The sequence below is a fragment of the Streptomyces sp. CNH189 genome (assembly GCF_000527195.1).
In genome coordinates this window covers 168,880-280,313 of the sequence record NZ_AZUS01000002.1, presented here as the reverse complement: position 1 = coordinate 280,313, position 111,434 = coordinate 168,880, and the positions used below count along the sequence as shown (strand labels likewise).

Annotated in this window: 109 protein-coding genes, 5 tRNA genes, 1 pseudogene and 1 riboswitch; of the genes and pseudogenes, 46 read left to right on the top strand and 69 right to left on the bottom strand. The window is 70.4% G+C overall.

What is annotated here, in order from left to right; all coding sequences use genetic code 11:
• Nucleotides 1–73 precede the first annotated feature (73 nt).
• The 15 genes from rpsQ to B100_RS0104125 form a co-directional block, all read right to left on the bottom strand.
• Nucleotides 74–361: a 30S ribosomal protein S17 gene (gene rpsQ, locus B100_RS0104195; RefSeq protein WP_019526950.1), complete on the bottom strand. Its 288-nt coding sequence runs from the start codon at nucleotides 359–361 to the stop codon at nucleotides 74–76.
• Nucleotides 358–582, bottom strand: a complete 225-nt coding sequence (gene rpmC, locus B100_RS0104190) for a 50S ribosomal protein L29 (protein WP_003974259.1) — start codon at nucleotides 580–582, stop codon at nucleotides 358–360. Before rpmC ends, rpsQ begins: the two co-directional genes overlap by 4 nt.
• A complete protein-coding gene (rplP, locus tag B100_RS0104185; RefSeq protein ID WP_004984526.1) occupies nucleotides 582–1,001 on the bottom strand; it encodes a 50S ribosomal protein L16 in 420 nt (139 codons plus the stop codon). Before rplP ends, rpmC begins: the two co-directional genes overlap by 1 nt.
• A 5-nt stretch (nucleotides 1,002–1,006) precedes the next feature.
• Entirely contained in the window at nucleotides 1,007–1,834 is an 828-nt protein-coding gene (gene rpsC, locus B100_RS0104180) for a 30S ribosomal protein S3 (RefSeq protein WP_004927271.1), read from the bottom strand.
• Nucleotides 1,834–2,181 carry a 50S ribosomal protein L22 gene (rplV, locus tag B100_RS0104175; protein ID WP_006130776.1) on the bottom strand — a complete coding sequence of 116 codons (348 nt, stop codon included), beginning with the start codon at nucleotides 2,179–2,181 and terminating at the stop codon, nucleotides 1,834–1,836. The genes rpsC and rplV overlap by 1 nt, the downstream gene beginning before the upstream one ends.
• Nucleotides 2,182–2,225: 44 nt before the next feature.
• Nucleotides 2,226–2,507 (bottom strand): 30S ribosomal protein S19, encoded by a 282-nt coding sequence (gene rpsS, locus B100_RS0104170; protein WP_003948639.1) that lies wholly within the window; start codon nucleotides 2,505–2,507, stop codon nucleotides 2,226–2,228.
• A gap of 12 nt (nucleotides 2,508–2,519) precedes the next feature.
• Complete coding sequence (gene rplB / locus B100_RS0104165; protein ID WP_024883200.1) at nucleotides 2,520–3,356, bottom strand: 50S ribosomal protein L2; 837 nt, start codon at nucleotides 3,354–3,356, stop codon at nucleotides 2,520–2,522.
• Nucleotides 3,357–3,394: 38 nt separating this feature from the next.
• A complete protein-coding gene (gene rplW / locus B100_RS0104160) occupies nucleotides 3,395–3,814 on the bottom strand; it encodes a 50S ribosomal protein L23 (RefSeq protein ID WP_024883199.1) in 420 nt (139 codons plus the stop codon).
• Complete coding sequence (rplD, locus tag B100_RS0104155) at nucleotides 3,814–4,473, bottom strand: 50S ribosomal protein L4 (protein WP_024883198.1); 660 nt, start codon at nucleotides 4,471–4,473, stop codon at nucleotides 3,814–3,816. The genes rplW and rplD overlap by 1 nt, the downstream gene beginning before the upstream one ends.
• Nucleotides 4,474–4,481: 8 nt before the next feature.
• Nucleotides 4,482–5,126, bottom strand: coding sequence for a 50S ribosomal protein L3 (gene rplC, locus B100_RS0104150; protein ID WP_024883197.1), 645 nt, complete (start codon nucleotides 5,124–5,126; stop codon nucleotides 4,482–4,484).
• 16 nt (nucleotides 5,127–5,142) lie between these two features.
• Nucleotides 5,143–5,451, bottom strand: coding sequence for a 30S ribosomal protein S10 (gene rpsJ, locus B100_RS0104145; RefSeq protein WP_003948644.1), 309 nt, complete (start codon nucleotides 5,449–5,451; stop codon nucleotides 5,143–5,145).
• Between the two features lie 474 nt (nucleotides 5,452–5,925).
• Nucleotides 5,926–6,231 carry an SMI1/KNR4 family protein gene (locus B100_RS37480; protein ID WP_486585587.1) on the bottom strand — a complete coding sequence of 102 codons (306 nt, stop codon included), beginning with the start codon at nucleotides 6,229–6,231 and terminating at the stop codon, nucleotides 5,926–5,928.
• A 30-nt stretch (nucleotides 6,232–6,261) separates the two neighbouring features.
• Nucleotides 6,262–6,735: a hypothetical protein gene (locus tag B100_RS0104135; protein WP_024883195.1), complete on the bottom strand. Its 474-nt coding sequence runs from the start codon at nucleotides 6,733–6,735 to the stop codon at nucleotides 6,262–6,264.
• Nucleotides 6,736–6,750: 15 nt separating this feature from the next.
• Complete coding sequence (locus tag B100_RS0104130; RefSeq protein ID WP_024883194.1) at nucleotides 6,751–7,398, bottom strand: hypothetical protein; 648 nt, start codon at nucleotides 7,396–7,398, stop codon at nucleotides 6,751–6,753.
• A 100-nt stretch (nucleotides 7,399–7,498) separates the two neighbouring features.
• The gene (locus tag B100_RS0104125; protein WP_024883193.1) at nucleotides 7,499–7,831 is read right to left on the bottom strand and encodes a cupin domain-containing protein; all 333 of its coding nucleotides are present in this window, start codon (nucleotides 7,829–7,831) and stop codon (nucleotides 7,499–7,501) included.
• An 87-nt stretch (nucleotides 7,832–7,918) separates the two neighbouring features.
• Between B100_RS0104125 and B100_RS0104120 the strand changes: the two genes are divergently transcribed.
• Nucleotides 7,919–8,677 carry a YqjF family protein gene (locus B100_RS0104120; RefSeq protein WP_024883192.1) on the top strand — a complete coding sequence of 253 codons (759 nt, stop codon included), beginning with the start codon at nucleotides 7,919–7,921 and terminating at the stop codon, nucleotides 8,675–8,677.
• Nucleotides 8,678–8,734: 57 nt separating this feature from the next.
• Here B100_RS0104120 and gdhA read toward each other — a convergent pair whose 3' ends face one another.
• From gdhA to B100_RS0104100, 4 genes are all read right to left on the bottom strand, one after another.
• A complete protein-coding gene (gene gdhA / locus B100_RS0104115; protein ID WP_024883191.1) occupies nucleotides 8,735–10,093 on the bottom strand; it encodes an NADP-specific glutamate dehydrogenase in 1,359 nt (452 codons plus the stop codon).
• A gap of 610 nt (nucleotides 10,094–10,703) precedes the next feature.
• Entirely contained in the window at nucleotides 10,704–11,885 is a 1,182-nt protein-coding gene (locus B100_RS0104110; RefSeq protein ID WP_024883190.1) for a glycoside hydrolase family 10 protein, read from the bottom strand.
• 134 nt (nucleotides 11,886–12,019) lie between these two features.
• Nucleotides 12,020–12,865, bottom strand: a complete 846-nt coding sequence (locus B100_RS0104105) for an LLM class flavin-dependent oxidoreductase (protein ID WP_037722448.1) — start codon at nucleotides 12,863–12,865, stop codon at nucleotides 12,020–12,022.
• Nucleotides 12,866–13,008: 143 nt separating this feature from the next.
• Nucleotides 13,009–14,031, bottom strand: a complete 1,023-nt coding sequence (locus B100_RS0104100; protein WP_024883188.1) for an aldo/keto reductase — start codon at nucleotides 14,029–14,031, stop codon at nucleotides 13,009–13,011.
• Nucleotides 14,032–14,198: 167 nt separating this feature from the next.
• Here B100_RS0104100 and B100_RS0104095 point away from each other — a divergent pair, with 167 nt between their 5' ends.
• Nucleotides 14,199–14,786, top strand: coding sequence for a TetR/AcrR family transcriptional regulator (locus tag B100_RS0104095; RefSeq protein ID WP_024883187.1), 588 nt, complete (start codon nucleotides 14,199–14,201; stop codon nucleotides 14,784–14,786).
• 126 nt (nucleotides 14,787–14,912) lie between these two features.
• Here B100_RS0104095 and B100_RS0104090 read toward each other — a convergent pair whose 3' ends face one another.
• From B100_RS0104090 to rpsL, 5 genes are all read right to left on the bottom strand, one after another.
• A complete protein-coding gene (locus tag B100_RS0104090) occupies nucleotides 14,913–15,815 on the bottom strand; it encodes a hypothetical protein (RefSeq protein ID WP_024883186.1) in 903 nt (300 codons plus the stop codon).
• Between the two features lie 189 nt (nucleotides 15,816–16,004).
• On the bottom strand, nucleotides 16,005–17,198 hold the full coding sequence (gene tuf / locus B100_RS0104085; protein ID WP_024883185.1) for an elongation factor Tu: 1,194 nt from the start codon (nucleotides 17,196–17,198) through the stop codon (nucleotides 16,005–16,007).
• A gap of 169 nt (nucleotides 17,199–17,367) precedes the next feature.
• Entirely contained in the window at nucleotides 17,368–19,494 is a 2,127-nt protein-coding gene (fusA, locus tag B100_RS0104080) for an elongation factor G (RefSeq protein ID WP_024883184.1), read from the bottom strand.
• A gap of 39 nt (nucleotides 19,495–19,533) precedes the next feature.
• On the bottom strand, nucleotides 19,534–20,004 hold the full coding sequence (gene rpsG, locus B100_RS0104075) for a 30S ribosomal protein S7 (RefSeq protein ID WP_003992340.1): 471 nt from the start codon (nucleotides 20,002–20,004) through the stop codon (nucleotides 19,534–19,536).
• Nucleotides 20,005–20,006: 2 nt separating this feature from the next.
• The gene (gene rpsL / locus B100_RS0104070; protein ID WP_003948652.1) at nucleotides 20,007–20,378 is read right to left on the bottom strand and encodes a 30S ribosomal protein S12; all 372 of its coding nucleotides are present in this window, start codon (nucleotides 20,376–20,378) and stop codon (nucleotides 20,007–20,009) included.
• A 468-nt stretch (nucleotides 20,379–20,846) separates the two neighbouring features.
• Between rpsL and B100_RS0104065 the strand changes: the two genes are divergently transcribed.
• The 6 genes from B100_RS0104065 (at nucleotide 20,847) to B100_RS0104040 (ending at nucleotide 28,554) form a co-directional block, all read left to right on the top strand.
• Nucleotides 20,847–21,641 (top strand): Crp/Fnr family transcriptional regulator, encoded by a 795-nt coding sequence (locus B100_RS0104065; protein WP_024883183.1) that lies wholly within the window; start codon nucleotides 20,847–20,849, stop codon nucleotides 21,639–21,641.
• Nucleotides 21,642–21,916: 275 nt separating this feature from the next.
• The gene (locus tag B100_RS0104060) at nucleotides 21,917–22,777 is read left to right on the top strand and encodes a hypothetical protein (protein WP_024883182.1); all 861 of its coding nucleotides are present in this window, start codon (nucleotides 21,917–21,919) and stop codon (nucleotides 22,775–22,777) included.
• Nucleotides 22,774–25,011, top strand: coding sequence for a hypothetical protein (locus B100_RS0104055; RefSeq protein ID WP_024883181.1), 2,238 nt, complete (start codon nucleotides 22,774–22,776; stop codon nucleotides 25,009–25,011). The genes B100_RS0104060 and B100_RS0104055 overlap by 4 nt, the downstream gene beginning before the upstream one ends.
• A gap of 30 nt (nucleotides 25,012–25,041) precedes the next feature.
• Complete coding sequence (locus tag B100_RS36895; RefSeq protein ID WP_024883180.1) at nucleotides 25,042–26,592, top strand: hypothetical protein; 1,551 nt, start codon at nucleotides 25,042–25,044, stop codon at nucleotides 26,590–26,592.
• On the top strand, nucleotides 26,589–27,176 hold the full coding sequence (locus tag B100_RS0104045) for a Pycsar system effector family protein (protein ID WP_024883179.1): 588 nt from the start codon (nucleotides 26,589–26,591) through the stop codon (nucleotides 27,174–27,176). Before B100_RS36895 ends, B100_RS0104045 begins: the two co-directional genes overlap by 4 nt.
• 43 nt (nucleotides 27,177–27,219) lie before the next feature.
• Nucleotides 27,220–28,554 carry a M48 family metalloprotease gene (locus B100_RS0104040; RefSeq protein WP_024883178.1) on the top strand — a complete coding sequence of 445 codons (1,335 nt, stop codon included), beginning with the start codon at nucleotides 27,220–27,222 and terminating at the stop codon, nucleotides 28,552–28,554.
• A gap of 8 nt (nucleotides 28,555–28,562) precedes the next feature.
• On the opposite strand, the gene B100_RS0104035 is transcribed toward B100_RS0104040, so the two are convergent.
• The 11 genes from B100_RS0104035 to B100_RS0103985 form a co-directional block, all read right to left on the bottom strand.
• A complete protein-coding gene (locus B100_RS0104035) occupies nucleotides 28,563–29,096 on the bottom strand; it encodes a DUF1707 and DUF4190 domain-containing protein (RefSeq protein WP_024883177.1) in 534 nt (177 codons plus the stop codon).
• A gap of 170 nt (nucleotides 29,097–29,266) precedes the next feature.
• Nucleotides 29,267–33,175: a DNA-directed RNA polymerase subunit beta' gene (locus B100_RS0104030; RefSeq protein WP_024883176.1), complete on the bottom strand. Its 3,909-nt coding sequence runs from the start codon at nucleotides 33,173–33,175 to the stop codon at nucleotides 29,267–29,269.
• Between the two features lie 94 nt (nucleotides 33,176–33,269).
• Complete coding sequence (rpoB, locus tag B100_RS0104025) at nucleotides 33,270–36,755, bottom strand: DNA-directed RNA polymerase subunit beta (RefSeq protein WP_024883175.1); 3,486 nt, start codon at nucleotides 36,753–36,755, stop codon at nucleotides 33,270–33,272.
• A gap of 581 nt (nucleotides 36,756–37,336) precedes the next feature.
• Nucleotides 37,337–37,723, bottom strand: a complete 387-nt coding sequence (gene rplL, locus B100_RS0104020) for a 50S ribosomal protein L7/L12 (RefSeq protein WP_024883174.1) — start codon at nucleotides 37,721–37,723, stop codon at nucleotides 37,337–37,339.
• A gap of 114 nt (nucleotides 37,724–37,837) precedes the next feature.
• Entirely contained in the window at nucleotides 37,838–38,368 is a 531-nt protein-coding gene (rplJ, locus tag B100_RS0104015; RefSeq protein WP_024883173.1) for a 50S ribosomal protein L10, read from the bottom strand.
• A gap of 348 nt (nucleotides 38,369–38,716) precedes the next feature.
• On the bottom strand, nucleotides 38,717–39,658 hold the full coding sequence (locus B100_RS0104010; RefSeq protein WP_024883172.1) for an SCO4651 family lipoprotein: 942 nt from the start codon (nucleotides 39,656–39,658) through the stop codon (nucleotides 38,717–38,719).
• A 168-nt stretch (nucleotides 39,659–39,826) separates the two neighbouring features.
• Nucleotides 39,827–40,552, bottom strand: coding sequence for a 50S ribosomal protein L1 (rplA, locus tag B100_RS0104005; protein ID WP_024883171.1), 726 nt, complete (start codon nucleotides 40,550–40,552; stop codon nucleotides 39,827–39,829).
• 81 nt (nucleotides 40,553–40,633) lie between these two features.
• Nucleotides 40,634–41,068 (bottom strand): 50S ribosomal protein L11, encoded by a 435-nt coding sequence (gene rplK / locus B100_RS0104000; RefSeq protein ID WP_024883170.1) that lies wholly within the window; start codon nucleotides 41,066–41,068, stop codon nucleotides 40,634–40,636.
• Nucleotides 41,069–41,245: 177 nt separating this feature from the next.
• The gene (nusG, locus tag B100_RS0103995; RefSeq protein ID WP_024883169.1) at nucleotides 41,246–42,088 is read right to left on the bottom strand and encodes a transcription termination/antitermination protein NusG; all 843 of its coding nucleotides are present in this window, start codon (nucleotides 42,086–42,088) and stop codon (nucleotides 41,246–41,248) included.
• Nucleotides 42,089–42,168: 80 nt separating this feature from the next.
• Nucleotides 42,169–42,450, bottom strand: a complete 282-nt coding sequence (gene secE / locus B100_RS0103990; protein ID WP_024883168.1) for a preprotein translocase subunit SecE — start codon at nucleotides 42,448–42,450, stop codon at nucleotides 42,169–42,171.
• Between the two features lie 108 nt (nucleotides 42,451–42,558).
• Nucleotides 42,559–42,631 (bottom strand) — tRNA-Trp (locus B100_RS0103985).
• A gap of 283 nt (nucleotides 42,632–42,914) precedes the next feature.
• Between B100_RS0103985 and B100_RS0103980 the strand changes: the two genes are divergently transcribed.
• Together B100_RS0103980 and B100_RS0103975 are read left to right on the top strand one after the other, a co-directional pair.
• Nucleotides 42,915–44,141: a pyridoxal phosphate-dependent aminotransferase gene (locus tag B100_RS0103980; protein ID WP_024883167.1), complete on the top strand. Its 1,227-nt coding sequence runs from the start codon at nucleotides 42,915–42,917 to the stop codon at nucleotides 44,139–44,141.
• 126 nt (nucleotides 44,142–44,267) lie between these two features.
• A complete protein-coding gene (locus B100_RS0103975; protein ID WP_024883166.1) occupies nucleotides 44,268–45,308 on the top strand; it encodes an adenosine deaminase in 1,041 nt (346 codons plus the stop codon).
• On the opposite strand, the gene B100_RS0103970 is transcribed toward B100_RS0103975, so the two are convergent.
• The 7 genes and pseudogenes from B100_RS0103970 to B100_RS0103945 form a co-directional block, all read right to left on the bottom strand.
• A complete protein-coding gene (locus B100_RS0103970) occupies nucleotides 45,253–45,960 on the bottom strand; it encodes a hypothetical protein (protein ID WP_024883165.1) in 708 nt (235 codons plus the stop codon). The two genes, B100_RS0103975 and B100_RS0103970, sit on opposite strands and share 56 nt — an antisense overlap.
• Before the next feature lie 65 nt (nucleotides 45,961–46,025).
• Nucleotides 46,026–47,099 (bottom strand): annotated as a pseudogene (locus tag B100_RS0103965) (UDP-N-acetylmuramate dehydrogenase); the annotation flags it as partial.
• Between the two features lie 36 nt (nucleotides 47,100–47,135).
• Nucleotides 47,136–47,564: a MaoC family dehydratase gene (locus B100_RS0103960; RefSeq protein WP_024883163.1), complete on the bottom strand. Its 429-nt coding sequence runs from the start codon at nucleotides 47,562–47,564 to the stop codon at nucleotides 47,136–47,138.
• Nucleotides 47,565–47,572: 8 nt separating this feature from the next.
• Nucleotides 47,573–48,025: a MaoC family dehydratase N-terminal domain-containing protein gene (locus tag B100_RS0103955; RefSeq protein WP_024883162.1), complete on the bottom strand. Its 453-nt coding sequence runs from the start codon at nucleotides 48,023–48,025 to the stop codon at nucleotides 47,573–47,575.
• A 120-nt stretch (nucleotides 48,026–48,145) separates the two neighbouring features.
• Nucleotides 48,146–48,310 carry a 50S ribosomal protein L33 gene (rpmG, locus tag B100_RS35255; RefSeq protein ID WP_003948671.1) on the bottom strand — a complete coding sequence of 55 codons (165 nt, stop codon included), beginning with the start codon at nucleotides 48,308–48,310 and terminating at the stop codon, nucleotides 48,146–48,148.
• 88 nt (nucleotides 48,311–48,398) lie between these two features.
• Nucleotides 48,399–48,471, bottom strand: a tRNA-Met gene (locus tag B100_RS0103950).
• Nucleotides 48,472–48,517: 46 nt separating this feature from the next.
• Nucleotides 48,518–48,590 (bottom strand) — tRNA-Thr (locus B100_RS0103945).
• 206 nt (nucleotides 48,591–48,796) lie between these two features.
• Between B100_RS0103945 and B100_RS0103940 the strand changes: the two genes are divergently transcribed.
• Together B100_RS0103940 and B100_RS0103935 are read left to right on the top strand one after the other, a co-directional pair.
• The gene (locus B100_RS0103940) at nucleotides 48,797–50,065 is read left to right on the top strand and encodes an amidohydrolase family protein (protein WP_024883161.1); all 1,269 of its coding nucleotides are present in this window, start codon (nucleotides 48,797–48,799) and stop codon (nucleotides 50,063–50,065) included.
• Between the two features lie 195 nt (nucleotides 50,066–50,260).
• Complete coding sequence (locus B100_RS0103935) at nucleotides 50,261–50,917, top strand: NAD(P)H-binding protein (RefSeq protein WP_024883160.1); 657 nt, start codon at nucleotides 50,261–50,263, stop codon at nucleotides 50,915–50,917.
• Nucleotides 50,918–50,947: 30 nt separating this feature from the next.
• Here the strand turns inward: B100_RS0103935 and B100_RS35250 are convergent, their stop codons facing one another.
• On the bottom strand, nucleotides 50,948–51,160 hold the full coding sequence (locus B100_RS35250; protein ID WP_078540711.1) for a hypothetical protein: 213 nt from the start codon (nucleotides 51,158–51,160) through the stop codon (nucleotides 50,948–50,950).
• 119 nt (nucleotides 51,161–51,279) lie between these two features.
• On the opposite strand from B100_RS35250, the gene B100_RS0103930 reads away from it, so the two are divergent.
• Nucleotides 51,280–51,816, top strand: a complete 537-nt coding sequence (locus B100_RS0103930; RefSeq protein WP_024883159.1) for a hypothetical protein — start codon at nucleotides 51,280–51,282, stop codon at nucleotides 51,814–51,816.
• A gap of 118 nt (nucleotides 51,817–51,934) precedes the next feature.
• Here B100_RS0103930 and B100_RS36890 read toward each other — a convergent pair.
• Nucleotides 51,935–52,025 (bottom strand) — tRNA-Tyr (locus B100_RS36890).
• Nucleotides 52,026–52,361: 336 nt separating this feature from the next.
• Between B100_RS36890 and B100_RS0103925 the strand changes: the two genes are divergently transcribed.
• The 3 genes from B100_RS0103925 (at nucleotide 52,362) to B100_RS33635 (ending at nucleotide 56,281) form a co-directional block, all read left to right on the top strand.
• Nucleotides 52,362–53,222 (top strand): Hachiman antiphage defense system protein HamA, encoded by an 861-nt coding sequence (locus B100_RS0103925; protein WP_037722444.1) that lies wholly within the window; start codon nucleotides 52,362–52,364, stop codon nucleotides 53,220–53,222.
• Nucleotides 53,201–55,348, top strand: coding sequence for a DEAD/DEAH box helicase (locus B100_RS35245; RefSeq protein WP_158686700.1), 2,148 nt, complete (start codon nucleotides 53,201–53,203; stop codon nucleotides 55,346–55,348). The genes B100_RS0103925 and B100_RS35245 overlap by 22 nt, the downstream gene beginning before the upstream one ends.
• Nucleotides 55,349–55,492: 144 nt before the next feature.
• On the top strand, nucleotides 55,493–56,281 hold the full coding sequence (locus tag B100_RS33635; RefSeq protein WP_078540707.1) for an NUDIX domain-containing protein: 789 nt from the start codon (nucleotides 55,493–55,495) through the stop codon (nucleotides 56,279–56,281).
• On the opposite strand, the gene B100_RS0103900 is transcribed toward B100_RS33635, so the two are convergent.
• Entirely contained in the window at nucleotides 56,265–57,272 is a 1,008-nt protein-coding gene (locus B100_RS0103900) for an NsdA family TPR-like regulatory protein (protein WP_024883155.1), read from the bottom strand. The two genes, B100_RS33635 and B100_RS0103900, sit on opposite strands and share 17 nt — an antisense overlap.
• Nucleotides 57,273–57,958: 686 nt before the next feature.
• Here B100_RS0103900 and B100_RS37185 point away from each other — a divergent pair.
• The 14 genes from B100_RS37185 to B100_RS0103835 all read left to right on the top strand — a co-directional run bounded on the left by B100_RS37185 (nucleotide 57,959) and on the right by B100_RS0103835 (nucleotide 69,008).
• A complete protein-coding gene (locus B100_RS37185; protein WP_167334650.1) occupies nucleotides 57,959–58,132 on the top strand; it encodes a hypothetical protein in 174 nt (57 codons plus the stop codon).
• A 91-nt stretch (nucleotides 58,133–58,223) separates the two neighbouring features.
• Complete coding sequence (locus tag B100_RS0103890; RefSeq protein WP_024883154.1) at nucleotides 58,224–58,493, top strand: DUF6284 family protein; 270 nt, start codon at nucleotides 58,224–58,226, stop codon at nucleotides 58,491–58,493.
• Nucleotides 58,490–58,771, top strand: a complete 282-nt coding sequence (locus B100_RS0103885) for a DUF6303 family protein (protein WP_024883153.1) — start codon at nucleotides 58,490–58,492, stop codon at nucleotides 58,769–58,771. The genes B100_RS0103890 and B100_RS0103885 overlap by 4 nt, the downstream gene beginning before the upstream one ends.
• Nucleotides 58,768–59,631: a hypothetical protein gene (locus tag B100_RS0103880; protein ID WP_024883152.1), complete on the top strand. Its 864-nt coding sequence runs from the start codon at nucleotides 58,768–58,770 to the stop codon at nucleotides 59,629–59,631. Before B100_RS0103885 ends, B100_RS0103880 begins: the two co-directional genes overlap by 4 nt.
• Nucleotides 59,628–60,233, top strand: a complete 606-nt coding sequence (locus B100_RS0103875) for a GGDEF domain-containing protein (RefSeq protein WP_024883151.1) — start codon at nucleotides 59,628–59,630, stop codon at nucleotides 60,231–60,233. The genes B100_RS0103880 and B100_RS0103875 overlap by 4 nt, the downstream gene beginning before the upstream one ends.
• Nucleotides 60,230–60,583 carry an RRQRL motif-containing zinc-binding protein gene (locus B100_RS35240; RefSeq protein ID WP_078540706.1) on the top strand — a complete coding sequence of 118 codons (354 nt, stop codon included), beginning with the start codon at nucleotides 60,230–60,232 and terminating at the stop codon, nucleotides 60,581–60,583. The genes B100_RS0103875 and B100_RS35240 overlap by 4 nt, the downstream gene beginning before the upstream one ends.
• Nucleotides 60,580–60,897, top strand: coding sequence for a hypothetical protein (locus B100_RS0103870; RefSeq protein ID WP_024883150.1), 318 nt, complete (start codon nucleotides 60,580–60,582; stop codon nucleotides 60,895–60,897). The genes B100_RS35240 and B100_RS0103870 overlap by 4 nt, the downstream gene beginning before the upstream one ends.
• A 105-nt stretch (nucleotides 60,898–61,002) precedes the next feature.
• Nucleotides 61,003–63,129 carry an FtsK/SpoIIIE domain-containing protein gene (locus B100_RS0103865; RefSeq protein WP_024883149.1) on the top strand — a complete coding sequence of 709 codons (2,127 nt, stop codon included), beginning with the start codon at nucleotides 61,003–61,005 and terminating at the stop codon, nucleotides 63,127–63,129.
• Between the two features lie 205 nt (nucleotides 63,130–63,334).
• Nucleotides 63,335–63,799 (top strand): hypothetical protein, encoded by a 465-nt coding sequence (locus tag B100_RS0103860; RefSeq protein ID WP_024883148.1) that lies wholly within the window; start codon nucleotides 63,335–63,337, stop codon nucleotides 63,797–63,799.
• Between the two features lie 91 nt (nucleotides 63,800–63,890).
• Nucleotides 63,891–64,622, top strand: a complete 732-nt coding sequence (locus B100_RS0103855; protein ID WP_024883147.1) for a hypothetical protein — start codon at nucleotides 63,891–63,893, stop codon at nucleotides 64,620–64,622.
• A complete protein-coding gene (locus B100_RS0103850; RefSeq protein ID WP_024883146.1) occupies nucleotides 64,619–65,458 on the top strand; it encodes a bifunctional DNA primase/polymerase in 840 nt (279 codons plus the stop codon). Before B100_RS0103855 ends, B100_RS0103850 begins: the two co-directional genes overlap by 4 nt.
• A gap of 2 nt (nucleotides 65,459–65,460) precedes the next feature.
• Entirely contained in the window at nucleotides 65,461–66,933 is a 1,473-nt protein-coding gene (locus B100_RS0103845) for a hypothetical protein (protein WP_024883145.1), read from the top strand.
• Between the two features lie 449 nt (nucleotides 66,934–67,382).
• A complete protein-coding gene (locus B100_RS0103840; RefSeq protein WP_019525248.1) occupies nucleotides 67,383–67,571 on the top strand; it encodes a helix-turn-helix transcriptional regulator in 189 nt (62 codons plus the stop codon).
• 69 nt (nucleotides 67,572–67,640) lie between these two features.
• Complete coding sequence (locus B100_RS0103835; RefSeq protein WP_024883144.1) at nucleotides 67,641–69,008, top strand: tyrosine-type recombinase/integrase; 1,368 nt, start codon at nucleotides 67,641–67,643, stop codon at nucleotides 69,006–69,008.
• A gap of 172 nt (nucleotides 69,009–69,180) precedes the next feature.
• Here the strand turns inward: B100_RS0103835 and B100_RS0103830 are convergent.
• Nucleotides 69,181–69,262: transfer RNA gene (locus B100_RS0103830), tRNA-Tyr, on the bottom strand.
• 236 nt (nucleotides 69,263–69,498) lie between these two features.
• Between B100_RS0103830 and B100_RS0103825 the strand changes: the two genes are divergently transcribed.
• On the top strand, nucleotides 69,499–69,987 hold the full coding sequence (locus B100_RS0103825; RefSeq protein ID WP_024883143.1) for a YajQ family cyclic di-GMP-binding protein: 489 nt from the start codon (nucleotides 69,499–69,501) through the stop codon (nucleotides 69,985–69,987).
• A 77-nt stretch (nucleotides 69,988–70,064) separates the two neighbouring features.
• Here the strand turns inward: B100_RS0103825 and B100_RS0103820 are convergent, their stop codons facing one another.
• Entirely contained in the window at nucleotides 70,065–70,331 is a 267-nt protein-coding gene (locus tag B100_RS0103820; protein ID WP_024883142.1) for a GlsB/YeaQ/YmgE family stress response membrane protein, read from the bottom strand.
• Nucleotides 70,332–70,424: 93 nt separating this feature from the next.
• Here B100_RS0103820 and B100_RS0103815 point away from each other — a divergent pair, with 93 nt between their 5' ends.
• Complete coding sequence (locus tag B100_RS0103815; protein ID WP_024883141.1) at nucleotides 70,425–71,690, top strand: APC family permease; 1,266 nt, start codon at nucleotides 70,425–70,427, stop codon at nucleotides 71,688–71,690.
• 253 nt (nucleotides 71,691–71,943) lie between these two features.
• Here the strand turns inward: B100_RS0103815 and B100_RS0103810 are convergent, their stop codons facing one another.
• The 12 genes from B100_RS0103810 to B100_RS0103755 form a co-directional block, all read right to left on the bottom strand.
• Nucleotides 71,944–72,339, bottom strand: a complete 396-nt coding sequence (locus B100_RS0103810; protein ID WP_024883140.1) for a YccF domain-containing protein — start codon at nucleotides 72,337–72,339, stop codon at nucleotides 71,944–71,946.
• Entirely contained in the window at nucleotides 72,336–73,196 is an 861-nt protein-coding gene (htpX, locus tag B100_RS0103805) for a zinc metalloprotease HtpX (RefSeq protein ID WP_024883139.1), read from the bottom strand. The genes B100_RS0103810 and htpX overlap by 4 nt, the downstream gene beginning before the upstream one ends.
• A 252-nt stretch (nucleotides 73,197–73,448) precedes the next feature.
• The gene (locus tag B100_RS0103800; protein WP_024883138.1) at nucleotides 73,449–74,948 is read right to left on the bottom strand and encodes an NADH-quinone oxidoreductase subunit N; all 1,500 of its coding nucleotides are present in this window, start codon (nucleotides 74,946–74,948) and stop codon (nucleotides 73,449–73,451) included.
• Nucleotides 74,945–76,522: an NADH-quinone oxidoreductase subunit M gene (locus B100_RS0103795; protein ID WP_024883137.1), complete on the bottom strand. Its 1,578-nt coding sequence runs from the start codon at nucleotides 76,520–76,522 to the stop codon at nucleotides 74,945–74,947. Before B100_RS0103795 ends, B100_RS0103800 begins: the two co-directional genes overlap by 4 nt.
• Before the next feature lie 6 nt (nucleotides 76,523–76,528).
• Nucleotides 76,529–78,523, bottom strand: a complete 1,995-nt coding sequence (locus B100_RS0103790; protein ID WP_024883136.1) for an NADH-quinone oxidoreductase subunit L — start codon at nucleotides 78,521–78,523, stop codon at nucleotides 76,529–76,531.
• A complete protein-coding gene (gene nuoK / locus B100_RS0103785) occupies nucleotides 78,520–78,924 on the bottom strand; it encodes an NADH-quinone oxidoreductase subunit NuoK (RefSeq protein ID WP_024883135.1) in 405 nt (134 codons plus the stop codon). Before nuoK ends, B100_RS0103790 begins: the two co-directional genes overlap by 4 nt.
• On the bottom strand, nucleotides 78,924–79,586 hold the full coding sequence (locus tag B100_RS0103780; RefSeq protein ID WP_024883134.1) for an NADH-quinone oxidoreductase subunit J: 663 nt from the start codon (nucleotides 79,584–79,586) through the stop codon (nucleotides 78,924–78,926). Before B100_RS0103780 ends, nuoK begins: the two co-directional genes overlap by 1 nt.
• Complete coding sequence (locus B100_RS0103775) at nucleotides 79,583–80,134, bottom strand: NuoI/complex I 23 kDa subunit family protein (RefSeq protein WP_024883133.1); 552 nt, start codon at nucleotides 80,132–80,134, stop codon at nucleotides 79,583–79,585. The genes B100_RS0103780 and B100_RS0103775 overlap by 4 nt, the downstream gene beginning before the upstream one ends.
• Nucleotides 80,134–81,102 (bottom strand): complex I subunit 1 family protein, encoded by a 969-nt coding sequence (locus B100_RS0103770; RefSeq protein WP_024883132.1) that lies wholly within the window; start codon nucleotides 81,100–81,102, stop codon nucleotides 80,134–80,136. Before B100_RS0103770 ends, B100_RS0103775 begins: the two co-directional genes overlap by 1 nt.
• Nucleotides 81,099–82,598 carry an NADH-quinone oxidoreductase subunit C gene (locus B100_RS0103765; protein ID WP_024883131.1) on the bottom strand — a complete coding sequence of 500 codons (1,500 nt, stop codon included), beginning with the start codon at nucleotides 82,596–82,598 and terminating at the stop codon, nucleotides 81,099–81,101. Before B100_RS0103765 ends, B100_RS0103770 begins: the two co-directional genes overlap by 4 nt.
• A complete protein-coding gene (locus B100_RS0103760) occupies nucleotides 82,595–83,260 on the bottom strand; it encodes a NuoB/complex I 20 kDa subunit family protein (protein ID WP_024883130.1) in 666 nt (221 codons plus the stop codon). The genes B100_RS0103765 and B100_RS0103760 overlap by 4 nt, the downstream gene beginning before the upstream one ends.
• Nucleotides 83,251–83,643 (bottom strand): NADH-quinone oxidoreductase subunit A, encoded by a 393-nt coding sequence (locus B100_RS0103755; protein WP_024883129.1) that lies wholly within the window; start codon nucleotides 83,641–83,643, stop codon nucleotides 83,251–83,253. The genes B100_RS0103760 and B100_RS0103755 overlap by 10 nt, the downstream gene beginning before the upstream one ends.
• A 240-nt stretch (nucleotides 83,644–83,883) precedes the next feature.
• On the opposite strand from B100_RS0103755, the gene B100_RS0103750 reads away from it, so the two are divergent.
• From B100_RS0103750 to B100_RS0103730, 5 genes are all read left to right on the top strand, one after another.
• A complete protein-coding gene (locus B100_RS0103750; RefSeq protein WP_024883128.1) occupies nucleotides 83,884–85,155 on the top strand; it encodes a sensor histidine kinase in 1,272 nt (423 codons plus the stop codon).
• A 110-nt stretch (nucleotides 85,156–85,265) separates the two neighbouring features.
• The gene (locus B100_RS0103745; RefSeq protein WP_024883127.1) at nucleotides 85,266–86,630 is read left to right on the top strand and encodes a sensor histidine kinase; all 1,365 of its coding nucleotides are present in this window, start codon (nucleotides 85,266–85,268) and stop codon (nucleotides 86,628–86,630) included.
• A gap of 258 nt (nucleotides 86,631–86,888) precedes the next feature.
• Nucleotides 86,889–87,548, top strand: coding sequence for a response regulator transcription factor (locus B100_RS0103740; RefSeq protein ID WP_024883126.1), 660 nt, complete (start codon nucleotides 86,889–86,891; stop codon nucleotides 87,546–87,548).
• Between the two features lie 188 nt (nucleotides 87,549–87,736).
• Nucleotides 87,737–89,668 carry a 2-oxoacid:acceptor oxidoreductase subunit alpha gene (locus B100_RS0103735; protein ID WP_024883125.1) on the top strand — a complete coding sequence of 644 codons (1,932 nt, stop codon included), beginning with the start codon at nucleotides 87,737–87,739 and terminating at the stop codon, nucleotides 89,666–89,668.
• Nucleotides 89,661–90,719 carry a 2-oxoacid:ferredoxin oxidoreductase subunit beta gene (locus B100_RS0103730; protein WP_024883124.1) on the top strand — a complete coding sequence of 353 codons (1,059 nt, stop codon included), beginning with the start codon at nucleotides 89,661–89,663 and terminating at the stop codon, nucleotides 90,717–90,719. Before B100_RS0103735 ends, B100_RS0103730 begins: the two co-directional genes overlap by 8 nt.
• 64 nt (nucleotides 90,720–90,783) lie before the next feature.
• Here B100_RS0103730 and B100_RS0103725 read toward each other — a convergent pair whose 3' ends face one another.
• Nucleotides 90,784–92,004: an FG-GAP-like repeat-containing protein gene (locus B100_RS0103725; protein ID WP_024883123.1), complete on the bottom strand. Its 1,221-nt coding sequence runs from the start codon at nucleotides 92,002–92,004 to the stop codon at nucleotides 90,784–90,786.
• Nucleotides 92,005–92,216: 212 nt separating this feature from the next.
• Here B100_RS0103725 and B100_RS0103720 point away from each other — a divergent pair, with 212 nt between their 5' ends.
• The 3 genes from B100_RS0103720 (at nucleotide 92,217) to B100_RS0103710 (ending at nucleotide 94,808) form a co-directional block, all read left to right on the top strand.
• Nucleotides 92,217–93,071: an SDR family oxidoreductase gene (locus tag B100_RS0103720; protein WP_024883122.1), complete on the top strand. Its 855-nt coding sequence runs from the start codon at nucleotides 92,217–92,219 to the stop codon at nucleotides 93,069–93,071.
• Nucleotides 93,072–93,251: 180 nt separating this feature from the next.
• The gene (gene rarD, locus B100_RS0103715) at nucleotides 93,252–94,286 is read left to right on the top strand and encodes an EamA family transporter RarD (protein WP_024883121.1); all 1,035 of its coding nucleotides are present in this window, start codon (nucleotides 93,252–93,254) and stop codon (nucleotides 94,284–94,286) included.
• 48 nt (nucleotides 94,287–94,334) lie between these two features.
• Nucleotides 94,335–94,808 (top strand): VOC family protein, encoded by a 474-nt coding sequence (locus B100_RS0103710; protein ID WP_024883120.1) that lies wholly within the window; start codon nucleotides 94,335–94,337, stop codon nucleotides 94,806–94,808.
• A 22-nt stretch (nucleotides 94,809–94,830) separates the two neighbouring features.
• On the opposite strand, the gene B100_RS0103705 is transcribed toward B100_RS0103710, so the two are convergent.
• Entirely contained in the window at nucleotides 94,831–96,498 is a 1,668-nt protein-coding gene (locus B100_RS0103705; protein ID WP_024883119.1) for a hypothetical protein, read from the bottom strand.
• A 158-nt stretch (nucleotides 96,499–96,656) separates the two neighbouring features.
• Between B100_RS0103705 and B100_RS0103700 the strand changes: the two genes are divergently transcribed.
• The 3 genes from B100_RS0103700 (at nucleotide 96,657) to B100_RS0103690 (ending at nucleotide 99,043) form a co-directional block, all read left to right on the top strand.
• Nucleotides 96,657–97,166: a DUF6668 family protein gene (locus B100_RS0103700; protein WP_024883118.1), complete on the top strand. Its 510-nt coding sequence runs from the start codon at nucleotides 96,657–96,659 to the stop codon at nucleotides 97,164–97,166.
• Nucleotides 97,163–98,314 (top strand): amidase family protein, encoded by a 1,152-nt coding sequence (locus B100_RS0103695; RefSeq protein WP_024883117.1) that lies wholly within the window; start codon nucleotides 97,163–97,165, stop codon nucleotides 98,312–98,314. Before B100_RS0103700 ends, B100_RS0103695 begins: the two co-directional genes overlap by 4 nt.
• Before the next feature lie 144 nt (nucleotides 98,315–98,458).
• Nucleotides 98,459–99,043: an NAD(P)H-dependent oxidoreductase gene (locus B100_RS0103690; RefSeq protein WP_024883116.1), complete on the top strand. Its 585-nt coding sequence runs from the start codon at nucleotides 98,459–98,461 to the stop codon at nucleotides 99,041–99,043.
• Between the two features lie 13 nt (nucleotides 99,044–99,056).
• Here B100_RS0103690 and B100_RS0103685 read toward each other — a convergent pair whose 3' ends face one another.
• From B100_RS0103685 to B100_RS0103665, 5 genes are all read right to left on the bottom strand, one after another.
• Nucleotides 99,057–99,647, bottom strand: a complete 591-nt coding sequence (locus B100_RS0103685) for a hypothetical protein (protein ID WP_024883115.1) — start codon at nucleotides 99,645–99,647, stop codon at nucleotides 99,057–99,059.
• A 47-nt stretch (nucleotides 99,648–99,694) separates the two neighbouring features.
• The gene (locus tag B100_RS0103680) at nucleotides 99,695–100,564 is read right to left on the bottom strand and encodes an ABC transporter permease (RefSeq protein ID WP_024883114.1); all 870 of its coding nucleotides are present in this window, start codon (nucleotides 100,562–100,564) and stop codon (nucleotides 99,695–99,697) included.
• Nucleotides 100,551–101,681, bottom strand: coding sequence for an ATP-binding cassette domain-containing protein (locus B100_RS0103675; protein WP_024883113.1), 1,131 nt, complete (start codon nucleotides 101,679–101,681; stop codon nucleotides 100,551–100,553). Before B100_RS0103675 ends, B100_RS0103680 begins: the two co-directional genes overlap by 14 nt.
• A gap of 41 nt (nucleotides 101,682–101,722) precedes the next feature.
• Nucleotides 101,723–102,961 carry a membrane protein gene (locus B100_RS0103670; RefSeq protein WP_024883112.1) on the bottom strand — a complete coding sequence of 413 codons (1,239 nt, stop codon included), beginning with the start codon at nucleotides 102,959–102,961 and terminating at the stop codon, nucleotides 101,723–101,725.
• A 259-nt stretch (nucleotides 102,962–103,220) separates the two neighbouring features.
• Nucleotides 103,221–104,231, bottom strand: a complete 1,011-nt coding sequence (locus tag B100_RS0103665) for a polyprenyl synthetase family protein (protein WP_024883111.1) — start codon at nucleotides 104,229–104,231, stop codon at nucleotides 103,221–103,223.
• Between the two features lie 525 nt (nucleotides 104,232–104,756).
• A riboswitch (cyclic di-AMP (ydaO/yuaA leader) is annotated at nucleotides 104,757–104,928 on the top strand.
• Nucleotides 104,929–104,931: 3 nt separating this feature from the next.
• On the opposite strand from B100_RS0103665, the gene B100_RS0103660 reads away from it, so the two are divergent.
• Nucleotides 104,932–105,408 carry a transglycosylase SLT domain-containing protein gene (locus tag B100_RS0103660; protein ID WP_024883110.1) on the top strand — a complete coding sequence of 159 codons (477 nt, stop codon included), beginning with the start codon at nucleotides 104,932–104,934 and terminating at the stop codon, nucleotides 105,406–105,408.
• Here B100_RS0103660 and B100_RS0103655 read toward each other — a convergent pair.
• Nucleotides 105,372–106,244: a Cof-type HAD-IIB family hydrolase gene (locus B100_RS0103655; protein WP_024883109.1), complete on the bottom strand. Its 873-nt coding sequence runs from the start codon at nucleotides 106,242–106,244 to the stop codon at nucleotides 105,372–105,374. The genes B100_RS0103660 and B100_RS0103655 overlap by 37 nt on opposite strands.
• Before the next feature lie 314 nt (nucleotides 106,245–106,558).
• Between B100_RS0103655 and fahA the strand changes: the two genes are divergently transcribed.
• Both fahA and B100_RS0103645 read left to right on the top strand, forming a co-directional pair.
• Nucleotides 106,559–107,773 (top strand): fumarylacetoacetase, encoded by a 1,215-nt coding sequence (gene fahA, locus B100_RS0103650; protein ID WP_024883108.1) that lies wholly within the window; start codon nucleotides 106,559–106,561, stop codon nucleotides 107,771–107,773.
• A 155-nt stretch (nucleotides 107,774–107,928) separates the two neighbouring features.
• On the top strand, nucleotides 107,929–108,870 hold the full coding sequence (locus tag B100_RS0103645; protein ID WP_024883107.1) for a M56 family metallopeptidase: 942 nt from the start codon (nucleotides 107,929–107,931) through the stop codon (nucleotides 108,868–108,870).
• Nucleotides 108,871–108,906: 36 nt separating this feature from the next.
• Here B100_RS0103645 and B100_RS36885 read toward each other — a convergent pair whose 3' ends face one another.
• Both B100_RS36885 and recQ read right to left on the bottom strand, forming a co-directional pair.
• The gene (locus B100_RS36885) at nucleotides 108,907–109,209 is read right to left on the bottom strand and encodes a hypothetical protein (RefSeq protein ID WP_158686699.1); all 303 of its coding nucleotides are present in this window, start codon (nucleotides 109,207–109,209) and stop codon (nucleotides 108,907–108,909) included.
• 264 nt (nucleotides 109,210–109,473) lie between these two features.
• Nucleotides 109,474–111,432, bottom strand: a complete 1,959-nt coding sequence (recQ, locus tag B100_RS0103635) for a DNA helicase RecQ (protein WP_024883105.1) — start codon at nucleotides 111,430–111,432, stop codon at nucleotides 109,474–109,476.
• Nucleotides 111,433–111,434 lie beyond the last annotated feature (2 nt).

Genomic DNA, 111,434 nt, shown 5'->3' with positions numbered 1-111,434 from the left:
TCCCCGGGGGCCGTTCAGGAACGGCCCCCGGAGCCTGGCGGAACTGTCCTGCGAGGAATGCCCCGCAGGAGATTTACTTGGCCTTCTCGAGGATCTCGACGACGCGCCAGCGCTTGGTGGCGGACAGCGGCCGGGTCTCCATGAGGAGGACGCGGTCGCCGACACCGGCGGCGTTCTGCTCGTCGTGCGCCTTGAGCTTGTTGGTACGGCGGATGACCTTGCCGTACAGCGCGTGCTTGACGCGGTCCTCGACGGCGACGACGACGGTCTTGTCCATCTTGTCGCTGACGACCAGACCCTCACGGGTCTTGCGGAAACCGCGGGCGGCCTTCGTCTCTTCAGTCACGTTGTTCTCGCTCATGCGCTCTCCACCGTCTCGATGCCCAGCTCGCGCTCACGCATCAGGGTGTAGATCCGCGCGATGTCCTTGCGGACGGCCTTGAGCCGACCGTGGTTCTCGAGCTGACCCGTGGCCGCCTGGAAGCGGAGGTTGAACAGCTCTTCCTTGGCCTCGCGGAGCTTCGCCAGAAGCTCCTCGTTGCCCAGCTCGCGCAGCTCTGACGCCTTGGTACCGGCCGACATCACGCTTCACCTGCCTCGCGCTTGACGATCTTGCACTTCATCGGCAGCTTGTGAGCCGCACGGGTCAGGGCCTCGCGCGCGATCTTCTCGTTGGGGTACGACAGCTCGAACATGACACGTCCGGGCTTGACGTTGGCCACCCACCACTCCGGGGAACCCTTACCGGAACCCATGCGGGTCTCGGCCGGCTTCTTGGTGAGGGGGCGGTCCGGGTAGATGTTGATCCAGACCTTGCCGCCACGCTTGATGTGGCGGGTCATGGCGATACGCGCGGCCTCGATCTGACGGTTCGTCACGTACGCCGGGGTGAGCGCCTGGATGCCGTACTCGCCGAACGCAACCTGCGTGCCACCCTTCGACATGCCGTTGCGCTTCGGGTGGTGCTGCTTGCGGTGCTTGACCCTACGGGGGATCAGCATGGTGGTCAGGCCTCCGTTCCGGTGCTCTCAGCCGGAGCGGCCGCCGGAGCCTCGGCCTTGGGGGCCTCGGCAGCGGGAGCCTGCTGCGGCTTGCGACCGCGACCGCCACGCTCGCCACCGCGGCCACCACGGGCCGGGCGGTCGGCACCGCCACGGGCCGGGCGGTTGCCGGCGCGGGCAGCGGCGTTCTCGGCGCGGACCTCGGCGATGTTCTTGACGTCGCCCTTGTAGATCCAGACCTTCACGCCGATGCGGCCGAAGGTCGTCTTGGCCTCGAAGAAGCCGTAGTCCACGTTCGCGCGGAGCGTGTGCAGGGGCACACGGCCCTCGCGGTAGAACTCCGAGCGGGACATCTCGGCGCCACCGAGGCGGCCACCGCACTGGATCTTGATGCCCTTGGCGCCCGCCTTCATGGCCGACTGCATGCTCTTACGCATGGCGCGGCGGAAGGAGACGCGGGAGGAGAGCTGCTCGGCGACGGCCTGGGCGACCAGCTGAGCGTCGGTCTCGGGGTTCTTGACCTCGAGGATGTTCAGCTGGACCTGCTTGCCGGTGAGCTTCTCGAGGTCGCCGCGGATGCGGTCGGCCTCGGCGCCACGGCGGCCGATCACGATGCCCGGACGCGCGGTGTGGATGTCCACACGCACACGGTCGCGGGTGCGCTCGATCTCGACCTTGGAGATGCCGGCGCGCTCCATGCCGGACGTCATCATCCGACGGATGGCGACGTCTTCCTTGACGTAGTCCTTGTACAGCTTGTCGGCGTACCAACGCGACTTGAAGTCGGTCGTGACACCGAGCCGGAACCCATGCGGGTTAACCTTCTGGCCCATTACCGGGTTCCTTCCTTGCTGCTGACGACCACGGTGATGTGGCTGGTCCGCTTGCGGATCCGGTAGGCGCGGCCCTGGGCGCGCGGACGGAACCGCTTCAGGGTCGGGCCCTCGTCGACGTAGGCCTCGGAAATGAAGAGGCTGTCGACATCGGTGTGGTCGTAGTTGTGCGCGGCGTTGGCAATGGCGCTGTCCAGCACCTTGCCCACCGGCACGCTCGCGGCCTGCGGGGCGAAACGCAGGACCGCCTGAGCCTCCGTGGCGTCCATGCCACGGATGAGGTCCACCACGCGGCGGGCCTTCATGGGCGTGACGCGGATGTACCGCGCCTGGGCCCTGGCTTCCATGGTTGTCCCTTCAGTGTCTGTCATGGTCGATTGCACCCCGCCGACTAGCGGCGCTTCGACTTCCGGTCGTCCTTGACGTGGCCCCGGAAGGTGCGGGTCGGCGAGAACTCGCCGAGCTTGTGGCCGACCATCGACTCGGTGACAAACACCGGGATGTGGGTCTTGCCGTTGTGCACCGCGATCGTGTGGCCCAGCATCGCCGGGACGATCATCGAACGACGGGACCAGGTCTTGATGACGTTCTTGGTACCGGCTTCGTTCTGGACGTCCACCTTCTTGATCAGGTGGTCGTCGACGAAGGGTCCCTTCTTCAAGCTACGAGGCATCTCAACCCGTCCTTAGCGCTTCTTGTTCGTCTTGCGGCGGCGGACGATGTACTTGTTCGACGCCTTCTTGGGCGAACGAGTACGGCCTTCCTTCTTGCCCCAGGGGGACACGGGGTGACGGCCACCGGAGGTCCGGCCCTCACCACCACCGTGCGGGTGGTCCACCGGGTTCATGACGACACCGCGGACGGTCGGGCGGACGCCCAGCCACCGCTTGCGGCCCGCCTTGCCCCAGTTGATGTTGCTCTGCTCGGCGTTGCCGACCTCGCCGACCGTGGCGCGGCAGCGCTGGTCGACCAGGCGGATCTCACCGGAGGGCATGCGGAGGTGGGCCATGGTGCCCTCCTTCGCGAGCAGCTGCACCGAGGCGCCGGCGGAGCGGGCGAACTTGGCGCCGCCGCCGGGACGCAGCTCGATGGCGTGCAGCGTCGTACCCACGGGGATGTTACGCAGGGCAAGGTTGTTGCCCGGCTTGATGTCGGCCCCGGGACCGTTCTCGACGCGGTCGCCCTGGTTCAGGCCACGCGGCGCGAGGATGTAGCGCTTCTCGCCGTCCGCGTAGTGCAGGAGCGCGATGCGCGCGGTGCGGTTGGGGTCGTACTCGATGTGCGCGACCTTCGCCGGCACGCCGTCCTTGTCGTGACGACGGAAGTCGATCACGCGGAAGGCGCGCTTGTGGCCACCGCCCTGGTGGCGGACGGTCACACGACCGGAATTGTTACGGCCGCCCTTGCTGTGCAGGGGACGGACCAGCGACTTCTCCGGCGTGGACCGCGTGACCTCGACGAAGTCGGCGACGCTGGAGCCACGACGGCCCGGAGTCGTCGGCTTGTACTTGCGGATACCCATTTCTCAGTCCTCGTCCGATATCGAACGATCCTGACCGCTTACGCGGTCGGACCGCCGAAGATGTCGATACGGTCGCCCTCGGCGAGGGTCACGATCGCGCGCTTGGTCGCCGCACGCTGGCCGAAGCCGGTGCGGGTCCGCTTGCGCTTGCCGATGCGGTTGATCGTGTTGACCCCGGTGACCTTGACCTCGAAGACCGCCTGGACGGCCTGCTTGATCTGGGTCTTGTTCGCGTTGGGGTCGACGAGGAACGTGTACTTGTTCTCGTCGATCAGCGCGTAGCTCTTCTCCGACACGACCGGCTTGAGCAGCACGTCACGGGGGTCCGTGTACGACTTGCTCACCGGGGTGACGACGGTGTTCTTGCCTTCGGCCTCGTGGCGGCGCGCCTTGGCGACGCGACGGGCCTTGGCCGCCTTGGCGGCCTTCGAGGCGATCGAGGGGTGACGGGCAGCCATCAGACCTCGCTCCCTTCGTTGTCGTTGGCCTTGTTCGGGCCGGCGACGAAGGACTCGAAAGCGGCCTTGGTGAAGACCACGTCGTCCGAGACGAGAACGTCGTACGTGTTCAGCTGGCCCGGCTCCAGGATGTGGACCTGGGGCAGGTTGCGGGCGGAGAGCCACGCGGCCTCGTCGGCGCGGTCGACGACCAGGAGCAGGTTCTTGCGCTCCGAGATCTTGCCGAACAGCGTCTTGGCGGCCTTCGTGGAGGGGTTCTCGCCCTCGATCACGCCGGTGACGACGTGGATGCGGTTGTGGCGCGCCCGGTCGGTGAGGGCGTGACGCAGGGCGGCAGCCTTCATCTTCTTGGGCGTGCGCTGCGAGTAGTCGCGCGGCACGGGACCGTGCACGACGCCACCACCGGCGAACTGCGGCGCGCGGGTCGAGCCCTGACGGGCGCGGCCGGTGCCCTTCTGGCGGTACGGCTTCCTGCCGCCACCACGGACCTCGCCACGGGTCTTCGTCTTGTGGGTGCCCTGGCGGGCAGCGGCCAGCTGCGCGACGACGACCTGGTGGATCAGCGGAACGCTGACCTTCTCGACGTCGAAGATCTCCGCGGGGAGCTCGACGGTACCGGCCTTGTCGCCCGCCGGCGAAAGGATGTCAACAGTGCTCATCGGTTACCTCAGGCCCCCTTGGCCGCGGTGCGGACCAGGACGAGGCCGCCGTTCGGACCAGGGACCGCGCCCTTGATGAGCAGCAGACCCTTCTCCGCGTCAACGGCGTGGACGGTCAGGTTCTGGGTGGTGACCCGCTCGTTGCCCATACGACCCGCCATGCGGAGGCCCTTGAACACACGACCCGGGGTGGCGCAGCCACCGATGGAACCGGGCGAGCGGTGCTTGCGCTGGGTGCCGTGACCGGCGCCGAGGCCCTTGAAGTTGTGACGCTTCATGACACCGGCGAAGCCCTTGCCCTTGCTCTTGCCGGTGACGTCGACCTTCACGCCGGACTCGAAGACCTCGGCGGTGACTTCCTGGCCCAGCGTGTACTCGGAGGCGTCCGACGTGCGGATCTCGACGAGGTGACGACGGGGGGTGACGTCGGCCTTGGCGAAGTGACCCTTGAGGGGCTTGTTCACCTTGCGCGGGTCGATCTCGCCGAAGGCGATCTGGACGGACTCGTAGCCGTCGACGTCGTTCGTACGGACCTGGGTGACGACATTGGGGCCGGCCTTGACGACGGTGACCGGGACGACGCGGTTGTTCGCGTCCCACACCTGCGTCATGCCGAGCTTCTCGCCCAGGATGCCCTTGATCTGCTTTGCCATCTCTAGATCACCGGCCTCAGAGCTTGATCTCGATGTCGACACCGGCCGGGAGGTCGAGTCGCATCAGAGAGTCAACGGTCTTGGGGGTCGGGTCGAGGATGTCGATCAGGCGCTTGTGCGTGCGCATCTCGAAGTGCTCGCGCGAGTCCTTGTACTTGTGCGGCGACTTGATGACGCAGTACACGTTCTTCTCAGTGGGCAGCGGCACCGGGCCCGCGACCGACGCACCAGTGCGAGTCACCGTCTCGACGATCTTCTTCGCCGAAGAGTCGATGACCTCGTGGTCGTAGGCCTTGAGCCGGATGCGGATCTTCTGTCCCGCCATGGCTACTTCGTAGTCCTGTCTCTCATTACGCTCTGGAACCCGGAGCGGCTCCCCTCACCTCCGACCCACGCGGTCGGGCGTGTCGCACTCCCGCTGACATGAATGTCCCTTGTTCGAACATCCCTGCGGGATTGACACGGCCCTACCGAAACCGTGAACCGGGGGCGAAAGGCCCACCGGGCGCCTGGCCGGTGCCGCGCCCACGCTTCCCGGAAGATTCCCGTACGTCCGCCCCTGATCAGGGGCGACGAGTACTGTGGGACTCGCTTCCGGTCCTCCCGGCGGGAGGCGCGCAGCATCAACACTCGACCGAGCAACTCGGACAGTCTGCCACAGGGGGCGGCGCGCTGGCCAATCGAGCGGATGAGAGTACCCCTAGGGGAAGCGCGGGCAAACCCCATGGGGTACGGGGCGCGCCGCGGAGTGCGCGGGAGGGCGTCGGCGAACGCGCTGAACGCCTCGCCCGCAGCCGGCCTACCTGTACCAGTCCTCGCCGCCGCTCCCCAACGCACTGCGCAGATAGCTCTCCAGGTTGGGCGAAACGAGGTCGCGACCGTCCGTCTCATGGTCCCAGACGAAAATGGCACTGCGCTCTGGAACCCGGACGAAGGCGAACTGGTCACCCCTGCCGTTGTCGCCGAAAAGCATCAGCGAATCGAACGACATGTAGAGCGAGCGGAATTGCTCGTCCCCACGAAAGTTGATGTTGTCGTCCAGGATGCGCTGGGCCGGCCAGACGACATCGGCTCCGTACTCGTCGGTCAGTCCGTCACTTTCCAGGAGGAAAGGCCGGACAGCTGCCGCCCGTGTTCAGGAACGGCGCTGCCGCATAGCCCGCCAGGCATCCCCCACCGCGTCTTCCCCTCGCAGCCACCACCCCTCCGCCTTGTCCCGCACCGCCCGGTACACCGCCCACCGCTTCAGCCACGGCGGCAGGTCGCGGAACGGTACGAAGGTCAGGGTGTCGTCGACGGCGTTGACCGCGATGCTTCTGCGGCCGGGACCCGCCGCCCGCAGCACCTCGTACAGCTCCGGCGTCAGTGCCCCGTTCAGACGGGCCGCCGTCCCCACCGCCGTGAAGGCGAAGCCGCGTTGGGCGGTGTCCGGGAGCTGCGTCGCGCGGACGAGACGCGGGGAGGCGTCCTCCAGCGGGCAGTTGAAGGCCAGGCCGATCGCCGCCGTGCCCAAACTCCGCTCACCGCGTTCGCACGCGGCGTCCCACTCCTCCGGGTTGTCGAGCCCCAGGAGGCGCTCCCCAGTCGCCCAGTCCCACGACCGCGTCATGCCCACTCGATCCACTCAGTCCGCGAACCGGAACGTCGACGTGATCGCGTCGAAGATGTCGAAGAAGGACTCGGCCAGGTCCAGGACCTGGCTGCTGCCCGCGACCAGGGCGACCTTGCCCTCCTGCCCCGGCACCGGGATGAAGGTCTGCATCAGCACCGCCCGGATCGTGCGGCCGAGTTCGTCGCCCGGTACCGGCACGTCCTCGACGCCGTACGTCCGGGCCGCCGGGCCGACGCCCGGGATGTCGACGGTGGTCACCTTGCGCCAGGAGTCGCCCTCCCGTTTCGCCTCCTTGACCGCGAGCTGGGCGGTGACCGCCTCCGGGTCGGTGGGGAGCGGGTCGCCCTTGCTGGTGCGTCCGCCGACCAGCGAGACGGTGACCGAGCCGGTGATCGGGGTGTCGCCCCCGAAGGTCTCCGCCATGCAGCCGCAGTACAGCGCGCCCGACTTCCAGGCGTCCGCCGCCGCCTTGCGCAGGAAGGAGATGTACGTGTCGCGGTGCGCGGCCAGTTCGGGGTGGGCGCGCAGGCGTTCGGTCACCATGCGGTGGATCGAGTCGTCCCGCGACTCCGGCCGTACGTCGAACTCCCACCAGCTCTCCGGCACCTTGATCCGGAAACCGCCCCGCTCGACGGTCAGCGCTTCCATGTAACGGGCCATGACGCCGGCGTCCCCCTTCGCTCGATGACGTGCCGACATGGTGCCACCGAGCCGTCATCGCGTGCGGCGCGGGGCCCTCAGTCGTCGAAGGTCACCGACGTCAGCCCTCCTTCGCCACCGTCAGCAGTACCGCCGCGTCCTCCAGGGCCTCCAGGCCGTGGCGGGTGTCCGGGATGGCGAGGAGGTCGCCGGTGCGGCCCTCCCAGTCCGCGGCGCCGCTGGTGAGGCGGACGCGGCCGCGCAGGACGAGCAGGGTGGCCTCGCCGGGGCTGTCGTGCTCGGCGAGGCTCGTGCCGGCGGTCAGCGCGAGCAGGGTCTGGCGCAGGGTGTGCTCGTGGCCGCCGAAGACGGTGGTGGCGCTGCGGCCGCTGGAGGCGGTGGCGGCCTGTTCCAGGTGGGTGCGGACGAGGGCGTCGAGCGAGAGCTTCTGCATACGTCCAGCCTGGCCGACTCCTCCGGCCCGGGGCCAGGGCCACACGGCCCTCACCGGCCCTCATTGGCCCTCCGCGATACTGGCGCCGTGCCCTCCACCCCGCAGCCCGTGACGCCCGACCCGCCGGAGACGATCGCGCGTCCGCTGCTCACCCAGTCCTGGCTCGACCTGACCTTCGTGCACTGGGCGGCCGACCCGGCCGACGTGGCGGGGCTGCTGCCGCCGGGCACCGTGCCCGACACCCTCGACGGGGTCACGTACGTCGGTCTCGTCGCGTTCCGTATGCACCGGGTGGGCTGGCTGCGGCTGCCGGGCGTGCCCTACCTGGGGAACTTCCCGGAGACCAACGTCCGCCTGTACTCGGTGGACGACCACGGGCGGCGCGGGGTGGTGTTCCTCTCCCTTGACGCCTCCCGGCTGATTCCGGTGCTGGTCGGCCGGCTCGGCTTCGGGATGCCGTACGTCTGGTCGCGGATGCGGGTGCGGCACGTCGACGACAGCACCGTCACGTACACCGCGTCCCGCCGCTGGCCGGGCCCGCGCGGCGCCGGTACGCGGCTCACCGTGCGCCGGGGCGAGGCCGTCGCCGAGCCGACGGAGCTGGAGCACTTCCTCACCGCCCGCTGGGGCATGCACGGCACGTTCTTCGGGCGGTCGATGTACCTGCCGAACGCCCATCCGCGCTGGCCCCTGTACCGGGCCGAGCTGCTGGAGTGCGAGGAGGACCTGGTCGCGGCGGCCGGGCTGCCGGCACCGGCCGGGGCACCGGTCAGTGTGCTGTACTCGCCGGGCGTCCCCGCCCGCTTCGGCCGCCCGGCCCGTCCGGCGGGCATCCCCACCCCCTGAACGGCGGCGGGGCCGAGGGCGCGATGCCCCCGGCCCCGCGACCGTACGCCGTACGCCTCAGATGACGCCCTGCGCCAGCATCGCGTCCGCCACCCGCTCGAAGCCGGCGATGTTCGCGCCGGTCACGTAGTCGCCGGGGGCGCCGTAGCGCTCGGCGGTCTCCGCGCAGGTGCTATGGATGTCGGTCATGATCCGGGCCAGCTCGGCCTCGACCTGGTCGGCCTTCCAGCTGGTACGCGACGCGTTCTGCGTCATCTCCAGCGCGCTCACCGCGACACCGCCCGCGTTGGCCGCCTTGCCGGGGCCGAAGGCGACGCCGGCCCGCTGGAAGAGCTGCACGGCCTCCGGCGTGGTCGGCATGTTCGCGCCCTCGGAGACCGCCTTGACGCCGTTGCGGATGAGGGCGTCGGCGTCGACCGCGTTCAGCTCGTTCTGCGTGGCCGACGGCAGGGCGACGTCCGCCGGCACCTCCCAGACGCGTCCGCCGGACACGAACCGCGCGGAGGAGCCCCGGCGCTCCGCGTAGTCGCTCACCCGGCCGCGCTCGACCTCCTTGATCTGGCGCAGCAGCTCCAGGTCGATGCCCTTCTCGTCGACGACGTAGCCGCCGGAGTCGGAGCAGGTGATCGGGTTGGCGCCGAGGGCGGCGAGCTTCTGGATGGTGTAGATCGCGACGTTGCCGGAGCCGGAGACCACCGCGGTCTGCCCCATCAGGTCCTCGCCGCGGGCGCGCAGCATGGCCTCGGCGAACAGCACGTTGCCGTACCCGGTGGCCTCCGGGCGGATGAGCGAGCCGCCCCAGCCGGCGCTCTTGCCGGTGAGGACGCCGCCCTCCCAGCGGTTGGTGATGCGCCGGTACTGGCCGAAGAGGTAACCGATCTCGCGGGCGCCGACGCCGATGTCCCCGGCGGGGATGTCGGTGTACTCGCCGATGTGCCGGTACAGCTCCGTCATGAACGACTGGCAGAAGCGCATGACCTCCGCGTCGCTGCGGCCCTGCGGGTCGAAGTCGCTGCCGCCCTTGCCACCGCCGATGCCGAGCCCGGTGAGCGCGTTCTTGAAGATCTGCTCGAAGCCGAGGAACTTGATGATCCCGAGGTTCACCGAGGGGTGGAAGCGCAGGCCGCCCTTATACGGGCCGAGGGCGCTGTTGAACTCGACACGGAAGCCCCGGTTGACGTGCACGCGGCCGTTGTCGTCCGTCCACGGCACCCGGAACATGATCTGCCGCTCGGGCTCGACGAGCCGCTCCACGAGGCCGGGGTCGGCGTACTCGGGGCGCGCGGCGAGTACGGGGGCGAGCGTCTCCAGCACCTCACGCGCTGCCTGGTGGAACTCCGGCTCGGCCGGGTTGCGGCGCTCCACCTCGGCACGGAGCTGGTCGAGCGAGATCTTGGGGTCGGGGCGTGAGGTCACAGTGTCCCTTTCTGGCACGGCGGGCAGCCGGTTCGCGGGCGCATGGCGGACCCATGGACGGGAACCGGTGAGGAGCGCTCGGCGCCGTTGCCGCGCGCGGGACGACGGCCGCCCGTTCGTATACGACAGGTCGGCCGACCCTCCCAGTGTTACTCCTGCGTTAACCGGATACCAAGGGCCGAGTCCGATCGTCCGCTATCTGGACGCCGTGTACGGAGTACGGATGCCGTGCGCAGCGGGCGGGTGTGCGCTTCAGCGCTCCGCGGCGTACGTCACGAAGCGGGCCCACGCGCGGGCGCGAGCGTGAGGCGGGGGCCGGCGGGGGCCTTGTCCGCCTCCCCCACACCCCGTACGACCTCACCGTCCACCGTCATACCCGCGCCCCTCCGTGTCGTCCCACGCCCTACCGCGGCGCCCTGCCCGGACCAACGCGCCGACAGCCCGGACAGCACCGGACGAACGACGGACGGTGACCATCGCCACCGGAGTGGGTTTCCGTTTCCGCGCCGGAAACGGAAACCCACTGCCGGCGACTGCCGCAGGGAACCGCCCCGGACCGGTGACGGGCGACCGGGCCGGGGCGGCAGTGCGTGGGGCCTGCGGGGACCGCTCAGTGCTTGCGGTGCTTCGGGCCCTTCGGGCCGCCCTTCCCGCAGTCGTCGTGACGGGCGTCCTTCAGGGTGTCGCGCAGGGCGTAGTACGCCGGCTTGCGGGCGAAGTCGCCGGTCATGACCGTCGCCCAGCCCTCACCCTCGAAGAACACCGGGACCCACGAGTACTTGTCGGTGAAGCCCCAGATGGTGAAGGAGTTGCAGCCGTCGACCTCCAGGCACGCCTGGAGCATCCGCTCGTAGTACTCGGCCTGCTGCTTCTCCTGCGCCGCGGTGGGCGTGCTGCCCTCCGGCACGTCCATCCGCACGTCCAGCTCGGTGATCGCGGTCTCCAGGCCGAGGGCGTCGAAGCGGCGCAGGTTGTCCGCCAGGTCGCCGGGGAAGCCGTACCGCGTGCTCAGGTGGCCCTGCACGGAGAAGCCGTCCACCGGCACCCGCTGCGCGCGCAGGTCCTTGACCAGGGCGTAGTAGGCGTCGCTCTTCGCGTTGACGCTCTCGACGTTGAAGTCGTTGAAGAACAGCTTCGCCTTGGGATCGGCCTGGTGCGCCCAGCGGAACGCGTCGGCGACGATGCCCGGGCCGAGTTCGCGGATCCAGATGTTCTCCTGCGTCCGCAGGTTGCCCTGGTCGTCGAAGATCTCGTTGGCGACGTCCCACTGCTGGATCTTGCCCTTGTACCGGCCGACCACCTTGGTGATGTGCTCGCGCAGGATGCCGCGCAGCTCCGCCTTGGAGAAGTCACCCTCCTCCAGCCAGGCCGGGTTCTGGCTGTGCCACAGCAGCGTGTGTCCGCGCACGACCTGGTGGTTGCGGCGGGCGAACTCCACGATCGCGTCCGCCTGCTTGAAGTCGTAGCGGTCGCGCTCGGGGTGGATGTGGTCCCACTTCATCTGGTTCTCGGGCGAGACCGAGCTGAACTCCCGCTCCAGGACCTTCCGGTACTCCTTGTCGTACGTGAAGGGGTCCGGGTAGTCCTGCTCCAGGTGGTGGCCGCCGCCCGCCACGGCGGTGCCGATCACGAAACCTTCGGGAGCTGCTGCGCGGAGCCGGTCGAACGAGGCGTGCGAGTGCGGCGGCGGCTTGGGTCCGGCCGACGGGGCGGCGGACGCCGAACCGCCCAGGAGCGGCAGGGCCAGTGCTGCGGTGGCGAGGGCCACGGTGGCGAAACGGAAGGGTCTCATGCGGGGGCTCTCATTCCCGTCGTCATTCTCGAATGTTTCGAAGCCGTATCCGAAACATTAGGGATGGGCGGACGGTACGATCCGGCCGAGCGGCGCGTCAATACCCGTGCACGCGCCGGGTTTTCCGGCCACCCTCACCCCACCGACGGACGGATCACCTCCTCCGCCACCCACCGGGCGATTCCCTCGGGGAACGGCGCCGGCAGTCCGAGGACGACGTGCGAGAACCCCGCCTCCAGCACCTCCCCCACCGCCTCCCGCACGGCGTCGGGCCGGCCGGTGTCGACGGGGAGGTGGATCGACCGGACGATCGACGTGGGATCGCGGCCGATGTCGGCGCAGTACCGGTCGAGCAGGGCGCTGCGGCGCACGACGTCGTCGAGGTCGCCTCCCGGGACGTTCCACAGGTCGGCGTGCTCGGCGACCACGCGCAGCGTCGCGGACGACCGCCCGCCGACGAGGATCGGCGGATGCGGGCGCTGCACCGGCTTCGGGCTGCCGAACGCCCCCGTCAGCCGGTGGTGTTCGCCGTGGAAGTCGAAGGGCTTCTCCTCCGTCCACAGCCGCTTGATCAGCACGCAGGCCTCGGCGAGGCTCGCCACCGCCTGCGCCGGTTCGTGGAACGGCAGCCCGTGCGCCGGATACTCGCGCCACGCCTCGGGCGGATGCGGGCGCGAGCCGACGCCTATGCCGAAGTCGAGCCGGCCGCCCGAGACGATGTCGACGGTCGTCGCGATCTTGGCGAGTACGGCGGGCGGCCGGAACCGGTTGCTGGTGACCATGACGCCCAGCCGCATCCGCCGGGTCTGCGCCGCGAGGGCCGCCAGCAGCGTCCAGCCCTCGAACGCCGGCCCCTCGGGATCACCCCAGATGGGCATGAGGTGGTCGAACAGCCAGGCGTGCTCGATCTCGGGCACCTCGTCCGCCTCGCGCCAGACGCGGACAAGGTCGTCGTAGCCGACCTGAGAGGGCGCGGTCATGACGCCGAAGCTGGGCCGCCCGGGCCGGGCGGCCGGACGTGCCGTGTCGGGCGGAGGAGTCGCGTCGGTCGGACATGCCGTGTCGGGCGGACGTGTCGCGTCGGGCATGGGCCGGGGCTCCCTTCCGGTTCGGGTGGCGGTGGTCAACGACGGCGGCGCAGGGACGCGTCGAGGAGCGCGGGCGGCGTGTCGAACTTCTCGCCGGGCGCCAGGTCGGTCCCCGGGGCGACGATCTCGTCGATCGCGTCGAGGACGTCGGCCGACAGCACCGTGTCCGCGGCGGCGAGCTGCGAGTGGAGATGCCCCACCGTGCGGGGGCCGATGAGCGCGGCCGTCACGGCGGGGTGCGCGGTGACGAAACCGAGCGCCAGCTGGATCAGGGTGAGCCCGGCCTCGTCGGCGACCTTGCTCAGCCGCTCGACGGCGGCGTACCGGGCCTGGTTGTGCGGGAGTGAGAGGTCGAAGCGCTCCGGCAGGATCGCCGAGCGGTGGGTGGCGACCTCCTGCCCCGGGCGCACCGCCCCCGACAGCCAGCCCGAGGCCAGCGGGCTCCACGCCAGCACGCCCATGCCGTACTCCTCCGTCACGGGCAGAACGTGGGCCTCGATGCCGCGCTGCAGCATCGAGTAGCTGGGCTGCTCGGTCACGTAGCGGCTCAGCCGGTGCTCGCGGGCGGCCCACTGCGCCTGCACGATGCGGTACGCGGGGAAGGTCGAGGAGCCGAAGGAGCGGATCTTGCCCGCGCGCTGCAGGTCGGTGAGCGCCGACAGGGTCTCCTCGTCACTGGTCGTCGGGTCCCAGCGGTGCATCTGGTAGAGGTCCACGTGGTCGACGCCGAGGCGGCGCAAGCTGTCGTCCAGGGCGGTGTGGATCCAGCGCCGCGAGCTGCCGCGGTGGTTGCGCTCCTCCCCCATCGGCATGGTCGCCTTCGTGGCCAGCACGATGTCGTCGCGGCGGCCGGCGATCGCCCTGCCGACCATCTCCTCGGACTCGCCGGTGCCGTACATGTCGGCGGTGTCGATGACGTTGACGCCGGCTTCCAGGGCCGCGTCGACGATGGCGGTGGCCTCCTCCTGCGTGGTGCGCCCGATGGCGCCGAAGTTCATCGCGCCGAGCGCGAGGGTGCTGACCTGGACGCCGGTGCGGCCGAGAGTGCGGTACTGCATGTCGTGGTCTCCTCACGAGTAGAATCGGAACAGCGTTCCGGTACGCCTCCAACGATACGGAACACTGTTCCGTTTTTCCAGTCCGAGCGCCTGCGGACAAGCGTGAGGGGCCTTGGGCAGGCGTGAGACCATGCGGTGGCCATGCGAGTGACGGAGGAATAGACGCGGTGAACCAGAGCGACGACGGCGCGGGCGCCGGCCCGTCACGGCGCAAGGACGCCCGGCGCAACAAGGAGACGCTGCTGGAGGCGGCCGCCGCGGCCTTCGTCGCGTCGGGCGTGGACGCCCCGGTGCGTGACATCGCCTCCCGGGCGGGCGTGGGCCTGGGCACCCTCTACCGGCACTTCCCGACCCGGGCGGACCTGATCATCGCCGTCTACCGGCACCAGGTCGAGGCGTGCGCCGAAGCCGGCCCCGCCCTGCTGGAGTCCGCCCCCACCCCCCACGACGCCCTGCGGCAGTGGATCGACCTCTTCGTCGACTTCCTGGTCACCAAGCACGGCCTGGCCGCCGTCCTGCGCTCCGACCAGTCGGGCTTCGAGGGCCTGCACGCGTACTTCCTCGACCGGCTCGTCCCCGTCTGCACCCAGCTGCTGGACGCCGCCTCCGCGGCCGGCGAGATCCGCGTGGACATCAGCGCCCTGACCCTCATGCGCGGCGTGGGCAACCTCTGCATCGGCGCGGAGACCGACCCGGACTACGACGCCCGCCGCCTCGCCGCCACCCTGGTCGACGGGCTGCGGCGGACGCACTGACGACCGGCGAGGGACACAGTCCCGCCTCTCCAGGGAGCCGCGGTGTCGGGCCCCCTCCAGCCGGGCAACACGGTGACCGGCGGCGGCTGCTGCCGCCGCCGTCAGGAACCCCGGCCCGGAGACCCGTCAGCCGGCGTCCGCCCCGGCCTCCCCGTCCGACGCGAGGACCTCCGCCGTCGAGGTCGCGGTGAGGGCCTTCCTGAACCACAGGCCCAGCACGTCGGGATCACCACAGCCGACGATGCGCTCCCGGTCCTCCTCGGAGACCTCGACACCCCGGTGGCCCAGCAGGATCAGCAGGTCCTTCGCCCGGCTCTCCGCCCGGCCCTCCGCCCGAAGCTGCTGCGCGGTCTGGGACTGGAAGAACGAGAGGTCGACGGCCATGAGATGCCTCCACAATTCCGCGGCCTGCGTCGCGCCCAGGCCCTGTTCCGTGAGTTCGATGAAGGTGGTCGCGGTGTTCTCGTCGTCGGCCGACAAGCCCTTGAGTGCCTTGGCCAGCGCGTTCAGTATGGCATCGGCGCCCGGGTCACGGCGGTGCAGCGCCGCGGACAGGACGGTGAGCGGGATGTCGCGGGCGGCTTCGTCCGGACTGTCGATCACCGGCAGGTCGTCGGGTCCGAGGACGAGAGGACGCAGGCGGAGCGAGCACCACTGCCGTGGTCCGATGTCGACCTGCCGGGCGGCCCACTCGGCCGTCCCCCGGTCCGCGCAGACGACGAGGAGTACCGGCGGAACGCGGTATTTGGCGTACACGTAGGCGAGGTAGTAGGCCCAACTGGCCGGCTTGTCCGGGGCGGGCCGGCTCTGGGACTCGACCGCCAAGAGGAAGCTGCCGTCCTCGGTGTCCATCTGCAGGAGCGTGTCCACCCGGCGTTCCAGGGGCTGCGTCTCCGTGAGGTCGGTGGAGAGTGCGACGGTGGAGACGGGTGGCGGGAAGGCGACGCCGAGGTGTCTGGCGGCGCGGGCGAAGAGCCCCGGGTCCTGCTGGAAGATCCGGTGCAGGGCCTCATGGGATGAGCTGACCATGGGGCGAAACTAGGGGCGCGTTGGCATACGCCGGGCGGATATGCGGAAGCGATCACACGACCGAGCGAACTCCCCGGCGCGCGTTGACGCTCAGAGCTTTCGCGACAAACGAAAAGGGCCCGCACGACCGAAGTCGTGCGGGCCCTTTCAGGTGCTCGCGGTAGGAGCTACCAGGTCAGATCAACAAGCTCACTTGTTGATCTTGGTGACCTGGCCGGCGCCCACGGTCCGGCCACCCTCACGGATGGCGAACTTCAGGCCCTCCTCCATGGCGACGGGCTGGATGAGCTCCACCTTCATCTCGGTGTTGTCACCCGGCATGACCATCTCGGTGCCCTCGGGGAGGGTCACGACGCCGGTCACGTCCGTCGTACGGAAGTAGAACTGCGGGCGGTAGTTGTTGAAGAACGGGGTGTGACGGCCACCCTCGTCCTTCGACAGGATGTAGGCCTGGGCCTCGAACTCGGTGTGCGGGGTGACCGAACCGGGCTTGATGATGACCTGGCCGCGCTCGACGTCCTCGCGCTTGATGCCGCGGAGCAGCAGACCGACGTTCTCACCGGCCTGACCCTCGTCCAGCAGCTTCCGGAACATCTCGATACCGGTGACCGTGGTGGAGGTCTTCTCCTGCTTGATGCCGATGATGTCGACGGTCTCGTTGACCTTGAGGACACCACGCTCGATGCGGCCGGTGACGACCGTACCGCGACCGGTGATGGTGAAGACGTCCTCGATCGGCATCAGGAACGGCTTGTCGACGTCGCGCTCGGGCTCCGGGATGGACTCGTCCACGGCCTTCATGAGCTCGAGGACCGAGTTGCCCCACTCCTTGTCGCCCTCGAGGGCCTTCAGAGCGGAGACCTTGACGACGGGAACGTCGTCGCCCGGGAACTCGTACTCGGAGAGGAGCTCACGCACCTCGAGCTCGACGAGCTCCAGGATCTCCTCGTCGTCCACCATGTCGGCCTTGTTCAGGGCGACGACGATGTACGGAACGCCGACCTGGCGGGCCAGGAGCACGTGCTCCTTGGTCTGCGGCATCGGGCCGTCGGTGGCCGCGACCACGAGGATGGCGCCGTCCATCTGCGCCGCACCCGTGATCATGTTCTTGATGTAGTCCGCGTGACCGGGGCAGTCGACGTGGGCGTAGTGACGGGTCTCCGTCTGGTACTCGACGTGCGCGATGGAGATGGTGATACCGCGCTGGCGCTCTTCGGGAGCCTTGTCGATCTGGTCGAAGGCCGAGGCCTCGTTCAGGTCCGGGTACGCGTCGTGCAGCACCTTGGTAATGGCGGCCGTGAGGGTCGTCTTACCGTGGTCGATGTGACCGATGGTGCCGATGTTGACGTGCGGCTTAGTCCGCTCGAACTTCGCCTTCGCCACTGGGGTCCTCCTGTGGAGTGGTTCTGTACGCCTTACTTCAACGGCGCCAGGTGATCTTTGCTGGGAAACCCGGGCCCGGGTCATTCCACCGGGTGACGGTGGAATGACCACTTGCAGGCTCCGGGGTCAAGCCTAAAGCGTTGTTACGGAGTCCGTTAAACGGAGCCCCTTATTCGCCCTTGGCCTTCGCGATGATCTCCTCGGCGACGTTCCGCGGAACCTCGGCGTAGGAGTCGAACTGCATGGAGTAGCTGGCACGGCCGGACGTCTTGCTGCGCAGGTCGCCGACGTAGCCGAACATCTCCGAGAGGGGCACGAGACCCTTCACGACGCGGGCACCGGCCCGCTCCTCCATGGCCTGGATCTGGCCACGGCGGGAGTTGATGTCGCCGATGACCTCACCCATGTAGTCCTCGGGCGTGGTGACCTCGACGGCCATCATCGGCTCCAGGAGCACGGGCGAAGCCTTGCGCGCGGCCTCCTTGAAGGCCTGCGAACCGGCGATCTTGAACGCGAGCTCGGAGGAGTCGACCTCGTGGTAGCCACCGTCGATGAGCGTGACGCGAACGCCCGTCATCTCGTAGCCGGCCAGGATGCCGAACTGCATGGCCTCCTGGGCACCGGCGTCCACCGAAGGGATGTACTCCTTCGGGATGCGGCCACCGGTCACCTTGTTCACGAACTCGTAACTGGCGTCGCCGCCCTCGATCGGCTCGATCGCGATCTGCACCTTGGCGAACTGACCGGTACCACCGGTCTGCTTCTTGTGGGTGTAGTCCACGCGCTCAACGGTCTTGCGGATCGTCTCACGGTACGCGACCTGGGGCTTGCCGACGTTGGCCTCGACCTTGAACTCACGGCGCATGCGGTCGACCAGCACCTCGAGGTGCAGCTCGCCCATACCGCCGATGATGGTCTGGCCGGTCTCCTCGTCCGAGTGGACCTGGAACGACGGGTCCTCCTCGGCGAGCCGCTGGATCGCGACGCCGAGCTTCTCCTGGTCGCCCTTCGACTTGGGCTCGATGGCGACCTGGATGACCGGCGCCGGGAAGTCCATGGACTCCAGGATGACCGGGCTCTTGTCGTCGGACAGCGTCTCACCGGTGGTGGTCTGCTTCAGACCCATGACGGCGACGATGTCACCGGCGCCCACCGACTCGATCTCCTCACGCTTGTTGGCGTGCATGCGGTAGATCTTGCCGATGCGCTCCTTCTTGCCCTTCACGGAGTTCAGCACCTGGGTGCCGGACTCCAGACGGCCGGAGTACACGCGGACGAAGGTGAGCTTGCCGAGGTGCGGGTCGCTCATGATCTTGAACGCGAGCGCGGCGAGGGGCTCCTCGTCCGACGGCTTGCGCTCGACGACCTTCTCCGCGTCCTTGGGGTCGTGGCCCTCGATGGCCTCGACGTCCAGCGGGGAGGGCAGGTAGCGCACGACGGCGTCGAGCAGGGGCTGCACGCCCTTGTTCTTGAACGCGGTGCCGCAGAACACGGGGGTGACGGTGGTGCCGTCGCCCTTGCCGGAGGCGATGGTGATACGACGGATCGCCGCGTACAGCTGCTCCACGGAGGGCTCCTGGCCCTCGAGGTACAGCTCCATCAGCTCTTCGTCGTTCTCCGCGACGGCCTCGAGCAGCTTGCCGCGCCACTCCTCGGCGGCCTCGGTGTGCGTGGCCGGGATGTCGACGACGTCGTACATCTCGCCCTTGGCCGCCTCGGCGGACCACACGAAGGCCTTCATCGTCACGAGGTCGACGACACCCTGGAAGTCGGCCTCGGCACCGATGGGGAGCTGCATGACGAGCGGCTGCGCACCCAGGCGGTCGCTGATCATGTCGACGCAGCGGTGGAACTCGGCACCGGTGCGGTCGAGCTTGTTGACGAAGCAGATACGCGGAACGCCGTAGCGGTCCGCCTGACGCCACACGGTCTCGGACTGGGGCTCGACGCCGGCGACGCCGTCGAACACCGTCACGGCACCGTCGAGCACGCGCAGGGAACGCTCCACCTCGACGGTGAAGTCGACGTGACCCGGCGTGTCGATGATGTTGATGGTGTGGTCGACGTCTTCCAGCGGCCAGTGGCAGGTGGTGGCAGCAGAGGTGATCGTGATGCCACGCTCCTGCTCCTGCTCCATCCAGTCCATGGTGGCAGCGCCGTCGTGGACCTCACCGATCTTGTAGGAAACGCCGGTGTAGAACAGGATCCGCTCGGTGGTCGTCGTCTTGCCCGCGTCGATGTGGGCCATGATCCCGATGTTGCGGACCCTGGCCAGGTCAAGCGAAGTGGTAGCCATAAGGCTTCAGTCTTCTCTCGGTCTCGATGGGGTCTGCGACTACCAGCGGTAGTGCGCGAAGGCCTTGTTGGACTCGGCCATCTTGTGCGTGTCCTCGCGCTTCTTCACAGCGGCGCCGAGGCCGTTGGAGGCGTCGAGAAGCTCGTTGAGCAGACGCTCGGTCATGGTCTTCTCGCGACGGGCGCGGGAGTAACCGACCAGCCAGCGCAGGGCGAGCGTGTTGGCACGACCGGGCTTGACCTCGATCGGGACCTGGTACGTCGCACCACCGACGCGGCGGGACTTGACCTCGAGGGTCGGCTTGATGTTCTCCAGGGCGCGCTTCAGCGTGATGATCGGGTCGTTGCCCGTCTTCTCGCGCAGACCCTCCATGGCGCCGTAGACGATGCGCTCGGCGGTGGAGCGCTTGCCGTTCAGCAGCACCTTGTTGATCAGCGACGTGACAAGAGGAGAACCGTAGACCGGGTCGATGATGACCGGGCGCTTCGGGGCGGGGCCCTTACGAGGCATTCTTACTTCTCCTTCTTGGCGCCGTAGCGGCTGCGGGCCTGCTTGCGGTTCTTGACACCCTGGGTGTCGAGCGAGCCGCGGATGATCTTGTAGCGAACACCCGGCAGGTCCTTCACACGGCCGCCGCGCACGAGCACGATCGAGTGCTCCTGCAGGTTGTGTCCCTCACCCGGAATGTAAGCGGTGACCTCGATCCCGCTGGTCAGACGCACACGCGCGACCTTACGCAGGGCCGAGTTCGGCTTCTTCGGGGTGGTCGTGAACACACGCGTGCAGACGCCACGACGCTGAGGAGAACCCTCGAGTGCGGGCGTCTTGTTCTTCTCGACCTTGTCCTGCCGGCCCTTCCGGACCAGCTGCTGGATCGTAGGCACTACTTCTCCGGTTTCTGTGTGCCGATGGGTACAGCTAACCTGGAACACCTCCGACCCACGCGGTCGGGTGTGTCGAATCCGGCGGACTCCCACCGCAAAGCAGAAGGAAGCGCTGAATCGCGGTGACCGTTTCGCAGCCCCCGGTGCGGTGTGATGGCACGCACGAAGGCCAGGGCACACCCCAGGCACAAGGACTGAGCGTACCTACCTCACGGACTCCGGTCAAAACAAATGGAGCGTGGTTCGACACGCCCGACTTTTTACGGTTCCTCCTGCCGGTTCCCGGGCTTCCTCCGGCGGGCCTTCGGATCCGTCCGGGAGAGCCCCTCGCCACCCGGCAGCCGACCCGCCTCCACCGTACGGCGCACCCCTGGCCGATTTGCCGCGTTGGCCGGATCTCGCCCTTTACACACGGCGCGCTCAGTACTTTGATCCGTCCGCCGTAGACGAACGGGGGGATCCAGCCTGATGACATCGGCGTCATACGGACCGGACGACGGTGGCCTGGAGGACAGGGTGCCGTTCCTGGCCCGACTGGAGAGCGGGGAACGCACCGCGCTGCTCGCACTCGGCCGTGAGCTGCGCTTCGCCCCTCGGGTCGTCCTGCTGCACCAGCGCGAACCGTCCTCCCACGTGCTGTTCCTGGTGCAGGGCTGGACCAAGGTGACGGCCTCGGCCGCCAACGGCTACGAGGCCCTGCTCGCGCTGCGCGGTGCCGGTGACGTGGTCGGCGAGTCGGCGGCGCTGACCGGGCGCCCCCGATCGGCGACGGTGACCGCGCTGGAGCTGGTGCGGGCGGTGGCCGTGGAGCACGCGCGCTTCAAGGAGTTCCTGGGTCGCTCCCCCGCCGCGTCCTTCGCCTTGCTCGCCCTCACCGCGGATCGCACCCGGGCGGCGGACCGCCGGCGCCTGGAGTTCGGGTCGATGAGTGTGCGGCAGCGGTTCGCGGTGCTGCTGCTGGACCTGGCCCGCGGCCACGGCCGCCGCACACCCGACGGGGTCGAGCTCGCCGTGCCGCTCAGCAAGCAGGAGCTGGCGGGGTCGGTCGGTGCGTCCAGGGAGATGGTGCAGCGGTTGCTGCGCGAGCTGCGGGAGAAGGGCGCGGTGTCCACGGGGCGACGGACCCTGTTGATCCGGCGGCGCGACGTTCTGCGCCGCATCGCCGCCGGCGAGGAGGCGGCTCCGGCGATTCCGTCGCCGCAGCGAGCCCGGGAGGGGTCGGAGCCGGGACTCTCACCTCGGCAACCGTCTGCCGGTCCGTGAGACTGAGCGCGCCGTTCCCCGAGCCCCTTCGGGGGCGCGTCGTCTGCGGGACGGGGCCCCGTCGTCTGCGGGCAGTCGTGCCGCAGGGCGGCACGGGTGGGCGCAGGCGGTGCCCCACAGCGGGCCGTGGGGCTTGAGCGCGCCGTTCCCCGCGCCCCTTCGGGGCGCTTCTGTGTACGTGGTCACAGTTCCTCTGGGTCATACGCCCTCACGCCCCACCCCCCGCTCACGCCACTCTGCTGTCCGGCGCGACGACCCATCTGCGAAGGGCGACCATGACCGACCCCGTGAGCCGCACGATCCTGTTGCTGGACATCGAGAGGTTCAGCGACCGGGACGACGTGGAGCAGGCGTATCTGCGCCGCATGCTCTACGACGTGACCGACCGCGCGCTGGAGGCCGCCGGCATCGACGAGACGCTGCGCACGCGCGCGGACCGCGGGGACTCCGTGATGGAGCTGATCGACGCGAACGCCCCGGTCACGGCGTTGCTGCGGGTCCTGCTCACCGAGGTCCCGGTGCAGTTGCGGGCCGTCAACCGCATGGCGTCGCGGTCCGCGCAGATGCGTCTGCGCGGGGTCCTCGCCGGCGGGTACGTCGCCGTCGACCGTCTCGACGGCTGGGTCGGCTCCGACCTCAACCACGCCTGCCGTCTGCTGGACGCCGCCCTGCTGCGCGCGGCCCTGCGCGAGCGCGCCGACGACTTCGCCCTGTGCGTGTCCGACTCCGTGTACCAGGGCGTCGTACGCCACGACCATCCGGGCGTACCGGCCGCCGCCTTCCACCGAGTGACGGTGGACACCAAGAACGGCCCGCTGCCGGCATGGCTGCACGGTCCGGTGCCGCGGGGCGAGGAGGACCACGGTGAGCGGGGGGCGGGGGAGGCGCCGGGCGGATCGGGGGACCGCCCGGCGCCGGCCGCCGCCGCCTCGGGAACCGCGGACGTCGACGCCCGGAACCGCCCGGCGCCGGCCGGACACCGAGGAGCCGCGGCGCCGGGTCCGGTCCTGGACGTCGGCAACGGCACGGTGAGCTTCGGCGGCGGTTATGTCGCCGGTGACCAGCACGGCGTGTCCGGGGGCCAGGTCACCGGTGACGTCGTGCTGGGCAGCAAGACGGAGGGGGAACGCCCATGACCGTCCAGGACACCACGGGTCCGGGGGCCGCCGGCTCGGCCGCCCCTCCCGCGCCCGACGGGGCCGCCCCCGACGAGCACCCGCAGGGGAAGCCCGCCGCCGAGGAGTCCGAGGAGCGCGACCAGCCGCAGAACGCGTGGTCGGCCCGGCGTGACCTGGTCGACCACAGCCCTCGCACCATGAAGGTCGGCTCGCACGCCTCCTTCGGTGGCGGTCTGGTGAGCGGCGACCAGCACGGCGTGTCCGGCGGCCGGGTCACCGGCGACGTCGTCATGGGCGGCAAGACGGTCCATCACTGGACGTTCCCCGGCCTGTCCACGGCCGCCTCCGCCTCGGGCGAGATACCGCGCGCCACCCTGGACCGGCTCGCCGCCACCTTCGTCGCGTCCGGTGACACCTTCGACGAGCTGGTCGGGCGGCTGCGCCGGGACCGGGTCCTGGTGCTGTCCGGCGCCCGCTTCACCGGCCGCCGCACGGCCGCCCTGATGCTGCTGCACCGGCTCGGCGCCACCCCCGTGGTCGCTCTGGACCGCGAGACCACCCCCGGCTCCCTGGCCGACCGGTTCACCGTGCGGGACGACCCGGCGAACGGCACGGACGCGATGCCCGCCGCGCGCGCCCGCGGATACGTCCTGTGCGACCTGGAGACCCGCCGCGGCAGTGCCCTGCGCGAGACCCATCTGCTCGGCGCAGCGGACCGGCTCGCCGAGCAGGACGCGTACGCGGTGATCACCGTCGGGCCGACCGCCGTCCTGGAGGACGACGTGTCCGCGGCCGACTGGCGGCCCCCGGCGAACGAGGACGTGCTCGCCGCCCACCTGAGCGTCCGCGCCGACGACGAGACGGTCGAGCGCCTGCTGGGAACGCCCGCGGTCAAGGAGTTCCTCGACCACGGCCACCAGCTGCGCGAGGTCGCCGCCTTCGCCCAGCTGCTCGGCCGGTACGCCGCGGGCGAGGTCACCGAACGGGAGGTCGCCGCCTTCTCGCTGGTGTCGCTGGAGAACCAGGTCCGCGAGTGGTTCGAGGAGGACGAGGCCACCGTCCACCTGCGCGACAAGGCGTTCCTCATCGCGCTCGCCGCGTTCGACGACGGCCCCTACGCGCTCACCGCCGAGCTCAGCGACCTGCTTTACAGCTCTCTCCAGCAGACCGAGAACCGGTCCCGGGCCCCGGAGATCCCCGTCTTCGGCACCCACGTCGGCAAGCGCCTGCAGCTCGCCCGCGCCCGTCTCTCCGAGGGCGAGGAGCACACCGAGTGGGGCCCGGTCACCCAGACGAAGGCCGCGTTCCACGACGAGCGGGCCTCGCTGGTGCTGCTGCGGGAGGTGTGGACGGGCCACCCCTCGGCGCGGCCCGCCCTGATCCAGTGGCTGCGCCGGCTGGCCGACGACGGCAGGCCCCTGGTGCGCACCCGTGCCGCGTCCACCGTCGCCGTGCTCGCCCGCACCGACCTGCCGTCCGCGATGGCGCTGGTCATCGAGCCGTGGGCGATGTCCAACCTGTTCCGCCACCGGCTCGTGGCGGTCAACTCGCTCACTCTCGCCCACCACATCGGCACGCCGAACGTGCCGCGCATCCTGGACACCTGGTCGGAAGCCGAGGACCGGCGGCTGCGCTGGGTGGCGGTCCGCGCGTACGCGCTGATCGGCCCGGAGCGGCCGGCCCAGGCGCTCGCCGCGCTGCGCGCCGCCACCCGCGAGCTGTACAGGCGCTTCGGCGACCCGGACGACTTCGACGTGGAGATGGTGCGGGAGCTCGCCGAGGCCGTGGAACTGCTGCTGCTGTCCCCGGCCGCCTCCGAGGTCCTCGACGACCTGCGCGCCCACCTCGACGACGACCGTGCCGTGCACGACCTGGTCCTGGGCGGCTTCGTGAGTGCCTGCGGACGCACCGAGGGCGACGAGCGGTACGGCGTCCCGCTGGTCCTCGACTGGTACGCCCGGGCCGCGACCGACGAGGACCGGGCCGCCGACGGCATCGCGCACCTGTGGCGGGAGGCGCTCGGCGACCCGTACCGCACCCGGCACGCGCTGGACACGCTGCGCGCGTGGGTGCTGATCGCGGACCGCTCCACCGCCGTCGAGTGGGCGCTCGCCGCGCTGCTGCCGAGGCTCGTCACCACGCCCACGGAGCACCAGCGGCTGAGCCACCTGCTGCGCACCATGCCCGGCGAGGACGGCGATCCCCCGCCGGAGGTCGCCGCCCGCCTGCTCGGCACGCTGCCACCGCGCTGACGCTCCGACCCCGTCGACGAAAGACATCCCATGCCTTCCTTCCACCGACCGCCCGAGTGGCAGCAGCCGGCCGACCGGCACAGCCGGCTGTCCGACCCGGTGCTGACCGTGAGACAGCTGTCCCGGTTCGAGCTGTCCCTGAAGCACGTGGTCCGCATCGACCACGCCCTGGTCTTCTCCACCCCCAAGGGCGGCTACGAGCCCTACCTCCCGCCCGCCCGGCCGGGCCGCGGCGAGATCGCCGCCCGGCGCTACACCGCCGTGTACGAGGTGGACATGGGCGTCCACCCCTTCACCGAGACGCTCACGCTGCCCAGCGACAACGACGCCTTCGAGTTCACCGCCGAGGTGGACTTCTCGTGGCAGGTGCTGGATCCGGCACGGTTCGTGGCGAGCGGCGTCCGGGACGTGCCCGCGCTGCTGATCGGCGAGTTGCAGCAGGCGGCCCGCCCGGTGACCCGGCGCTTCGCCGTCGCCGACAGCGCGCGGGCCGAGCGGGAGCTGCTGAGCGCGGTCACCGTCGTCGGCCCGCTCGGCGCGCCCGCCGGGCTCCAGGTCACCTGGACCCTGCGGCTGCGCCGCGACCAGGCGAACATCGACCACCAGCGGCGGCTCCAGCAGATCGGCCACTCGGCGGAGGAGCAGGTCCACGCGGCCCAGGAGGGCATGCGGGTCGATGTCGCCATGGACGACCGCCACCGGCAGCAGGACGAGCTGCAGGCCGTACGAGCCATGGAGTACGGGCGCCGGCAGCAGGAGCTGGCCATGCAGCAGCACCACTGGCAGCACGAACAGGCGATGCTGCAAGGGCACCAGATGCTGGAGCTGCAGCAGATCGAGACCCAGAAGATCGAGTTCTACCAGTGGCATCTGTCGCAGGGCGGTGTGCAGGCCTGGGCGCTCCACCTGGCGCAGCACCCGGAGGACTCGCAGCTGGTGATGACCAGCATGCGCGAGGACCAACTGCGCATGATCCAGGCGCAGATGGAGCTGGTGAAGGAGCTGCTGGGTGGGAAGGGCGCGGAGAAGTTCGAGCTCGAGGGGCCCAAGCAGCTGGCGCTGCGCACGGTCAGCGACATCCTCAACCAGCGTCTGCCCGGGGTCCCGCAGAACCCTCCACTGCTTCCGTCGCCGGAGGGACCGGACGGGAGCGGAGCGGTCGGCACCCCGCCCCCGGGACCCGCCCCGTCGCCGTACGCCGCTGCGCCGCACGGTGCCGCACCGGCGGCCGTGCCGAGCGCGCCGCCGCCGGGACCGCCAGGGGCGCCCGACACCCCGTACGCGCCCCCTGTGCCCACCGCCGCGACTCCGACGGCGTACGCACCGTTGCCCTATCCGCCGCCCGGCCCGTACCCCCCGCCGATGCCGCCCGCGCCTGTGCCTCCCGCGCCCGGAGCGCCGCCGGCCGCCGCCTCGCCGTACCCGCCACCGTCCGCGCCGCCGGCCTGGCAGCCGCCCCCGGGCTACGGTCACACGCCGACCGCGCCCCCGCAGCAGGCGCCCACCACCCCCGGCCCGTCGGAACCGCGTCCGGCGGGACCCGGCCCGACGGAGCCCACGGACAAGGACGCGGGGTCATGACGACCGTCGGCCCCGACCCGTCCCCCACGCCCCCGGCCGCCCCGCCACTTCCGGCGGATCCACCGGCCCCGGCGGCTCCACCCGCCCCCGCCCGGTCCGGCACCGAGGTGTGCGAGCGGCTGCTGACCGACCTGCGCACCGAGATCGCCCGCGCCGACAGCAAGGCGGCCGTGCTGGTCGCCGCGCTCGGCATCACCGCGGGCGTGTTCAGCGGCCTGCTCGCCGGACAGGACTGGTCGCCGGACGCGCTGTCGGCGTTCGGGGCCGTGGTGTGGTGGGCCGGGGCCCTGGCCCTCGCCCTGTCGCTGCTCTCGCTGCTCCTGGCCGTCCTGCCCCGCTACCGCAGCGGGACGTGGGCGCCGGGGCAGCCCCTGTCGTACTTCGGCGACATCCAGCGGGCCGTGCGGACGGGCCGGCTGGACACGGCGCTCGCCGACACCGAGGCCCACCCGCTGGCCGCCCTGACCACGGCGCTCACCGAGACGAGCCGGATCGCCTGGCGCAAGCACCAGTGGATCCGCACCGGCCTGATCGCCTTCTGCACCGGCACGCTCCTGCTGCCGGCCTCCCTGCTGGTCGGCTGACCCCCGTGGGCGGCCACCGCGCACCTCAAGCGAAGGAAGCACCATGACCCAGCCACCGCCGACCCCTCCGGAGTACCCCGAGACGACCGGCCGGCCCGGGGCGGCGCAGGTCCCCCCGGCGTACCCGGCGCCCCAGCAGCAGCCCCCGGCCCAGCCGTACGTTCCCCAGCAGCAGTCCCCGGCACCGTCGTACGTCCCCCAGCAGGCGCCGCCGTACCCGCAGAACCCGCAGCAGACGGCACCGGGGGCCGCCCCGTACGTCGCGCAGCAGGCCACCCCAGCCCCACCGCACTACCCGGTCGGCCCGCCGGCCCCCCAGCCCTCGCACCCGCACCCGCACGCGTCGGCCCCGCCCCCGTACCCGCAGGCCGCCGCCGCTCCCCCGTACCCGCAGGCCGTGGTGCCGCCTCCGCCGCGCTCACCGCTGCACCCGCACCACATCAGCACCGAGCGCGGGCGGGTCCACATCGCCGGTCAGCAGCGGCACACCGACGCCACCGCCTTCGGCAACCTCCTGCTCCACCTGCCGAACTTCCTGTGCAGCCTCGTCGTCGTCACCCTGGTCTCGCTGCTCTTCGGCGGCCTCGGGGTCCTGCTGATACTGGCGTGGCTCGTCAGCGGCGCACTCGTGTTCCACCGCCCGACGGAAAGCGCCCTCGCGCGCCATCTGCTCCGTCTGCGCTACCCCACTCCGCAGGAACGAGCCAAACTCGAACCGGTCTGGCGCGAGGTGACCGCCCGGGCCGGCGTCGAGGGCCGGAACTACGAGCTGTGGGTCGAGGACAGCGACAGCCTCAACGCGGTCGCGGCAGCGGGCCACATCGTCGGCGTGACCAGCTTCGCGATGAACAACCTGCCCAACGGCGAGCTGGCCGCCGTCATGGCGCACGAGCTGGGCCACCATGTCGGCGGGCACGCCTGGTCCGGGCTGCTCGGCTACTGGTACGCGCTGCCCGGCCGGATCGCCTGGCGGCTGCTGCGCGCCGTCACCGGCTTCCTGTTCCGGGTGTCACGGGCGTTCTCCTGCCTCGGCGTGGCCTTCTTCGGCCTGTGCGCCGGCGGTATCGCCTTCGCCACCATCAGCACGCTGTACGGTCTGCCGCTGTTGCTCCTGGGCATGCCGTACGCCCTCGCCGCCGTGGGCCGCCGATCGGAGCTGCGCGCCGACCAGCACGCCGCGGCGCTGGGCTTCGCGCCGATGCTGGCGGCCGTGCTGGAGAAGCTGCACCAGCAGGAGCAGGTGCGGACCGCCGCGCTCACCGCGGCGAACCGGGGCGCCCCGGTCACCGAGACCGCGGCGAGCAGGCTGCTGTCCTCGCACCCGGACCACCACACCCGGCTGCACCACCTGCAGCCGTACCTCCGGCCGACCCGCTGAGCCGGCCGTCAGCCCGAGGTCGCCACCACCGCCAGCAGTCCGAACAGCCCCAGGAAGATCAGCCAGCCGGCCAGCGAGAGCCACCCCAGCACCAGTCCGGTCAGCGCCAGACCGTCACCACTCTCACCGGTGCGGCGTATCTCCGACTGCGCCATGTGCCCGAGGATCACGGCCGGCAGTCCGGTGAGGCCGCCGGTGGCCACGCACAGCACCCCGCAGACCATGGAGGCGAGCGCCTTGCCGTTGGTCCGGGGCTGCGGCCGGGCCAGGAACGTCGGCGGCACCGGCCCCTGGGGGGTCGTCAGCGGCTGGGGCATCGGGCCCTGCGGCAGATCGGCCACCAGCAGCGACAGCTCGGCCACCGTGCGGGCGGAGTAGGCGCGCGCCACCCGCTTCTCGAACTCCGGGTGGTCCAGCCGCCCCTCCCCGTACCCGGCGCGCAGGACGTCCACCGCCCGCTCGCGGTCGGCGTGGGAGGCCAGCATCGACGGGGCACCGGGTCCCTGCAGGGGGTTGCCCTGCCACGGAGTCGGATACGACACGGCTGCCTCCCCAGGGCCGGGACGGACACGTCCCAGTATGAGTATTCACCCCCTTGAACGCACCGCGCGGGGCGTTCGGTTCCACGCAGGCCCCCGTCGCGCGTGATGCGGACACGCCGAAGGGCGGCCACCCCGCACGGGGTGACCGCCCTTCGGTTCAGGCGACTCGCTTACTGGTTGTACGGACCGTAGTCGTAGTCCTCCAGCGGAACGGCCTGGCCGGAGCCGGTGCCGAACGGCGAGTAGTCGATGTCGTCGTAGCCGACGGCCGAGTACATCGCGGCCTTGGCCTCCTCGGTCGGCTCGACCCGGATGTTGCGGTAGCGGGACAGACCCGTACCGGCCGGGATGAGCTTACCGATGATGACGTTCTCCTTGAGGCCGATGAGCGAGTCGGACTTGGCGTTGATCGCCGCGTCCGTCAGCACTCGGGTCGTCTCCTGGAAGGAGGCGGCCGACAGCCAGGACTCCGTCGCCAGCGAGGCCTTGGTGATACCCATCAGCTGCGGACGACCGGAGGCGGGGTGACCGCCCTCCTGGACCACACGACGGTTCTCCTGCTCGAACTTCGAGCGCTCGACCAGCTCGCCGGGCAGCAGCTCCGCGTCGCCCGACTCGATGATCGTCACCCGGCGCAGCATCTGCCGGATGATGATCTCGATGTGCTTGTCGTGGATCGACACACCCTGCGAGTTGTAGACCTTCTGGACCTCGCCGACCAGGTGGACCTGGACGGCACGCTGCCCCAGGATGCGCAGCACGTCGTGCGGGTTGGTGGCACCCACGGTGAGCTGCTGGCCCACCTCGACGTGCTCGCCCTCGGAGACCAGGACCTTGGCGCGCTTCGAGATCGGGAACGCCGTCTCGTCGCTGCCGTCGTCCGGAGTGACGACGAGCTTCTTCGTCTTCTCCGTCTCCTCGATCCGCACGCGGCCGGAGGCCTCGGAGATCGGGGCGACACCCTTCGGGGTACGGGCCTCGAAGAGCTCGACGACACGCGGCAGACCCTGGGTGATGTCGTCACCGGCCACACCACCGGTGTGGAAGGTACGCATCGTCAGCTGGGTGCCGGGCTCACCGATGGACTGGGCGGCGATGATGCCGACCGCCTCACCGATGTCGACCAGCTTGCCGGTGGCCAGCGAACGGCCGTAGCACATCGCGCAGGTGCCGACGGCGGACTCGCAGGTCAGGACCGAACGGGTCTTGACCTCCTCGACGCCGCGGGAGACGAGCTCCTCGATGAGGACGTCGCCCAGGTCGGTGCCGGCCGGGGCCAGCACCTGACCGTCGACCACGATGTCCTCGGCGAGGCAGCGCGCGTACACGGACGTCTCGACGTCCTCGGCCTTGCGCAGCACGCCGTCCGCGTCGCGGCCCGCGATCTTGAGGCGCAGACCACGGTCGGTGCCGCAGTCCTCCTCGCGGATGATGACGTCCTGGGAGACGTCGACCAGACGACGGGTGAGGTAACCCGAGTCGGCGGTACGCAGAGCGGTGTCCGCCAGACCCTTACGGGCACCGTGCGTGGAGATGAAGTACTCCAGCACGGACAGGCCCTCACGGAACGACGCCTTGATCGGACGCGGGATCGTCTCGTTCTTCGCGTTCGACACCAGACCACGCATACCGGCGATCTGACGCATCTGCATCATGTTGCCTCGTGCACCCGAGTTCACCATCATGAAGATCGGGTTGGTCTTCGGGAAGTTGTCGTTCATCGCCTCGGCGACCTCGTTGGTCGCCTTGGTCCAGATCGCGATGAGCTCCTGCGTGCGCTCGTCCTTGGTGATCAGACCGCGCTCGTACTGCTTCTGAACCTTCTCGTCCTGCGCCTCGTAGCCCTTGACGATCTCCTTCTTCGCCTCGGGAACGACGACGTCGGAGATGGCCACGGTGACACCGGAACGGGTCGCCCAGAAGAAGCCGGACGCCTTCAGGTTGTCGAGCGTCGCCGCCACGATGACCTTCGGGTAGCGCTCGGCGAGGTCGTTGACGATCTCGGAGAGCTGCTTCTTGCCGACCTCGTAGTCGACGAACGGGTAGTCCTCGGGCAGCAGCTCGTTGAAGAGCGCGCGGCCCAGGGTGGTGTTCAGGCGGAACGGGTCCCCCTGCTGCCACTCGGAGGCCTCGGCCTCGCCGTCCTCGCCCACCGGCGGGGTCCAGCCACGCGGCGGGATGGTGCCGACCGGGAAGCGGATGTCGATCTTCGACTGGAGCGACAGCTCGCCCGCGTCGAAGGCCATGATCGCCTCCGCGACCGAGGCGAAGGAACGGCCCTCGCCCTTGAGGTCGCGCATCTCGCCGTCGGTGGTGAGGAAGAACAGACCGAGGACCATGTCCTGGGTCGGCATCGTCACCGGGCGGCCGTCGGCCGGCTTGAGGATGTTGTTCGAGGACAGCATCAGGATGCGGGCCTCGGCCTGCGCCTCCGCGGACAGCGGCAGGTGCACGGCCATCTGGTCACCGTCGAAGTCCGCGTTGAACGCGGTGCAGACGAGCGGGTGGATCTGGATGGCCTTGCCCTCGACCAGCTGCGGCTCGAAGGCCTGGATGCCGAGGCGGTGCAGCGTGGGCGCACGGTTCAGCAGAACCGGGTGCTCCGCGATGACCTCTTCCAGCACGTCGTACACGACCGTGCGGCCGCGCTCGACCATGCGCTTGGCCGACTTGATGTTCTGCGCGTGGTTCAGGTCGACCAGGCGCTTCATCACGAACGGCTTGAACAGCTCCAGCGCCATCGCCTTCGGCAGACCGCACTGGTGCAGCTTCAGCTGCGGACCGACGACGATCACGGAACGCGCGGAGTAGTCCACACGCTTGCCGAGCAGGTTCTGACGGAAGCGGCCCTGCTTGCCCTTGAGCATGTCGGACAGCGACTTCAGCGGACGGTTGCCGGGGCCCGTCACCGGGCGGCCACGACGGCCGTTGTCGAAGAGCGCGTCCACGGCCTCCTGGAGCATGCGCTTCTCGTTGTTCACGATGATCTCGGGCGCGCCGAGGTCGAGAAGCCGCTTCAGGCGGTTGTTGCGGTTGATGACACGGCGGTACAGGTCGTTCAGGTCGGAGGTCGCGAAGCGGCCACCGTCCAGCTGCACCATCGGACGCAGGTCCGGCGGGATGACCGGGACGCAGTCCAGGACCATGCCCTTGGGGCTGTTGGAGGTCTGCAGGAACGCGGAGACGACCTTCAGCCGCTTCAGGGCGCGGGTCTTCTTCTGGCCCTTGCCGGTGCGGATGATCTCGCGGAGCTTCTCGGCCTCCTCGTCGAGGTCGAAGGACTCCAGGCGCTTCTGCAGCGCCGCGGCACCCATCGAGCCGTCGAAGTACGTGCCGAAGCGGTCACGCAGCTCGCGGTAGAGCAGCTCGTCGCCCTCGAGGTCCTGGACCTTGAGGTTCTTGAACCGGTTCCACACCTCGTCGAGGCGGTCGATCTCGCGCTGCGCACGGTCGCGCAGCTGCTTCATCTCGCGCTCGGCACCCTCGCGCACCTTGCGGCGCACGTCGGCCTTGGCGCCCTCGGCCTCCAGCTCGGCCAGGTCGGTCTCGAGCTTCTTGGCGCGGGCCTCCAGGTCGGAGTCCCGGCGGTTCTCGACCTGCTGGCGCTCGACGGAGACGTGGGCCTCCAGCGACGGCAGGTCGCGGGTACGACGCTCCTCGTCCACGTACGTGATCATGTACGCGGCGAAGTAGATGACCTTCTCGAGGTCCTTGGGAGCCAGGTCGAGCAGGTAGCCCAGACGGCTCGGGACACCCTTGAAGTACCAGATGTGCGTGACGGGCGCGGCCAGCTCGATGTGGCCCATCCGCTCGCGGCGCACCTTGGCGCGGGTGACCTCGACGCCACAGCGCTCACAGATGATGCCCTTGAAGCGGACGCGCTTGTACTTGCCGCAGTAGCACTCCCAGTCCCGGGTCGGACCGAAGATCTTCTCGCAGAAGAGTCCGTCCTTTTCGGGCTTGAGGGTGCGGTAGTTGATGGTCTCGGGCTTCTTGACCTCGCCGTGGCTCCACTGACGGATGTCGTCAGCGGTGGCCAGACCGATCCGGAGCTCGTCGAAGAAGTTGACGTCGAGCACTATGCGTCAATCCCTCTCAGGGTTGTAAGTCATGGGGTCTGAAACGGGGGTCCTGGGGCCGGCGGCCTTCACGGGGAAGGCCGCCGGACTCCCGTCAGACCTCTTCGACGCTGCTCGGCTCGCGCCGGGACAGGTCGATGCCAAGCTCCTCCGCTGCGCGGAAGACGTCCTCGTCGGTGTCGCGCATCTCGATGGACATGCCGTCCGAGGACAGCACCTCCACGTTCAGGCACAGGGACTGCATCTCCTTGATGAGGACCTTGAAGGACTCGGGGATGCCGGGCTCGGGGATGTTCTCGCCCTTGACGATGGCCTCGTAGACCTTCACGCGGCCGGTCACGTCGTCGGACTTGATGGTCAGCAGCTCCTGGAGCGCGTAGGCGGCCCCGTACGCCTCGAGTGCCCACACCTCCATCTCGCCGAACCGCTGGCCACCGAACTGAGCCTTACCACCCAGCGGCTGCTGGGTGATCATGGAGTACGGACCGGTCGACCGGGCGTGCAGCTTGTCGTCGACCAGGTGGTGGAGCTTCAGGATGTACATGTAACCGACCGAGATCGGCTCGGGGAACGGCTCACCGGAGCGGCCGTCGTACAGCCGCGCCTTACCGGTCGGGAGCACCATGCGCTCGCCGTCACGGTTCGGGATGGTGTGCTGCAGCAGACCCGCGAGCTCGTCCTCACGCGCACCGTCGAAGACCGGGGTGGCGACGTTGGTGCCGGGCTCGACCTTGTCGGCGCCGATGACCTGGAGCCGCTCGGCCCACTCCTCGGCGAGGCCGGAGACGTCCCAGCCGCGGCTGGCGAGCCAGCCGAGGTGGATCTCCAGGACCTGTCCCGGGTTCATCCGGGACGGCACGCCGAGCGGGTTGAGGATGATGTCGACCGGGGTCCCGTCCTCGAGGAACGGCATGTCCTCGATGGGCAGGATCTTGGAGATGACGCCCTTGTTGCCGTGACGGCCGGCGAGCTTGTCACCGTCGGTGATCTTGCGCTTCTGCGCGACGTAGACGCGCACCAGCTGGTTCACACCGGGGGGAAGCTCGTCGCCCTCCTCGCGGTCGAAGACGCGGACGCCGATGACCTTGCCGATCTCGCCGTGCGGCACCTTCAGCGAGGTGTCACGGACCTCACGGGCCTTCTCACCGAAGATCGCGCGGAGCAGGCGCTCCTCCGGGGTCAGCTCGGTCTCACCCTTGGGCGTGACCTTGCCGACGAGGATGTCACCGGCGACGACCTCGGCACCGATGCGGATGATGCCGCGCTCGTCGAGGTCGGCGAGGACCTCCTCGGAGACGTTCGGGATGTCCCGGGTGATCTCCTCGGGGCCGAGCTTGGTGTCACGGGCGTCGACCTCGTGCTCCTCGATGTGGATCGAGGAGAGGACGTCGTCCTGCACGAGGCGCTGCGACAGGATGATCGCGTCCTCGTAGTTGTGACCCTCCCACGGCATGAACGCGACCAGCAGGTTCTTGCCGAGCGCCATCTCGCCGTTCTCGGTGGCCGGGCCGTCGGCGAGGACCTGGCCCTCGACGATCCGGTCGCCCTCGGAGACGATGACCTTCTGGTTGACCGAGGTGCCCTGGTTGGAGCGGGAGAACTTGGCCAGGCGGTACGTGATGTACGTGCCGTCGTCGTTGGTCGTGGTGATGTAGTCCGCGGAGACCTCCTGGACCACACCCGCCTTCTCCGCCTTGACCACGTCGCCGGCGTCGACGGCGGAGCGGTACTCCATGCCGGTGCCGACGAGCGGGGCCTCGGACTTGATCAGCGGCACGGCCTGCCGCATCATGTTCGCGCCCATGAGGGCACGGTTGGCGTCGTCGTGCTCGAGGAACGGGATCATGGCGGTCGCGACCGACACCATCTGGCGCGGCGAGACGTCCATGTAGTCGACCTCGTCGCCGGGGACGTAGTCGACCTCGCCGCCGCGGCGGCGGACCAGGATGCGGTTCTCGACGAAGCGCATGTCGTCGCTCAGCGGCGCGTTGGCCTGGGCGATGACGAAGCGGTCCTCCTCGTCGGCGGTCAGGTAGTCCACATCGTCGGTGACCTGGCCGTCGACGACCTTGCGGTACGGCGTCTCGATGAAGCCGAACGGGTTGATCCGCCCGTAGGAGGCGAGCGAGCCGATCAGACCGATGTTCGGGCCTTCCGGCGTCTCGATCGGGCACATGCGGCCGTAGTGCGAGGGGTGCACGTCACGGACCTCGAAGCCGGCCCGCTCACGGGAGAGACCACCCGGGCCGAGGGCGTTCAGACGACGCTTGTGCGTCAGCCCCGACAGCGGGTTGTTCTGGTCCATGAACTGCGACAGCTGGCTGGTGCCGAAGAACTCCTTGATGGAGGCGACGACCGGCCGGATGTTGATCAGGGTCTGCGGCGTGATCGCCTCGACGTCCTGGGTGGTCATGCGCTCGCGCACGACGCGCTCCATACGGGCGAGACCCGTACGGACCTGGTTCTGGATCAGCTCGCCGACGTTGCGGATGCGGCGGTTGCCGAAGTGGTCGATGTCGTCGGTCTCGACGATGATCGAGCGGCCCGACTCGCCGACCGTCTCGGTCTCACCGGCGTGCAGCTTCACCAGGTACTTGATCGTGGCGATGATGTCGTCGGTGGTGAGCACACCGGCGTCGAGCGGCTGGTCGCCGCCGAGCTTCTTGTTGACCTTGTAGCGGCCGACCTTGGCCAGGTCGTAGCGCTTGGGGTTGAAGTAGAGGTTCTCGAGCAGCGTCTGCGCGGCCTCACGGGTGGGGGGCTCGCCCGGGCGCAGCTTGCGGTAGATGTCGAGCAGCGCGTCGTCCTGGCCCTGGGTGTGGTCCTTCTCCAGGGTGGCGCGCATGGACTCGTACTCGCCGAACTCCTCGAGGATCTGCTCGGTGGTCCAGCCGAGCGCCTTCAGGAGGACGGTGACGGACTGCTTGCGCTTGCGGTCGATGCGCACACCGACCATGTCGCGCTTGTCGATCTCCATCTCCAGCCACGCACCCCGGGACGGGATGATCTTGGCGGAGAAGATGTCCTTGTCGGACGTCTTGTCGATGGAGGAGTCGAAGTAGACGCCGGGCGAGCGCACCAGCTGGGACACCACGACACGCTCGGTGCCGTTGATGACGAAGGTGCCCTTGTTCGTCATGAGCGGGAAGTCGCCCATGAAGACGGTCTGGGACTTGATCTCGCCGGTCTCGTTGTTGGTGAACTCGGCCGTGACGAAGAGCGGGGCGGCGTACGTGAAGTCGCGGTCCTTGCACTCGTCGATGGAGTTCTTCGGCGGCTCGAAGCGGTGGTCGCGGAAGGTCAGCGACATCGACCCGGAGAAGTCCTCGATCGGGGAGATCTCTTCGAAGATCTCCTCCAGACCGGACTTGGTGGGGACGTCGTGCCCGTTCTCGAGAGCCTCCTCGACGCGAGCCTTCCAGGCGTCGTTGCCGAGCAGCCAGTCAAAGCTCTCGGTCTGCAGCGCGAGAAGGTTCGGAACCTCGAGGGGCTCCTTGATCTTTGCAAAGGAGATGCGCAGCGGGGCGGTGCTGGCGCCGTTGTTCGTATTCGCGGTCGAGGCGTTGCGCGAGGCGGCCAAGAGGGGGTCCTTCCGAGGGCTCGGACTCACTACGCGCGTACCGGCCCCCCACTGGGCGCGGGGACGGACATTCCAGGTCGGAAAGGATCCGGTCGTCCGTGCTCGAGTGAGGGCATGCCCCTGGTGACGGGCAGGGGACAGCTAACAGGCAGCGCAAAGGGACAGTGTAGCCACTTGGCACACTGATGTCCAGTGCGGTGTACGAGACCGGTTGGAGGCCCTCGTTGTACTCAACTCCTGCGGCAAGGCGCTGCCCTCAACGCACCGTGATACTGCCCTCTTTGCCGTCGATCCATGCCTCGGATTCGGATCCTTGTGACGACGCGTCCTGAGAATTGCGCGCTGCGTGCGGTTCGTCAAGGGCCCCCCTTGTTCGAACCGCCGCCGTCCGGCTCATCTCCGCGGCCCCTCGGAGGCACAACGAAGATCACCATACCCCCCGCCGTCCCGGGTGCAAGGCAGTCGCCGCCGACCCCCCGGAACGCCGAAGAGCGACCACCCGGATGGATGATCGCTCCTCGGCGCTTGAGCGTTACACGCCCCGTGGGACGCGTGACGGATCCTGTCGGACCCGGAAGGTGTTACTTGACCTCGACGGAGGCGCCGGCGGCCTTGAGGGACTCGGCAGCCTTCTCCGCGGCCTCCTTGTTGACCTTCTCCAGGACCGGCTTCGGGGTGCCGTCCACGAGGTCCTTGGCCTCCTTCAGACCCAGGGAGGTCAGCTCACGCACGACCTTGATGACCTGGATCTTCTTGTCGCCGGCACCGGTGAGGACGACGTCGAACTCGTCCTTCTCCTCGGGGGCCTCGGCGGCAGCGCCGCCGCCCTGGCCGGCAACGACGACCGGCGCGGCGGCGGCGGCGGTGACGTCGAACTTCTCCTCGAAGGCCTTCACGAACTCGGAGAGCTCGATGAGGGTCATCTCCTCGAACTGCGCGAGCAGGTCTTCCTGGCTGAGCTTCGCCATGATGGCGGTCCTTCCACTAAATCGGCAGGTGCCGGATGTACGGGGTGAGGCGGGCGTACGTCAGGCCCGCGTCGACCCTCACCTCAGGCGGCGAGGATCGGAAAGCGAGCCGAATTACTCGGCACCGCCCTGCTCGTCCTGCTTGGCACGGAGCGCGTCCACGGTGCGGACGAGCTTCGAGGGCAGCGCCTGGAAGACGGAGGCAGCCTGGGACTGCTTCGCCTTGAAGGCACCGGCCAGCTTGGAGAGCAGAACCTCGCGGGACTCGAGGTCCGCAAGCTTCTTGATCTCGTCGGCGGACATCGCCTTGCCGTCAAGGACACCGCCCTTGATGACGAGATTCGGGTTTTCCTTGGCGAAGTCACGAAGACCCTTCGCCGACTCCACCGGGTCACCGGTGACGAAGGCGACCGCCGTCGGGCCAGCGAAGAGCTGGTCGTCGAGCGTGATCCCGGCCTCGTTGGCCGCAATCTTGGTCAGCGTGTTCTTCACCACGGCGTACTGGGCGTTCTCACCGAGCGAACGACGCAGCGTCTTGAGCTGCGCCACGGTGAGACCGCGGTACTCGGTCAGCACGGCGGCGTTGGAGCTGCGGAACTTGTCCGTCAGCTCGGCAACCGCGGCAGCCTTGTCGGGCCTCGCCATAGAGCCTCGGCCTCCTTCCGGGTGATTCGGACCGCGCGGACCCGAAGGAGGACTGGGGAAAACGAAACGCCCCGGGCGCAGGCGCACGGGGCGAAGCTCAACCGGTTCTCCGCGCCTTGCGGGGCGGTCTCCCGGGAACTCATCCAATGTCACCTGCGCGGGTCGTCCGCAGTTCAGCGGATCCTTCGGCCACCGCGCCCTCGTACGAGCGCACGGCAACGACCAGCGGTCTTTGGCTTCGGTGGAAGAGTACGTGAACGGATCGGCGTGAGGCAAATCGGCCGATCGGGGGCTCCCGGCGCACTTCTGGACGCCGGGAGCCGACGGCTCACAGGCCGGTTCGGGGGACTACGAGGCCGCCCCCGCGCCCAGCGACTCCAGCTCCTTCATCAGCTCCATGAAGTCGAAGGTCTCGCCCGCGGCCGGCGCCTTGACCTCGGCCTTGGCGCCGTAGTCGGAGTAGTGGGCGGTCATCTTCATCGTGCCCTCGGCCATGGTCATGCCGACGACCATCTTGGCCGGGTAGTTGTCCTCGTTGACCCAGACCTCGGTGTCGTAGCCCTTCAGGCCCGTCTTCTTCATGTTGGTGACGAGCTGCTCGCGCTCGGCCTTGGTGAACATCCCGTCGAGCGCCTTGTTGGTGTCGAGCATCTCCTCGACGGTCAGCGTGCCCTTGTAGTGCTGCGTCTCGACGCCGTCGACCTTGGCCGGGCCCACGTGCTTCAGGCTGGGCGAGCCCAGCAGCAGGGCGAGCTGCTGCGCCGGGTCCTGGTTCATGTTCTCCAGGCCGCCGGTCATCTGCTTCTGGACCTCCGGGTCGCCGGTCGCGTCGGCGAGGGCCTTGAAGTCCATCTTCATCCAGCGCTTGCCGTCCATCTGGGCGGCCTGCTCGGCACCCATGTCCATGTACATGGCGCCGTCCAGCATGATCATGCGGACCTGCTGGGGCCCGTCCGGGGCGCCCGCGGCGAGAGCGGAGCCCTTCATCGTGACGTCCATGACCGCCGGGTCCCACCCCTGGACCCCGGACATCTCCATGGTGCCGCCGCCGTCCAGCCCGGCCGGCATGGTCATCGTCATCCGGACCTTCGAGGACTTCGCCTCGGAGGTCTTCTTGAAGGCCGCCTGGAGGACCTCCGTCGCCTCGTTCTGCGTCTGCGCCTTGGAGCCGGACGAGCCCGCGGCCTTCTTGCTCCCGCCCCCGTCACCGTCCTGGCACCCCGCGAGGCCCACGACGACCGCTGCGGCCGTCAGACAGACACCCGCGCGCTTCCATGCGGCCATGGCCATGAATACCCACCCCTGATGTTTCGCCGTACTTCGTGTGTGATTCCTGTGCACGGTAACCCACCGCACCGACACAGGCGTACGGAAAAACCCGCCCCCCCGCCCGAGTTGGGCGTGGGGACGGGTTTTTCGATGCGTGCGCACACCGGCCCGTCGGCCGGCTCACCCGGCTCAGACGGAGGCCGGGTCCTCCTCGACGAGGAGGTTGCGGGTGCGGTTCGGGTCGAGCGGAATGCCGGGGCCCATCGTGGTGCTGAGCGCGGCCTTCTTGATGTAGCGACCCTTGGCGGCGGACGGCTTCAGACGGAGGATCTCCTCCAGGGCCGCGCCGTAGTTCTCCACCAGCTTGGTGTCGTCGAACGACGTCTTGCCGATGATGAAGTGCAGGTTCGCGTGCTTGTCGACACGGAACTCGATCTTGCCGCCCTTGATGTCGTTGACGGCCTTGGTGACGTCCGGGGTCACGGTGCCGGTCTTCGGGTTCGGCATCAGACCACGGGGACCGAGCACGCGGCCGAGGCGGCCGACCTTGCCCATGAGGTCCGGGGTGGCGACGACGGCGTCGAAGTCCAGACGACCCTTCGACACCTCGTCGATCAGCTCGTCGGCGCCGACGATGTCGGCGCCCGCGGCGCGTGCGGCCTCGGCACGGTCACCGGTCGCGAAGACCAGGACCCGGGCGGTCTTACCGGTGCCGTGCGGGAGGTTCACGGTGCCACGGACCATCTGGTCGGCCTTGCGCGGGTCGACACCCAGACGGAAGGCGACCTCGACGGTGCCGTCGAACTTGGTCGTGGACGTCTCCTTGGCGAGACGGACGGCCTCGAGCGGGGCGTACTGCTTCTCCCGGTCGATCTTGGCGTCCGCAGCGCGGAGAGACTTGCTGCGCTTGCTCACTGAAAGCTCCTGTGCGTTCGAGGAGTTGTGGTCCGGGCCGAGCCGGCCCTGCCACTACTGCTTGGCTTACGGGGGTGGAGGTCAGCCCTCGACCGTGATGCCCATGGAACGGGCGGTGCCGGCGATGATCTTCGACGCGGCGTCCAGGTCGTTGGCGTTGAGGTCGGGCATCTTGGTCGTGGCGATCTCACGGACCTGGTCGGCGGTGATCTTCGCGACCTTGGTCTTGTGCGGCTCGCCGGAGCCCTTCTCCACGCCCGCGGCCTTGAGGATCATCTTCGCGGCCGGCGGGGTCTTGGTGATGAAGGTGAAGGAGCGGTCCTCGTAGACCGTGATCTCCACCGGGATGACCCAACCGCGCTGCGACTCGGTCGCGGCGTTGTAGGCCTTGCAGAACTCCATGATGTTGACGCCGTGCTGGCCCAGCGCGGGGCCGACCGGCGGGGCCGGGTTCGCGGCACCGGCCTGGATCTGGAGCTTGATGAGCCCCGTGACCTTCTTCTTCTTGGGAGGCATGGCTCTCCGGGTCCTTTCGATTCGGGTCCTGCCGGCGTCCTGGCGACAACCAGGACGCAGGCATACCGCACAACGATAACGGGTATGGATGCGCGGCCAAAAACCGCGCAGGTCAGACAAACGCGCGAGCGTTCGCCTGACCTGCGCGGAAGCTGTTCAACAGCCGGTCCAGAAGGGCTAGTTCTTCTGGATCTGGTCGAAGGAGAGCTCGACCGGCGTCTCGCGGCCGAAGATCTCCACCAGACCCTTGACCTTCTTGGAGTCGGGGTTGATCTCGTTGATGGTCGCCTGGAGCGTGGCGAACGGGCCGTCGGTGACGGTGACCGAGTCGCCGACCTCGAAGTCCAGCACCTGGACCTCGACCTTGCGCTGCGGCGCCGGCTTGCCCTCGGCCTCGGCGGCCTCGCGGGCGGCCTTCTCCTCGGCCTCCGGGGCAAGCATCTTGACGATCTCGTCCAGCGTCAGCGGGTACGGGTCGTAGGCGTTGCCCACGAAGCCGGTGACACCGGGAGTGTTGCGCACGACACCCCAGGACTCGTTCGTCAGGTCCATGCGGACCAGGACGTAGCCCGGGAGCTTGTTCTGCTTGATCGTCTTGCGGTCGCCGTTCTTGATCTGGACGACCTCTTCCTGCGGCACCTCGGCCTGGAAGATGTAGTCCTCGACGTTCAGCGAGACGGCGCGCTGCTCGAGGTTGGTCTTCACGCGGTTCTCGTAGCCCGCGTAGGTGTGGATGACGTACCACTCGCCGGGCAGGGACCGCAGCTCCTCGCGGAGCTTCTCGACCGGGTCGCGGTCGTCCTCGGGCTCCTCCTCGGCCGCTTCCGCGGCTTCGGCGGACTCGTCCTCGTCGGTCTCACCCTCGACGGCCTCGCCGTCGGTGGTGTCGGCAGCCTCGGCCTCTGCGGGGGCCTCGGTGTCCTCGACGTCCGCGGCCTCGACGGCGGCGAGCGCGTCCTCGGCGGACTCGGCCCCTTCGCCGTAAGGCTCGACGGCGTCGTTCACGTTCGGGTCAGACACGGTGGCTGCTTCTTCCTGGATACATAGGGGTGGAACATGCGAAAGGAGCGCCGGGTACCTCGGCGCTCTTCGCTCGGGGGTCAGCCGAAGACGTACTTGGCGGCGTGACTGAGGCCATAGTCGATCAGAGTGATCAGGCCGATCATCAGGACTACGAAGACGATCACCGCGATCGTGTACGACGTCAGCTGGTTGCGGGTGGGCCAGACAACCTTGCGGAGCTCCGCGACGATCTGGCGGTAGAAGAGCGCAAGGCGCTTCAGGGGGCCCTTCTTGGCCCGCTTGCCGCCCTTGCGGGGCTTCTTGGAGTCTGCCGCGTCCTGGGCATCAGGCATGTCGATGGAGCCCACGGCGTCCGTCACTCGTCCTCACCTGATTCCGGGTCGTGGCCGTGCCGCGCCCGGTCTGAGCCGCACGGCGGTGCATTGCTGTACGTACATGCGCACACATCCTGGCGAAGGTGTGTGTAGCAGGGCCGGAGGGACTTGAACCCCCAACCGCTGGTTTTGGAGACCAGTGCTCTACCAATTGAGCTACGACCCTTTGTGCGTCCCCCAACGTACCGCATCCGACCGGATGCTTGGTGTGCACCGGCTGAGCGCGGACCGCTGAAGGCCAACGAGGTGAGAGTGTACGTGTTCCTGGGCCGGGCGTCGAACAGAAAGTGCCTGCGAGGGGCCGCACCGGCCGCACGACGGCCGAAGATCGTCCTGGCCACGCGGTTGGCGGACGCGCAGCTCGGACTGGTGTTCAGCGGTTTGCCCGGTGTTGTTCAGTCCGTGAAACCGCTGTGCCGACTGTGTTTCGTGTCTGGAACGATGGGCGCATGAGCGCTGCAACCCCTCCCACCGAGCGCCGGGTCTCCGCCCGAGTCGGCGCGATCTCCGAGTCCGCCACCCTCGCCGTGGACGCCAAGGCCAAGGCCCTCAAGGCCGCCGGACGACCGGTGATCGGCTTCGGCGCCGGTGAGCCCGACTTCCCGACGCCGGACTACATCGTCGAGGCCGCGATCGAGGCCTGCAAGAACCCGAGGTTCCACCGGTACACGCCGGCCGGCGGCCTGCCCGAGCTGAAGAACGCGATCGCCGCCAAGACGCTGCGCGACTCCGGCTACGAGGTCGACCCGTCCCAGATCCTGGTCACCAACGGCGGCAAGCAGGCCATCTACGAGGCCTTCGCCGCGATTCTCGACCCGGGCGACGAGGTCATCGTCCCGGCGCCGTACTGGACGACGTACCCCGAGTCGATCCGGCTCGCGGGCGGTGTCCCGGTCGAGGTCGTCGCCGACGAGACCACCGGCTACCGCGTGAGCGTGGAGCAGCTGGAGGCGGCCCGCACCGAGAAGACGAAGGTCGTCCTGTTCGTCTCCCCGTCGAACCCGACCGGCGCGGTCTACGGCGAGGCCGAGACCGAGGCCATCGGCAGGTGGGCCGTCGAGCACGGCCTGTGGGTGCTCACCGACGAGATCTACGAGCACCTGGTGTACGGCGACGCCGTCTCCGTGTCCCTGCCGGCGCTCCTGCCCGAGCTGCGTGACAAGTGCGTCGTGGTCAACGGCGTCGCCAAGACGTACGCGATGACCGGCTGGCGGGTCGGCTGGGTCATCGGCCCGAAGGACGTGGTGAAGGCCGCGACGAACCTGCAGTCTCACGCCACGTCGAACGTGTCGAACGTCGCCCAGGCCGCCGCTCTCGCCGCCGTCTCCGGCGACCTGGACGCGGTGGCGGCGATGCGCGAGGCGTTCGACCGGCGCCGGAAGACCATCGTGCGGATGCTCAACGAGATCGACGGCGTGGTCTGCCCCGAGCCCGAGGGCGCGTTCTACGCCTACCCGTCGGTGAAGGCGCTGATCGGCAAGGAGATCCGGGGCAAGCGTCCGCAGAACTCCGTCGAGCTCGCGGCGCTCATCCTGGAGGAGGCCGAGGTCGCGGTGGTCCCGGGTGAGGCGTTCGGCACGCCGGGCTACCTGCGGCTGTCGTACGCGCTGGGCGACGAGGACCTCGTCGAGGGCGTGAGCCGGATCCAGAAGCTGCTCGCGGAGGCGCGGGACTGAGGCCCCGTCCCTTCCGCATCGGGGGCGCCCGGATTCCTTCCGGGTGCCCCCGTTCATGTGTGCGAGCAAGACCACGAACGGCGAAAGCGCTACCGGCACGGCCGGAACGTCAGGCAGGATCGGCGAATGGAGCGTGTACGTGATGTCTCTGAGCTGCCGAAGGCCCACCTGCATCTGCACTTCACCGGGTCCATGCGGCCGAGCACCCTGCTGGAGCTGGCCGACAAGTACGGGGTGCGTCTGCCCGAGGCCCTGACCGACGCCCTGACCGGCGGGGAGCCGCCCAGACTGCGGGCCACGGACGAGCGCGGATGGTTCCGCTTCCAGCGCCTGTACGACGCGGCACGCTCGTGCATCAGAGCGCCCGAGGACATCCAGCGGCTGGTGCGGGAGGCCGCCGAGGAGGACCTGCGGGACGGCTCCGGCTGGCTGGAGATCCAGGTCGACCCGACGTCGTACGCGCCGCGGCTGGGTGGGCTGATCCCGGCGCTGGAGGTCATCCTCGACGCGGTGGACACGGCGGTCCGCGACACCGGGCTCGGAATGCGGGTGCTGGTGGCCGCCAATCGGATGAAGCACCCCCTGGACGCCCGCACGCTGGCCCGCCTCGCGGTGCGTTACGCCGACCGGGGGATCGTCGGCTTCGGGCTCTCCAACGACGAGCGGCGCGGGATGGCCCGCGACTTCGACCGGGCGTTCGCCATCGCGCGGGAGGGCGGGCTGCTGTCGGCCCCGCACGGCGGCGAGCTGGCGGGGCCGACGTCGGTCCGCGACTGCCTGGACGACCTGGACGCGCACCGGATCGGCCACGGCGTGCGGGCGGCGGACGATCCGCGGCTGATGAAGCGGCTCGCGGACCGGGGCGTGACCTGTGAGGTGTGCCCCGCGTCGAACGTCGCCCTCGGCGTCTACGACAAGCTGGCGGACGTCCCCCTGCGCACGCTGTTCGAGGCGGGCGTGCCGATGGCGCTGGGCGCGGACGACCCGCTGCTGTTCGGCTCCCGGCTGGCGGCGCAGTACGAGATCGCCCGCCGGTACCACGCCTTCACGGACGCGGAGCTCGCCGAGCTGGCCCGGCAGTCCGTCCGGGGCTCGGCGGCTCCGGAGGACGTCAAGGAGAAGCTGCTGTCGGGCGTCGACGCCTGGCTGACCGCCCCGGTCGGGTGAAGTGGGCGTAGGGCGGATACGGCTTGTAGCAGATCAGGACCTCGTGCGGGTGTCCTCCGCCCGGCTGCTGGACGAGGCCGAGCAGGCTCGACACCATCGCCAGCCGTCCCTTCGTGACGTGCTTCTGGCGCGGTCCCCAGCCGGCCGCGTAGGCGAAGGACATGGCCGCCTCGGCGAAGACGTCCCGGCTGCCGAAGAGGAAGAACGTGCGGGCGTGCAGGGCGTGCCGCAGCTCGTCACGGCTGCCGGGACGCGCGGCGCGCTCACGCCAGGCGGCGGCGTCACGGTCGGTGCGCGCCTCGTCGGTCCGCACGGTCAGGGGCGTTCCTGGACCGAGGGCGCGGCGCAGGCGCGGCCACGCGCTCGGGCGCAGTCCGTAGGAGTGGTGGGCCAGGACCAGGTCCACGCGCTGTCCCATGCCCTCGTCGGGCGGGACCGCGTCGCGCAGCGGCACGTGGACGAGGGTGTGGCGGGAGTACGCGGCGAAGGAGAACAGGCCGGCGAGGCGGTTGAGTCCGTCGTGGTCGCCGAGGAGCATGCCGATGGGCTCGGGGGCGAACAGCGACGTATGGCGCAGCGGCGGGCGCGGCTGCACGACACGGTGTTCGTGCGGCCCGGTGCGGGGGCGGTGCTGGAGCAGTCTCAGCTGCATGCAGGGAGCCTCACCGGCCCATGATCACGGGCGGGTGAGCCGCACGGCAACGGGAATTCGCGGAGCTACAGCCCGACGCCGACCATGACGGGCTCGTTCACCAGGGTGATCCCGAAGGCGTCGCGGACGCCCGCCACGACCTCGCGGGCCAGTGCCAGCAGATCCTCCGTGGTGGCCTCGCCGCGGTTGGTGAGGGCCAGGGTGTGCTTGGTGGAGATGCGGGCGGGACCGCTGCCGTACCCCTTGGTGAAGCCGGCCTTGTCGATCAGCCAGGCCGCGGAGGTCTTGGTACGCCCCTCACCGGCCGGGTAGGCGGGCGGCTCCACGCCGTCCCCCAACCGCTCCCGCACACGCGTACGGAATGCGGCGAACGTCTCGTCGTCGAGGATCGGGTTGGTGAAGAAGGACCCGGCCGACCAGGTGTCGTGGTCCTCGGCGTCCAGCACCATGCCCTTGCCCGCGCGGAGCTTCAGCACCGTGTCGCGGGCGGTGGCCAGGGGGACCCGTTCGCCGGGCGCGACGCCGAGCACGCGGGCGGTCTCGGCGTACTTGACCGGGCCGGACCGTCCCCCGGCATCCTCCAGCCGGAAGCGGACGCGCAGGACGACGTACCGCTCGGGGTCGGCCTTGAAGCGGCTGTGCCGGTAGGAGAAGGCGCACTCCTCGTTGGAGAGCGTGACGGTCCCGCCGGAGCGCCGGTCGTAGGCGATCACCTCGGTGATCGTGGAGGAGACCTCCTGGCCGTACGCCCCGACGTTCTGGATGGGGGTGGCGCCCGCCGAGCCGGGGATGCCGGCCAGGCACTCGACGCCTGCCAGCCCGGCCTCGACGGTGGCCGCGACGGCGTCGGTCCACACTTCTCCGGCCGCCAGTTCGATGTCGGTGCCGTCGAGGGTGACGCCCTTGGTGGCGACGACGAGCGCGGTGCCGTCGAAGCCCTTGTCGCCGATGACCAGGTTGGAGCCGCCGCCGATGACCAGCAGCGGGGTGCCGGCGGCGTCGGCCTCGCGGACGGCGGCGATCACCTCGTCGTCGGTGGTCGCGGTGACCAGCCGGGTCGCGGGGCCGCCCAGCCGGAAGGTGGTCAGCGGGGCGAGAGGGGCGTCGTGGAGTTCCTGCACGGGCTCAAGACTACGAGACGCCGCCGCCCCCGCTCCCCCGCCGTCCGGTCCGGTTCAGGCTAGCCGGACGACCGCCCGGGAGGCGCCCAGGACCTTCTGGCCGGCGCTGGTCGCGACGAGGTCCACCCGCACGGTGTTGTCGTCGAGCTTGGCGGCGACCTTGCCGCCGACCTCGATGAGGGCGCCCTTGTCGTCGTCGGGCACCACGACCGGGCGGGTGAAGCGGACGCCGTACTCGACGACCGCGCCCGGGTCGCCGGCCCAGTCGGTCACCACCCGGATCGCCTCGGCCATGGTGAACATGCCGTGCGCGATGACGTCCGGGAGGCCCACCTCCTTGGCGAACCGCTCGCTCCAGTGGATGGGGTTGAAGTCGCCGGAGGCGCCCGCGTACTGGACGAGAGTGGCGCGTGTCACGGGGAACGTCCGCGGGGGCAGCTCGGTGCCGACCTCGACGTCGGCGTAGGAGATCTTCGCCGTCATGGTGTGATTCACGCCTCCTCGGCCGCGCGGGCCACCAGCTTGGTCCAGGCGGTCACGACGTGTGCGCCGTCCTGGTCGTGCACCTCGCCGCGGATGTCCAGTATGTCGTTGCCGGCCATCGTCCGGATCGTCTCGATGGTCGACGTGACGCTGAGCCGGTCACCGGCGCGCACCGGCCGGTTGTAGGTGAACCGCTGGTCGCCGTGCACCACCCGGCTGTAGTCGAGGCCGAGCTGCGGGTCGGCGACGACCTGCCCCGCGGCCTTGAACGTGATGGCGAACACAAAGGTCGGCGGGGCGATCACATCGGGGTGGCCGAGCGCCTTGGCGGCCTCCGCGTCCGTGTACGCCGGGTTGGCGTCCCCCACTGCCTCGGCGAACTCGCGGATCTTCTCCCGGCCCACCTCGTAGGGCTCGGTGGGCGGGTACGTCCGCCCCACGAAGGACTGGTCGAGCGCCATGCGCGCGGCACCTCCTGTGTCGGTTCAGGACCGACGTGTCTCACGGTGTGTGATGTCGGTGGTGAAACGACACGAGGCCGCCCCCCGAGTGGGGGGACGGCCTCGTGTACGAGCCTGTTTTTATCGCGTTTCGCGATGCGCGGTGTGCGCATTGCAACGCGGGCAGTGCTTCTTCATCTCAAGACGATCCGGGTTGTTACGCCGGTTCTTCTTGGTGATGTAGTTCCGCTCCTTGCACTCCACGCAGGCCAGCGTGATCTTCGGGCGGACGTCGGTGGCAGCCACGTGAGTGCTCCTTGACGAACGGATGGACTTGATTAACGCAAGAAGAGTAGCCGATCGAAGGACCGACCCCGCAATCGGCTACTGTCTGTAGCGGTGACCGGACTTGAACCGGTGACACAGCGATTATGAGCCGCTTGCTCTACCGACTGAGCTACACCGCTTTGATGCGATCGGGCCCCGCCTCACGGCGGGAACCTCACACACCAGAGCCCCAAAACGGAATCGAACCGTTGACCTTCTCCTTACCATGGAGACGCTCTGCCGACTGAGCTATTGGGGCGAGCGATGAAGACATTACACGGTCCGCCGCCGATCGCCCAAATCCGTTTCGGGTGCCTGTCCCCCTCCCGGCGGAGACCACGCCGGTACGACTATTGCGCTCCTCCCGGCGCGTGGCGGGCGGTCATCCTAGGCTCGACTCACTCTGCGTGATCTTGTCTCAGCGTGACGTGCGTCCTCGTGCGCAGCCCGAGTCCCAGGAGCGCGATGCCCGACAACCGGCCGCAGCCACCGTCCCACCCGTGGTCCTCGCCCTCCGGTTCGTCCCCGGGCGACCCGGCCCCGCTGCTGCTGTGCGGTGCCCGTCTCACCGACGGCCGGACCGTGGACGTACGGCTGGGCGGCGGACGCATCGAGGCCGTCGGTACGGCCGGCAGCCTCGCCCCGGACGCCACGCGCGCGAGCGTGCCCCGGCTCGACCTCACCGGCTACCTCCTCCTTCCGGCCCCCGCCGAGCCGCACGCCCACGCGGACACCGCCCTGTCCGCCGACGAGCCGGGGCCCGTCTCCGACGACCCGCAGGACGTCCAGCGCCGGGCGACCGAGGCGGCGCTGCTCCAGCTCGGGCACGGGGCGACGGCGCTGCGCGCGCATGTGCGGGTGGGGGACATGGCGGGACTGGGCGCGCTGAAAGCCGTGCTGCGGACGGGGCGTTCGCTGCGGGGGCTGGCCGAGCTGACCACGGTGGCGATGCCCCGGGTGCTCACCGGGGTGGCCGGCGCGGACGGGCTGGCGGTGCTGCGGGACGCGGTGAAGATGGGCGCCTCCGTGGTCGGCGGCTGCCCGGACCTCGACCCCGACCCGGCGGGCTATGTGGAGGCGGTGCTGGAGGTCGCGTCCGAGCACGGCTGTCCCGTCGACCTGCACACCGACGCGGCCGACCCGGCCCGGCTGGCCCGCTTCGCGGCGATGGCGGGCGGTCTGCGGCCCGGGGTGACGCTCGGACCGTGCGGGGCCCTCTCCGTCCTGCCCGCCGATCTGGCCGCCCGCACGGCGGACCGGCTCGCGGCGGCCGGCGTGACGGTGGTGTGCCTGCCCCAGGGCGGCTGCGGCGCGGCCGGGGTCCGGGGTGCCGCGCCGGTGCGGCTGCTGCGTTCGGCGGGGGTGCGGGTGGCGGCCGGGAGCGGCGCCCTGCGGGACGTCTCGAACCCGGTGGGCCGGGGGGACCCGCTGGAGGCGGCGTACCTGCTGGCCTCCTGCCAGGGCCTGTCCCCCGAGGACGCGTACGCGGCCGTGAGCACGGCGGCGCGGGCTGCCATGGGCCTGCCGGAGGTGCGCGTGGAGGCGGGTTTCCCGGCCGACCTGCTGGCGGTCCGCGGCGCCGGCCTCCCGGTCGCGCTGTCCCTGGCGTACAGCCGTGTCGTGGTGCACGGCGGCCGGGTGGTCGCCCGGACGAGCGCGGTGCGCGAGTACTGCGACTCGGCGGCCTCCGGCACGGGGCCCGGGCTGCCCCGGCAGGGGCGGGGGCCGGCGTAGCGGGGAGGGGCCGGCGTGGCGGGAGGGTGCCAGCGTGGCGGGAGGGTGCCGGCGTGGGCGGGAGGGGGCCGGCGTGGCGGGAGCGTGCCGAGCGTGGCGGGAGGGTGCCGGCGTGGCGGCGCGGGCGTGTCGTTGACGCGGGGGTGTCGCTGAGTCGCGCGGCGAACGAGCCTGCCGCGGCGTACGGTCGAAGACATGCGCATTGTCATCGCTGGTGGTCATGGTCAGATCGCGTTGCGGCTGGAGCGTCTGCTCGTCGCGCGTGGGGACGAGGCGGCGGGCATCATCCGCAAACCCGAACAGGCGGACGATCTGCGGGAACTGGGCGCCGAGCCGATCGTGCTCGACCTGGAGTCGTCGTCGGTGGAGGAGGTCGCGCGGCACCTGGAGGGCGCGGATGCCGCCGTGTTCGCGGCGGGTGCCGGTCCGGGCAGCGGCGTGGGCCGCAAGGACACCGTGGACCGGGCGGCGGCGGTCCTGTTCGCCGACGCGGCCGTCCGCGCGGGCGTACGCCGCTTCGTGATCGTGTCGTCCATGGGCGCGGACGCGAAGCATCAGGGCGACGAGGTCTTCGACGTGTACCTGCGCGCCAAGGGCGAGGCCGACGCGTACGTGCTCGGCCTGGACGCCCTGGACGCGACGGTCCTGAGGCCCGGTCAGCTCACCGACGAGCCGGGCACCGGGCTGGTGCGTCTGGAGGCCCGCACGGGCCGCGGACCGATCCCCCGGGACGACGTGGCCACCGTATTGGCGGAACTGGTGGACACGCCCGCGACGGCGGGCCTCACCCTGGAGCTGATCAGCGGCTCCGCCCCGGCGTCGGTGGCCGTGAAGTCGGTCGCCGGCAACTGAGGCGCGGGCGCGGGGCGCGGGGCGCGGGCGTCAGAAGAGTGGCATCTGCCCGGGGAACTCCGGCACCACGTACCCGTCCAGCGACGGCTGTTCGGGCCCGGGCAGGGCAAGTCGGCGCGACCCGGGGCAGGAGGTCAGCTCGCCGCTGCCGCGGGCGCCGGGCGGATCGTGCCGCGCGTACCGTCCGGCGACGACGGCGATCTCGCGACGGCACTCGGGGCACGGACGACGACGGGACGACATGCCCCCAGTGTGCCCCGCGCCCCGTCCCACCGGTGCGTCACTTCCCGTCCAGACTTCCCGTACAGGCGGGCCTCCGGCACGGCCGCACGTGTCCGCGACCGCGTGGTTCAATGCCCCGTATGGAGGCGGACGGTACGCAGTTGGGACCGTTGGAACTGGTCGGCGGGCGTTGGTCAGTGGGTGACGCCACCCGCCCGGACACCCACTGGGTGGAGTTCCGCCCGGACGGGCTCCACCAGCACGAGCCGGCATCCCAGGGACGGTTGGTCCCGTGGTCGAGGATCATGACCGGCATCCGGCTCACCTGGGGCACGCACTCCTGGGCCACGAACAGCAGGGGAACGTACACGTTCAAGGGGATGGTTGCCGGGCGCGCCGGAGGCTGGCTGCACATGACGCTGCGCCACCCGTACGAGGACCATCAGTTCCGCTTCGACCAGCACGCGCGGCCGTACCGGGCGGTGGATGCCCTCCGGCTGGAGAGTCTGCTGTGGCAGCTCGTCGACGAGGGGAAGCCGCACCTCCTCGGCGACCCGGAATGGGTGGGCCGCGCCGTGTCCTGCCTGACCGGCGGGAAGAACAGCTGGCTCACGCAGCGTGCGCTGCGGCGGGCGACGACCGAGGCCATAGCGATGGCCGGCTCCGGCACCCTCTGACGGCCACCCACCGCGGCCAACGGCACTTCGGCACACATAGGGCGCCGGATGCGGCGGTGGAAACGAAGAAAGGGTCTGTGATCAGCATTGCTGCTGGTCACAGACCCTTTCGGTCGTGTGGCGGCGCCAGGATTCGAACCTGGGAAGGCTGAGCCGGCAGATTTACAGTCTGCGCTGGTGCAGGCATCTACCAGCAAGAGCACCTCGCCTCACCCCCCGCGCCCCACATCTGCCCCACCAACTACCTGAGGCGGTGCCGTGTGGGTGGGCGCCGACCCTAGACCCTGCGCACCTGTTGCCGACCGCCGCCAGAACTCCCGTCCTTCCACCTCGCGCTACTCATGGGCCAAACACACCACCCTGACCATCAGTAAACCTTAGGCCAAAGGCATCGCCCGGTGGTTTTTGGTTCGCTTGATGACAAGGCATCACGGCAGCAGGCATCATGTGCGTGCAGGGGCTTCTAGGGGGGGAGCCTGCACGCACATGAGTGAGCGGCGCACCCGGGGGGGTAAAGGTTGGCGACACAGCAACCGTTTCTTGAGGTGATCGTCGATGACACCTCCATCACTCCAACCCTCTCGGGCATCTGCGCCGGCTTCGAATCTGGTGAATGGCGCGCCCAGCAATTCGCTCGGCGACTCTTTAAAGACATCATTGATTTCGCACTATCTCACTCCGAGCGGCAGGAGTTCGACTCCGAGACCGGTATGGAGATGATTGGGCGAGCCGTACGAAAAATCTACACGTCCGAGAAGTACACCAGCCGGGGCGAGTTCGGTGAACTACTCCTGCACGTAGTGCTGCGTGAGGTATTCCGCACACAGGTGGCCGTTAGTAAGATTTACTTCAAAGACGCTAGCAATGACACCGTCAAGGGTTTCGACGCTGTGCATATTGTGGAGCAAGGTGATGCTCTAGAGCTATGGCTCGGGGAGGTGAAGTTTTATAACGAGCTCACCCGAGCAATTAGAGACGTTAGGCAAGAGCTACACGACCACCTGGACGCTGACTATTTGCGTCATGAATTCATGGCGATCGAAGGTAAGGTTGATAAGGCCTGGAAGCATGCGCCAACTCTTCAACGCATGCTTCATGAAGACGTCAGCCTCGATGAAATTTTCGACAATATCACCATCCCAGTCTTGCTCACATATGACAGTAGAGCGGTGGACGATCGCGTGACCCAACTAAGGAGGAACCCCAACGAAAGCCCAAGCGTCACTGCCCAGCAGTACCGGGCTGCTTTCGAAGCAGAAGTACGTAAGGGATGGGACAAGTTCGTCGCATCAGGCCTGCCCCCCAGAGTGAGAATCCGCCTGATTCTGGTCCCCCTGCATTTCAAGGCAGCACTGATTAAGGCCCTACATGAAAGGCTGATGAGTTGGCAGCAAGCAACAGCCTGACTGTGCCGGCGGCTAGGGAGTTGATCACTGGCGGTCAACTTGAAGGCAATCAGTTCGACATCCTGAAACTGATCTCACAGTTGATCCAGGACGAGGAGCACCAGGCTACCGCCCGCGAACTACTGCTGCGCATCCTAGAATTGCGGCAGACTCAACGTTCTTTCGCGGACTACTCAGAGGCCGTGGATAGCCTACTCAGGACTGCGGGGCTGTTCCCTTACATAACCCCTTCGAATCTATCACTACCAGACCTAATCGCCTACGAGGCTCACCGTCCTCTAGATTACGAGTACGGCGACGTCGTATTCCACGAGATCCAGGCGAAAGTGTATAGGCGCCTAATGTCTCGCGAAAACGTGATTTTGAGCGCTCCGACGAGTTTCGGCAAGAGCTTGGTGCTCGACGCGCTTATTGCATCCAACAAGTTCGAGAACATCGCCGTGGTTCTTCCTACGCTTGCCCTAATCGACGAAACACGCAAGCGGCTTTCCAAGTTCAGGGACCTCTACCGCATCATCACACACCCAAGTCAAGAGTTGGGTGAACGGAACCTGCTCGTCATGACCCAAGAGCGAGTTCTCGATCTCCCGGAATTGCCAGCTCTCGACCTCTTCATGATTGACGAATTCTATAAACTTGACATAAGCAGAGGCGATGTCGATAGAGGTATCCTGCTTAATCACGCACTCCAAAGACTGATGCAAACAGGGGCGAACTTCTACCTGGCAGGACCGAATATCCACTCCTTAGCTGGCACCTTACCCCGAGACTTCACGGCCAGTTTCATCTCAACGAGTTTTTCCACCGTTGTGAGCGACGTAAAGCTGCTGCCGACCCCACCTCGCGGTGAGGAGTTCAACGCTCTTTCGAACCTCTGCGAGGAGCTCTCGGGGCCGACCCTTATCTATTGTCGCTCACCACTCCGTGCTCGACAGGTAGCGAGGCATTTCCTCTCAGTGGGAATCGGCGAGCCGTCTATCGAGCTCCAGCCTGCTGCCGACTGGATCGGCGAGAATTACCATCCTGATTGGCTACTTTGCCAGGCTCTACCTCAGCGAATCGGCATCCACCACGGGAAGATTCCCCGTGCCCTCGCTCAGTACCAAGTAACTGCCTTCAACGAAGGTAAGCTCGACTTCCTGATCTGCACATCAACTCTCATCGAGGGAGTAAACACCTCGGCCAAGAATGTTGTAATTTTCGATCATCAGTTGAGCCGAAAGAAGTTGGATTTCTTCACTTTCTCCAACATCAAGGGCCGCTCAGGCAGGATGATGCAACACTTCGTGGGGAACGTGTATCTTTTCAAAGCCCCCCCGGAGGAAGACCTTCCGACGGTTGATGTACCGCTGTATACGCAAGGGAGCGGAACTCCGGATAGCCTCCTAATTCAAGTCGATGAGGACTATGTGCGTCCGTCGACCTCAGAGCAGGTCGAAAGGTATCGACAACAGAGCGATGTACCCTTTGAGACGCTGCGCACTAATACGGGCATTGATCCGCAAAGCCAGATCGACCTCGCTAAAGAAGTTCGTAGGACTGTGCACCTAATCGGTGACAAGCTTTCCTGGCGCCAGTGGCCTCGATACGAGAATCTGGTTACGTGCTGTCGGCTTATTACCAAATTCCTGATCCCCTTGCGCGGCAGGAACAACGGCGTCTCATCTCCCGAGCAGCTTGCGTATCGGATCAATGTTCTCCGCGGAGCAGGAGGAGATATCAGAGAGCTGGTCGAGCAAGAGTTGGCCAGGAACAGTGAAACTCCTACACCTGACGAGGCTGTCGAGAACGTTCTCGAATTCATTCGCTACTGGCCAGAGTTCACCTTTCCGCGGCTTCTCATGGTCGTCCAAAGCATCGTTAACCCTATTTTGACTGAGGCAGGCTTCGAGGAATGCGATTACTCTGCCTATGCAGCCTCAGTGAAGAGCCTCTTCATGCCTCGTTTCGTGACGGATGCCGAGGAGTACGGGTTGCCGTCTCAACTAGTAATGAAAATCCTGGCCAACCGACAATCGAATTTTGAAAGTATCGATCACCTTCTGGAAACGCTCACCTATGTTCGGGTGGACGGCCTCGACGAGTTCGAGAGTGATCTATATCGAGCCTTCAGCGATTTTCTATGAATCGCCGCACGGGTCTCTGACTGCGACTGAATGTTCGCTGTTCCCAGTCCTTTCGTGATACGGCTGCGATGAGGCTCAAAGCCGTACGTTACTCTCACCCGCTACCCTGGTACGCACCACAGGAGAACGGAGAGTGCTCCGCGAATGGGACCAAAGACGACAAAGGTCTACGAGACGCTGCGGAAGCGGCTCGCGGCTGGCGAGTACGCCCCCGGTGACAAGCTTCCTTCGGAGCGCATGCTTGTTGAGGAACTCGACATCGGTCGTACAGCCCTGCGGCAGGTACTCGCCCGCCTCGTCACCGAAGGTGCACTTGAGGTAAGAGGCCGTAGCTCATATCGAGTGCCAGGTGCGTTGAGCGTCAAGCGTCCCGAGGGTATAAGGCCGTGGCGCATCCATGGGAAGCGCGACATCTATGACAACCAATGGGTTCAGCTTCAGCTCTGGAATGTGCAGCCGCCCGGCATGAAGCCATTTGAGCACCACGTGGTAAAGCTGCACCACGTGGCCGTCACCGCTGTTCTGGACGACCAGGACCGCGTACTCATGATGTGGCGGTACCGCTTTGTGCCCCAGCAGTACGGATGGGAGCTTCCGGGCGGCATCGTTGACGCTGGCGAGGAACCGGTGGACACGGCGCTACGTGAAGTGGTCGAGGAGACCGGGTGGCGTCCGAAGGCGCTGGAACACGTCGTGAGCTATCAGCCCATGGTCGGCATGGTCGACTCGCCCCACGAAATCTTCGTCGGCCACGGGGCGGAAAGAGTCGGTGAACCGACCGACCAGGAGGAAGCCGGCCACATCGAGTGGGTTCCTCTCGCCGACATTCCGGGGCTTATGGCCCGCGGTGAGCTAATGGGGTCCGGCACCCTCGTTGCCTTGCTGCACATCATGGCCAACAGGCGCGCGCAGGGCATCACAGCCGCGCGCTGAGCATGTCGACACGACGGCGCTGCCGCACCGAACCGGTGCGGCCCGCCAGTAGCCGGGCCTGCCGCAGATGAGTGTGAGCGTCGTCGTACTCGGCTCGCGTCAGATGTGCGTGCGCCAAGTCCGTATGCAGTCCAGCGCGCGCCCGGACGAACGACGGGTCCATGGCTTCCAGCGCTCCGTACAGACTCGTGACCGCGTCGCTGTCACCGAGCACGGCGAGCACGTTGCCTTGCCACCGGGCAAGGTGGGTGCCGTTCAGGAAGATGCTCAGCATGTCCGGGTCCCTGTCTTCCGGTCCGGCCGGGATGGTGGCCAGGGCCGCATCAAGCGCCCGTCGGGAGTCGTCCGGCATGCCGGCGTATGCGCACATCTCCGCTTCGGCCGCGTGAAGCCACGCCCGCAAGCGGGCTGAACCCGACTGGCCAACGGTGCGGCGCGCGTCCCGTACGAGGTCGACCCCGAGGGCAGGTCGACCGGCCTCACAGAGCACGTAAGCCTGTTCCGCCATAGCGTGGGCGAGGTACATCGGAGCCTCCGCGTCACGCGCCGCTCGCTTCGCGAGCTCATAGTGCCGCCATGCCCGCTCGACCGCGCCTGAGTCGATGGCCTGCCACGCCGCGAGGGTCGACGCACCCGCGAGGGCCAGGGCAACAGGTCGGCGGGCGGACGGCAGCACGGCGAAGTTGAGCGCGTCTTCCAGTGCGGCAAGGTGCCCTGTCATCTGGTCGACCAGACCAGCCGCGCCCCTCTGCCTGTCCATGGTGCGGAGTAACTCTGTCTGGTCGTTGAACGCCTGCACCATGGACTCACCGACACTGCCTGCCGCGTCGATCCGGCTGAGCAGTTCGTCGTAGCCGTCGACCGAAGCGGCCACCGGCGCCGGTACAGCGCCCCTCAGCTCCGCGTCAGTGACGCCGAGGAGCTTCCGCAGAATCCCTGCGTACCGGTCCGAGAGCGTGCGCTTCCCGTTCTCCCACTCCGACACGTACACACGCAGGCTCGCGGTTGAGGCGACGTCCGTGACGTTCCGCCGGGCGTACTGCTCTATCTCGCGAACCAGTCGCTCTTGGGACCAGCCGCGCGCCGTCCGTGCGCTTCGAAGTCCTGCGCTCACAGATCACCGTCCGACGGTTGAAGCCTTCACTGGCGCTCTCAGCATGCCGCACGTTGCCGCAGGTCAACAGGGCTTAACTGGCCCGATGTTAAGCCCTGTTGGCTACCGGCAGCCCTGCTCTGAGCGGTCCCCTGGAGAGGCACCGCAGGGAGCGAACGCCACTCGAAATGGCGAACTAACTTGACTCTGGTGCGCACCAGATGCAATCTACTGGTGCGCACCAGTTAGCGGACCTCGTGTCCGGCCCGTGGTGTGCATCGACGGGCGCTGTGATTCGAAGCAGCGCCAAGGGGCCCGGGACAGAGCGGGCCGAGGGCGCACCCGACCCTTGTCATTCGGGAGGGCTTAGACCGAAAGGTCGCGTCTCCATACGCCTGAAACGGGAGCTCGTGTTCCCGGAGGAGACAGCACACACGTTCAGCCTTTCCGCAGCTCACCGGCTGCGGCCGGTTGCCTCCGCTGCGCGTCTCGTACGTGCAGCGCTGAGGGGAGCCGGTTCCCCGCTCGCTACTCGCGGGCGGGCCGGTCGTCCACCCCGTCCCAGTGACCCGAGAGGGGCAGGCATGCGCCGGATCACCAACCCCAAGCACATCTACGTCGACCAGGTCGGCACGGTCGTCGACTACGAGGGCGAGAAGCACCTCATCACCGACGTGGGCGGCGGCTGCTTCAAGGTCGTCCGCCTGCGCGACGGCTACGGCCGCAACGTCGAGATCCGCAAGATCCTCCACCGCTGACAGCGGACCCCATCCCACAACGGCGCGCCCCCGGAGTTGCAGCTCCGGGGGCGCTTTCGGGCCGTCCTACCGTGAGAGGAAACACGACCCAATGAACCCCATCGTCACTGTTCAGGACGCCGTTACCGCGTTCGCCGACTTCATGGAGCCGACGAACGCGGAACTGGACGCGATCGAGCAGGAGATGCCCGTCATCCTGGCGGACGTCGAGCTGCTGGACGCGCACATCACCACGCTGGACCGCACGCCGACCGAGCTGGACAACCGGCGCATCCGGCGGGCCCGCCGCCGCGCGCTGGCCGCCCGCGTCGCCCTGCTCAACCGCAGCGCCGACGCGAGCCTCCCCGGGGGTGCCGCGTGAGGACGTTGACCGCGCAGATGTCGAGCGACGGCAGCGCCTGGCGCCTGTACGTCGTGCTGTACGGCGAGACCGAGTGGCCCACCTTCCGGTGGGAGCGCACGGGACCGGTGCCCACCGGGGCGGAGCGCCGGGCGGCGCTGGCCGCCCTCGGTTACGAGGTGTCGCCGGGCGCGGTGTGGTCCTGGACTGAGGACAGCCGGGACCCCGACGACGACTCCACTGCGGTGGTGCTGATCGCGGCCGTCGCGGTGCGCGGTCAGGACGGGGGTGCGGCATGAGGGCGAAGACCGTTCTGCCGGCCGTCGCGATGACGGCCGTGTCCATGGTGCTCACCCTCGCCGTGGTCGTCATGTGGCTGGGCACGGCGGTGCCGTGGCCGGTCGCCCTGGTCGTCGGTCTCGGTATCGACGGGGGATGGCTGGCCACCCTCGCCTACGAACGCCGCCTCGCCGCTCAGGGCGACCACAACCGGGCCGTGACCGCCGTCGGCTGGTCCTTCGGAATCCTCGCCGCCGGCGTCCTGGTCGCCCACGCCCTCACGGCAGAGCACTCCGCCGGGGCGTGGCTGGCCGTCTCCTGGCTCCCGCTCGCCGCCAAGGCCCTGTGGCTGGTGCACTCCCTGTGGGAACGCACCGCACTCACCCCCGTCGCGCTGGATGCAATTCGCGGGATTCAGCAGGAGGCCCGCGACGAAGCGGCCGTGGCCCGCGCCCGACTGCGGGCGGAAGCCGCGACCGAGGAGACCCGGCTGGCGGCCGTGACGGAGGCCGGGGCCCGCGTCGCACGCGTACAGGCACGGACCGCGCAGACCCTCTCCTCGGCGTGGTCGACGCTGGAGACGGCCCGCGCGGGCGAGGAGACCGGCAGGGCGCTGACCAGCGTGACGAGCCGCGTCACGCCCGGTGTCACGCCCCGCTGGGAGCTGCCCGTGTGGGGGCCGACCGAGCCGCTCACGGCCCGCTCGCTGGAGGCCGTGCCGGCCCTCACCGATGAGGCGCTGGACGTCATCGTCGACGAGATCCGCACCAGCGAGACGCCCGCCCTGTCCTACCGCGAGATGGCCGCCCGGTTCCGCGCCGCCGGGCACGCCGCGTCCGAGATGCGGCTGCGGGCCGCGTGGAAGCGGGTGGTCGCATGACCACCCTGCTCCTGCTCGCCGCCTTATCCGCCGCGTGGGGCGCCCACGCGGTGTGGCTGCTGCACCGGTTGCGAACCGCCCGCCGTGACCCGCTCACCGGCCTGTGGACACGGGACGCCTTCACCCACCAGGCACGCCGACTACTGCGCAACCCGCACGCGGTCGTCGTCCTGGCGGACGTGGACCGGTTCAAGCAGGTCAACGACACCCACGGCCACGCCGCCGGGGACGCTCTCTTGGCTGCCACGGCCTCCCGGTTGGCTCACGCGGTGGGCCGCTCGGGTGTGGTGGGCCGGTTGGGCGGGGACGAGTTCGCCGCCGTCCTGGTCGACCGCGACGGCACGGCTGCCGATCAACTCGCCGTCCTGGCCCGCATCCTCGCCCGCCCCACCGACGCTGCACCCGGCGTGCACACCAGCGTCTCCCTGGGCTGGGTGCGCCGGGCCGACCACCCCGACGAGGACCTGTCCGCCCTGCTCAAGCGCGCGGATGAGGCCATGTACGCGGCCAAGCGCACACCTGCCTCCGTTCGCCGGGCGACGATCGGGCGGCTGCTCGCCTCCGTGACCGGGCGCCGGCCGGGGCGGCGCAGCACGGCATGAGCACCTTGCCCGTCTACCGGTGGCGCCTCGCCCCCGATGGGCTGGCCACCCGTCGCCAGCTGCGTGCCCAAGGGTTGCGGCCCGGCGGCCAGGACGTGGCCGCGCAGCTCGAACGGCCCCGCCGGCGGCGGGGCCCGTTGGTCGCCTACCTGTACCGCGTCGACCTCGCCGTGCCCGTGCGTCCGATGACTCCGGCACGGCGGGCGGCGCTGGAGAAGGCCAACCGCGCACGTCGTACGTGTCCTTCCTGCCGGCGTGATGCCGGATACGTCATCCCCGCAGCGCTGGGCTGTTGCGTGCCCTGCGCCTACCCGAGCCCCCACGAGGGGCCGGAAGGGAGCACCCCGTGAGCAACGCCGACATTCGCCGTCTGGACCGCGAGATCAGGCACACCAGCAAGAAGCTGGAAGCGGTGCGGCGTGGTGAGTTGTGGCCGCTGTCAAGCCGTGAGCGCCGGGCGATGGCTCGCGCCGCCGCGAGTGGCACCTACCGCCTCGCCCGTGGCCGTTCCACCGGCCGTGCGGAGCAGCAGATCGAGTCCACCACCAGCGCGGCTGAGATGCGGCTCACGGCGGAGCTGAACGCGCTGCACGGCGAGCGGCAGCGGCTCATCACCGAGGCCGCCCGCGCCAAGGCCGCCAAGAAGTCCTCCGGCTGGTGGTGACCAGCCAACCCCGCACGCCGGGGTGGCCGCTCTTTCCACGGACCCGGCCACCCCGGCTCTCCCTCGCAACCGCCCCGCGACGGGGCAGTCAGGAGAACTCCCAGCATGTCTGAGAACGTCGTGCACCTCCACAAGGCCACCGACCCGCCCGACTCGACGACCGTCACCACCCTCACCGTCGTCCCCGACGCACCGACCGCGCGGCCGGTGCCGCTGTGGGTGCGCTCCGGGCGCGCGGTGAAGCACGCGGTGACGCACGAGCGCACCCGGTCGGCCGGCCGCGCAGTGGTCCGGCACGGCCTCTACACGTTCAACGGCGGGCGGATCGTGGCCCGTCGGGCGTGGGACGGCCGTACCGGTGCCCGCTACGAGCGGATGATCCGGGCGGCGGAGGCCGCAGGGAACCTGGAAGCGGCGGAGGAGTGGGAGGAGCGGCTGAGCCGTTTCCGCGCCGCCCGCCATCACCGCCGTATGGACCTGCTGCACTCCCCGGTCGACGCGGCCAAGGGCGTAGCTGTCGGCGCCGGCATGAGCGTCGGTGTGCTGATCGCCCTCGGTGTCGTCCTCGCCATCAGCACGGGCGAAGTCTCTGATGTGGTGACGCCGTTGTCGGCGACCATCGACTTCATCGCCTTGCTGATCCGCATCGTGCAGATCGTGTGGGGCCCGGCCCTGACGATCGGTCCGTTCCTGGCGCTGCTCGCGCTGTGGTCCGTCGGCCGCAAGCAGCACGCCGCGCCCCAGTGGGCCCTGCCCGCGAACGTCCGGTCGGGTGAGGGGGAGCCGATCACGCCGTCCATCGTGGTCAAGGCCCTACGCGACCTGGGTATCGCTCCGCTGAAGAACGCCATCAAGGAGATGGGCGACGCGGGCGCGTCGATGCTCGGTCCGATCACCATTGCCGGCTGCGGTGTGGAGGTCGACGTCACCCTGCCGTCCGGGGTGGCGACGGATGAGGTGCAAAAGCGGCGGCGGAAGCTCGCGGAGAACCTCACCCGGCACGAGCACGAGGTGTTCATCACCATCCCGCAGGCCGCCCGCACCGTCCGCCTGTGGATCGCCGACTCCGGCGCGCTGGACGAGCCGATCGGCCCGTCCCCCCTGGTCACCGACGAGACACTCACGGCCGACTACAAGAAGGGCAAGGCCCCGTGGGGCCAGGACCTGCGCGGCGACGCCGCCACGATCAGCCTGTATCAGCGCCACCTTCTCGTCACGGGCCTGTCCAACCAGGGCAAGACCGCCGCCCTGCGCGCGCTCGCCCTGTGGCTCGCGCTGGACCGCTCCGTGCAGTTCTGGATCGCCGACCTGAAGGGCATCGGCGACTGGGCCATGTTCGACGGCATCGCGCAGGTGCTGATCGAGGGCCCCTCCGACGATCACGTCATCCAGGCGACCGAGATGGTCGAGGACGCGGTGGAGGAGATGAACCGGCGGATCGAGGAGCGCCGCCGCGATCCGAACGTCGTGTTCGAGCCGCTGATCGTGGTGGTGGACGAGGCGCAGTTGGCGTTCATGTGCCCGGTCATCGGCGACGACAAGCGCCCGTATGGCGGCTCCAAGGCCACCTCCCGGTACTTCATGGCCGTCCGCAAGGTTCACAACCAGGGCCGTGCGGTCGACGTGCTGATGTGGCAGGGCACGCAGGACCCCACCGATCAGAACCTGCCCAAGCTGGTCCGCGAGGGCGCCCACACCCGCGCCTCCCTCGTGCTGGGCACCGAATCGCAGGCCCGCATGGCTCTGGGGGACAAGGCCGTAGACGGCGGCGCTGCCCCGCACCTGCTGCGCCAGGGTCTGGACAAGGGCACCCTGGTCGTCGCCTCGGACGGCATCGCCATTCCCGCCGGCCAGTCGTCGATCACGGTGCGCACGCATTTCATCGACGACGAGCCCGCGGCTGGGATCGCCGCACGGGCCAAGGCCCTGCGCGATGGGGTCACGACTCTGCGCGTGGTCGACCAGGGCGAGGAGCGGGACGCGCTCGCCGACGTGGCGGCCGTCATCGGCGATGAGGCCCGGCTGCGGACCAACGAGGTCCTCAAGCGGCTGCACGCGCTGGACCCGAAGGTCTACGGCGACCAGTGGACCAACGACCGGCTCAAGGCACTGCTGGAGGAGCACGGCGAGGAGCCGAAGAAGTCGCACGGCGTCATGGTCGTTCACCGCGATCACGTCGCGCGGGCGCTCGCCAACCGCGACGCCGACGGTTCCGCTTCCGCCGCCCAGTAGCGGGGAGGAAACTCCGTCCGGCGCGGGGAGGCGGGGAGAACTCCCCAACCGCCTCCCCGCGCCGCCTCCCCCAGCTTGATCAGCGAAAACGCCGCTTCGGGGAGGCGGGGAGCCTACCTGCACAGACCCCCGAAGCACCCCCCTACAGCACACCTGCAAGGGGAGTGCTCCTGCCTCCCCCAACACCCCTCCGAAGGGATTCCGCATGTACCCCGAGCACACCCCACGCCCTCCCACCGAACGGGCCGTGGAAGTCCACCAGCCCACCCCGATACCGCCCCCGGCCGTCCACCCGGCGCCGGTCGTGCCGGTGCAGCCGGGCACGCTGCCGACGGTGGCGAGCATCGTCCTCCCGGACGGCCGCGTCGTCACCGGCTACGCCATCGACGCCGTCCGCCCGGAGCCGGTCACCGCCAAGCCCGCCGTCTCCCGGACGGCGGTGAACGTCGCCCTCGGAGGCGTCGGGTTCCTCGCGGTGTGCGGCGGACTGCTCCTGCTCACCTCATTCATCGCCGCGCTCACCGCGTTCATCGGCCAGCTCATCATCCTCGCCGCCGTCATCTTCGGCGGCTGGATCGCCGTCCAGGTCCTCGGACCGAGCGGCCACAAGGGCGGCACGACCGTGAACATCCGCCGGGCCGTGTTCAAGCGCAACCACTTCCACAGCTAGCTACGCCAAGGGCGGCCCCCCAATTCCGCCAAGAACTCGGGGCCGCCCTTGTCCAACCAATCCGCAACAGATCTGTTGGAGGTCTCCCAGCATGACCGAACTCAGCGACATCCGGCGAGTGCCGGGAGCGTTTCGGCCCTTACGGGTCTTGGACGCCTACTGCTGCATCGGCGGCGCCACCAAGGGCTACCAGCGGCTCGGCTGGCACGTGACCGGCGTCGACATCCAAGCGCAACCGGACTACTGCGGCAACGTCTTCCACCAGGGCGACGCCGTCGAGTTCATCCGCGCACACGGCCACGAATTCGACTTCATCCACACCTCCCCGCCCTGCCAGGGAGAGGGCGCCCCGACCAAGGGAACCAACCGGGCCCGCAACGCCGCGATCGGCCGCACCTACCCCCGTCTCATCGCCCCGACCCGGACGGCGCCGGAGGCGACCGGCCGGCCGTACGTCATCGAGAACGTCGCCGGCTCCGAGGTCCGTAAAGACCTGCGCCTGTGCGGCGAGATGTTCGGACTCGCGGTCATCATGCACCGCTACTTCGAGTTGGGCGGCTGGACGACACCTCAGCCGATCCACCCGGCGCACCGGGGACGGGTGCGCGGTTGGCGGCACGGCGAGTACCACGAGGGCCCGTACGTGGCCGCGTACGGCAAGGGAGGCGGCAAGGCCACCACCGAAGAGATCCGCGACGCCAAGGGCATCGACTGGTCGACCGACCACTTCCGGCTGCGGGAGGCACTGCCCCCGGCCTACACCGAGTGGATCGGCCGCGCCTACCTCGCCACCCTCACGCCCGTACTGGGGGTGGCCGCATGAGCGACCGTCTGAAGACCGCGCTGAGCCTGGCGGCATGCGGGGTGCCGGTGCTGCCCCTGCGGCGGGGCAAAGTGCCGTTCGGCAACTGCCCGACGTGCAGCGGCAACGCGTGCGGCGGCCGACCCAACATGAAAACCCCCGGCTCGTGCCGGTGCGCCGCCGTCTGCCACGCGTGGGCCGCCGCCACCACCGACCCGGCTGTCGTCGCCTCGCCCTCGTGGGCGGCGGCATGGCGGCGGGCGGTCTGCGTCGGCTACAACCCCGGCGGCGCCGGCCTGACCGTCGTCGACCTGGACGACGCCGACGCCATCGCCTGGGCCCGCAGTGCCCTGCCCGCGACGCGGACCGTGCCGACGACGCGCGGTGAGCACTGGATCTACTGGGGCACCATGCCCTCGCGGAACGCAGTCCGGCCCGGCGTCGACATCAAGTCGACCATGTCCTACGCCCGCTACCTCGGCCCCGGCACCGGGACGATGGCTGACCTGCCGGACGCCGTGCGGGCGCTGGCCGTCAAGGAGCCTTCCCCGGTCCGGCCGACGGCGCATGCGGCCGTCGCGCCCGCCGGTGTCCGGGGCGGGGAGTGCCCGCACCGCACGCCCGCCTACCTCGCCCGTGGCATCGCCATGGCCGAGCAGCGCATCACCGGAGCGTCCAGCGCGGTCCACGCGACCGTGTACCAGACGTTTCTCGCGGTGCTGTCCCGGCACGGCCGGTGCGGCTGCCTCACCGACGCCCACGTCTCCCGTCTGTTCACCGCCGCGCAGGCCAAGGGCGAGACGGCCCGGCACTGCACGGACGCGTGGACGAACGCCCGCACCACATTGGGACTGTGACCATGTCCGACGACGACAAGACCCCCGCCCGCGAGATCATCACCGACTACGCGCAATCCCACTTCCGGTACTTCCGCACCGCCGACGGCACCGTCTACGCCCAACGCAACGGCCACCCCGTGGCCCGCCCCATCCGCTCCCAAGGCACCACGGGAAGCCACCGGCAGGAACTCATGGTCGGACTGTTCAAGGACGGCATCGGCGTGTTCAACGGCACCGCCCTCAAGGAGGCACTCGACCTGATCGAAGCACTCGCGCTGACCGAGGACGTGCAGCCCGTGCACATCCGCGTCGCCCCAGGATGGGACGGCGCAACGTGGCTGGACCTGGGGCGGGCCGACGGACGCTCGGTCCGTATCCACCCCACCGGGTGGAACATCGCCATTCCGGACCCGCGTGAGGTGTGCTGGCGGCGCACCCAGCTCACCGGGGAACTCCCCCTGCCCGCCCGGGACACCGACGGCAAGGGCATCGATCTGCTGCTGCGGCTGTGCAACTTCGCCACCGCTCAGACCGAGTGCCTGGCCATCGCGTGGCTCATCGGCTGCCTGGAACCGTCCGTGCCCGTCCCCGCCCCGTTCCTCACCGGCCCGCAGGGCGCCGGCAAGTCCACCGGCGGACGCATGCTCACCCGGATCATCGAGGGCATGAGCGGCGACCTGCGCCGCGCGCCGAAGGACGAGGAAAACCTGATCGCGGCGGTCGCGGCCGGGTGGGTCACGGCACTCGACAACCTCTCTCACATGACCCCGGACCTGTCCGATGCGATGTGCTGCATCGTCACCGGGGCCGAGAACGTCAAGCGCGCCCTGTTCACCGACGGGGACGTCTTCCGCGCCCGCTACCGCCGCCCGCTGCTTCTCACCGGCATCGACGTCGGCGTCATCCGCCCCGACCTCGCCGAACGTCTGTTGCCGCTCCGGCTGGAACGTCCGCGCGTGCGCCGCACTGAGGCGGAACTGTGGGCGGACTACGCGGAGGCTCTGCCCGTGGTCCTAGGGTCTCTCCTGGACCTCACGGTCAAGGTCCGCGCGGTCGAAGTGGAGACCCCGACCGACCTGCGGATGGCAGACTTCGCGCACCTGTGCGCGCAGCTCGACGCGGCGACCGGTTTCGGGTCGCTCGCCGCCTACCGGGCCGCCCTGGACGACCTCAACGACGACGTGATCGAGGGCGACCTGTTGGCACAGACCGTCCTGCGGCACGCCGCCGACGTTGAACCGGGCACCGCGCAGCGGATGACGTCCACGGAGTGGCTGCACCACTTCACCCGCCTCTACACCGGCGAGGAGTGCCGTCCCCTGCCCAAAGGGTGGCCGACCACCGGCAAAGTCCTCTCCGACCGCCTCAAGCGCCTACAGCCCACCCTCGCCGCCCGCGGCGTGCTCATCGACTCGGGCCGCACCTACGAGGGCCGCTACATCGAGATCAGCCGCGCACCGGCCGCACCACCACACCAACAGCAGACACTCTGACCGCCACGCCGGTCGGCCGGCCACCGGCACAAGCAAGAAGAGCACCCCGGCCTGGCGTGCTCTTCTTGCTGTTCGGCGGCAGCGCCGCCCTGCGAGGACGCGCCGCGCAGCGGCTCCTTCTTCACGTTCTGAGACGCACCGCACCACCACAGACACCCCCTCTCTTTTCCTAAGAGGGGAAATCCTGCGTCATGTGCGTCATGCGGACGCGAAAACGGCCCCTGGCCTGCGAACAAGGGCATGACGCAGACGGCGGCGCCTGCGTCATGCTGCGTCATCTGCGTCATGGCATGACGCAGCCCATGACGTGCCAATGACGCAGCCAAAACGGCTGCGTCATGCCAAAACCGCAGGCCAGACGCCCACATGACGCAGATGACGCTCATGACGCAGAAATCCGCACCTCGGACAGGAACGTTCCGTAAAACCTCGGCTGTGAGGAGCCATTGATGGCCAGCCCCCAGATGCTCAAGCTCCCCGAAGTCCTCACCGAGATCGGCATGAGCCGCGCCGCCTTCTACCGCATGCGCGCACGCGGACAGGCACCGCGCCTCGTGAAGCTGCCCAACGGGCACCTGCGGGTCCGCCGCAGCGACCTGGACGACTGGCTCAGCAACCTGGATTCGCCCGCCTACTGATCACACCCATTCACCACACCACCCCAGGGGCCCGGCTCTCGCCGGGCCCCTTTCGCAGGAAGGCCCCCGATGGGGAAGACGTACGACGTTCGTATCTGGTCTGTCCGCCAGCGGAAGGACCGTGGCCAGAGTTCCGCAGAGCTGCGCTGGAAGACGGGCGAGACTCCGCACTCTCAGACCTTCCGGACCAAGACGCTGGCCGAGGGCCGACGCGCCGAGCTGCTGCGGGCCGCTCACGCCGGCGAGCCGTTCGACGAGTCCACCGGGGTGCCGGTCTCCGAGCTACGCAAGCGCAACGACGTGAGTTGGTATCAGCACGCCCGCGAGTACATCGAGATGAAGTGGCAGCACTCCCCCGGTTCGACGCGCCGGACGCTCGCGGAAGCCATGGCCACGGTGACGCCGGCGCTTGTCACGAACACCAAGGGCATGGCCGACGCCAAGACGGTGCGGACGGCTCTCTATAGCTGGGCGTTCAACATGAGCCGCCGTGACCAGGAACTCCCGGACGATGTGGCCGCCGTGCTGGCGTGGTTCGAGCGGAAGTCGCTGCCCACCTCCGCGCTGGCCGACCGGATGCACGTGCGCGCGGCTCTGGACGCCCTGACCAAGAAGCTGGACGGCACCACGGCATCCGCGTCGACCATCCGGCGGAAGCGGGCCATCTTCCACAACGCCCTCGGCTACGCCGTCGACGCCGGCCGTCTGACAGACAACCCCCTGCCTCAGGTGCAGTGGAAAGCTCCAGAGCAGGTAGCCGAGGAACTGGACCCCGCCTCAGTGCCAGACCCCCGGCAGGCTCTCGCGCTGCTCGATGCCGTGCGCACGCAGAGCCTCCGCGGGCGTCGCCTGGTCGCATTCTTCGGCTGCATGTACTACGCGGCGGCACGGCCGGCGGAAGTCATCGGCCTCCGTCTCCAGGACTGCGACCTGCCCCGGCGAGGGTGGGGCACTCTGCGGCTACGAGAAACCCGCCCACGCTCGGGGTCGGCCTGGACGGACAGCGGTGAAGCGCACGACCGGCGAGGGCTCAAGCACCGCCCCCGGAAAGCGGTCCGCACCGTGCCGATCCCGCCCGATCTCGTGAGTCTGCTCCGGTGGCACGTCACCGCGTACGGCGTCGCCCCCGACGGGCGGCTGTTCCGGACGCAGCGCGGCGGGCTGATCCAGGACACCGGATACGGCGAGGTATGGGCGGAAGCCCGCGCGCGTGCTCTCACGCCCGCTCAGTGCGCGTCGCCGCTCGCCAAGCGTCCATATGATCTTCGCCACGCGGCCGTGTCCACATGGCTCAGCTCCGGGGTGGAGCCGCAGGAGGTAGCTGCCCGCGCCGGCCACAGCGTGGCCGTGCTGTTCCGGGTGTACGCCAAGTGCCTGGACGGCGGTGCGGCCACAGCGAACGCCCGGATCGAGCGGGCATTGAGGAGCGGCGCCTAGGGGCCGAAGCTGCCCCACGCCTGCCCCACACGGACTGGTCAGCACCCGAATCAGAGTGAGACACACTGGGAAAAGCGCCCATAACGATCAGGTCGGGCCGGTCAACGAACAAGACCCCCTCCGTCCTGCGTTTCCGCAGTTCGGAGGGGGTCTCGTTTCAACTTTCTCAGCGTGGCGGCGCCAGGATTCGAACCTGGGAAGGCTGAGCCGGCAGATTTACAGTCTGCTCCCTTTGGCCGCTCGGGCACACCGCCGGGTTTGCTGCACCTGAGTCCGCCTCTCGGCGGTGCTCGCTGGCAACGACGTAAACAATACCCGATGGACAGGGGTGCTCCGCCACCCGATTGATCTCCACCCCGGGGCCGGGGGGTGACTAGGCTGGTCCGGATGCGGTCCGGGGCCGACACCGGGCCCGGAGGCCGCCTCACGTACGCCGGTACGCGTCCGGCGCGCAGCCCGATACGCACCCCGATACAAGGAGCCACAGGACATGGCCGACTCCAGTTTCGACATCGTCTCGAAGGTCGAGCGGCAGGAGGTCGACAACGCCCTCAACCAGACCGCCAAGGAGATCTCGCAGCGCTACGACTTCAAGGGCGTGGGCGCCTCGATCTCGTGGTCCGGGGAGAAGATCCTCATGGAGGCGAACTCCGAGGACCGGGTGAAGGCAGTCCTCGACGTCTTCCAGTCCAAGCTGATCAAGCGGGGCATCTCCCTGAAGGCCCTGGACGCGGGTGAGCCGCAGCTCTCGGGCAAGGAGTACAAGATCTTCGCGTCGATCGAGGAGGGCATCTCCCAGGACAACGCGAAGAAGGTCGCGAAGATCATCCGCGACGAGGGCCCCAAGGGTGTGAAGGCCCAGGTGCAGGGTGACGAGCTGCGCGTCAGCTCCAAGAGTCGCGACGACCTCCAGGCCGTCATCGCGCTGCTGAAGGGCAAGGACTTCGACTTCGCCCTGCAGTTCGTGAACTACCGGTAGGTCTGCCGGCGCGCCGGACGGACAAGGAACGGGTGGGTGCCGCTCGGGTGCCCACCCTTTTCGTGCGCGCGGTGCCGTCAGTCGCGCGAATGGCCGAACAGGAGGCGGTAGGCGATCAGCAGGACCAGTGAGCCGCCGATCGCGGCCACCCACGTGGTGCCGTCGTAGAAGTCCTTGCTGATCGGGTGGTCGAACCAGCGGGAAGAGATCCAGCCGCCGATGAACGCGCCGGCGACACCGATCAGCGTCGTGCCGATGAGACCGCCCGGGTCGCGGCCGGGCAGCAGGAACTTCGCGATGGCCCCGGCCAACAGGCCAAGGATGATCCAACTGATGATCGTCATGCCGAGTACCTGCCCTCTCCCGCCGGCCCTTGCACCATGAAGGACGTCACGAGTCCACCTTCCGGTTGCTCTTGATCAGTAGGGTGCGGCCTCATGACGAACTCGCCGGGCCCCGGACTGCGCCGCACCCTCGGCGCGCGTGACGCCGTCGTCGTCGGGCTGGGCGCGATGCTGGGGGCGGGGATCTTCGCCGCGCTCGCGCCCGCCGCACGGGCGGCCGGTTCCGGGCTGCTCCTCGGGCTGGCGGCCGCCGCCCTGGTCGCCTACTGCAACGCGGACTCCTCCGCGCGCCTCGCCGCGCTGTACCCGGCCTCGGGCGGCACCTATGTGTACGGGCGTGAGCGGCTGGGCGCGTTCTGGGGTTACCTGGCCGGCTGGGCGTTCGTGGTCGGCAAGACGGCGTCCTGCGCGGCGATGGCGCTCACCGTGGGGGCGTACGTCTGGCCGGGGCAGGCGCACGCCGTCGCCGTCGGCGCCGTGGTGCTGGTCACGGCGGTCGACTACGGCGGTGTCCAGAAGTCCGCGTGGGTGACGCGGGTGATCGTGGGTGTGGTCCTGGCGGTCCTCGCTTCCGTGGTGGTCGTGTGTCTGACGTCGGGGGAAGCCGGCTACGGGCGTCTGGACACCGGTGTCGAGGGCGGGGCCGGCGGGGTGCTCCAGGCGGCCGGTCTGCTGTTCTTCGCGTTCGCGGGATACGCGCGGATCGCGACCCTCGGTGAGGAGGTGCGGAACCCGACGCGCACCATCCCTCGGGCCGTCCGGGTGGCCCTGGGTGTCGCTCTGGCCGTGTACGCGGTGGTCGCTGTGGCGGTCCTTTCCGTTCTGGGGGCTCGGGAGTTGGGTGAGTCCTCCGCGCCGCTGGCCGACGCGGTGCGGGCCGCCGGGGTGCCCGGGCTCGCGCCGGTCGTACGGGCGGGCGCGGCGGTGGCCGCGTTGGGGTCGCTGCTGGCCCTGCTGCTGGGGGTGTCGCGGACGACGCTGGCCATGGCCCGGGACCGGCACCTTCCGGGAGCGCTGGCCGCCGTGCACCCGCGGTTCCGGGTGCCGCACCGGGCGGAGCTGGCCGTCGGCGTTGTGGTCGCCGTCCTGGCCGCCACCGTGGATGTGCGGGGCGCGATCGGGTTCTCCTCCTTCGGTGTGCTGACGTACTACGCGGTGGCGAACGCCTCGGCCTGGACGCTCGGTCCGGGAGTGGTGGCCCGGGTGGTGCCGGTGGTGGGGCTCGCCGGATGCCTGGTGCTGGCGTTCTCGTTGCCGGCGGTCTCGGTGGTCGTGGGCGCGGCGGTGCTCGGCGGGGGTGTGGCGGCCTACGGCGTGCGGAAGGTGTGGGGGCGGCGGAGGGCTCGGGGCGAGCGGTAGGGCCTCGGCGCGAGAGACCCCGAGCCCGCGCCCGTCCCGAAGCGCACCGAGGTGTGTCAGGGGCCTCGGCGTATGCGGTGCGGCGGAACCGGACCCGGTGGCTCGTACCGCTTCTCGTGCTCGGTCGTGTGCTCGTGTTCGGTCATGGGTTCATCATGCGGTCCGGTCACGAGGCGTGTGCGGACCTGTGGACAACTCCGCGGTTGTGGACAACTCCCCCGCCGTCGGGCGTCCCGTGAGGACGCCCGGGGGCTCACCAGCGGTCCGTGAACGCCTGATCCGTACGGACGATCTCGCGGCCCAGCGGGAACAGGGAGACCGGGATCAGCTTGAAGTTGGCGATGCCGAGGGGGATGCCGATGATCGTCACGCACAGGGCGATGCCGGTGACGATGTGGCCGAGGGCGAGCCACCAGCCCGCGAGGAGCAGCCACAGCACGTTGACGACGAAGGACGGGGCTCCGGCGTCGCGGCGCTCGACCGTGGTGTACCCGAAGGGCCACAGGGCGTAGACGCCGATGCGGAACGCGGCCACACCGAAGGGGATGCCGATGATCGTGATGCACAGCAGCAGGCCGGCGAGCATGTAGCCGAGGAACAGCCAGAAGCCGCTGAAGACGAGCCAGATCAGATTCAGGACGGTCTTCACAGGTGGCCTGCCATCTTCTCGAGCCGGGCGATGCGTTCCGCCATCGGCGGGTGGGTGGAGAACATCTTCGCGAGCCCCTGCCCCGGGCGGAACGGGTTCGCGATCATCATGTGGCTGGCCGTCTCGATGCGGGGCTCGGGGGGCAGCGGAAGCTGCTTGGTGCCCTGCTCCAGCTTGCGCAGGGCGCTCGCCAGGGCCCGGGGGTCGCCGGTGAGCTGGGCGCCGGAGGCGTCCGCCTCGTACTCCCGGGAGCGGCTGACGGCCAGCTGGATGAGGGACGCCGCGAGCGGGCCGAGGAGAAGGATCAGCAGCATGCCGAGGAGGCCAGGGCCGTCGTCGTCGTCCGAGCGGCCGATCGGGATCAGCCAGGCGAAGTTGACCAGGAACATGATCACGGAGGCGAGGGCGCCGGCGACGGAGGAGATCAGGATGTCGCGGTTGTAGACGTGGCTGAGCTCATGGCCGATGACACCGCGCAGTTCGCGCTCGTCGAGCAGGCGCAGGATGCCCTCGGTGCAGCACACCGCGGCGTTGCGCGGATTGCGGCCGGTGGCGAAGGCGTTGGGCGCCTCCGTCGGCGAGATGTACAGGCGGGGCATGGGCTGGCGTGCCTGCGTGGAGAGGTCGCGGACCATCCGGTACAGGCCCGGCGCCTCGAACTCGCTCACCGGACGGGCCCGCATGGCCCGCAGGGCCAGTTTGTCGCTGTTCCAGTAGGCGTAGGCGTTGGTGCCCAGAGCGACGACGACGGCGACGACGAGCCCCATGCGGCCGAAGAAACTGCCGATGACGATGATGAGTGCGGACAGTCCCCCGAGGAGGACAGCGGTCCTGAGCCCGTTGTGCCGGCGGTGCACGGTACGCCCTCCAAGTCGTGCGGCAGGGGAACCCTTGCTTACTGATCTTCCTTCTGACCTGCGCTGCCCACTGGTGCCGTGGTCTCACGTCCAGTGGACCCTCCCGTACCGGTCAACGCCAGGCGAGAGGCACTAGTTCCCTTGTGCGCGTGGTGGCGCGTGTCAACCGTCCAGGTGACGGCCGTTCGGTGCAGGGCCCGCGGCACGCTCGCCTGGAGGCCGGGCGTCTCCCCGCGCGCGTGGACGTCCGCGCTAGAACAGCCCGGTGTCCGTGAAGCGCAGGACCAGCTGGGGAGCCCCGGACAGGGCGATGCCGAGGACGCCGGTGAGGGCGAGCGCCGCGGTGAGGGGGGCGGTCAGGCGGTGGGTGGCCGCTTCGCCCTCCGGTGCGCGGAACAGCAGCGCCGTCCAGCGCAGGTAGTAGACCAGCGCGATGACGACGTTGACGGCCATGACGACGGCCAGCCAGCCGAGCCCTGCGTCGACGGCCGCGGCGAACACCGTGACCTTGGCGAAGAGGCCGATGACGCCCGGCGGGAGTCCTGCGAGGCACAGCAGGAAGAAGCCCATGAGCAGCGCGGTGAGCGGGCTCGCGGCGTACAGGCCGCGGTAGTCGGCGACCCGGTTGAGCCGGTGCGCGCGGCCGACGAGGGCGGCCACGGCGAAGGCGCCCAGGTTCACGGCGCCGTACATGAGGGCGTAGGCGAGGGTGGAGCCGATCGACCGCTCGGGGTCGTCGGAGTAGCCGGCGGCGGCGATCGGCACCAGGAGGTAGCCGGCCTGGCCGACGGACGACCAGGCGAGGAGGCGTACGGCGCTGTACGCGCGCGTGGACCGCTGGCGCAGGGCACCGAGGTTCCCGACGGTCATGGTGAGGGCGGCCAGCACGGCGAGCGCGGGAGCCCACGCGTCGGCGTACGAGGGCAGGGCGACGACCGTGACGAGGATGAGGCCGGAGAAGCCGACCGCCTTGCCGATGACCGACAGGTACGCGGCGACGGGCAGTGGGGCGCCCACGTAGGTGTCGGGGACCCAGAAGTGGAAGGGGACGGCGGCCGTCTTGAACGCGAAGCCGACGAGGGTGAGGACGACGCCGGTCTGCGCGAGGGTCTGGAGCTGCCCGTCGACGTGCTGGATGCGCTCGGCGACCCGGGTGAGGTGGAGGGTCCCGGTGGCCGCGTAGACGAAGCTGATGCCGAGCAGGCTGACGGCGGTGGCGGTGACGGAGGACAGGAAGAACTTCAGCGCCGCCTCGGAGGACCTGCGGTCGCCGTGGCGCAGGCCGACCAGGGCGAAGGCGGGCAGGGACGCCACCTCCAGGGCGACGACCAGGGTCGCGAGGTCCCGGGAGGCGGGCAGCAGGGCGGCGCCGGCCGCGGAGGAGAGGAACAGGAACCAGTACTCGCCCTCGGGGAGCCGCTTGCCGGAGTCCTTCAGCGCGGTGACGGACAGCAACGCTGCCAGCAGGGCGCCGCCGAGGACCAGGAACTGGATGACGAGGGTGAAGCGGTCCGCGGTGTAGCTGCACACCTCGGTGTCGCCGACCAGGCAGAAGGTGGAGCGGTCGGCGTCGAGGAGGGGCAGCAGCATGAGCGCGGCGGCCGCGAGTCCGGCCACCGCGATCCAGCCGAGCAAGGGCTTCCTGGCCTCGGCGACGAACAGGTCGGCGACCAACACGACGAGTCCGACGACCGCCGCGATGGTGGGCGGTGCGATGGCCAGCCAGTCGACGGACTGGACGAGGGAGCTCATCGGGTGCCTCCTGCGAGGAGCTGCTGCACGGCCGGGTCGGTCAGCCCGAGGAGGGCCTTGGGCCACAGGCCGGCGACGACGGTGAGGACGACGAGCGGGGTCCAGGCCGCGAACTCGTAGGAGCGCACGTCGGTGAGGCGCGGGGCGTCGTCCCGGGGCGCGGCGCCCATGCAGACCCGGCGGACGACGATCAGCAGGTAGGCGGCGGTGAGCAGGGTGCCGAACGCGCCGATCGACATGAAGGTGAGGAAGGCCGGGCGGCTCAGTCCCTCGGCGGGGTCGAAGGCTCCGAACAGCGCCAGCATCTCACCCCAGAACCCGGCGAGGCCGGGCAGGCCGAGGGAGGCGACGGCGGCGAAGGCGAGCAGGCCTCCGAGGCGCGGGGCCCTGCCGTAGAGCGCGGCTCCGGTCTCCTGGGCGAGGGCGTCGAGGTCGGTGCTGCCGGTGCGCTCCTTCAGACCGCCGACCAGGAAGAACAGCAGGCCGGTGATGAGGCCGTGGGCGACGTTGGCGAACAGGGCGCCGTTGACGCCGGTCGGGGTCATGGTCGCGATGCCGAGGAGGACGAAGCCCATGTGGCCGACGGAGGAGTAGGCGATGAGCCGCTTGAGGTCGCCCTTGGCGCCCTTCCTGGCCAGGGCGAGGCAGGCGAGGGATCCGTAGACGATGCCGACGACGGCGAAGGCGGCCAGGTACGGCGCGAAGGTGCGGAAGCCGTCCGGGGCGGCCGGGAGGAGGATCCGCACGAAGCCGTACGTGCCCATCTTCAGCAGGACGCCGGCCAGCAGGACCGAGCCGACCGTCGGCGCGGCGGTGTGGGCGTCGGGCAGCCAGCTGTGCAGGGGCCACATCGGCGTCTTCACCGCGAGCCCGATCCCGACCGCCAGTACGGCGATGACCTGCACGGACGTGGTCAGCGACCGGCCGTTGTCAGTGGCGAGTGCCACCATGTCGAACGTGCCCGCCTTGATCCCGATCAGGAGCAGGCCGAGCAGCATGACCACCGAGCCGAGCAGCGTGTACAGGATGAACTTCCAGGCGGCCTCGGCCCGGCCCTCGCCGCCCCAGCGGGCGATGAGGAAGTACATCGGGACGAGGACCGTCTCGAAGGCGAGGAAGAACAGGACCAGGTCGAGGACGGCGAAGGTCGCCAGGGTGCCGGACTCGAGGACGAGCAGCAGGGCGACGAAGGCCTTCGGGGACGGTCCCGCGGGCGGCTTGAAGTACGAGTAGAGGGCGCTGAGGAAGGCCAGCAGAGCGGTCAGGACCAGGAGGGGGAGCGAGATGCCGTCGGTGCCGAGGTGGATCCGCACGTCGAGTGCGGGGATCCAGCTGATGTCGGTCGTGGCCTGCATCTTCGACGGCTGGTCGTGGTCGAAGCCGAGTGCCAGGGCGATCGCCGCGGCGAGGATCACGCCGGTGACGGTGACGCCGTGCCGCAGTACGGCCTGCTCGGGCGACTTCCCCTTCAGTCCGGGCGGTGCGGGCAGCAGAGCGGCGGCGGCGCCCAGGAGCGGGCCGACGACGAGGAACGCCAGAAGGAACTGCATCACGGACTCGTTGATATCGATCACGCCTGCTCACGCTCCCGTGGCGACGAGGACGGCGGCGACCGCGAGGACGACGGTGCCGGCGAGCAGCGCGCTCACATAGGTCTGCAGATTGCCGGTCTGGGCCCGTCGTACGGCGGCGCCGAGCCAGCGGGGCAGGGTGCCCGCGCCGCGTACGTAGGTGTCGACGACCTCCCGGTCGAGGAACCGTACGAGGCTCGCGCCGGCCCGGACCGGGCGGACGAACAGCGCCGAGTACACGGCGTCCAGGTGGAAGCCGACGGCGGCGTGCCGGTGCAGCCGGCCGAGCAGCAGCCGCCCGGGGTCCGAGGGGTCGGCCGCGTAGGCGACGTCCCCGTAGGCCGGTTCGTGGCTCGCGATGGCCTCCGCCTCGACCAGGCCGGCGTCACCCTCGGGGTGGGCGGCGACGGCGCCGAGCGGGACGCGGGCGGCGTGCGCGGTGGTGTGCCGCCAGGTGGCGTAGGTGACGATGCCGCCGACCAGGGCCACGCCCGTGCCGAGCACGGAGGTGGTGAGGGTCGGGGTGAGGTCGTGGCCGTCGAACCAGTCGGGCAGCACCCGGAAGGCGAGCCCGCCGAGCGCCAGCGACGGGACGGCGAGCACCCACAGCACGGTGGTCATGGTCAGCGGCTGCCGGCCGTGGTCGGGGGCCTCGGTGCCGCTGCCGCGGAAGGCGAGCAGCCACAGCCGCGTCGCGTAGGCGGCGGTGAGGAGGGCGGTGAGCAGACCGGCGAGGAGGACGATCCAGCCCGCCGCTGCGGGAGCGTGCTCGGTGTGGCCGGTGACGACGTGTTCGGCGACGCCGAGGACGGCCTCCTTGGAGAAGAAGCCGCTGAACGGCGGGATCGCGGCGAGCGCGAGCAGCGCCACGGTCATCGTCCAGTAGGCGTCGGGGACGCGGTCGCGCAGGTGGCTCATGCGGGACATGGCGGCCAGCGAGTTGGTGCCGGCGGCGTGGATGATCACGCCGGCGGCGAGGAACAGCAGCGCCTTGAAGGCGCCGTGGGACAGGAGGTGGAAGACGGCGGCGCCCCGGTCGGCGACGGCGAGGGCGCCGGTCATGTAGCCGAGCTGGCCGATCGTCGAGTAGGCGAGGACGCGTTTGATGTCGTCCTGGGCGAGGGCGGCGAGCGCCGAACCGGTCATCGTCACGGCGGCCATGACGGCGAGGACGGTCATCGCGGCCTGTGAGGCCTCGAAGAGCGGGAGGAGACGGGCGACGAAGTAGACGCCGGCGGCGACCATCGTCGCGGCGTGGATCAGCGCGGAGACGGGCGTGGGGCCCGCCATCGCGTCGGGGAGCCAGGTGTGCAGCGGGAACTGCGCGGACTTGCCGGCCACGCCCGCGAGGAGCAGCAGGGCGATCAGCGTCGGGTGGTCGATGCCGCCGTGCGCGACGGCGCCGAGGATCCGGGTGACGCGGAAGGACCCGGCGTCGGCGGCGAGCGCGAACAGGCCGATGAGGAAGGGGACGTCGCCGAGCTTGGTGACCAGGAAGGCCTTGAGCGATGCGGCGCGGGCCTCGGGGGTCTCCCAGTAGTGGCCGACGAGGAAGTAGGAGCAGATGCCCATGACTTCCCAGCCGACCAGCAGCACCATCAGGTCGCCGGTGTAGACGACCAGGAGCATCGCGGAGGTGAACAGCGAGACCAGGGCGGCGTAGGACGGGTAGCGCGGGTCGTCGCGCAGGTAGCCCGTGGAGTAGATCTGCACGCAGGTGGCGACGGTGGCGACGACCACGGCGGTGAGGGCGGCGAACCCGTCGATGTGCAGGGCGAGTTCGATCGGGACCGAGCCGGTGGGGGTGAGCTCGGTGGCGGCGTCGACCGGGCCGCCGCCGCCCTGGCGCGCGGCGACGGCGGCGGCGAGCGCCAGACAGGCCAGTGTCGGCAGGACGGCGAGCGGGCGGGCGAAGCCGGGTGCGGTGCGGCCCAGCAGCAGACCGGTGAGCGCGCCGAGGAACGGAAGGAGGGGGACGAGGACGGCGAGGGTGGTCGTGGTCACGCGGTGGCCTCGGCCTTCTCGCCGGCGGCCGGGGCGGGGATGGCGCGGCCGGTGGCGTCGCTGTGGGGGTCGTCGGGGTCGTGGCCCTCGGCGGTGTCGCGGAGCCGGTCGATGTCGGAGCTGCCGCGGTTGCGGTACACGGCGAGGACGATCGCGAGGCCGATGCCGATCTCGGCGGCGGCGATGGCGATGGTGAAGAGGGCCAGGGCCTGTCCGGAGTGCAGCGTCTCCTCGGCGGCCCGGCTGAGCCAGACGTCGAAGGCGACGAGGTTCAGGTTGACGGCGTTGAGCATCAGCTCGACCGACATCAGCACGAGGATCGCGTTGCGGCGGGCGAGGACGCCGTAGACGCCGGTGCAGAAGAGGAGGGCGGACAGGACGGCGGGATAGGCGAGGTGCATCAGCGGGCTCCTTCCTGGTCGCGCCGGGTGCGGGTCGCGCCGGTCGCCGTGCCGGACGCGGTCGCGTCCCCCGCGCCGGGCTCGGAGCCGGCCTTGGCCTTGCGGGACAGGACGATCGCGCCGACGAGGGCGGCGAGGAGGAGGACGGACAGGGCCTCGAAGGGGAGGACCCAGTGCTGGAAGAGGCTGGCGCCGGTGACGTCGGTGGAGCCGGCGGGGGCTCCGTCCAGGTCGATCCAGGTGGTGCGGAAGGCGTCGACGACCACCCAGACCAGGGCCGCCGCCGCGGCGACGGCGACGGCGAGGGCGACCCACCGGTTGCCGGAGTCGGCGTCCGGTGAGCGGCCGACGGGGGCACGGGTGAGCATCAGCCCGAACAGCAGCAGCACGACGACGGAACCGACGTAGATGAGGACCTGCACCCAGGCGATGAACTCGGCGGTGAGCAGGAGGTATTCGACGGCGAGCCCGCCGAGGGCCACCACCAGCCACAGGGCGGCGTGCACCAGCTGCCGGGTGGTGACGGTGACGACGGCGGCCCCGAGGGTGACGAGGCCGACGAGGAGGAAGGTGATCTCGACGCCGGTCGGGGAGAGGAAACCGTGCGACCCGGCGGCGGTCGTGGCGTGCGCGGCCGTTCCCGCGGCTGCGGTCAGGGTCACGACTCCTCCTCCTGCGGTTCGGCCTGGGCGGCGGCGAGCTTGTCGGCGGTCTTGCGGGCGGCGGCCACTTCCTTCGGCTCCTCGGCCCCGGGATCGAGGGCGGGCGGGGCCGGGACGGTCCACATCCACTCGCGGAGCTTGTCGCGCTCGTGGGTGAGGTCGCGGATGTCGGTCTCGGCGTACTCGAACTCCGGGGACCAGAACAGCGCGTCGAAGGGGCAGACCTCGATGCAGATACCGCAGTACATGCACAGGGAGAAGTCGATGGCGAAACGGTCGAGGACGTTGCGGCTGCGTTCGCGGCCTCCGGGGGCCGCCGGAGGGACGGTCTCCTTGTGCGAGTCGATGTAGATGCACCAGTCGGGGCACTCGCGGGCGCACAGCATGCAGACCGTGCAGTTCTCCTCGAACAGGCCGATCACCCCGCGGCTGCGGGGCGGCAGTTGGGGCTGGGTGTCCGGGTAGGGGGCGGTGACGGACTTCCGCGTCATCGTCCGCAGGGTGACGGCCAGGCCCTTGGCCAGGCCGGAGCCGGGGATCGGGGCCATCACAGGAACACCACCTTGACGACGCCGGTGAGGGCGATCTGGGCGAGGGAGAGGGGGACCAGGAGCGTCCAGCTGAACTTCTGCAGCTGGTCCTCGCGCATGCGGGGGTAGGTGACGCGCAGCCAGATGACGACGAAGGCGAGGACGGCGGTCTTCAGCAGGGTCCACACCCAGCCGAGGCCGTCGGCGCCCCAGGGGCCGTGCCAGCCGCCCAGGAAGAGGACGGTGGTCAGGCCGCACAGGACGACGATGCCGGCGTACTCGGCGAGGAGGAACAGGGCGAAGCGGAGACCGGTGTACTCGGTGTACGCGCCGAAGATGATCTCCGAGTCGGCGACCGGCATGTCGAAGGGCGGGCGCTGGAGTTCGGCGAGGCCCGCGATGAAGAAGACCAGCGCGCCGGTGATCTGCCAGGGCACCCACCACCACTCGAACGCGTCGAGGATGCCGACGAGGGAGACGGTGCCGGCGGCCATCGCCACCGAGGCGGCGGTGAGCAGCATCGGGAGTTCGTAGGCGAGGAGCTGGGCGGCGGTGCGCAGGCCGCCGAGGAGGGAGAACTTGTTGGCGGAGGCCCAGCCGGCCATCAGTGAGCCGAGGACACCGACGCCCATCACGGCGAGCACGAAGAACACGCCCGCGTCGATCACCTGGCCGACCGCGCCCTCGCCGGGGCCGATCGGGACGGCGAGCAGGACGAGGAGGTACGGCAGCAGCGCGACGGCGGGCGCGATCTGGAAGACGCGGCGGTCCGCGCCGGCCGGGACGACGTCCTCCTTCTGCGCGAACTTCACGCCGTCGGCGATGAGCTGGGCCCAGCCGTGGAAGCCGCCGGCGTACATCGGGCCGAGGCGGCCCTGCATGTGGGCCATCACCTTGTGCTCGGTCTGGCCCACGATCAGGGGGAAGGTGAGGAAGACGACGAACACGACCAGGAGTCGCAGGGCGACGTCGAGCACGTCGTTCACTGCCGGCCTCCTGAGGGGTCGTCGGGGGTGTTCGTGTCGGGGCTGTTCGTGTCAGGGCTGCGGGATTCGGGACGCGGCCCGTTCTCCGGCTCCGGCTGGGGACGCGCTTGCGACTCCGGTTCGGGACGCGCTTCCGGCTCCGGTTCGGGACGCGCTTCCGGCTCCGGTTCGGGACGCGCTGCGGGGGCCGACTGGGGACGCGCTTCGGGGGCCGGTTCGGGACGCCGCCCGTCCTCCGGTTCGGGACGCGCTTCCGGCTCCGGCTCCGGCTCAGGACGCGCTCCGGGGGCCGGCGCGGGCCGGGGCTCGGCCTCCGGCCCGGGACGCGGCCCGTCCTCCGGCTCCGGCTCAGGATGGGGCGCGGCTTCCGGCTTCGGTTCCTCGAAGGCGGGCCGTGCGTGGTGCCACGGGGCGTCCGGGCTGCGCGGGGCGGCGGGCGGCTTGCGGTCGCGGGGTTCCTCGGCGGGAGCCGCTGCCGTGTCGTCGGCGGCCGGCGCCTGTTCCTGTTCCGCGCGCTGACTCGCTGAGCCCTCGGACGCGGACCGCGCCCGGCGGGGACCGCCCGTGCCCGGGGCGTCCTCGCGCTGCGACGCCGACCCCTCGCTCGCGCCGCGCGACCGGCGCGCGGGGGCGTCCGGCCGCCGGCTGGCGGAGCCCTCGGACGCCGAGCGCGCCCGACGAGGCGTACCGCTCTCAGCAGCCCCCCGCCGGCTCGCGGACCCCTCCGACACCGACCGCGCCCTGCGTGGGGTGGCCGGCGACTCGGCCGCGGTCGCGTCGGCGCCGTCCTCCGCCGTCGCCCCCGCCCCCGCCGTCTGGCTCGCCGAGCCCTCGGAGACGGAGCGGGTGCGCCGGGGCGGGCGTTCGCCCGGTGTGCGTGCCGCCGCGGTGGCCGCGCGGCGGGCCGGGCGGGCCGGGGCGGGCGGGAGCTGGCCCTTGAGGGGGCCCCACTCGTTGGGGTCGGGCACGCCCGGCGGCAGCATCTGCCGCCGCTTGGGGCCGCCGTGCTCGGACTCCCCCGGTTCCTTGGCACCGGGCCACGCCTTGGCGACCCGGGCCGCGAGGACGAAGTCCTTGCGCAGCGGGTGGCCCTCGAAGCCCTCGGGCAGCAGCAGGTGGTCCAGGCCGGGGTGTCCGGTGAAGGCGACGCCGAACATCTCGTGGGTCTCGCGTTCGTGCCAGGCCGCGCCCGCGTAGACACCCACGGCGGACGGCAGTTCCGGGGCGTCGTGCGGCACCGTGGTGCGCAGCAGGAGCCGCCGTACCGGGGACAGGGCGGCGACGTGGGCGGTCACGCGGAAGCCGGTGCCGGGTTCGTCGACCGCGCTGAGCCAGTCGAAGAAGGTGCAGCCCAGCCGGTCGCGCGCGGCCTCCAGCGCGGGGATCCAGGCGTCGGACGGCACGTCGACGGTGAGGACGCCGTACGACTCCTCCGCCGTGGCCTGCGCGCCGAAGAGTTCCTCCACGTCCGCGGGGAGCCAGCCGACGGTGGTCATCCGGCGGCCCCCTCACCCTTCGGCGCGTCACCCTTCGGCCCGTCCTTCGGTGCGGGGGGCTCGACCAGCCCGCTCCGCAGGGTCGCCGCCGAGGGGCGTCCGGCGGAGGCGGTGCCGTACCGCTCCCCCAGGGACTCGCGGGCGATCTTCTCCTGGAGCTTGAGGATGCCCTGGAGCAGCGCCTCGGGCCGGGGCGGGCAGCCGGGGACGTAGACGTCGACCGGGATGATCTGGTCGACGCCCTTGGTGACGGAGTAGGAGTCCCAGTAGGGGCCGCCGCAGTTGCTGCACGCCCCGAAGGAGATGACGTACTTCGGCTCGGGCATCTGCTCGTAGAGGCGCTTCACGGCGGGCGCCATCTTGTCGGTGACCGTGCCGGAGACGACCATCAGGTCGGCCTGGCGGGGCCCCGGGGCGAACGGGATGACGCCGAGGCGGATGAAGTCGTGCCGGGCCATCGACGCGGCGATGAACTCGATCGCGCAGCAGGCGAGGCCGAAGTTGAACACCCAGAGCGAGTAGCGGCGGCCCCAGTTGAGGACCACCTTCATCGGCTCGGGGGCGAGCCGGGCGAGCGCGCCGAGCCTCGCCGTGCCGTCGCCGGAGGGACGTCCAGGTTCCGGCAGCAGCACCGGCTCGGAGGCGGCGGGGTTCACGTCCATGTCAGGACGCCCTTCTTGTAGGCGTACAGCAGGCCCACGGCGAGGAAGCCGAGGAAGACGAACATCTCCACGAGGGTGGTCGCGCCGTAGCCGTCGGCGGCGAAGACGGTCGCCCAGGGGAAGAGGAAGATCGAGTCGACGGCGAAGATCACGTAGAGGAAGGCGTAGACGTAGTAGCGGACCTGGGTGTGGGCCCAGCCCTCGCCGACGGGGTCGACGCCGCACTCGTACGTCAGCAGCTTCTCCGGGGTGGGCACCACCGGCCGCAGCAGGCGGCCCGCCCCGAAGGCGACGGCGACGAACAGCACGCCGACGACGGCGAGCAGTCCGACGACCGAGTAGGACTGGAAGTAGTCCGCCGCGACGACGGTCGTTTCCCGCACGTCCGCCCCTCACTCCTCAGATCGGCGACCAGGCGTTCCCACCTGTGCCCTGCCCTTGATCCGTGCCGGTGAACGTCGAACGCCACGGTCCGACGATCTGTACGCACGGGAGTCTAGGCCCTGATAAAGGCACGGTAAGCAGCCCGTCGGGGCTCGGCACGCGGGGGTGGGGTTTTCCTCAGGGCGGCCCAGCGGTCGGCCTCATGGCGCGGGCCCCCGTCGCCGGGCACGCTATGCCCCATGACCGAACCGAATCCGCAGCCGGGCACGCCCGCGAGGACCCTCCCGGACCCGGCCGCCCCCGCATCGGCCGGGCCGGGCGACCGCCCGCCCCCGGCCCGCTTCGCCTACGACGCGCACACCTGGAAGGAGATCGCGCATCTCCTGACGAACCTGCCGGCGGCGCTGGTGGGCTTCGTCTACACGGTGACCGTGCTGTCCGTCGGCGTGGGGCTGACGGTCACGGTGATCGGACTTCCCCTGCTCGCCCTCGGTCTGCTGGGGGCGCGGCAGCTCGGCCGGCTGGAGCGGGCGCGCGCGAGGGCCATGCTCGGGGTGCGGGTGGAGGAGCCGAGCCCGTTGCCGTGGCGCGGTTCCGGCGGCTTCTGGCCGGGGCTGTGGCAGGGGGTCAAGGACCCGGTGGGCTGGCGGACGTTCCTGTTCATGCTGATACGGCTGCCGTGGGGCATTCTCACCTTCGTCATCGCGCTGACGGGTCTGTTCGTGCTGTGGCCGGTGCTGGCGTTCGTCGTGCGGGCGCTGGCGGACGTGGACCGGGCGCTGGTGCGGGGCCTGCTGTCGCCGTCGGACGAGCTCGAGCGGCGCATCGCCGAACTGGAGTCGGACCGGGGCGTGGTGGTCGACGCGGCCGCGGCGGACCTGCGGCGCATCGAGCGGGACCTGCACGACGGGGCGCAGGCGCGCCTGGTGAACCTGGCGATGGGCCTGGGTCTGGCCAAGGAGAAGCTGCTGGAGGACCCGGACGCGGCGGCGTCGATGGTCGAGGAGGCGCACGGCGAGGTGAAGCTGGCGCTCCAGGAGCTTCGGGACCTGGCGCGCGGCATCCACCCGGCGGTGCTCACCGACCGGGGCCTGGACGCGGCCCTGTCCTCGGTCGCCTCGCGCTGCACGGTCCCGGTGCGGGTCACCGTCGACCTGACCGAACGGCCCGCCCCCGCGATCGAGGGCATCGCCTACTTCACCGTCTCGGAGCTGCTCCAGAACGTCAGCAAGCACAGCCGGGCGCGCTCGGCGGCGGTGGAGGTGTGGCGGTCGGAGAACCGGCTGTTCCTGCAGGTCTCGGACGACGGCAGGGGCGGGGCGAGCCTGGACGGCGGCACGGGCATGCGGGGGCTCGCCGACCGGCTGGGCGCGGTGGACGGCCTGTTCGTCGTGGACTCCCCGGAGGGCGGTCCGACGACGGTGACGGCCGAGCTGCCGTGGCGGGACCGTTCCGGCACACCGGCCGGGATCGCGCCGGGGAAGGGGGCGTCCGCCCGCGCCCGTGGGTAGGGAAAACCCCCCTGCCAAGACTGCGACGGACTCCATTCCGCGCCGGCCTGCGGCGCAGCAGTCTGGACGTACGACAGCACAGCCGCCGGACGAGGAGAAGGACGAAGCCGATGGCCACCGAGTACGGACAGGGCTACGGGCTCCCCACCGAGCCCGGACACGCGCGGGGCGTGGGGGAACGGCGGCACCGGATGCCGGCCGCGCTGCGGGCGCCGGTCGAGGGACGCCACTGGCGGGAGCTGGCGTACGTGCTGCTGGGCCTTCCGGTCAGCATCCTGCTGTTCACCTACGCGGTCACCATGGTGTCGCTGGGCGCGGGCCTGCTGGTGACGTTCCTGGGGGTGCCGGTGCTTGCGGCGGCGCTCTCCGGCTGCCGTGCCTTCGGGTCGGTGGAGCGGGCCAGGGCGCGGGGGCTGCTGGGCCTGCGGGTGGGTGAGCCGGCGCCGCTGCGGACCGACCGGCAGGGGTTCATGGGCTGGATCGGGGCCGTGCTGAAGAGCGGCACCTCCTGGCGGGCGCTGCTGTACGCGGTGCTCCAGCTGCCGTGGGCGGTGTTCTCCTTCGCCGTCAGCGTCACGTTCTGGTCGCTGGGCTGGTCGCTGGTGACGTACCCGCTGTGGTTCTGGGTGCTGCCGATGTACGCGGGCCAGGACGGCATCCAGCTCTACGGCGACGAGCAGCACTCGGTCTATCTGGACAACCCGTTCGAGATCGCGGTGACGGCGGGCGTGGGTCTGCTGTTCACGCTGGCCACGCCGTGGATCGTGCGGGCGCTGACGACGGTGGACCGGTGGATGGTGTACGGGCTGCTGGGACCGTCCCGGCTGGCCAGCCGGGTGGTCGAGCTGGAGTCGGACCGCGGGGTCGTGGTGGACACCGCGGCCGCGGACCTGCGGCGCATCGAGCGTGACCTGCACGACGGGGCGCAGGCCCGGCTGGTGGCCCTGGCCATGGACCTGGGGCTGGCGAAGGAGAAGCTGCGGGAGGACCCGCAGGTCGCGGCGCAGATGGTGGACGAGGCGCACGGCGAGGTGAAGACGGCGCTGCAGGAGCTGCGGGACCTGGCGCGCGGCATCCACCCGGCCGTGCTCACCGACCGGGGCCTGGACGCGGCCCTGTCCTCGGTCGCCTCGCGCTGCACGGTCCCGGTGCGGGTGGAGGTGGACCTGACCGAGCGGCCCGCCCCCGCCATCGAGGGCATCGCCTACTTCACGGTCTCGGAGCTGCTGCAGAACGTCAGCAAGCACAGCCGGGCGACCTGGGCGGCCGTGGAGATGTGGCGGGCGGACGACCGGCTGATGCTCCAGGTGGTGGACAACGGCGTGGGCGGTGCCGAGCTGTCCTCGGGCTCCGGACTGGCGGGGCTGGCGGAGCGGCTGGACGCGGTGGACGGGATCCTCGTGGTCGACTCGCCGGCCGGTGGGCCCACCCGGGTGACCGCGGAGCTGCCGTGGCGTGCGGAGCGGGCTCTATGACCGCGCGGTGAGACACGCGGTCCGGCGGACGGACACACGGGCGGGTGCGGGCCTCGGGCGCGCACCCGCCCGCCGACGCGGACGCGGAAGTGCGAAGGGTGTGCGGAGCCACCCCCGGCGACCGGTGACGACACCCCCACATCGGGTTGCCCCGGCCCGTCCTCCCCCGATTGCTGGAATGCTGGACCCGGCGACCGGACGCGCCACAAGGGCGGTCCGGGCGCGGCGCTTTGGGGGGCCGACGACGTGGAGGACAGGGTGCGGGTGGTCATCGCCGAGGATTCGGTGCTGCTGAGGGAGGGCCTGACCCGGCTGCTGACCGACCGGGGGCACGAGGTCGTGGCCGGGGTCGGCGACGGTGAGGCACTGATCAAGACCATTACCGAGCTGGACGCCCAGGGCCAGCTGCCGGACGTGGTGGTCGCCGACGTGCGGATGCCGCCGACGCACACCGACGAGGGCGTGCGGGCCGCGGTGCAGCTGCGCAAGGCCCACCCGGACGTCGGGGTGCTGGTGCTGTCGCAGTACGTCGAGGAGCGGTACGCGACCGAACTGCTGGCGGGTTCCAGCCGGGGCGTGGGCTATCTGCTGAAGGACCGGGTCGCCGAGGTGCGCGAGTTCGTCGACGCGGTGGTCCGGGTGGCGCGGGGCGGCACGGCCCTGGACCCGGAGGTGGTGGCGCAGCTGCTGGGCCGCAGCCGCAAGCAGGACGTGCTCGCGGGGCTCACCCCGCGTGAGCGGGAGGTGCTGGGGCTGATGGCGGAGGGGCGGACGAACTCGGCGATCGCCCGGCAGCTGGTGGTCAGCGACGGCGCCGTGGAGAAGCACGTCAGCAACATCTTCCTGAAGCTGGGGCTGTCCCCGAGCGACGGCGACCACCGGCGGGTGCTCGCGGTCCTCACCTATCTGAACTCCTGAGCGAGGCGTCGGGTCGTCTCTGCACTCCTGAGCGATGCGTCGGGTCGTCCCGCGGCCCCGGCCGTGTCCACCATCCGAACCGTTCGACCGATCCTTCAGGGCGGGCGCCCCTCACGGTCGTAGGGTTTATGCGGGGAAGGCCTGCGGGAAGGCCGTCCCGGACAGCCGCCTCGAGGAGGTCCAGTTCAGTGACCAGCCAGGTCAGCAGCCCAGCGGAGCAGGCCGACGGAACAGTCGTAGGAGAGCAGCGCACAGCGGCGGGCACGAAGGACGTCCGCCGGCTCGACCGAGTGATCATCAGGTTCGCGGGGGACTCGGGTGACGGGATGCAGCTCACGGGTGACCGGTTCACCTCGGAGACGGCGTCCTTCGGCAACGACCTCTCCACACTGCCGAACTTCCCCGCCGAGATCCGGGCCCCGGCCGGGACGCTGCCGGGGGTGTCGTCGTTCCAGCTGCACTTCGCCGACCACGACATCCTCACCCCGGGTGACGCGCCGAACGTGCTGGTGGCGATGAACCCGGCCGCGCTGAAGGCGAACATCGGTGACCTGCCGCGCGGGGCGGAGGTCATCGTCAACACCGACGAGTTCACCAAGCGGGCGATGCAGAAGGTCGGCTACGCCACCAGCCCGCTGGAGGACGGCTCGCTGGACGGCTACCACCTGCATCCGGTGCCGCTGACGACGCTGACGGTGGAGGCGCTGAAGGAGTTCGACCTCAGCCGTAAGGAGGCCGAGCGGAGCAAGAACATGTTCGCGCTGGGTCTGCTGTCGTGGATGTACCACCGGCCCACCGAGGGCACGGAGAGGTTCCTGCGCACCAAGTTCGCGAAGAAGCCGGACATCGCGGCGGCGAACATCGCCGCCTACCGGGCGGGCTGGAACTTCGGGGAGACCACGGAGGACTTCGCGGTCTCCTACGAGGTGGCGCCGGCGGCGACGGCGTTCCCGCCGGGCGTGTACCGCAACATCTCCGGCAACCTCGCCCTGTCCTACGGGCTGGTCGCCGCGTCCCGGCAGGCGGACCTGCCCCTGTTCCTGGGGTCGTATCCGATCACGCCGGCCTCGGACATCCTGCACGAACTCAGCAAGCACAAGAACTTCGGTGTGCGCACCTTCCAGGCCGAGGACGAGATCGCCGGAATCGGGGCCGCGCTGGGGGCGGCGTTCGGCGGGTCGCTGGCGGTGACCACCACCTCCGGGCCCGGTGTCGCTCTGAAGTCGGAGACGATCGGTTTGGCGGTGTCGCTGGAGTTGCCGCTGTTGGTGGTGGACATCCAGCGCGGTGGCCCGTCGACGGGTTTGCCGACGAAGACGGAGCAGGCGGACCTGCTGCAGGCGATGTACGGCAGGAATGGTGAGGCGCCCGTGCCGGTGGTCGCGCCGAAGACGCCCGCGGACTGCTTCGACGCCGCGTTGGAGGCGGCGCGGATCGCACTGACCTACCGCACCCCCGTCTTCCTGCTCTCGGACGGGTATCTGGCCAACGGCAGCGAGCCGTGGCGGATCCCGGAACTGGAGGAGTTGCCCGACCTGAAGGTGCGGTTCGCGCAGGGCCCGAACCACACCACCGAGGACGGCACCGAGGTGTTCTGGCCCTACAAACGCGACCCGCACACGCTGGCCCGCCCGTGGGCGGTCCCAGGCACACCGGGCCTGGAGCACCGCATCGGCGGCATCGAGAAGCAGGACGGCACCGGCAACATCTCCTACGACCCCGCCAACCACGACTTCATGGTCCGCACCCGCCAGGCCAAGGTCGACGGCATCGACGTCCCCGACCTCCAGGTCGACGACCCCGACGGCGACGCCCGCCTGCTGGTGCTCGGCTGGGGCTCGACATACGGCCCGATCACGGCCGCGGTACGGCGTATCCGCAAGGAAGGGGGACGAATCGCGCAAGCCCATCTGCGCCACCTCAACCCCTTCCCGCACAACCTCGGCGAGGTCCTGCGCGGCTACGACAAGGTGGTGATCCCCGAGATGAACCTCGGCCAGCTCGCCACCCTCGTCAGAGCGAAGTACCTGGTCGACGCCCGCTCGTACAACCAGGTCAACGGCATGCCGTTCAAGGCGGAGCAGCTCGCCACGGTGCTGAAGGAGGCCATCGATGACTGACGCCGACACGCTGCTCCAGCTCGTGCCCAAGGCCGAGGGCAAGCAGACGATGAAGGACTTCAAGTCCGACCAGGAGGTGCGCTGGTGCCCGGGCTGCGGTGACTACGCCGTGCTGGCCGCCGTGCAGGGCTTCATGCCGGAGCTGGGCCTGGCTCGCGAGAACATCGTGTTCGTCTCCGGCATCGGCTGCTCCTCCCGCTTCCCGTACTACATGAACACCTACGGGATGCACTCCATCCACGGCCGCGCCCCCGCCATCGCCACCGGCCTGGCCACCTCCCGCCGGGATCTGTCCGTGTGGGTGGTCACCGGCGACGGCGACGCGCTGTCCATCGGCGGCAACCACCTCATCCACGCCCTGCGCCGCAACGTCAACCTCAAGATCCTGCTGTTCAACAACCGCATCTACGGACTCACCAAGGGCCAGTACTCCCCCACCTCCGAGGTCGGCAAGATCACCAAGTCGACCCCCATGGGATCGCTGGACGCGCCCTTCAACTCGGTGTCCCTGGCGATCGGCGCGGAGGCGTCCTTCGTCGCCCGCACCGTCGACTCCGACCGCAAACACCTCACCGAGGTGCTGCGCCAGGCCGCCGACCACCCCGGCACCGCGCTGGTGGAGATCTACCAGAACTGCAACATCTTCAACGACGGCGCCTTCGAGGTCCTCAAGGACCGGCAACAGGCCGAGGAAGCGGTGATCCGGCTGGAGCACGGGCAGCCGATCCGCTTCGGCGCCGACAGCGGCAAGGGTGTGGTCCGCGACCCGGCCACCGGCGACCTGAAGGTTGTCGCCGTCACCCCGGAGAACGAGGCGGACATCCTCGTCCACGACGCGCACTCCGCCTCCCCGACGAACGCGTTCGCGCTCTCCCGGCTCGCCGACCCCGACACCCTGCACCACACGCCCATCGGGGTGTTCCGCTCGGTGGACCGGCCGGTCTACGACACCCTCATGGCCGACCAGCTCGACACCGCCGTCGACCAGCACGGCAAGGGCGACCTCGCCGCACTCCTCGCCGGCGGCGACACCTGGACGGTTGTGGGCTGAGCACCGACGGGAAGGGCCCCGGCATCCATGTGGATGCCAGGGCCCTCACGTCGTCCGGGTGCGCTCAGCAGAAGTCGCTGAGGCCCCACCATTCGCCGTGGGTCCGCTGGGGTCCGTACACGGTTCCGCCGGCCCGTCCGCGGTAGGTGATCAGCCAGCCCGGGTTGCCCGAGTAGCCGTCGATCACGTACCGCTCGTTGCTGACGGCGGCCAGGTCGGGACGCCCGTCACCGGAGAAGTCGCCGACCGCGATCAGGTGCTCCATGGCGCTCCAGCCGCCGCCGACGAGCGTGCGCGAGCCAAGCCGCGCGGTGGAGGTTCCCGGGTAGAGCCACAGCTTGCCGGTGGCCTTCTCGCGGGCGTACAGGTCGGGGCGTCCGTCACCCGTCACGTCACCCATGCCGGCCAGCGCGTTCATGCCGTTCCAGCCGCCGGAGCCGATGAGCTTGCGCCCGCCCAGCTTGCCGCCGGAGCCGCCCGGGTAGAGCCACAGCGCACCGGTGGACTTCTGCACGGCGATCAGGTCGGAGCGCCCGTCGCCGGTCAGGTCGCCGTAAGCGGTGATGTGGTTCATCGAGTTCCACCCGCTCGCGCCCAGCAGCTCGCGTGTGCCGAGGGAGCCCGTGCCGGTGCCGGGGTAGAGCCACAGCTTGCCGGTGGCCTTCTCCCGGGCGACGAGGTCCTCGCGGCCGTCGCCGCTGAAGTCGCCGTGCCGGGTCAGGGTGTTCATGGCGTTCCAGCCGCCGGAGCCGATGAGCCGGCCGGTGTCGTTCCCCGGGGTGAACCAGAGCCGGCCGGCCAGGTCACGGGTGATGACGTCGGCCTTGCGGTCGCCGTTCATGTCGCCGAAGCCCTGGGCCGTGGCGGAGGTCTCGGAGACCCAGCTCGGGTAGGCGGTCTGGCTGCACTCGCGGTCGGTGCGGACGAACTTGATCGAGCTGGTGGTCGCCTCCGAGGAGCTGCTGAGCTCGCCGGGTGAGTTCGGGTCCTGGGCCCAGTAACCTCCCCACGGAACGTAGTCCTTGTCCTCGTACAGGCAGGCGATCGACTGCGTACGGTTGACGTACGAGCGGATCCTGTTGTCCCAGCCGCCCAGGTCCGCGACGTTCTTCTTCGTCTTCCACATCGAGCCCTTGGCGTCCTCGCCCGACCACCCGCAGAAGTAGCCGGACGGGCAGTCGTAGGAGCTCGCCGCCGCCGGGGCGGCGGTCGCGACGGTCAGGCCGGTGCCGGCCAGCGTGAGGCCGACGAGTGCCGCGACACCCCGATTGAATCGTTTCCGCATATATGAGTCCCCTCCCAGTGAGGCGCGTCCGCTCCTCGCACCCCCCGATGCGACGGCCCCCGGCGGACTGCCTGGGCCCTGCGGCGGCTACACGCGCGAGCGTGATCGTAGAGCAAGCGCCGGTGCCCCCGCGCCCCTGGACGTACACTTTCCAAAAGTTAGCGCCCGCCGTACAGTTAGTACCTAGCCACCCCCTGAGGAGTTGTCGCATCATGAGCATCGTCGTCACAGGAGCCAGCGGGAAGCTCGGCCGTCACGTCGTGGAGCAGCTGCTGGAGAAGGTCCCCGCGGAGCAGGTCACCGCCGTCGTCCGCAGCCCGGAGAAGGTGGCGGATCTCGCGGAGCGCGGGGTGCGGGTCGCGGTCGCCGACTACAACGCCCCGGAGACCTTCGACGGCCTCTTCGCGGCCGGCGACAAGGTCCTGCTGATCTCGGGCAACGAGTTCGACAAGGGCAGGGTGCGCCAGCACACGGGTGTCATCGACGCCGCCAAGGCGGCCGGTGTCGCGCTGCTCGCCTACACCAGCGCCCCCGGCACCCTGAGGGCCGCGCTCGCCGACGACCACCGCGGCACCGAGCGGGCGCTGCTCGACTCGGGCGTGCCGTACGTGCTGCTGCGCAACGGCTGGTACCACGAGAACTACACCGAGAACCTGGCCCCGGTGCTGGAACACGACGCGGTGCTCGCGGCAGCCGGCGAGGGCCGGGTCTCATCCGCCTCCCGGGCCGACTACGCGGCCGCAGCGGTCGCCGTACTGACCGGCGAGGGCCACGAGAACACGACGTACGAGCTGGGCGGCGACGAGGCGTGGAGCTTCGCCGAGTACGCGGCCGAGCTGAGCCGGCAGACCGGCCGGGAGATCGCCTACAACCCGGTCACGACCGAGGCGCTCACCGGCATCCTGGCCGGTGCGGGAGTCCCCGAGCCGGTGGCGGCCGTCCTGGCGGGCGTCGACGCCTCGATCGCCGAGGGTCAGCTGGTGGTCGACAGCGGCGACCTGTCCCGGCTGGCCGGCCGCCCGACCACGCCGATCGGCGAGGCGATCGGCGCCGCGCTGAAGGGCTGACCTCCGGGCCGCGAGGGCCCGGGTCCGCGCCAGACGCCGGCCACCCCCACCGGTCATGACCGTATGCCGGTACGGACATGACACGTGGGGGTGTCCGGCGTTACCGTCGTCCGGTGGGTCCGCGCGCGCGTCTGCGGGCCCGGTCGACTTGGGGACGCGTCGGACACGAAGGAGGGGCCCGTGACCGGGAAGCCGGCCGCAGAGCGGCGCATAGGACTGCTGAACGGCTTCGCGGCGTACGGGATGTGGGGGCTCGTCCCCCTGTTCTGGCCCCTGCTGAAGCCCGCGGGAGCCGTGGAGATCCTGGCCCACCGGATGGTGTGGTCCCTGGTCTTCGTGGCCGCCGCGCTGCTGGCCGTCCGCCGCTGGGCGTGGATCGGCGAGCTGCTGCGGCAGCCGCGCAAGCTGGCGCTCGTCACGGTGGCCGCCGCGGTCATCACCGTGAACTGGGGTGTCTACATCTGGTCCGTGAACTCCGGGCACGTCGTCGAGGCGTCCCTCGGCTACTTCATCAACCCGCTGGTCACCATCGCGATGGGCGTCCTGCTGCTCAAGGAACGCCTGCGGCCCGCCCAGTGGGCGGCGGTCGGAGTCGGTGCCCTGGCGGTCGTCGTCCTCACCGTCGGCTACGGCCGGCCGCCGTGGATCTCGCTGTGCCTCGCCTTCTCCTTCGCCGTCTACGGACTGGTGAAGAAGAAGGTCAACCTGGGCGGCGTCGAGTCGCTGGCCGCCGAGACCGCGATCCAGTTCCTGCCCGCACTGGGCTACCTGGTGTGGCTGAGCACCCAGGGTGACTCGACCTTCGCCGCCGAGGGCACGGGACACGCGCTGCTGCTCGCCGCGACCGGCATCGTCACCGCCATCCCCCTGGTCTGCTTCGGCGCCGCGGCGATCCGCGTCCCCCTGTCGACGCTGGGTCTGCTGCAGTACCTGGCCCCCGTCTTCCAGTTCGTGCTCGGCATCCTCTACTTCAAGGAGGCCATGCCGCCGGAGCGCTGGGCCGGGTTCGCCCTGGTGTGGCTGGCGCTCGCCCTGCTCACCTGGGACGCGCTGCGCACCGCCCGCCGCGCCGCCCGTGCCCTCGCCGGGCGGACGGCCGCCGCGCGCGAGGCGGCCGCGCGCGAGGCCGCCGCCGAGCCGGGCGCCGGCGGATCCGTGCCCGTCGCCGCGCCGCTCTCCGAGGCGGAGGCCAAAGCGCTGGAGACCAAGCCGTAGGCGCGTGGCGGACCGGCTCTGTCAGTGCGGCGCCCTATAACGGGGCGCATGACGCAGACACCCACTCCGGCCACGCCGGTGCACTGGAAGCTCGTTGTGGACGCGGCCGACCCGCACGCCCAGGCCGACTTCTGGGCCGCCGCCCTGCACTACGTGGTCGAGGACAACAGCGCGCTCATCGCGAAGCTGCTCGCGGCGGGGGCCGTGCCCGAGGCGCTCACCGTCGAGTCGCACGGCCGCCGCGCGTGGCGTGACCTGACCGCCGTACGGCACCCCGACGACCCCTTCGAGGAGGAGAGCGGCACCGGGCGCGGACGGCGGCTGCTGTTCCAGCGGGTGCCCGAGGAGAAGACGGTCAAGAACCGCCTCCACATCGACCTGCACCCTGGCGGCGACCGCCGCGACGAGGAGCAGGCCCGGCTGGAAGGGCTCGGCGCCCGGGTGCTGCGGCGGGTGGACGAGCCCGGCGGGAGCTGGGTCGTGATGGCGGACCCGGAGGGGAACGAGTTCTGCCTGCACTAGCCGGCTCCCCGGGGCGGGCGGCTCAGTCCTTCCGGGCGCGGGCGGTCAGGCGGTCCATGCGGGCGTGGGCGGACTCCAGCTCGTCCGCCTCGTCGGCGGCGGGTCCGCCCTCGGCGGCGAGCTCGGTCCACAGCGCCGTCAGCTCGTGGCCCAGCTCCAGCCCGAGCAGCGGGTCGCGCACCCCGCGCCACGCGGTGGCCGCGCTGCGGACATTGCCGTACGCGGCCTCCGCGTCGCCCGCGCGGCGGCAGACGACGGCGAGGTCCATGGAGAGCCGGAAGGCGCGCAGGGGCTCGCCGGCGAGGTAGGCGATGTACGCGGTCAGCTCGCGCAGCCGCAGCACCTCCGGGTGCTCCGCCCCGAGGGTCTGCGAGGCCTGCGCCACGGTCTCGTCGGCCAGGCCGGCCGCCGTGTCGATCCGGCCCGCCCGGACGGCCTCGTTGATCCGCTCCAGGGGTGCGGCGAGCGGGCTGCCGGCGGGGGCGGCGGGCTCGTCGCCGAGCACGGCCTCCGCGACGGCGTCGAAGCCGCGGGGCGGGGTGGGCCGCGCGTCCGGGTCGGCGTCGAGCACGAGGTCGGTGGGCGCGCCCCGGCCGCGGACGGGCGTCGGGGCCGCCGCGTCCGGCCGGAGCCGCGGCTCCATGGACGGCGGCGGTCCGAACGCGCCCGTCGGGGGCGCGACCGTGCCGGGCGGTGTGCCCGGAGGCACGGGACCGGCCACCGTCCGCAGCCGGAACGTGGGCGGGGAGTCGAGGGGTTCCTGGGTCCCGGGGACCGGGCGCGGCGGGAAGGTGGGGGTGACGTCCCGTACCGGGCCGGGGGCGGCCTGAGCGTCGGCCTCCGCGCCCGGGCGCAGAAGACGCGTCGGCAGGTCACCGGCCCGTGACTGCGGCACCGGTGAGGGGGAGGCCGGAGCAGCGGCCGAGGGACCGTCCGAGCCTGAGGGAGCGGCGCGCGCCGGGTCGAAGGCCGGTGTCCGGGCCGAGTCCGGGGCGAAGGCCCCAGTCACGTCAGGGGCAAACCCCCGCGTCGGGTCCGGGGCGGCGGACGTGGACGAGTCCGGGGCCGAGGTCCCGGTCAGGTCAGGGGCAGGACCCCGCGTCGGGCCGGAGGTGCCAGACCTGGTCGGGTCCGGGGCGGCCGACCTGGACAGGTCCGAGGCCGGTGTCCGGGCCGGGTCCGGGGCAGAGGTCCGGGCCGGGTCCGGGGCTGAGGTGCGGGCCGGGTCCGGGGTGAAGGTCCGCGCCAGGTCAGGAGCAGAACCACGCGTCGAGTCCGGGGCAGCGGGCCTGGACGGGTCCGGGGCAGCGGGTCGGGCTGCGGCCATGTCGGGGGCGGGCTCCCCCGGCGTCGGCTGTGCCGCGCCGGCCCGGTGGCCGCCCTGGGCGGCGCGCAGCAGCGTCGGCCGGTCCGTGAAGCGGCTGGAGCCGTCCGGGGCGACCAGGAGCGGGACGACGTACCCGATGCGCTCGTCGCGCACGGTGGCGATCACGGCGTGCCCCGAGGCGACGGCGATGCGGTGCAGGCGGTCCAGCACCGCCTGCTGGATCTCCTCGCCGGGTCCCGCGATCACCCGCACCCCGTCGACCGAAGCTCCCGGCTCACCCGACCCGTCGGCCGGGACACGGACGTCGACCGGCACCGCGGCCTGCTGCTGTTCTCGCTTCTTCTCGCGGCTGAGTCGAGTCATCGTTCCCTCATTCGGGTCGTACACCTACCGTCGAGTCTGTCCGCTCGCCCGCGCTCTGCACGTCACCGCGTTGTCACAGGCTCGTCCCAACGGCCGAGGGCCCCGCTTCCGTGCGGGCGGAGGGCATGGACGATCGGCCGGGCGAGCAGGAGAAGGACATGCGGGAAGGCACGGGACAGGGACCGGAGATCTGGCTGCGGGGGCCGGTGGCGGCATCGCGGGCGGAGGGCCCGCCGGGGCCCGCGCACGCCCGGGCGACCGCCCGGAGCTTCTCCTGGATCGGTCTGCACGGCGGCGCGGGCGTCTCCACACTCGCCACGGTCTACGGCGGTCACGACGGCGGACGTGCCTGGCCCGCGCCCTCCGCCCCGCGGTCGGTGCTGCTCGTCGCCCGGACCCACGCGGCCGGGCTGGACGCGGTGCTGCCGGCCGTCGACCTGTTCCGGCGCGGCGAGGCGCCGGACGGGCTGGACCTGGACGCCGTGGTCCTCGTGGCGGACGCGCCGGGACGGCTCCCGCGTCCCCTCGCGCACAGGGTGCGGCGGATCGAGTCGGTGATCGACGTGTACCGGGTGCCGTGGGTGCCGGACTGGCGGCTCGGCGACCTGGGCGGCCGGCTGCCCCGCGAGACGGAGCCGCTGGCCCGCCTCACGGGCGCCGTGCGGTGAGCGGGGACGGCGCGCGGGAGATCGCCGCCGCCGTACGGGAAGGCTCGCGCAGGGCCGTGGACGTGGTCGCGGAGGCGCTCGCACGGATCGGGCGGGCCGACCCGGTGCTGTGCGCGTTCGTCGAGGTGTGGGACGAGGAGGCACCGCGGCGGGCGGCGGAGGTGGACGCGCGGGTCGCCGCCGGTGAGGACCTCCCGCTGGCCGGGGTGCCGGTCGCGGTCAAAGGGCGGCGGGGACTGCGGGCGGCGGGGCCGCTGCTCACGGCCGGTGCGGTCGCCGTGGGCGCCACCGCGGTGCCGGGTCCGGGGACGCCCTGGCAGACGTGGGGGCTCGGGGCGGGCGGCCGTACGGTCAATCCGTGGCGGGCGGACCGTACGCCCGGCGGGTCTTCGGCGGGGGCGGCGGTGGCGGTGGCGGCCGGGCTGGTGCCGTTGGCGACGGGCTCGGACGGGGCGGGGTCGGTGCGCGTCCCGGCGGCGTGGTGCGGGGTGCTGGGCCTGAAGGTCACGGGTGGCCGGTTCCCCTCGCCCGACCGTACGGGCCTGGCCGCTCCCGGGGTCCTCACCCGCACGGCGGGGGACGCGCAGGCGTGGTGGCGGCTGGTGTCGGGGCGGGCCCGACCGTCCGCCCCGCCGTTCCCCGTCACCGCGGCCTGGTCCCCCGACCTGGGCTTCGCGTCGCCCGACGCCGAGCCCGTCGCCCTGGCCCGGCAGGCGGTCGGCCGGCTCGTCGACGCCGGGGTGGTACGCCTCGTACGGCCCCCGCGAGCCCCACTGCTCCTCGACCCCGGACCGGCCTGGCTCGCCCTGCGCACCCCGGGCGCCGACCTCACCGACGCCCACCGGGTCCGGGCGGCCGACGACGAGCGTCTGCGTGCCCTCTTCACTCGCGCCGACCTGCTCCTCACCCCCACGGCGCCCACCGCGCCGCACGGCCACGACGGCCCCGGTGACGTGTACTCGACCGCGCTCACCTGGGCGTTCAACCTCAGCGGTCACCCCGCGCTGAGCGTCCCGGCCGGCTTCGGCACCGACGGCTGCCCGGCGGGACTCCACCTGGTGGCACCGCACGACCGGGAGGACCTGCTGCTCTCGGTGGCGGTGGAGGCGGAGAGGCGGGGGGCGGTCGAACCCCTGAGGACGCCGTAGCGAAGGCGGGGAGTCCGAGCCACGAGGCGCGTGGCGGAGGAACCGCCCGGTTCCCACCCCTTGGACAATTACTTGCATGTGCATAAGATGCAGAAGCTTGTTATTGGCGAACGCCGACTATGTGGGGGATGACTGACCATGACCATGACCCGCCGTTTCCTGTTCGCCCTGGGCAGCGCCCGCCCGGACGGCAACTCCGCGCTGCTCGCCCGCCGGGCCGCCGAACAGCTGCCCCCGGACGTGGAACAGCAGTGGATCGACCTCACCGCGCACCGACTGCCCGACTTCGAGGACCTGCGTCACGACAGCGACCACGTCCGTCCGACCGGGGGCACCACCGCCCTGCTGCTGGACGCCACGCTCGCGGCGACGGACCTGGTGATCGTCTCCCCGCTGTACTGGTACTCGGTGTCGGCGCAGACCAAGCGCTACCTGGACCACTGGTCGGGCTGGCTGCGCACCCCCGGCCTGGACTTCAAGGCGACGATGGCGGGCCGCACTCTCTGGGGCGTCACCGCGCTCGCGCACGAGGAGCCCGAGGTCGCCGACCCGCTGGTCGGCACGCTGAACAACTTGGCCGCCTACATGGGAATGCGGTTCGGCGGGGTGCTGCTCGGCAACGGCAGCAAGCCGGGGGACGTGCTCAGGGACACGCGGGCGCTGGCGCGGGCCAAGACGTTCTTCGCCCAGGACGCGCCGCCCGCCCGCTTCCCGTACGAGGCCGGCTGACACCGGCGCCGTCTCACCAGCCGAGCTGCGCCTCACCCAGGACCTCGCTGCCGATGTGGGCGGCGAGGTCCTGGGCGAAGGGCAGGTCTCCCCACTTGGTCACATGGACGAAGACGGTGTGGTGCTCGGTCCAGTCGCCGAGCTGGGCTTCCTCCCCGTGGAACACGACCTGGATCCCGTCGTACTTCGAGGACCGGTCCACATCCGCGTCCGAGTCGTCCGGCCAGCGGCCGTGCCACTCGACGGAGGTCATGCCCTCGCTCAGCGCGGCCAGGATCCCGTTCTCCACCCGGTCGCGGTCCACCTCCTCCGAGAAGGAGAGCGGCAGGTGTTCGGCGAGCGCCGCGTCGTCCACCGCCGGCACGTCGAGGTCGAACCGGACGTAAGCGCCCGTCGCCGGGTCAGTCCGCGTGCCGAGGTGGTCGAAGGGCAGCCCGGGCGCCATCGCGGCGATCTGTCGCACATCGCGGACCGTGGGAAGTTCGGTGAACAGCCACACCTTGTCCTCGACATTTCCCAGCAGCGCGCACAGCCGCCTGGCCTGCCGAAACGCCTCGGCCGCGTCGGTGGTCCGCAGGACGGGGTACGCCCGTGAGTTGCCCATGGGCAGAACCGTCACACGTCCCGGCCCGCCCGTGCGAGCGCATTTCCCTACGCGGTGATGTCCTTGCCCGTGAAGCGGGCCCAGGCCGCCGAGCCGAAGACGGCGGCGTAGAGGGCCTGGAGGCCGAGGTTCTTGGTCAGGTCGTCCCAGTGGACCGGCTCGCGCATCAGGTCGGCGAAGGACAGCCAGTAGTGGGAGAAGAGGTAGGGGTGGAGGGCGTGCAGCTGGGGGATCTGGTCGACGATCTGCACGGTGATCAGCAGCCCGACGGTGGTCGCCATCGCCGCGACGCCGCTGTTGGTCAGCGTGGAGACGAACAGGCCGAGTGCCGCCACCCCGATCAGTGAGACGGCGACGACCAGGGCGATCAGGAGGGCGCGGAGCAGCCCCTCGGAGAAGCTGATGCGGGTGCCGGAGATGGTCGTGAGGTCGCCCAGCGGGAACAGCAGGGCGCCGGTGATCAGCGCCGAGACGGCGACCACGAGGGTGGCGACCAGACAGAAGGCCATGACCGTCGCGTACTTGGTGAGCAGCAGACGGCTGCGGCCGGAGGGGGCGACCAGCAGGTAGCGCAGGGTGCCGGCGTTCGCCTCGCCGGCGACGGCGTCTCCCGCGACCACCCCGACGGCCATGGGCAGGAAGAACGGCAGGGTGGCGGCGAGCGCGGTGAAGACCAGGAACAGTCCGTTGTTGGTGATCTGCGAGATGAACGCCGGTCCTCCGCCGCCACCGCCGCCTGCCGACGAGCCGTCCCCGGTCTCGATCCGCACGGCGATGCCGACCAGTACCGGCACGGCCGCCAGCACGCCCAGCAGGGCGAGGGTCCGCCAGCGCCGGAAGGTGGTGAGCAGCTCGCTGCGGAACAGCCCGAGGGTCCACAGCGGGTTCACCCTCCGTACCGCTTCAGCCCGCGACATCGAAGCCCTCCCCGGTCAGCGCCACGAACGCGTCCTCCAGCGAGGCCCGTTCGACCCCGAAGCCGCGCACCCGGACGCCTGCCGTCACCAGCGCCGCGTTGACCTCGGCGAGATCACGCCCGGGCACCTCGCCGGTCACCCGCTCCCCGTCCACGACGACGTCGTCGACCCCCTGCTCCTTCAGCACCCGGGTGGCGTCCGACGCGTCCGGTGTGGTCACGACCAGCCGGCCCCGGGCGCCCGCGGCCAGGTCGGCGACCGGTCCCTGGGTGATCAGCCGGCCCCGGGCCATCACCGCGACGTGGGTGCAGACCTGTTCGATCTCGTCGAGGAGGTGGGAGGAGAGGAAGACGGTCGTGCCGTCGGTGGCCAGCTCGCGGACGAGCGCGCGGATCTCCCGCATGCCCTGCGGGTCGAGGCCGTTGGTCGGTTCGTCAAGGACCAGCAGCCTGCGCGGTCGCAGCAGGGCGGCCGCGAGACCGAGGCGCTGCTTCATGCCGAGCGAGTACGCGCGTGCCTTCTTGCCGGCCGCGGCCGTGAGCCCCACCCGGTCCAGGGCGGCGGCCACCCGGGCCTTCCGGGTGCGCGGGTCGGCGGTGGGGTCGGCGGCGTCGAGGCGCAGGAGGTTGTCCCGGCCGGAGAGGAAGCCGTAGAGGGCGGGGCCCTCGATGAGGGCGCCGACGTGGGGCAGGACGGCGCGCGCGGACCGGGGCATGGGCCGCCCCAGCACGTGCGCCGTCCCGGAGGTCGGCTCGATCAGGCCCATCAGCATGCGGATGGTGGTGGTCTTGCCGGAGCCGTTTGGGCCGAGGAAGCCGAAGACGCTGCCCGCCGGGACGGTCAGGCGCAGGTCGTCGACGGCGAGCTGTCCGCCGCGGTAGCGCTTGGTCAGTCCGCGGGTGACGACGACGCCGTCACCCGCGGCCCACCCGCCACCGGTCGGCTCCGTGGCGGGCGCCCCGTCGCGCGTCGGCTCCGTGGCGGGCGCCCCGTCGCGCGTCTGCTCCGTGGCGGGCGTCCCGTCGCGCGTCTGCTCCGTGGCGGACGTCCCGTCGCGCGTCTGCTCCGTGGCGGACGTCCCGTCCATCGGCTTCCCCGTGACGGGCGTCCCGTCCATCGGCTTCCCCGTTCCCTCGCCGCGTCGCTGGGTGCGGGTACCTACTTCCCCGCGTCGGCCGCCTTCACCAGCGCGTCCTTGGTGACGGCACCCACGTAGACCTTGCCGTCCTCGGTGATCAGGGCGTTGACCAGGCGGGTGCCGAACACCGTGCCGGTGCCGAAGTCGCCCTTGACCTCGTCGCCGAGCGAGCCGAGGAAACCGCCGAGGTCGCCGCCCGCCTCCGCGGTGGGCAGGCCGGCCCCGCTGCCGGTGTCGAAGGTGGCGACGGTGTTCCAGCCCTCGCCGAGCATCGTCAGCCCGTCGAAGCCCTTGGCCAGGTCCTGCTCGGACTTCGGGGACTTCGGGCCCCGCTCCGGCTTCCCGAAGTGGCCGCGCTCGCGCTCCTGTTCGTCGCCCTCGGTCACCTTGGCGCCCTTCGGCGGGGTGAAGTCGAACGTGGAGGCGTCCGGGCGGTCGAAGCTCACCTTGGTGAAGCCGACGTCCACGACGGCCGCGCCGCCGCTCGACGGGGTGAGCGTGAACTTCAGCGGCAGGCCCGTCTCGTGGTCCACCGCGATGCTGATGGCGCCGACGGTGGAGCCGGACCCCTTGGGTTCGACGACCAGCTTGTACGCGTCCCGGCCGGCCACCTGGGCGGTGCCGTCGACCTTCACTGACGTGGTGTCGTCGACCGCCTTCAGCGCCTCCTCCGCGAAGTCCTGCGGGGTGGCCGGGGGCCGCTCCTCGCTCCGCCCGCCGGGAGCGTCCGCGTCGTCGACGGTGGCGTGGTAGACCTCGTTGGAGCCGCTGTCGTAGCCCCAGACGTCCTTGCCGTCGTGGATGAGGCTGTACTCCGCCGCGTTCTCCAGCAGGGAGAGCTTCTGGCGGTCCGGGCCGTCGGCCGCGACCCGCAGGGTGTGCGTGCCGGACGCCAGCTCGGTGAGCCGGCCGGACGGGTCGGCGGAGGAGCCGCCCTCCTCGCCCGAGCCGGCCGCGCCGGACAGCAGGCCGCTCTCCAGGCCGCCGAGGTCCGGCAGTCCGAGGTCGGTGGTGATCTTCACGGTGCCGGACAGGTGCTCCACGTCCGACTGCGCGATCTTCTCGATGAGCTGGGCGGCGGTGATCTCCGGCAGATCCGGGTCACCGGAGTCGGCGAGCGCCGGGACGAGTCCGATCGTCGCGGCCGCCACGCCCATCACCGTGACAGGGACGACGTACCGGGCGGCCCTGCGCCGCAGCGTGCGCGGCTCCTCGGCTTCTCCCGCGGTCGTCGTGTCGTCGGATGCGTGCGGTGCCATGTGTGCCCTCCGTCGTCGGCGGCGGCTTCCGTCTCGTGTCCTCACACCAGTCTCGGCCCGAGCCGCCATTCTCACCCGAACCGGTGAGAAGTGGTGTTGTCCGTCGTGTTCCATCTGACCAAACCCGCACGGCGGATTCGTCAGACCGCGGGCTCAACTGCGCGTACTGCTGCGGTATGACACAGGACGACGGCACCTCACCCGACCCGTAGGGGTCACCCGGGTGCGGGAGGCGTACGGGGGGCCGTACGGGCGCCGGTCAGCCGGCCCGGTGCACGACCGCGTCGCACAGCTCGACCAGCGCCGCCTTGGCGGGACCGTCGGGCAGCGGGGCGAGCGCGGCGCGCGCCTCCTCGGCGTAGCGCACGGTGTCCCGGCGGGCCTGCTCCAGGGCGGGGTGGGCGCGCAGCAGCCGCAGCGCCTCGGCGTGCCGGGCGTCGTCGGTGAGGTCGGAGTCGAGCAGCTCGCACAGGGCGACGTCCTCGGCCAGCCCCAGCCGGGCCGTCCGCTCGCGCAGCCGCAGCACGGGCAGGGTGGCGATGCCTTCGCGCAGGTCCGTGCCGGGGGTCTTGCCCGACTCGTGGGAGTCCGAGGCGATGTCCAGGACGTCGTCGGCGAGCTGGAAGGCCACTCCGAGCCGCTCGCCGTACTGGGTGAGGACGTCCACCACCGTCTCCTCGGCGCCGGACATCATCGCGCCGAACCGGCAGGAGACGGCGACCAGGGAGCCGGTCTTGCCGCCGAGCACGTCCAGGTAGTGGTCGACCGGGTCGCGCCCGTCCTGAGGACCCGCGGTCTCCAGGATCTGTCCGGTGACCAGCCGCTCGAACGCCTCGGCCTGCACCCGCACGGCCTCCGGGCCGAGGTCGGCCAGGATGTGCGAGGCGCGGGCGAAAAGGAAGTCGCCGGTGAGCACGGCGACCGAGTTGCCCCACCGGGCGTTCGCGCTCGCGACCCCGCGCCGCACCTCGGCCTCGTCCATCACGTCGTCGTGGTACAGCGTGGCCAGGTGGGTCAGCTCCACCACCACGGCCGACGGCACCACACCGGGCGCGTAGGGGTCGCCGAAGCGGGCGGCGAGCATCACGAGCAGCGGACGGAACCGCTTGCCGCCGGCCCGCACCAGGTGCTGGGCGGCCTCCGTGATGAACGGCACCTCGCTCTTGGTGGCCTCGAGCAGCCCTTCCTCGACAGCCGTCAATCCGGCCTGGACATCGGCTTCCAGAGCCTGGTCCCGCACGCTCAGCCCGAACGGCCCGACGACGGTCACGAGGGGTCTCCTGTCTGCTGGTGTCTGCTGGCGGTTACACGGTGTGTCGATAGGTCGCTGCCACCACTCGAGTCAGCGTATCCGGTCACCTTTCGATCACCGCCAGGGCCCGGGGTCACAAGCAGGGCGATAGGGGATCAGAAGCGGAGTGTTTTTGATCGGTTGATAACAACGGACATTCCTCTGCTTCCCGGACACAGCGACCGGTGAACCATCCTGCCCGCCCTGCCGTCCGATTTGCCGTCATTGCTATGCGAATTCCTGTACGCCGCAAATGCGCTCCCGCCCCGCGTCCCGTGAGGTGAGTCACGCGTGAGCGCGTCGGCCGACCACCTGTCCGCGACGCCGTCATCCCGCTCCACACAACGGAGTTGACTCTTGACGATCGCAAAGGATCAAGCACGCAAAACCACCCATCCCAAGATCAAACGGCGTCTTGCGTGATCGTCGTACTTGTTCCCGACATGTGCTCTCGCATACGTTCCGGGCCTGCCGGGTGGACGCCTAGTCCTGCCGCCACCCGCATCACATCCGACGACGAACTCACGCACGGCAGGAGCGGGGGACCCAGGTAAGCCGCCGTACCGGACATCGCGCCGGGACGGCTCGGGGTGAAGCCATGCCCGCAGGGGCACGGCCGGGCACTCTCCTCGCCCGAACCCGACAGCTCACCTCGCAGGCGTAGGAGAGGAACCCAGACATGCCCGTCATCGCTTCGTCCCGCCGCCGCCTCGTCCGCTCCCTCGCCGTCGCCGGCACCGGCGTCGCCGTGGTCGCGCTGCCGCTGTTCGGCGCCACCGGCGCCTCCGCCGCGACCACGACCCAGGCCACGACCGCCGCCTCCACGACCGCGTACCCGGAGAACCTCGACGGCTGGATCCGCGAGGCGATGGACGTCATGGCGCAGAACGGCATCCCGGGCTCCTACGACTCCATCCACCGCAACATCATGCGGGAGTCGTCCGGCAACCCGGCCGCCATCAACCTGTGGGACTCCAACGCCGCCATGGGCACCCCGTCGAAGGGCCTGCTGCAGGTCATCGACCCGACCTTCCAGGCGTACCACGTGCCCGGCACGGCCTTCGACCCGTTCGACCCGGTCGCCAACATCGCCGCGGCCTGCAACTACGCCGCCGACCGCTACGGCTCGATCGACAACGTCTTCGGCGCGTACTGAGCCGACCGCTGACGGCCGACCCCGGCCGTCCGCCCGAACAGTCGCTCGAGGACGACGGCCACGCCGTCGTCCTCGTTCGACAGGGTGACCTCGTCGGCCACCGCCTTGAGCTCGGGGTGCGCGTTGGCCATGGCGACGCCGTGGCCCGCCCACCGGAACATGGGGACGTCGTTCGGCATGTCGCCGAAGGCGATCGTGTCCTCGGAACGCAGCCCCAGGTGCTCGGCGGCCAGCGCCAGACCGGTCGCCTTGGTGACCCCGCACGGCTGGAGCTCCACCGTCCCCGGCCCCGACATGGTCACCGTGGCCAGCGAGCCGACCACGGACCGGGCCGCCGCCGCCAACGCGTCGTCCGAGAGCCGCGGGTGGCGCAGCAGGACCTTGCTGATCGGCCGCGCCCACAGGTCGTCGCGCCGCTCCACCGGCACCGACGGAAGCGTCGGGTGCGGCATCCGGTAGCCCGGCTCGATCAGCGTCAGCCCGTCGACCCCGTCCTGGTCGGCCGCGGCGTACACCTCACCCACCTCGGCCTCGATCTTGCCGAGCGCGGTCTCCGCCAGTTCCCGGTCCAGCCGGACCGACCACAGCATCCGGTCCGTCCCGGCGTCGTAGACCTGCGCCCCCTGTCCGCACACCGCGAGTCCCGTGCAGCCGAGGTCGCCGAGCAGTGACCGCACTCTGGGGGCCGGGCGGCCCGTCACCACGAGGTGCCGGACACCGGCGCGCTCCGCCCGCGCGAGGGCGGCGAGGGAGCGGTCGGACAGGGTGTCGTCACCGCGCAGCAGCGTCCCGTCCAGGTCGGTGGCGATGAGAGAACAATCGGTGGGTGCGGCCATGATCAGAGAATACGGACAAGAGGACCGTCCGATTCACCGCGCCCGTATGCCCTCGCTTCGGGTGCTGTTTCCCTTCTTTCGGCGTTCGGTCCGGACCGGTTGAGAACCGTTTCCCCGATGGGTCGGAACACGGTGCGCAGCCTGACGTTCCGGTGTCCCTCGCGCCGGTGCGGACCGGCGGATCCGGGACGGCCGCCCGGCAGGCCCCGGACGTCGCCGAATTAACAGGGGCTCACCCGGACGCGACCCCGTAACGTGTGGCACGGCCACGGACACGTGGCCCACCCGCGCACACGAAAGCGAGGCAGCACCCGATGCCCCCCTTCGATGTCCCCGAGGGCGATCCCTTCGGCCCGCACAACCTGCCGTACGGCGTGTTCTCGCCCCCCGGTTCGGCGGAGCGCACCGTGGGCGTCCGGCTGGGCGACCACGTCCTCGACGCCGGCGCGGCGGCACACGCCCTGGGCTCCCCCTACGCCTCCCTGCTCGCCCGCCCCACCCTCAACCCGCTGCTGGCGGCGGGCCGTACGGCCTGGTCGGACGTGCGTCGCGCGCTTACCGCGTGGGTGACGGTCCCGGCGCACCGGGAGACCGTCGAGCGGTTCCTCCACCCGCTGTCCGAGGTCACCCTGCACCTGCCGTTCGAGGTCGCGGACTACGTCGACTTCTACGCCTCGGAGAACCACGCCCGCAACGTCGGACAGATCTTCCGCCCTGACGCCGCCGACTCCCTGACCCCCAACTGGAAGCACCTGCCGATCGGTTACCACGGCCGCTCCGGCACCGTCGTGGTGTCCGGCACCGACGTCGTACGCCCCTCGGGGCAGCGCAAGGCGCCCACCGACACCGCCCCGGTCTTCGGCCCCTCCGTCCGGCTGGACATCGAGGCCGAGGTCGGCTTCGTCGTCGGTGTGCCGTCCGAGCAGGGCAGCGGCGTGCCGCTCGGCGCCTACCGCGACCACGTGTTCGGCCTCTGCCTGCTCAACGACTGGTCCGCCCGCGACATCCAGGCCTGGGAGTACGTGCCCCTCGGCCCCTTCCTCGGCAAGTCCTTCGCCACCTCGGTGTCGGCGTGGATCACGCCGCTGGACGCCCTGGAGGAGGCCCGCGTCGCCCCGCCCACGCGCACCCACGAGCTGCTGCCCTACCTGGACGACGCGCATGAGGATCCCGGCGGCTACGACCTGCGCATCACCGTGACGATCAATGGCCACGACGTCTCCGAGTGCCCCTTCTCCACCATGTACTGGACGGCCGCCCAGCAGCTCGCCCACATGACGGTGAACGGCGCCTCCCTGCGCACCGGTGACCTCTACGGCTCCGGCACGGTCAGCGGCCCTACCGAGCGGGAGCGCGGTTCGCTGCTGGAGCTGACCTGGAACGGCCGTGACCCGCTCGAACTCCCCGACGGCAAGCGGACGTTCCTGGAGGACGGTGACGTGGTGACGCTGTCCGCCTGGGCGCCCGGCCCGGACGGAGTGCGGGTGGGCCTCGGCGAGGTCACGGGACGGGTGGTCCCCGCGTCCTGACCCCTCCGGCCCTACCGAGGCGCACAACCACGCTGACTCGCACCGCCCTTCGCCGTCATACTTGGCGTCGGGCGGTGCGTCGTTCTCCATGCCGCGCGGCCCGCACCACCGCACGTCCCGAGCCGCTTCTTCCGACAGGATCCGGAGCCCGTGGCATGACGTACTGCCTGCTCCTGCTGAGCGTGGTCGCCGTGACGGCCGCCGTGCCCGTCCCCCGCGCGCTGACCCGGGCGAAGTGGCCGGAACGGGAGCCGGTGGTCGCCCTGTGGGTGTGGCAGTGCCTCGTCGCCACCGTGCTGCTGTGCTGTCTGACCGCCCTGGCGCTGGGCGCCGCGGCCGTCTTCGGCACGGTCCGCGCCCAGCTCTTCGCGCCCGCCCCGCCCGCCGTGACCGCCGCCTACGACCTGTCCGCCGCCTCACCCTGGACGACCCTGCTCACCGTGCTGCTGGCGTCCGGCGCGGCCTGGACCACGGCCATGCTGGGGCGCGAGCTGGTCGAGGCCCGCCGTCGGCGTTCCCGCGCCCGGGAGCACCTGCTCGACCGCGCGCCCGACCTGCCCGCGGGACTCCCCGAGGGGCGGGGCCCCTTGCTGGTGCTGGAGGAGGAGTATCCCGACGCCTGGTGGATGCCGGGCAGCCCGCCCCAGCTGATCGTCACCACCGGCGCCCTGCAGCGCCTCACCGACCACCAGCTGGACGCGGTCCTCACCCATGAGCGCGGCCACGCCCGGGCCCGCCACGACTGGCTGCTGCACCTGTCGACGGCGCTGGCGACGGGTTTCCCGCGCGTCCCGCTGTTCGCCCACTTCTGCGAGCAGACCCATCGTCTGGTCGAGCTGTCCGCCGACGACACGGCCTCCCGCCGCTGCGGCCATCTCACCACCGCGCTCGCGCTGATCGAACTCAACCAGCACCGGGGCGTGCTGTCCTGCGCCTCCAGCCACCGCCTGCTCGGCGAGCGCGTCGACCGCCTCCTGGAGCCGCCGCCCCGCCTGGACCGCCGGCACCGCGCCCTGACGACGGCCGCGGCGGCCCTGGTCCCCTTCGTCCCGCTGCTCATCACGTTCGCGCCGGGCCTGCTGAGCACGTTGCCCTAGGCACAGGAGGACGCTGCCGAGGCCACCGCGTGGAGGTCAGCACTGATAGACCAGTTCGGTGCGGTCGAACCGGGGAACCGCAAGGTCCGCGCGCGGGACCGTCCAGTACATCGCCCCGTCGCCCTCGTCGAAGAGGTCGGCCTGGCCGACCTGCGCCAGGGGTTTCCAGGCGGCTGCCCGCTCCTCCCTGGTGGCGAGGCCGGACTCGTACTCGTCCGGATGCGGGCCCTTGCCGTACTCGGCCCGCCGCCTCTTCCGCGTCTCGATCCGGCGACGACCTCGACCTCCACCTGCTCCTGCTCCTGCTCCTGCTCCTGCTGGGGCTGCGCCACTCCGCACAACTTCAGGTCGCCCCAGCCATCGAGGTTCAGGGGGGACAACTGCCCGGCGAGGGAGCGGAATTCCTTGGCCGCCTCCTTCAGGGCCAGGGCCTCCTCGTGCATCTCCCGGTCCTCGGCGTCCATGTCCGCCGGGTCGCGGTGGAAGGCGTCCGCGTCCATGCTTCACGAGTGGTCATGCCGCACACCCTGGCAGGCGGCACTGACATCCCGTCAGCAGCGGTCGCCCATGTGCCGGATGGGACCCGGCCGGGACCCACCGGCGTCACTCCCACCCGTCAGGCTCCGGCTCCTCCTGCGGCCAGTCGTCGGGGTCGTCCGCCGGGGCGGTGCCGTCGCCGTCGCCTCCCGGCGTGGTCAGTCCGGCCAGCACGGCCACCACCCCTTCCCCGTACGTCGCCCGCTTCTTCTCGCCCACGCCGCTGATCCCGCCCAGCTCCGCCACCGAGGTGGGCCACGCCGTGACGATGTCCCGCAGCGTGGCGTCGTGGAAGATCACGTACGCCGGGACGCCCTGTTCCTTGGCCGTCTCGGCGCGCCAGGCGCGCAGGGCCTCGAAGGCGGGCTGAAGCTCCTCGGGCAGCTCGGCCGCGGCTGCCTTGGCCTTGCGTTCGCCCCGGCTGCCCGCGCCCTTGGCCGACGCAGGCTTCTCGGGCTCCTTGCGCAGCGGCACCTCCCGCTCCCGCCGCAGCACCGCCCCGCTGGCCTCGGTCAGCACCAGCGTGCCGTAGTCGCCCTCGACCGCGAGGAGTCCCTGGGCGAGCAACTGGCGGACCACACCGCGCCATTGCGCCTCACTCAGTTCACCGCCGATCCCGAACACCGAGAGCTGGTCGTGGTCGAACTGGATGACCTTGGCGGAGCGCCGGCCCAGCAGGATGTCCACGATCTGCACGGCACCGAACTTCTGTCGCCGTTCGCGCTGGAGCCGCACGACCGTGGACAGCACCTTCTGCGCCGCCACCGTGCCGTCCCAGGTCTCCGGCGGGACCAGGCAGGTGTCGCAGTTGCCGCAGTTCTCCCCGCCCGGCTCCTGGCCGAAGTAGGCGAGGAGCTGCCCGCGCCGGCACCGCACGCTCTCGCACAGGGCGAGCATGGCGTCCAGGTGCCGGCCGGCCCGCCGCCGGAACGCCTCGTCGCCCTCGCCGGACTGGATCAGCTTGCGCTGCTGGATGACGTCGTTGAGTCCGTAGGCCATCCACGCCGTCGACGGCAGTCCGTCGCGGCCCGCGCGGCCGGTCTCCTGGTAGTAGCCCTCGACCGACTTGGGCAGGTCGAGGTGGGCGACGAAGCGGACGTCCGGCTTGTCGATGCCCATGCCGAAGGCGATGGTCGCCACCACGACCAGCCCCTCCTCGCGCAGGAAGCGCGCCTGGTGCGCGGCGCGCGTCCCCGCGTCGAGACCCGCGTGGTACGGCACCGCCTCGATGCCGTTGCGCGAGAGGAACTCGGCGGTCTTGTCCACCGAGTTGCGTGAGAGGCAGTACACGATGCCCGCGTCCCCCGCGTGCTCCTCGCGCAGGAAGGCCAGCAGCTGCTTGCGCGGGTCGGCCTTGGGCACGATGCGGTACTGGATGTTGGGCCGGTCGAAGCTGGCGACGAAGTGCCGGGCGTCGGGCATGCCCAGCCGCTCGGTGATCTCCCGGTGGGTGGCGTGGGTGGCGGTCGCCGTGAGGGCGATCCGGGGCACGTCCGGCCACCGCTCCCCCAGTACGGACAGCGTGAGGTAGTCCGGCCGGAAGTCGTGGCCCCACTGGGAGACGCAGTGCGCCTCGTCGATGGCGAAGACGGAGATCTTGCCGCGGGAGAGGAGGTCGAGGCTGCTGTCCAGGCGCAGCCGCTCCGGCGCCAGATACAGCAGGTCGAGCTCGCCGGCGAGGAACTCGGCCTCGACCGTCCGCCGCTCGTCGAAGTCCTGCGTGGAGTTCATGAAGCCGGCCCGCACGCCGAGCGCACGCAGCGCGTCCACCTGGTCCTGCATCAGCGCGATCAGCGGGGAGACGACCACGCCCGTGCCGGGCCTGACCAGGGCCGGGATCTGGTAGCAGAGCGACTTGCCGCCGCCGGTCGGCATCAGCACGACCGCGTCGCCGCCCGCGATCACATGGTCGACGACCGCTTCCTGCTCACCGCGGAAGGTCTCGTAGCCGAAGACCCGGTGCAGCGCCGCCAGCGCCCCACTGTCCGTCACTGTCATCCCGGCGACACCGCCCGTCCCGTACATCC

Excerpts from the sequence above, each read along its gene's own strand:
- rpsQ (WP_019526950.1), bottom strand. The coding sequence starts at position 361 with ATGAGCGAGAACAACGTGACTGAAGAGACGAAGGCCGCCCGCGGTTTC.
- rpmC (WP_003974259.1), bottom strand. The coding sequence starts at position 582 with ATGTCGGCCGGTACCAAGGCGTCAGAGCTGCGCGAGCTGGGCAACGAG.
- rplP (WP_004984526.1), bottom strand. The coding sequence starts at position 1,001 with ATGCTGATCCCCCGTAGGGTCAAGCACCGCAAGCAGCACCACCCGAAG.
- rpsC (WP_004927271.1), bottom strand. The coding sequence starts at position 1,834 with ATGGGCCAGAAGGTTAACCCGCATGGGTTCCGGCTCGGTGTCACGACC.
- rplV (WP_006130776.1), bottom strand. The coding sequence starts at position 2,181 with ATGGAAGCCAGGGCCCAGGCGCGGTACATCCGCGTCACGCCCATGAAG.
- rpsS (WP_003948639.1), bottom strand. The coding sequence starts at position 2,507 with ATGCCTCGTAGCTTGAAGAAGGGACCCTTCGTCGACGACCACCTGATC.
- rplB (WP_024883200.1), bottom strand. The coding sequence starts at position 3,356 with ATGGGTATCCGCAAGTACAAGCCGACGACTCCGGGCCGTCGTGGCTCC.
- rplW (WP_024883199.1), bottom strand. The coding sequence starts at position 3,814 with ATGGCTGCCCGTCACCCCTCGATCGCCTCGAAGGCCGCCAAGGCGGCC.
- rplD (WP_024883198.1), bottom strand. The coding sequence starts at position 4,473 with ATGAGCACTGTTGACATCCTTTCGCCGGCGGGCGACAAGGCCGGTACC.
- rplC (WP_024883197.1), bottom strand. The coding sequence starts at position 5,126 with ATGGCAAAGCAGATCAAGGGCATCCTGGGCGAGAAGCTCGGCATGACG.
- rpsJ (WP_003948644.1), bottom strand. The coding sequence starts at position 5,451 with ATGGCGGGACAGAAGATCCGCATCCGGCTCAAGGCCTACGACCACGAG.
- B100_RS0104135 (WP_024883195.1), bottom strand. The coding sequence starts at position 6,735 with ATGACGCGGTCGTGGGACTGGGCGACTGGGGAGCGCCTCCTGGGGCTC.
- B100_RS0104130 (WP_024883194.1), bottom strand. The coding sequence starts at position 7,398 with ATGGCCCGTTACATGGAAGCGCTGACCGTCGAGCGGGGCGGTTTCCGG.
- B100_RS0104125 (WP_024883193.1), bottom strand. The coding sequence starts at position 7,831 with ATGCAGAAGCTCTCGCTCGACGCCCTCGTCCGCACCCACCTGGAACAG.
- B100_RS0104110 (WP_024883190.1), bottom strand. The coding sequence starts at position 11,885 with ATGAGACCCTTCCGTTTCGCCACCGTGGCCCTCGCCACCGCAGCACTG.
- B100_RS0104105 (WP_037722448.1), bottom strand. The coding sequence starts at position 12,865 with ATGACCGCGCCCTCTCAGGTCGGCTACGACGACCTTGTCCGCGTCTGG.
- B100_RS0104100 (WP_024883188.1), bottom strand. The coding sequence starts at position 14,031 with ATGCAGTACCGCACTCTCGGCCGCACCGGCGTCCAGGTCAGCACCCTC.
- B100_RS0104090 (WP_024883186.1), bottom strand. The coding sequence starts at position 15,815 with ATGGTCAGCTCATCCCATGAGGCCCTGCACCGGATCTTCCAGCAGGAC.
- fusA (WP_024883184.1), bottom strand. The coding sequence starts at position 19,494 with ATGGCTACCACTTCGCTTGACCTGGCCAGGGTCCGCAACATCGGGATC.
- rpsG (WP_003992340.1), bottom strand. The coding sequence starts at position 20,004 with ATGCCTCGTAAGGGCCCCGCCCCGAAGCGCCCGGTCATCATCGACCCG.
- B100_RS0104065 (WP_024883183.1), top strand. The coding sequence starts at position 20,847 with ATGACATCGGCGTCATACGGACCGGACGACGGTGGCCTGGAGGACAGG.
- B100_RS0104060 (WP_024883182.1), top strand. The coding sequence starts at position 21,917 with ATGACCGACCCCGTGAGCCGCACGATCCTGTTGCTGGACATCGAGAGG.
- B100_RS0104055 (WP_024883181.1), top strand. The coding sequence starts at position 22,774 with ATGACCGTCCAGGACACCACGGGTCCGGGGGCCGCCGGCTCGGCCGCC.
- B100_RS36895 (WP_024883180.1), top strand. The coding sequence starts at position 25,042 with ATGCCTTCCTTCCACCGACCGCCCGAGTGGCAGCAGCCGGCCGACCGG.
- B100_RS0104045 (WP_024883179.1), top strand. The coding sequence starts at position 26,589 with ATGACGACCGTCGGCCCCGACCCGTCCCCCACGCCCCCGGCCGCCCCG.
- B100_RS0104040 (WP_024883178.1), top strand. The coding sequence starts at position 27,220 with ATGACCCAGCCACCGCCGACCCCTCCGGAGTACCCCGAGACGACCGGC.
- rplL (WP_024883174.1), bottom strand. The coding sequence starts at position 37,723 with ATGGCGAAGCTCAGCCAGGAAGACCTGCTCGCGCAGTTCGAGGAGATG.
- rplJ (WP_024883173.1), bottom strand. The coding sequence starts at position 38,368 with ATGGCGAGGCCCGACAAGGCTGCCGCGGTTGCCGAGCTGACGGACAAG.
- B100_RS0104010 (WP_024883172.1), bottom strand. The coding sequence starts at position 39,658 with ATGGCCATGGCCGCATGGAAGCGCGCGGGTGTCTGTCTGACGGCCGCA.
- rplK (WP_024883170.1), bottom strand. The coding sequence starts at position 41,068 with ATGCCTCCCAAGAAGAAGAAGGTCACGGGGCTCATCAAGCTCCAGATC.
- B100_RS0103980 (WP_024883167.1), top strand. The coding sequence starts at position 42,915 with ATGAGCGCTGCAACCCCTCCCACCGAGCGCCGGGTCTCCGCCCGAGTC.
- B100_RS0103975 (WP_024883166.1), top strand. The coding sequence starts at position 44,268 with ATGGAGCGTGTACGTGATGTCTCTGAGCTGCCGAAGGCCCACCTGCAT.
- B100_RS0103970 (WP_024883165.1), bottom strand. The coding sequence starts at position 45,960 with ATGCAGCTGAGACTGCTCCAGCACCGCCCCCGCACCGGGCCGCACGAA.
- B100_RS0103960 (WP_024883163.1), bottom strand. The coding sequence starts at position 47,564 with ATGACGGCGAAGATCTCCTACGCCGACGTCGAGGTCGGCACCGAGCTG.
- B100_RS0103955 (WP_024883162.1), bottom strand. The coding sequence starts at position 48,025 with ATGGCGCTCGACCAGTCCTTCGTGGGGCGGACGTACCCGCCCACCGAG.
- B100_RS0103940 (WP_024883161.1), top strand. The coding sequence starts at position 48,797 with ATGCCCGACAACCGGCCGCAGCCACCGTCCCACCCGTGGTCCTCGCCC.
- B100_RS0103935 (WP_024883160.1), top strand. The coding sequence starts at position 50,261 with ATGCGCATTGTCATCGCTGGTGGTCATGGTCAGATCGCGTTGCGGCTG.
- B100_RS35250 (WP_078540711.1), bottom strand. The coding sequence starts at position 51,160 with ATGTCGTCCCGTCGTCGTCCGTGCCCCGAGTGCCGTCGCGAGATCGCC.
- B100_RS0103930 (WP_024883159.1), top strand. The coding sequence starts at position 51,280 with ATGGAGGCGGACGGTACGCAGTTGGGACCGTTGGAACTGGTCGGCGGG.
- B100_RS33635 (WP_078540707.1), top strand. The coding sequence starts at position 55,493 with ATGGGACCAAAGACGACAAAGGTCTACGAGACGCTGCGGAAGCGGCTC.
- B100_RS37185 (WP_167334650.1), top strand. The coding sequence starts at position 57,959 with ATGCGCCGGATCACCAACCCCAAGCACATCTACGTCGACCAGGTCGGC.
- B100_RS0103890 (WP_024883154.1), top strand. The coding sequence starts at position 58,224 with ATGAACCCCATCGTCACTGTTCAGGACGCCGTTACCGCGTTCGCCGAC.
- B100_RS0103880 (WP_024883152.1), top strand. The coding sequence starts at position 58,768 with ATGAGGGCGAAGACCGTTCTGCCGGCCGTCGCGATGACGGCCGTGTCC.
- B100_RS0103875 (WP_024883151.1), top strand. The coding sequence starts at position 59,628 with ATGACCACCCTGCTCCTGCTCGCCGCCTTATCCGCCGCGTGGGGCGCC.
- B100_RS35240 (WP_078540706.1), top strand. The coding sequence starts at position 60,230 with ATGAGCACCTTGCCCGTCTACCGGTGGCGCCTCGCCCCCGATGGGCTG.
- B100_RS0103865 (WP_024883149.1), top strand. The coding sequence starts at position 61,003 with ATGTCTGAGAACGTCGTGCACCTCCACAAGGCCACCGACCCGCCCGAC.
- B100_RS0103860 (WP_024883148.1), top strand. The coding sequence starts at position 63,335 with ATGTACCCCGAGCACACCCCACGCCCTCCCACCGAACGGGCCGTGGAA.
- B100_RS0103855 (WP_024883147.1), top strand. The coding sequence starts at position 63,891 with ATGACCGAACTCAGCGACATCCGGCGAGTGCCGGGAGCGTTTCGGCCC.
- B100_RS0103850 (WP_024883146.1), top strand. The coding sequence starts at position 64,619 with ATGAGCGACCGTCTGAAGACCGCGCTGAGCCTGGCGGCATGCGGGGTG.
- B100_RS0103845 (WP_024883145.1), top strand. The coding sequence starts at position 65,461 with ATGTCCGACGACGACAAGACCCCCGCCCGCGAGATCATCACCGACTAC.
- B100_RS0103840 (WP_019525248.1), top strand. The coding sequence starts at position 67,383 with ATGGCCAGCCCCCAGATGCTCAAGCTCCCCGAAGTCCTCACCGAGATC.
- B100_RS0103835 (WP_024883144.1), top strand. The coding sequence starts at position 67,641 with ATGGGGAAGACGTACGACGTTCGTATCTGGTCTGTCCGCCAGCGGAAG.
- B100_RS0103825 (WP_024883143.1), top strand. The coding sequence starts at position 69,499 with ATGGCCGACTCCAGTTTCGACATCGTCTCGAAGGTCGAGCGGCAGGAG.
- B100_RS0103820 (WP_024883142.1), bottom strand. The coding sequence starts at position 70,331 with ATGACGATCATCAGTTGGATCATCCTTGGCCTGTTGGCCGGGGCCATC.
- B100_RS0103815 (WP_024883141.1), top strand. The coding sequence starts at position 70,425 with ATGACGAACTCGCCGGGCCCCGGACTGCGCCGCACCCTCGGCGCGCGT.
- B100_RS0103800 (WP_024883138.1), bottom strand. The coding sequence starts at position 74,948 with ATGAGCTCCCTCGTCCAGTCCGTCGACTGGCTGGCCATCGCACCGCCC.
- nuoK (WP_024883135.1), bottom strand. The coding sequence starts at position 78,924 with ATGCACCTCGCCTATCCCGCCGTCCTGTCCGCCCTCCTCTTCTGCACC.
- B100_RS0103775 (WP_024883133.1), bottom strand. The coding sequence starts at position 80,134 with ATGGCCCCGATCCCCGGCTCCGGCCTGGCCAAGGGCCTGGCCGTCACC.
- B100_RS0103765 (WP_024883131.1), bottom strand. The coding sequence starts at position 82,598 with ATGACCACCGTCGGCTGGCTCCCCGCGGACGTGGAGGAACTCTTCGGC.
- B100_RS0103760 (WP_024883130.1), bottom strand. The coding sequence starts at position 83,260 with ATGGACGTGAACCCCGCCGCCTCCGAGCCGGTGCTGCTGCCGGAACCT.
- B100_RS0103750 (WP_024883128.1), top strand. The coding sequence starts at position 83,884 with ATGACCGAACCGAATCCGCAGCCGGGCACGCCCGCGAGGACCCTCCCG.
- B100_RS0103745 (WP_024883127.1), top strand. The coding sequence starts at position 85,266 with ATGGCCACCGAGTACGGACAGGGCTACGGGCTCCCCACCGAGCCCGGA.
- B100_RS0103730 (WP_024883124.1), top strand. The coding sequence starts at position 89,661 with ATGACTGACGCCGACACGCTGCTCCAGCTCGTGCCCAAGGCCGAGGGC.
- B100_RS0103725 (WP_024883123.1), bottom strand. The coding sequence starts at position 92,004 with ATGCGGAAACGATTCAATCGGGGTGTCGCGGCACTCGTCGGCCTCACG.
- B100_RS0103720 (WP_024883122.1), top strand. The coding sequence starts at position 92,217 with ATGAGCATCGTCGTCACAGGAGCCAGCGGGAAGCTCGGCCGTCACGTC.
- B100_RS0103710 (WP_024883120.1), top strand. The coding sequence starts at position 94,335 with ATGACGCAGACACCCACTCCGGCCACGCCGGTGCACTGGAAGCTCGTT.
- B100_RS0103705 (WP_024883119.1), bottom strand. The coding sequence starts at position 96,498 with ATGACTCGACTCAGCCGCGAGAAGAAGCGAGAACAGCAGCAGGCCGCG.
- B100_RS0103700 (WP_024883118.1), top strand. The coding sequence starts at position 96,657 with ATGCGGGAAGGCACGGGACAGGGACCGGAGATCTGGCTGCGGGGGCCG.
- B100_RS0103690 (WP_024883116.1), top strand. The coding sequence starts at position 98,459 with ATGACCCGCCGTTTCCTGTTCGCCCTGGGCAGCGCCCGCCCGGACGGC.
- B100_RS0103685 (WP_024883115.1), bottom strand. The coding sequence starts at position 99,647 with ATGGGCAACTCACGGGCGTACCCCGTCCTGCGGACCACCGACGCGGCC.
- B100_RS0103680 (WP_024883114.1), bottom strand. The coding sequence starts at position 100,564 with ATGTCGCGGGCTGAAGCGGTACGGAGGGTGAACCCGCTGTGGACCCTC.
- B100_RS0103675 (WP_024883113.1), bottom strand. The coding sequence starts at position 101,681 with ATGGACGGGACGCCCGTCACGGGGAAGCCGATGGACGGGACGTCCGCC.
- B100_RS0103670 (WP_024883112.1), bottom strand. The coding sequence starts at position 102,961 with ATGGCACCGCACGCATCCGACGACACGACGACCGCGGGAGAAGCCGAG.
- B100_RS0103660 (WP_024883110.1), top strand. The coding sequence starts at position 104,932 with ATGCCCGTCATCGCTTCGTCCCGCCGCCGCCTCGTCCGCTCCCTCGCC.
- B100_RS0103655 (WP_024883109.1), bottom strand. The coding sequence starts at position 106,244 with ATGGCCGCACCCACCGATTGTTCTCTCATCGCCACCGACCTGGACGGG.
- fahA (WP_024883108.1), top strand. The coding sequence starts at position 106,559 with ATGCCCCCCTTCGATGTCCCCGAGGGCGATCCCTTCGGCCCGCACAAC.
- B100_RS0103645 (WP_024883107.1), top strand. The coding sequence starts at position 107,929 with ATGACGTACTGCCTGCTCCTGCTGAGCGTGGTCGCCGTGACGGCCGCC.
- recQ (WP_024883105.1), bottom strand. The coding sequence starts at position 111,432 with ATGTACGGGACGGGCGGTGTCGCCGGGATGACAGTGACGGACAGTGGG.